This is a genomic window from Nocardia sp. NPDC055053 (genome assembly GCF_053608285.1).
Genome location: NZ_JBSGVD010000001.1, coordinates 56,534 through 171,876, shown reverse-complemented (window position 1 = coordinate 171,876; position 115,343 = coordinate 56,534). Strand labels below are relative to the sequence as shown.

General features: G+C 67.9%; 93 protein-coding genes and 1 pseudogene (2 of these 94 running past the window's edge). 55 read left to right on the top strand and 39 right to left on the bottom strand.

Annotated elements, in window-relative coordinates:
* Nucleotides 1-58: the 3' portion of an ankyrin repeat domain-containing protein gene (locus ACWF82_RS00730; RefSeq protein ID WP_452496595.1), read on the top strand. 593 nt of this gene lie to the left of the window's left edge; 58 of the gene's 651 nt are visible here — the last part of the coding sequence; its start codon lies off the left edge, out of view; it ends in the stop codon at nucleotides 56-58.
* A gap of 72 nt (nucleotides 59-130) precedes the next feature.
* Here ACWF82_RS00730 and ACWF82_RS00725 read toward each other — a convergent pair whose 3' ends face one another.
* Nucleotides 131-595 (bottom strand): GNAT family N-acetyltransferase, encoded by a 465-nt coding sequence (locus tag ACWF82_RS00725; RefSeq protein ID WP_452496593.1) that lies wholly within the window; start codon nucleotides 593-595, stop codon nucleotides 131-133.
* 76 nt (nucleotides 596-671) lie between these two features.
* On the opposite strand from ACWF82_RS00725, the gene ACWF82_RS00720 reads away from it, so the two are divergent.
* Both ACWF82_RS00720 and ACWF82_RS00715 read left to right on the top strand, forming a co-directional pair.
* Entirely contained in the window at nucleotides 672-1,637 is a 966-nt protein-coding gene (locus ACWF82_RS00720) for an aminoglycoside phosphotransferase family protein (RefSeq protein ID WP_452496983.1), read from the top strand.
* 23 nt (nucleotides 1,638-1,660) lie between these two features.
* Nucleotides 1,661-2,209, top strand: a complete 549-nt coding sequence (locus ACWF82_RS00715) for a hypothetical protein (protein WP_452496591.1) — start codon at nucleotides 1,661-1,663, stop codon at nucleotides 2,207-2,209.
* A gap of 43 nt (nucleotides 2,210-2,252) precedes the next feature.
* Here the strand turns inward: ACWF82_RS00715 and ACWF82_RS00710 are convergent, their stop codons facing one another.
* Nucleotides 2,253-3,107 (bottom strand): LysR family transcriptional regulator, encoded by an 855-nt coding sequence (locus ACWF82_RS00710; RefSeq protein ID WP_379305246.1) that lies wholly within the window; start codon nucleotides 3,105-3,107, stop codon nucleotides 2,253-2,255.
* Nucleotides 3,108-3,241: 134 nt separating this feature from the next.
* Between ACWF82_RS00710 and ACWF82_RS00705 the strand changes: the two genes are divergently transcribed.
* From ACWF82_RS00705 to ACWF82_RS00685, 5 genes are all read left to right on the top strand, one after another.
* Nucleotides 3,242-4,522: an NAD(P)/FAD-dependent oxidoreductase gene (locus ACWF82_RS00705; protein WP_452496589.1), complete on the top strand. Its 1,281-nt coding sequence runs from the start codon at nucleotides 3,242-3,244 to the stop codon at nucleotides 4,520-4,522.
* A gap of 257 nt (nucleotides 4,523-4,779) precedes the next feature.
* On the top strand, nucleotides 4,780-5,598 hold the full coding sequence (locus ACWF82_RS00700) for a GNAT family N-acetyltransferase (RefSeq protein ID WP_452496587.1): 819 nt from the start codon (nucleotides 4,780-4,782) through the stop codon (nucleotides 5,596-5,598).
* A gap of 4 nt (nucleotides 5,599-5,602) precedes the next feature.
* Complete coding sequence (locus tag ACWF82_RS00695) at nucleotides 5,603-6,550, top strand: lysophospholipid acyltransferase family protein (RefSeq protein ID WP_452496586.1); 948 nt, start codon at nucleotides 5,603-5,605, stop codon at nucleotides 6,548-6,550.
* Nucleotides 6,551-6,991: 441 nt separating this feature from the next.
* Nucleotides 6,992-13,102 carry an amino acid adenylation domain-containing protein gene (locus tag ACWF82_RS00690; protein WP_452496584.1) on the top strand — a complete coding sequence of 2,037 codons (6,111 nt, stop codon included), beginning with the start codon at nucleotides 6,992-6,994 and terminating at the stop codon, nucleotides 13,100-13,102.
* 125 nt (nucleotides 13,103-13,227) lie between these two features.
* On the top strand, nucleotides 13,228-13,935 hold the full coding sequence (locus ACWF82_RS00685) for a hypothetical protein (protein ID WP_452496582.1): 708 nt from the start codon (nucleotides 13,228-13,230) through the stop codon (nucleotides 13,933-13,935).
* Nucleotides 13,936-13,984: 49 nt separating this feature from the next.
* Here ACWF82_RS00685 and ACWF82_RS00680 read toward each other — a convergent pair whose 3' ends face one another.
* Nucleotides 13,985-14,836 (bottom strand): 3-hydroxybutyryl-CoA dehydrogenase, encoded by an 852-nt coding sequence (locus ACWF82_RS00680; protein ID WP_379305234.1) that lies wholly within the window; start codon nucleotides 14,834-14,836, stop codon nucleotides 13,985-13,987.
* Nucleotides 14,837-14,937: 101 nt separating this feature from the next.
* Entirely contained in the window at nucleotides 14,938-16,125 is a 1,188-nt protein-coding gene (locus ACWF82_RS00675) for a PucR family transcriptional regulator (protein WP_452496580.1), read from the bottom strand.
* A 288-nt stretch (nucleotides 16,126-16,413) separates the two neighbouring features.
* Here ACWF82_RS00675 and ACWF82_RS00670 point away from each other — a divergent pair, with 288 nt between their 5' ends.
* Together ACWF82_RS00670 and ACWF82_RS00665 are read left to right on the top strand one after the other, a co-directional pair.
* Entirely contained in the window at nucleotides 16,414-18,129 is a 1,716-nt protein-coding gene (locus ACWF82_RS00670; protein WP_452496579.1) for an aldehyde dehydrogenase family protein, read from the top strand.
* 23 nt (nucleotides 18,130-18,152) lie between these two features.
* The gene (locus tag ACWF82_RS00665; protein ID WP_452496577.1) at nucleotides 18,153-19,733 is read left to right on the top strand and encodes a GMC family oxidoreductase; all 1,581 of its coding nucleotides are present in this window, start codon (nucleotides 18,153-18,155) and stop codon (nucleotides 19,731-19,733) included.
* 61 nt (nucleotides 19,734-19,794) lie between these two features.
* Here ACWF82_RS00665 and ACWF82_RS00660 read toward each other — a convergent pair whose 3' ends face one another.
* The 4 genes from ACWF82_RS00660 to ACWF82_RS00645 all read right to left on the bottom strand — a co-directional run bounded on the left by ACWF82_RS00660 (nucleotide 19,795) and on the right by ACWF82_RS00645 (nucleotide 26,774).
* A complete protein-coding gene (locus tag ACWF82_RS00660; protein ID WP_452496575.1) occupies nucleotides 19,795-21,288 on the bottom strand; it encodes an APC family permease in 1,494 nt (497 codons plus the stop codon).
* Nucleotides 21,289-21,318: 30 nt separating this feature from the next.
* The gene (locus ACWF82_RS00655) at nucleotides 21,319-22,398 is read right to left on the bottom strand and encodes a Glu/Leu/Phe/Val dehydrogenase dimerization domain-containing protein (protein ID WP_452496573.1); all 1,080 of its coding nucleotides are present in this window, start codon (nucleotides 22,396-22,398) and stop codon (nucleotides 21,319-21,321) included.
* 212 nt (nucleotides 22,399-22,610) lie between these two features.
* Nucleotides 22,611-26,090, bottom strand: coding sequence for an indolepyruvate ferredoxin oxidoreductase family protein (locus ACWF82_RS00650; RefSeq protein WP_452496572.1), 3,480 nt, complete (start codon nucleotides 26,088-26,090; stop codon nucleotides 22,611-22,613).
* Between the two features lie 198 nt (nucleotides 26,091-26,288).
* Nucleotides 26,289-26,774, bottom strand: a complete 486-nt coding sequence (locus ACWF82_RS00645; protein WP_452496570.1) for an Lrp/AsnC family transcriptional regulator — start codon at nucleotides 26,772-26,774, stop codon at nucleotides 26,289-26,291.
* A gap of 120 nt (nucleotides 26,775-26,894) precedes the next feature.
* Here ACWF82_RS00645 and ACWF82_RS00640 point away from each other — a divergent pair, with 120 nt between their 5' ends.
* Entirely contained in the window at nucleotides 26,895-27,956 is a 1,062-nt protein-coding gene (locus ACWF82_RS00640) for an alpha/beta hydrolase (protein WP_452496568.1), read from the top strand.
* A 103-nt stretch (nucleotides 27,957-28,059) separates the two neighbouring features.
* Here the strand turns inward: ACWF82_RS00640 and ACWF82_RS00635 are convergent, their stop codons facing one another.
* The 3 genes from ACWF82_RS00635 to ACWF82_RS00625 all read right to left on the bottom strand — a co-directional run bounded on the left by ACWF82_RS00635 (nucleotide 28,060) and on the right by ACWF82_RS00625 (nucleotide 30,416).
* The gene (locus ACWF82_RS00635) at nucleotides 28,060-28,395 is read right to left on the bottom strand and encodes a BP74-related protein (RefSeq protein WP_452496566.1); all 336 of its coding nucleotides are present in this window, start codon (nucleotides 28,393-28,395) and stop codon (nucleotides 28,060-28,062) included.
* A 164-nt stretch (nucleotides 28,396-28,559) separates the two neighbouring features.
* Nucleotides 28,560-29,591, bottom strand: a complete 1,032-nt coding sequence (locus ACWF82_RS00630; RefSeq protein ID WP_452496564.1) for a MauE/DoxX family redox-associated membrane protein — start codon at nucleotides 29,589-29,591, stop codon at nucleotides 28,560-28,562.
* Between the two features lie 57 nt (nucleotides 29,592-29,648).
* Nucleotides 29,649-30,416 (bottom strand): MspA family porin, encoded by a 768-nt coding sequence (locus tag ACWF82_RS00625; RefSeq protein ID WP_452496562.1) that lies wholly within the window; start codon nucleotides 30,414-30,416, stop codon nucleotides 29,649-29,651.
* A gap of 265 nt (nucleotides 30,417-30,681) precedes the next feature.
* On the opposite strand from ACWF82_RS00625, the gene ACWF82_RS00620 reads away from it, so the two are divergent.
* From ACWF82_RS00620 to ligA, 6 genes are all read left to right on the top strand, one after another.
* Nucleotides 30,682-31,908 carry a cysteine desulfurase family protein gene (locus tag ACWF82_RS00620; protein WP_452496560.1) on the top strand — a complete coding sequence of 409 codons (1,227 nt, stop codon included), beginning with the start codon at nucleotides 30,682-30,684 and terminating at the stop codon, nucleotides 31,906-31,908.
* Nucleotides 31,908-33,011 carry a tRNA 2-thiouridine(34) synthase MnmA gene (mnmA, locus tag ACWF82_RS00615; RefSeq protein ID WP_452496558.1) on the top strand — a complete coding sequence of 368 codons (1,104 nt, stop codon included), beginning with the start codon at nucleotides 31,908-31,910 and terminating at the stop codon, nucleotides 33,009-33,011. The genes ACWF82_RS00620 and mnmA overlap by 1 nt, the downstream gene beginning before the upstream one ends.
* A gap of 117 nt (nucleotides 33,012-33,128) precedes the next feature.
* Nucleotides 33,129-34,205, top strand: a complete 1,077-nt coding sequence (locus tag ACWF82_RS00610; RefSeq protein ID WP_452496556.1) for a methionine synthase — start codon at nucleotides 33,129-33,131, stop codon at nucleotides 34,203-34,205.
* Nucleotides 34,206-34,260: 55 nt separating this feature from the next.
* Entirely contained in the window at nucleotides 34,261-34,512 is a 252-nt protein-coding gene (locus tag ACWF82_RS00605) for an AbrB/MazE/SpoVT family DNA-binding domain-containing protein (protein ID WP_379305210.1), read from the top strand.
* Nucleotides 34,505-34,873 carry a type II toxin-antitoxin system VapC family toxin gene (locus ACWF82_RS00600; RefSeq protein ID WP_452496554.1) on the top strand — a complete coding sequence of 123 codons (369 nt, stop codon included), beginning with the start codon at nucleotides 34,505-34,507 and terminating at the stop codon, nucleotides 34,871-34,873. Before ACWF82_RS00605 ends, ACWF82_RS00600 begins: the two co-directional genes overlap by 8 nt.
* Nucleotides 34,874-35,007: 134 nt before the next feature.
* Nucleotides 35,008-37,110, top strand: a complete 2,103-nt coding sequence (ligA, locus tag ACWF82_RS00595) for an NAD-dependent DNA ligase LigA (protein WP_452496981.1) — start codon at nucleotides 35,008-35,010, stop codon at nucleotides 37,108-37,110.
* A 55-nt stretch (nucleotides 37,111-37,165) separates the two neighbouring features.
* Here the strand turns inward: ligA and ACWF82_RS00590 are convergent, their stop codons facing one another.
* Entirely contained in the window at nucleotides 37,166-37,516 is a 351-nt protein-coding gene (locus ACWF82_RS00590; protein ID WP_379031286.1) for a hypothetical protein, read from the bottom strand.
* Between the two features lie 155 nt (nucleotides 37,517-37,671).
* The gene (locus tag ACWF82_RS00585; RefSeq protein WP_452496551.1) at nucleotides 37,672-38,310 is read right to left on the bottom strand and encodes a PadR family transcriptional regulator; all 639 of its coding nucleotides are present in this window, start codon (nucleotides 38,308-38,310) and stop codon (nucleotides 37,672-37,674) included.
* A gap of 120 nt (nucleotides 38,311-38,430) precedes the next feature.
* Between ACWF82_RS00585 and ACWF82_RS00580 the strand changes: the two genes are divergently transcribed.
* From ACWF82_RS00580 to ACWF82_RS00560, 5 genes are all read left to right on the top strand, one after another.
* Nucleotides 38,431-39,369, top strand: coding sequence for an ATP-binding cassette domain-containing protein (locus ACWF82_RS00580; RefSeq protein WP_452496549.1), 939 nt, complete (start codon nucleotides 38,431-38,433; stop codon nucleotides 39,367-39,369).
* Nucleotides 39,366-40,172, top strand: coding sequence for an ABC transporter permease (locus ACWF82_RS00575; protein WP_452496547.1), 807 nt, complete (start codon nucleotides 39,366-39,368; stop codon nucleotides 40,170-40,172). The genes ACWF82_RS00580 and ACWF82_RS00575 overlap by 4 nt, the downstream gene beginning before the upstream one ends.
* Nucleotides 40,173-40,283: 111 nt before the next feature.
* On the top strand, nucleotides 40,284-41,468 hold the full coding sequence (locus ACWF82_RS00570; protein ID WP_452496545.1) for an AAA family ATPase: 1,185 nt from the start codon (nucleotides 40,284-40,286) through the stop codon (nucleotides 41,466-41,468).
* Between the two features lie 41 nt (nucleotides 41,469-41,509).
* On the top strand, nucleotides 41,510-41,857 hold the full coding sequence (locus ACWF82_RS00565) for a hypothetical protein (RefSeq protein WP_452496543.1): 348 nt from the start codon (nucleotides 41,510-41,512) through the stop codon (nucleotides 41,855-41,857).
* Nucleotides 41,858-41,930: 73 nt separating this feature from the next.
* A complete protein-coding gene (locus ACWF82_RS00560; protein WP_452496541.1) occupies nucleotides 41,931-42,452 on the top strand; it encodes a GNAT family N-acetyltransferase in 522 nt (173 codons plus the stop codon).
* Nucleotides 42,453-42,462: 10 nt separating this feature from the next.
* Here the strand turns inward: ACWF82_RS00560 and ACWF82_RS00555 are convergent, their stop codons facing one another.
* Together ACWF82_RS00555 and ACWF82_RS00550 are read right to left on the bottom strand one after the other, a co-directional pair.
* On the bottom strand, nucleotides 42,463-43,113 hold the full coding sequence (locus ACWF82_RS00555; RefSeq protein ID WP_452496540.1) for an amino acid-binding protein: 651 nt from the start codon (nucleotides 43,111-43,113) through the stop codon (nucleotides 42,463-42,465).
* Nucleotides 43,114-43,592: 479 nt separating this feature from the next.
* Nucleotides 43,593-43,991 (bottom strand): hypothetical protein, encoded by a 399-nt coding sequence (locus tag ACWF82_RS00550; RefSeq protein ID WP_452496538.1) that lies wholly within the window; start codon nucleotides 43,989-43,991, stop codon nucleotides 43,593-43,595.
* A 245-nt stretch (nucleotides 43,992-44,236) separates the two neighbouring features.
* On the opposite strand from ACWF82_RS00550, the gene gatC reads away from it, so the two are divergent.
* Together gatC and gatA are read left to right on the top strand one after the other, a co-directional pair.
* The gene (gene gatC, locus ACWF82_RS00545) at nucleotides 44,237-44,533 is read left to right on the top strand and encodes an Asp-tRNA(Asn)/Glu-tRNA(Gln) amidotransferase subunit GatC (RefSeq protein ID WP_067493225.1); all 297 of its coding nucleotides are present in this window, start codon (nucleotides 44,237-44,239) and stop codon (nucleotides 44,531-44,533) included.
* A complete protein-coding gene (gene gatA / locus ACWF82_RS00540; protein WP_452496536.1) occupies nucleotides 44,530-46,017 on the top strand; it encodes an Asp-tRNA(Asn)/Glu-tRNA(Gln) amidotransferase subunit GatA in 1,488 nt (495 codons plus the stop codon). Before gatC ends, gatA begins: the two co-directional genes overlap by 4 nt.
* Nucleotides 46,018-46,071: 54 nt before the next feature.
* Here gatA and ACWF82_RS00535 read toward each other — a convergent pair whose 3' ends face one another.
* Together ACWF82_RS00535 and ACWF82_RS00530 are read right to left on the bottom strand one after the other, a co-directional pair.
* Entirely contained in the window at nucleotides 46,072-46,506 is a 435-nt protein-coding gene (locus ACWF82_RS00535; protein WP_452496534.1) for an SRPBCC family protein, read from the bottom strand.
* 39 nt (nucleotides 46,507-46,545) lie between these two features.
* The gene (locus ACWF82_RS00530; RefSeq protein ID WP_452496532.1) at nucleotides 46,546-47,316 is read right to left on the bottom strand and encodes a hypothetical protein; all 771 of its coding nucleotides are present in this window, start codon (nucleotides 47,314-47,316) and stop codon (nucleotides 46,546-46,548) included.
* Nucleotides 47,317-47,481: 165 nt separating this feature from the next.
* Here ACWF82_RS00530 and ACWF82_RS00525 point away from each other — a divergent pair, with 165 nt between their 5' ends.
* Both ACWF82_RS00525 and ACWF82_RS00520 read left to right on the top strand, forming a co-directional pair.
* Nucleotides 47,482-48,645: a sensor histidine kinase gene (locus ACWF82_RS00525; RefSeq protein ID WP_452496530.1), complete on the top strand. Its 1,164-nt coding sequence runs from the start codon at nucleotides 47,482-47,484 to the stop codon at nucleotides 48,643-48,645.
* 115 nt (nucleotides 48,646-48,760) lie between these two features.
* On the top strand, nucleotides 48,761-49,426 hold the full coding sequence (locus ACWF82_RS00520) for a response regulator (protein ID WP_452496528.1): 666 nt from the start codon (nucleotides 48,761-48,763) through the stop codon (nucleotides 49,424-49,426).
* 10 nt (nucleotides 49,427-49,436) lie between these two features.
* Here the strand turns inward: ACWF82_RS00520 and ACWF82_RS00515 are convergent, their stop codons facing one another.
* Entirely contained in the window at nucleotides 49,437-50,339 is a 903-nt protein-coding gene (locus ACWF82_RS00515) for a hypothetical protein (protein WP_452496526.1), read from the bottom strand.
* 196 nt (nucleotides 50,340-50,535) lie between these two features.
* On the opposite strand from ACWF82_RS00515, the gene ACWF82_RS00510 reads away from it, so the two are divergent.
* Nucleotides 50,536-53,322 carry a protein kinase domain-containing protein gene (locus tag ACWF82_RS00510; protein ID WP_452496524.1) on the top strand — a complete coding sequence of 929 codons (2,787 nt, stop codon included), beginning with the start codon at nucleotides 50,536-50,538 and terminating at the stop codon, nucleotides 53,320-53,322.
* 175 nt (nucleotides 53,323-53,497) lie between these two features.
* On the opposite strand, the gene ACWF82_RS00505 is transcribed toward ACWF82_RS00510, so the two are convergent.
* From ACWF82_RS00505 to ACWF82_RS00495, 3 genes are read right to left on the bottom strand one after another with little or no spacing between them, the layout of a single operon-like run.
* Nucleotides 53,498-55,990: an FtsX-like permease family protein gene (locus ACWF82_RS00505; protein WP_452496522.1), complete on the bottom strand. Its 2,493-nt coding sequence runs from the start codon at nucleotides 55,988-55,990 to the stop codon at nucleotides 53,498-53,500.
* Complete coding sequence (locus ACWF82_RS00500) at nucleotides 55,987-56,700, bottom strand: ABC transporter ATP-binding protein (RefSeq protein ID WP_379310362.1); 714 nt, start codon at nucleotides 56,698-56,700, stop codon at nucleotides 55,987-55,989. The genes ACWF82_RS00505 and ACWF82_RS00500 overlap by 4 nt, the downstream gene beginning before the upstream one ends.
* Nucleotides 56,701-56,736: 36 nt before the next feature.
* The gene (locus ACWF82_RS00495; RefSeq protein WP_452496519.1) at nucleotides 56,737-57,060 is read right to left on the bottom strand and encodes a hypothetical protein; all 324 of its coding nucleotides are present in this window, start codon (nucleotides 57,058-57,060) and stop codon (nucleotides 56,737-56,739) included.
* A 156-nt stretch (nucleotides 57,061-57,216) separates the two neighbouring features.
* Between ACWF82_RS00495 and ACWF82_RS00490 the strand changes: the two genes are divergently transcribed.
* The 3 genes from ACWF82_RS00490 to ACWF82_RS00480 all read left to right on the top strand — a co-directional run bounded on the left by ACWF82_RS00490 (nucleotide 57,217) and on the right by ACWF82_RS00480 (nucleotide 62,616).
* Nucleotides 57,217-58,542, top strand: coding sequence for a sensor histidine kinase (locus ACWF82_RS00490; protein WP_452496517.1), 1,326 nt, complete (start codon nucleotides 57,217-57,219; stop codon nucleotides 58,540-58,542).
* The gene (locus ACWF82_RS00485; protein ID WP_189024594.1) at nucleotides 58,539-59,228 is read left to right on the top strand and encodes a response regulator; all 690 of its coding nucleotides are present in this window, start codon (nucleotides 58,539-58,541) and stop codon (nucleotides 59,226-59,228) included. Before ACWF82_RS00490 ends, ACWF82_RS00485 begins: the two co-directional genes overlap by 4 nt.
* A 100-nt stretch (nucleotides 59,229-59,328) precedes the next feature.
* Entirely contained in the window at nucleotides 59,329-62,616 is a 3,288-nt protein-coding gene (locus ACWF82_RS00480; RefSeq protein WP_452496515.1) for a protein kinase domain-containing protein, read from the top strand.
* Nucleotides 62,617-62,628: 12 nt separating this feature from the next.
* On the opposite strand, the gene ACWF82_RS00475 is transcribed toward ACWF82_RS00480, so the two are convergent.
* The 3 genes from ACWF82_RS00475 to ACWF82_RS00465 all read right to left on the bottom strand — a co-directional run bounded on the left by ACWF82_RS00475 (nucleotide 62,629) and on the right by ACWF82_RS00465 (nucleotide 66,338).
* Nucleotides 62,629-63,135 (bottom strand): NADPH-dependent FMN reductase, encoded by a 507-nt coding sequence (locus ACWF82_RS00475; RefSeq protein WP_452496513.1) that lies wholly within the window; start codon nucleotides 63,133-63,135, stop codon nucleotides 62,629-62,631.
* Between the two features lie 56 nt (nucleotides 63,136-63,191).
* On the bottom strand, nucleotides 63,192-65,513 hold the full coding sequence (locus tag ACWF82_RS00470; RefSeq protein ID WP_452496511.1) for an FdhF/YdeP family oxidoreductase: 2,322 nt from the start codon (nucleotides 65,511-65,513) through the stop codon (nucleotides 63,192-63,194).
* A gap of 537 nt (nucleotides 65,514-66,050) precedes the next feature.
* Nucleotides 66,051-66,338 carry a hypothetical protein gene (locus tag ACWF82_RS00465; RefSeq protein ID WP_452496510.1) on the bottom strand — a complete coding sequence of 96 codons (288 nt, stop codon included), beginning with the start codon at nucleotides 66,336-66,338 and terminating at the stop codon, nucleotides 66,051-66,053.
* Nucleotides 66,339-66,514: 176 nt separating this feature from the next.
* On the opposite strand from ACWF82_RS00465, the gene ACWF82_RS00460 reads away from it, so the two are divergent.
* The 7 genes and pseudogenes from ACWF82_RS00460 (at nucleotide 66,515) to gatB (ending at nucleotide 73,267) form a co-directional block, all read left to right on the top strand.
* A complete protein-coding gene (locus ACWF82_RS00460) occupies nucleotides 66,515-67,084 on the top strand; it encodes an FUSC family protein (RefSeq protein ID WP_452496508.1) in 570 nt (189 codons plus the stop codon).
* A gap of 241 nt (nucleotides 67,085-67,325) precedes the next feature.
* A pseudogene (locus ACWF82_RS00455) lies at nucleotides 67,326-67,427 on the top strand (DUF1345 domain-containing protein); the annotation flags it as partial.
* A gap of 13 nt (nucleotides 67,428-67,440) precedes the next feature.
* Complete coding sequence (fdhD, locus tag ACWF82_RS00450; RefSeq protein ID WP_452496506.1) at nucleotides 67,441-68,250, top strand: formate dehydrogenase accessory sulfurtransferase FdhD; 810 nt, start codon at nucleotides 67,441-67,443, stop codon at nucleotides 68,248-68,250.
* Nucleotides 68,251-68,360: 110 nt separating this feature from the next.
* Nucleotides 68,361-69,245, top strand: coding sequence for a hypothetical protein (locus ACWF82_RS00445; protein ID WP_452496505.1), 885 nt, complete (start codon nucleotides 68,361-68,363; stop codon nucleotides 69,243-69,245).
* 28 nt (nucleotides 69,246-69,273) lie between these two features.
* Nucleotides 69,274-70,308 carry an ATP-dependent 6-phosphofructokinase gene (locus ACWF82_RS00440; protein WP_452496503.1) on the top strand — a complete coding sequence of 345 codons (1,035 nt, stop codon included), beginning with the start codon at nucleotides 69,274-69,276 and terminating at the stop codon, nucleotides 70,306-70,308.
* Nucleotides 70,309-70,354: 46 nt separating this feature from the next.
* Nucleotides 70,355-71,728: an alpha/beta hydrolase family protein gene (locus ACWF82_RS00435; RefSeq protein ID WP_452496501.1), complete on the top strand. Its 1,374-nt coding sequence runs from the start codon at nucleotides 70,355-70,357 to the stop codon at nucleotides 71,726-71,728.
* A 21-nt stretch (nucleotides 71,729-71,749) separates the two neighbouring features.
* A complete protein-coding gene (gene gatB / locus ACWF82_RS00430) occupies nucleotides 71,750-73,267 on the top strand; it encodes an Asp-tRNA(Asn)/Glu-tRNA(Gln) amidotransferase subunit GatB (protein WP_452496499.1) in 1,518 nt (505 codons plus the stop codon).
* Nucleotides 73,268-73,373: 106 nt separating this feature from the next.
* Here the strand turns inward: gatB and ACWF82_RS00425 are convergent, their stop codons facing one another.
* The gene (locus ACWF82_RS00425; protein ID WP_452496497.1) at nucleotides 73,374-74,498 is read right to left on the bottom strand and encodes a PQQ-dependent sugar dehydrogenase; all 1,125 of its coding nucleotides are present in this window, start codon (nucleotides 74,496-74,498) and stop codon (nucleotides 73,374-73,376) included.
* A 91-nt stretch (nucleotides 74,499-74,589) separates the two neighbouring features.
* On the opposite strand from ACWF82_RS00425, the gene ACWF82_RS00420 reads away from it, so the two are divergent.
* Nucleotides 74,590-75,432 carry a DoxX family protein gene (locus tag ACWF82_RS00420; protein ID WP_452496495.1) on the top strand — a complete coding sequence of 281 codons (843 nt, stop codon included), beginning with the start codon at nucleotides 74,590-74,592 and terminating at the stop codon, nucleotides 75,430-75,432.
* 195 nt (nucleotides 75,433-75,627) lie between these two features.
* On the opposite strand, the gene ilvD is transcribed toward ACWF82_RS00420, so the two are convergent.
* The gene (gene ilvD / locus ACWF82_RS00415; RefSeq protein WP_452496493.1) at nucleotides 75,628-77,469 is read right to left on the bottom strand and encodes a dihydroxy-acid dehydratase; all 1,842 of its coding nucleotides are present in this window, start codon (nucleotides 77,467-77,469) and stop codon (nucleotides 75,628-75,630) included.
* 297 nt (nucleotides 77,470-77,766) lie between these two features.
* Nucleotides 77,767-78,501, bottom strand: coding sequence for a PH domain-containing protein (locus ACWF82_RS00410; protein ID WP_452496491.1), 735 nt, complete (start codon nucleotides 78,499-78,501; stop codon nucleotides 77,767-77,769).
* A 307-nt stretch (nucleotides 78,502-78,808) separates the two neighbouring features.
* Between ACWF82_RS00410 and ACWF82_RS00405 the strand changes: the two genes are divergently transcribed.
* Genes ACWF82_RS00405 through ilvC form a run of 3 tightly spaced genes read left to right on the top strand, consistent with a single transcriptional unit; the run spans nucleotide 78,809 to nucleotide 82,298 of the window.
* On the top strand, nucleotides 78,809-80,746 hold the full coding sequence (locus ACWF82_RS00405) for an acetolactate synthase large subunit (RefSeq protein ID WP_452496489.1): 1,938 nt from the start codon (nucleotides 78,809-78,811) through the stop codon (nucleotides 80,744-80,746).
* Complete coding sequence (gene ilvN / locus ACWF82_RS00400; RefSeq protein ID WP_189024559.1) at nucleotides 80,743-81,246, top strand: acetolactate synthase small subunit; 504 nt, start codon at nucleotides 80,743-80,745, stop codon at nucleotides 81,244-81,246. Before ACWF82_RS00405 ends, ilvN begins: the two co-directional genes overlap by 4 nt.
* A gap of 50 nt (nucleotides 81,247-81,296) precedes the next feature.
* Nucleotides 81,297-82,298, top strand: coding sequence for a ketol-acid reductoisomerase (gene ilvC, locus ACWF82_RS00395; RefSeq protein ID WP_355282871.1), 1,002 nt, complete (start codon nucleotides 81,297-81,299; stop codon nucleotides 82,296-82,298).
* 78 nt (nucleotides 82,299-82,376) lie between these two features.
* Here ilvC and ACWF82_RS00390 read toward each other — a convergent pair whose 3' ends face one another.
* Nucleotides 82,377-82,916: a hypothetical protein gene (locus tag ACWF82_RS00390; protein WP_452496487.1), complete on the bottom strand. Its 540-nt coding sequence runs from the start codon at nucleotides 82,914-82,916 to the stop codon at nucleotides 82,377-82,379.
* Nucleotides 82,917-83,165: 249 nt separating this feature from the next.
* Here ACWF82_RS00390 and ACWF82_RS00385 point away from each other — a divergent pair, with 249 nt between their 5' ends.
* Both ACWF82_RS00385 and ACWF82_RS00380 read left to right on the top strand, forming a co-directional pair.
* Nucleotides 83,166-84,245, top strand: a complete 1,080-nt coding sequence (locus ACWF82_RS00385) for a DUF4185 domain-containing protein (RefSeq protein ID WP_452496485.1) — start codon at nucleotides 83,166-83,168, stop codon at nucleotides 84,243-84,245.
* Nucleotides 84,246-84,288: 43 nt separating this feature from the next.
* Nucleotides 84,289-85,653 (top strand): DUF2252 domain-containing protein, encoded by a 1,365-nt coding sequence (locus ACWF82_RS00380; RefSeq protein ID WP_452496483.1) that lies wholly within the window; start codon nucleotides 84,289-84,291, stop codon nucleotides 85,651-85,653.
* Nucleotides 85,654-85,655: 2 nt separating this feature from the next.
* On the opposite strand, the gene ACWF82_RS00375 is transcribed toward ACWF82_RS00380, so the two are convergent.
* Complete coding sequence (locus tag ACWF82_RS00375; protein ID WP_452496481.1) at nucleotides 85,656-86,324, bottom strand: hypothetical protein; 669 nt, start codon at nucleotides 86,322-86,324, stop codon at nucleotides 85,656-85,658.
* 110 nt (nucleotides 86,325-86,434) lie between these two features.
* Here ACWF82_RS00375 and ACWF82_RS00370 point away from each other — a divergent pair, with 110 nt between their 5' ends.
* The 3 genes from ACWF82_RS00370 to ACWF82_RS00360 all read left to right on the top strand — a co-directional run bounded on the left by ACWF82_RS00370 (nucleotide 86,435) and on the right by ACWF82_RS00360 (nucleotide 89,565).
* Nucleotides 86,435-87,235: a TetR/AcrR family transcriptional regulator gene (locus tag ACWF82_RS00370; RefSeq protein ID WP_452496479.1), complete on the top strand. Its 801-nt coding sequence runs from the start codon at nucleotides 86,435-86,437 to the stop codon at nucleotides 87,233-87,235.
* A 25-nt stretch (nucleotides 87,236-87,260) separates the two neighbouring features.
* Nucleotides 87,261-88,148: an AAA family ATPase gene (locus tag ACWF82_RS00365; RefSeq protein WP_452496477.1), complete on the top strand. Its 888-nt coding sequence runs from the start codon at nucleotides 87,261-87,263 to the stop codon at nucleotides 88,146-88,148.
* 67 nt (nucleotides 88,149-88,215) lie between these two features.
* Entirely contained in the window at nucleotides 88,216-89,565 is a 1,350-nt protein-coding gene (locus tag ACWF82_RS00360; RefSeq protein ID WP_452496476.1) for a vWA domain-containing protein, read from the top strand.
* A gap of 87 nt (nucleotides 89,566-89,652) precedes the next feature.
* On the opposite strand, the gene ACWF82_RS00355 is transcribed toward ACWF82_RS00360, so the two are convergent.
* On the bottom strand, nucleotides 89,653-90,111 hold the full coding sequence (locus tag ACWF82_RS00355) for a nitroreductase/quinone reductase family protein (RefSeq protein WP_452496474.1): 459 nt from the start codon (nucleotides 90,109-90,111) through the stop codon (nucleotides 89,653-89,655).
* Nucleotides 90,112-90,147: 36 nt separating this feature from the next.
* The gene (locus ACWF82_RS00350) at nucleotides 90,148-90,603 is read right to left on the bottom strand and encodes a carboxymuconolactone decarboxylase family protein (RefSeq protein ID WP_378849479.1); all 456 of its coding nucleotides are present in this window, start codon (nucleotides 90,601-90,603) and stop codon (nucleotides 90,148-90,150) included.
* 184 nt (nucleotides 90,604-90,787) lie between these two features.
* On the opposite strand from ACWF82_RS00350, the gene ACWF82_RS00345 reads away from it, so the two are divergent.
* On the top strand, nucleotides 90,788-93,289 hold the full coding sequence (locus ACWF82_RS00345) for a tetratricopeptide repeat protein (RefSeq protein ID WP_452496472.1): 2,502 nt from the start codon (nucleotides 90,788-90,790) through the stop codon (nucleotides 93,287-93,289).
* On the opposite strand, the gene ACWF82_RS00340 is transcribed toward ACWF82_RS00345, so the two are convergent.
* Entirely contained in the window at nucleotides 93,249-93,776 is a 528-nt protein-coding gene (locus ACWF82_RS00340; protein ID WP_452496470.1) for a DinB family protein, read from the bottom strand. The genes ACWF82_RS00345 and ACWF82_RS00340 overlap by 41 nt on opposite strands.
* A gap of 89 nt (nucleotides 93,777-93,865) precedes the next feature.
* Here ACWF82_RS00340 and ACWF82_RS00335 point away from each other — a divergent pair, with 89 nt between their 5' ends.
* The gene (locus tag ACWF82_RS00335; RefSeq protein WP_452496468.1) at nucleotides 93,866-94,831 is read left to right on the top strand and encodes a helix-turn-helix transcriptional regulator; all 966 of its coding nucleotides are present in this window, start codon (nucleotides 93,866-93,868) and stop codon (nucleotides 94,829-94,831) included.
* Between the two features lie 13 nt (nucleotides 94,832-94,844).
* Here ACWF82_RS00335 and ACWF82_RS00330 read toward each other — a convergent pair whose 3' ends face one another.
* Genes ACWF82_RS00330 through ACWF82_RS00320 form a run of 3 tightly spaced genes read right to left on the bottom strand, consistent with a single transcriptional unit; the run spans nucleotide 94,845 to nucleotide 96,825 of the window.
* On the bottom strand, nucleotides 94,845-95,168 hold the full coding sequence (locus ACWF82_RS00330) for a hypothetical protein (protein WP_452496466.1): 324 nt from the start codon (nucleotides 95,166-95,168) through the stop codon (nucleotides 94,845-94,847).
* An 11-nt stretch (nucleotides 95,169-95,179) separates the two neighbouring features.
* Nucleotides 95,180-95,572 (bottom strand): hypothetical protein, encoded by a 393-nt coding sequence (locus tag ACWF82_RS00325; RefSeq protein WP_452496464.1) that lies wholly within the window; start codon nucleotides 95,570-95,572, stop codon nucleotides 95,180-95,182.
* Nucleotides 95,572-96,825 (bottom strand): amidase domain-containing protein, encoded by a 1,254-nt coding sequence (locus ACWF82_RS00320; protein ID WP_452496462.1) that lies wholly within the window; start codon nucleotides 96,823-96,825, stop codon nucleotides 95,572-95,574. The genes ACWF82_RS00325 and ACWF82_RS00320 overlap by 1 nt, the downstream gene beginning before the upstream one ends.
* A gap of 1,318 nt (nucleotides 96,826-98,143) precedes the next feature.
* Here ACWF82_RS00320 and ACWF82_RS00315 point away from each other — a divergent pair.
* Nucleotides 98,144-98,728 carry a hypothetical protein gene (locus tag ACWF82_RS00315; protein WP_452496460.1) on the top strand — a complete coding sequence of 195 codons (585 nt, stop codon included), beginning with the start codon at nucleotides 98,144-98,146 and terminating at the stop codon, nucleotides 98,726-98,728.
* A gap of 23 nt (nucleotides 98,729-98,751) precedes the next feature.
* On the opposite strand, the gene ACWF82_RS00310 is transcribed toward ACWF82_RS00315, so the two are convergent.
* Nucleotides 98,752-100,026 carry a hypothetical protein gene (locus ACWF82_RS00310; RefSeq protein ID WP_452496458.1) on the bottom strand — a complete coding sequence of 425 codons (1,275 nt, stop codon included), beginning with the start codon at nucleotides 100,024-100,026 and terminating at the stop codon, nucleotides 98,752-98,754.
* On the bottom strand, nucleotides 100,023-100,208 hold the full coding sequence (locus ACWF82_RS00305; protein WP_379031149.1) for a hypothetical protein: 186 nt from the start codon (nucleotides 100,206-100,208) through the stop codon (nucleotides 100,023-100,025). Before ACWF82_RS00305 ends, ACWF82_RS00310 begins: the two co-directional genes overlap by 4 nt.
* 446 nt (nucleotides 100,209-100,654) lie before the next feature.
* On the opposite strand from ACWF82_RS00305, the gene ACWF82_RS00300 reads away from it, so the two are divergent.
* On the top strand, nucleotides 100,655-101,107 hold the full coding sequence (locus ACWF82_RS00300) for a pyridoxal-dependent decarboxylase (RefSeq protein ID WP_452496456.1): 453 nt from the start codon (nucleotides 100,655-100,657) through the stop codon (nucleotides 101,105-101,107).
* A gap of 190 nt (nucleotides 101,108-101,297) precedes the next feature.
* Here ACWF82_RS00300 and ACWF82_RS00295 read toward each other — a convergent pair whose 3' ends face one another.
* A complete protein-coding gene (locus ACWF82_RS00295; RefSeq protein WP_452496454.1) occupies nucleotides 101,298-102,422 on the bottom strand; it encodes a DNA cytosine methyltransferase in 1,125 nt (374 codons plus the stop codon).
* A gap of 396 nt (nucleotides 102,423-102,818) precedes the next feature.
* On the opposite strand from ACWF82_RS00295, the gene ACWF82_RS00290 reads away from it, so the two are divergent.
* The 5 genes from ACWF82_RS00290 to drmB all read left to right on the top strand — a co-directional run bounded on the left by ACWF82_RS00290 (nucleotide 102,819) and on the right by drmB (nucleotide 114,825).
* On the top strand, nucleotides 102,819-103,013 hold the full coding sequence (locus tag ACWF82_RS00290; protein WP_452496452.1) for a hypothetical protein: 195 nt from the start codon (nucleotides 102,819-102,821) through the stop codon (nucleotides 103,011-103,013).
* Nucleotides 103,014-103,603: 590 nt separating this feature from the next.
* On the top strand, nucleotides 103,604-108,349 hold the full coding sequence (locus ACWF82_RS00285) for a sacsin N-terminal ATP-binding-like domain-containing protein (RefSeq protein WP_452496450.1): 4,746 nt from the start codon (nucleotides 103,604-103,606) through the stop codon (nucleotides 108,347-108,349).
* On the top strand, nucleotides 108,346-109,860 hold the full coding sequence (locus ACWF82_RS00280) for an NERD domain-containing protein (RefSeq protein ID WP_452496449.1): 1,515 nt from the start codon (nucleotides 108,346-108,348) through the stop codon (nucleotides 109,858-109,860). The genes ACWF82_RS00285 and ACWF82_RS00280 overlap by 4 nt, the downstream gene beginning before the upstream one ends.
* Nucleotides 109,857-113,027 carry a helicase-related protein gene (locus ACWF82_RS00275; protein WP_452496447.1) on the top strand — a complete coding sequence of 1,057 codons (3,171 nt, stop codon included), beginning with the start codon at nucleotides 109,857-109,859 and terminating at the stop codon, nucleotides 113,025-113,027. The genes ACWF82_RS00280 and ACWF82_RS00275 overlap by 4 nt, the downstream gene beginning before the upstream one ends.
* The gene (gene drmB, locus ACWF82_RS00270; protein WP_452496445.1) at nucleotides 113,008-114,825 is read left to right on the top strand and encodes a DrmB family protein; all 1,818 of its coding nucleotides are present in this window, start codon (nucleotides 113,008-113,010) and stop codon (nucleotides 114,823-114,825) included. Before ACWF82_RS00275 ends, drmB begins: the two co-directional genes overlap by 20 nt.
* A gap of 149 nt (nucleotides 114,826-114,974) precedes the next feature.
* Here the strand turns inward: drmB and ACWF82_RS00265 are convergent, their stop codons facing one another.
* Nucleotides 114,975-115,343 carry the 3' portion of a hypothetical protein gene (locus ACWF82_RS00265; RefSeq protein ID WP_452496443.1) on the bottom strand. 276 nt of this gene lie beyond the right edge of the window, so only the last 369 of its 645 coding nucleotides appear in the window; the start codon falls outside the window, past its right edge — the gene reads right to left on this strand; its stop codon occupies nucleotides 114,975-114,977.

The following is a 115,343-nucleotide window of genomic DNA, read 5'->3' as shown; positions in this document are numbered from 1 at the left end:
TGAACGGCACCGAATTCGTGCGGACGGGTTCGAACTCGTCGAGAAGGGGTTCGTTTAGGCGAGCGCTGGTGCCCGGCGTGGCAGTGGTCGGGTGACGGCAGTGCCGATCGAGGTGCCGCCGCCGGGTCGGTTAGAGGTTGGCGGGGGTGTTCACCGGGCCGCCGAGGACCATCCACTTCTCGGGGTCGGTGAGGGGTTCGAAGCCGAACTTCTCGTAGAGGTCGTGGGCGTCGTGGGTGGCGAGCATGACGCGGCGCAGGCCGTACGGGGCCAGGTGGTCGCGGACCGCGGCGATCAAGGCGACGCCGACGCCTTTACCACGCACCGCGCGATCCACGTAGACATCGCACAGCCAGGCGAAGGTGGCCTGGTCGGTCACCACCCGCGCGTAGGCGACCTGCTCGCCCGAAACACGGTCGTATACCCCGAAATTGAGTGATTCCGCGATCGCGCGGTCCTGCAGCTCGCGGGTTCTGCCCATGGCCCAGTACGAGTCGGTGGACAGCCAGGTGTGTACCCGCGCGGCGTCGATGCGGGCGGTTTCGGTGGAGACCTCGTAACCGGCGGGGAGTTCGGGGAGGGGCGTCTCGGTCATCCGGGCAGGATTCCAGGCTGGGTACGGGCTGTCGAGCGGGTTTCACGATGCGTGGCAGGGTGGGTGCGTGACGACTATGCCGATCGAGGTGCCGCCGGAGGTCGAGGAGACGGTGCGGGAGGTGTTCGGGGCCGTGGGGGAGCGGTGGCTCGATGACCTGACCGGGCTGGTGGAAAAGCTGTGTGGGGCTTGGGAGTTGACGGTGATCGGCCCCGCGTTCGAGGGTGGGACGCATGCGTTCGTCGCGCCGGTGCGGCGCGGGGACGGGGTGGTGGCGGTGCTCAAGGTGCCGGTGGTCGACGAGGAGAACATCGCGGAGGCGACCGGGTTGTACTGCTACGGCGGGGACGGGGCCGTCGCGTTGTACCGGTTCGATGCCGACAGTGGCGCGATGCTGATGGAGTGGGCGCGGCCGGGGGAGCCGTTGCTCGAGCAGCCGGGGTTTCCGAGCCTGGAGGGCAGGCCGGAGAACGCGGATCGGGTTCGCTTGGCGTGCAAGCTACTTCGCCGGTTGCGGCGCGAGCCGGTCGACGTTCCCGGGGACTATCCGACACTGCCGACCGCGACCGACCTGGTCGCGCAGTGGACAGCACAGCTTCAGCAGCCGGAACCCGAACTCGCCGAGGTCCTTCCGGAGTACCTACGCGAGCGGGCACTCGCCCGGTGCGCCGACCTCGCCGTCCCGGCGGGACCCCTGCTCGTCGTGAATCGCGACACCCACCTCGGCAATATCGTTGCCGCCGAACGCGAGCCGTGGCTGCTCATCGACCCGAAGCCCTACCTCGGCGAAGCCGCCTTCGACGCCGGCTTCCTGATCATGATCCAGGTCCAGTCCACACCGACTCCCGAGCACGCCCGCGCCGTCGTCGAAACCACCGCCCGGGAACTCGACATTCCCACCGACCGAGCAAGCGCATGGGCCTTCTTCCGGGCGATCGAGGAGATCATCTGGTCGGTCGAGGACGAAGACGAAGAATCCCTGCCCCTCCACCTGGCCGTCGCACACGCACTGGCCGGGGAGCGGGGGAACACCGGCGGGTAACCTGCGGTCCGCGAACGGCAACAGTGAGGAGTGGTCGTGATCTACAGCGGCGCTTCGAACAGGAGGCCGATGTCGTCGCGCAGCTGGACCATCCGGGCATTGTCGGTGTGTTCGACCGCGGTAGCGACGTACCCCGGCTCACCGTGACCAGGCCCGATCTGCCGCCCGCGGTCGACTCCGTGATCGCGCGCGCCATGGCCAAGCGGCGGGACGAGAGATTCAGCAGCGCAACGGAATTCACCGTTGCGATCCGGGATGTGCTGGAGGGCAGGCATATCGCCGCGCCCACCGTGTGGCAGCCGGAATACGCCGTGCCGGTAGTTGATCCACGGGTACTGCCGATGGCGCACGGCAATCCGTGGCAGCGGGCGCCGCTCGGTCCTGAGCCGCCCAAGGGCGCGGCGATCTTCGTCGGTAGTGGCGCTGTCTTGATGCTGTGTGCGCGCACTGCTGGTCGGGTCATGTCCATCATCACAGCGGTTCTGGCGGCGGCGCTGGTCGCCTGTGCGGCGTCGCCGTCGACCGGACGCTGGCTCCGCTACCGCACCGCGCTGCGCACCCAGCGGCGGTAATCGAGCGCCCCGTTGCACGCCGACCCGCGTCGGATCGTTGTGCTCAGCGCCTGCGGAGCGCCTGGAGCAGTGTGTGGACAATCGGGTTCTGCCTGGCCTCCTCGCGCAGCACCGCCGAAACCGGGATGCGCAGCCGGTGGTCGGTGAGGTCGAGGGTGAGCAGCCCCTTGGTGGGGCCCTCGTAGAGGATCGTCCAGGACTCGGGGCGGTTGAGCAGTTCCATGGTTGCGGTGTGGTCCGGGGGGATCGGCGGGCCGAAGGTGGGGCCGGTGGGCAGGTCCGCGAAGGCCGAGCGGATCAGCGTGTGCAGCAGGACTTGCTCCTGCTCGGGCGGCAGGAGCAGGGGATAGGGGCTGAGGTCGGCGAGAGTGACGGCGCCGCGTCCGGCCAGCGGATGACTGCTGGAGATGGCGATCACCAGGTCTTCCACCCACAGCTGCTCGACCGCAAGGCCGGGCTGGTCCACGCTGCCGCGGATCAGCGCCAGATCGCAGTCGCCGTCGGCCACGGCATTGATTCGCTGGCGGAACGGTTTGATGACGTACTCGATCTCCGCGTCGGGGTGTACCGCGCGGGCGGCGGCGATCGCCGAGAGCGAGGGGGCTGCGAAGGACATGTTCGCGGCCAGGCGAACGCGCGGGCCGGTGGTGCGTACAGCTGCGCGGATCGCCGATTCCAGGCTCAGCATCTGCTTGGCAAGGGGGAGCAGGCGCAGGGTCGCGTCGGTGGGGACGACGGCGCGGGTCGTGCGCTCGAACAGTTGCGCGCCGAGGTCACGTTCGAGTCTCGCGATCTGGTGGCTGATCGCGGATTGGGAGATGAAGCAGCGGCTCGCGGCGCGGCTGAAACTGAGCTCCTCGCACACCGCCACGAAGTACGCCAACTGGCGAAGTTCCACCAGGTACCTCCTATTTATTAGTTATACAGATAAGAGTCATCTTCAGTATGCGCCCAAACACCGGAAACATCTGCGTTCCGCATCGCGTTTACTCATATGAAAGGACTCGTTACCCGATCTTGGAGCGCGCGATCATGGAACACACAGATGTCGTCATCGTCGGTTCGGGCTTCGGCGGACTCGCCGCTGCCAAGCAACTGAGCAAGTCACGAATCAGCTACGTCCTGATCTCGAGCACGCCCGAGCACCTTTTCCAGCCGCTGCTCTACCAGGTGGCGACCGGGGTGCTCGCGCCGGAGGAGATCGCCCCGCCGATCAAGAACGTACTGCGCCGTCACCCCGAGGCCGACGTCCGGCTCGGCAAGGTGACCGGTATCGATGCCGACGCCGCCGTCCTCACCTACGAGACCGCCGAGGGTACCCGTCAGATCAGCTATGGCTCGCTGATCGCCGCCACCGGCGCCAGCCAGAGCTACTTCGGCCGCGACGACTTCGCCGACAAGACCTTCTCGCTCAAGACCATCGACGACGCCCAGCGCCTGCGCGACCAGATCGCCTCGGTCTTCGCCGCGGCCGAGAACGCCGACGAGGCGACCCGGCGCAGGCTGCTCAGCTTCGTCGTCGTCGGCGCTGGCGCGACCGGCGTCGAGGTGGCGGGCCAGATCAAGGAGCTCGCCAAGCGGCACTTCCACCAGGAGGTCTCGGTGACCCTGGTCGAGGGCGCGAACGCGGTGCTGCCGCCCTTCGGCGGCGGGCTCTCGGAGTACGCGAAGCGCTCGCTCACCGGCAGCGGCGTCGAGGTGCTGCTCGGCACCTTCGTCACCGATATCGACGAGGGCAAGGTGACGGTCAAGGACGCCGAGGGCATCGAGCGCGGCATCGCCGCCGAGACCGTGGTGTGGTCGGCCGGTGTGCAGGCGGGCGGATTCGCGGCACTGCTGGCCGAGGCCACCGGCGCCGAGACCGATCGCGCGGGCAGGCTGCTGATCAACCCCGACCTGACCGTCGGCGGCCACGCCGACATCTACGCCATCGGCGACATGACCTCGCTCAACGGCTACCCCGGCCAGTCGCCGGTCGCCATGCAGGAGGGCCGTCACGCCGCCGACATCATCCGGCGCAAGAAGGACGCAGGCACGCCGTTCGTCTACTGGGACAAGGGCAGCATGGCGGTGATCAGCCGCTTCAGCGCCGTCGTGAAGCTCAACGACCGGATCACCTTCCGCGGCACCATCGCCTGGGGGATGTGGCTGGCCGTGCACCTGATGTATCTGGTCGGCTTCCGCAACCGCTTCGCCGCGGTCGCGTCGTGGCTGGTCGCCTTCATCGGCACCGCCCGCCCCGGCTTCGACGAGGCCGAGCGGACCGAGCAGGTCGTCGAGACCGCGGGCGAGCACGTTCGCTCGGCTGCCTGACAGACCACGATCGGCCCGCCGTACGACGGCGGGCCGAGCTGCGTTCCGAACCGTCGGATTGCGAGCCGCCAGGGCGGGCTCCGCGGCCGGAGCGAGGCCCGAAACAGGACTCTTCGGCTAGAAACCCGCAGGTGGGCGAACGATAAGCAGCGCATCGGTGAACGCGCGGTGTGATGGGAGTCTCGTTCACCGAACGGGCATCGACACGACACCGATGTGTCGCCCCGATGCCAGCTCGGGCTGGCTTCATCAGCGGTATGACAATTTCGTCCGTGTTGACCGCGCCGGCGCCGGACTCCGGGGTGGGGAAGTCTCGGTACTCTCTGGTCGTCGCGTCCGATGCCGAGCACAGGGAAGCCGCCCAGCGGCTCCGATTCCAGGTCTTCGCCTCCGAACCCGGGTTCCGGATACCCGACAACGGGACCGGCCTCGACGCCGACCGGTTCGACGAGCACTGCGACCACCTGCTGGTCCGGGACGAGTTCACCGAGCAGTTCGTCGGCTGCTACCGGATGTTGCCGCCGGACAAGGTGAGCGCCGCGGGCGGGTACTACACGGCGACCGAATTCGATCTCACCCAACTCGACCCGACCGGTCACCGCATCGTCGAGATGGGCAGGGCCTGTGTGGTGCCCGACCACCGCAACGGCTCGGTGCTCACCCTGATGTGGGCGGGCATCCTGCACTACATCCAGCTCACCGGTTACGACTGGGTGATGGGCTGTGTCTCGGTGCCGATGCAGGACAGTCCCCAAGACCCGGCCGGTGTGAACGTGCGCGGCGTGCGCGACATGCTGCTGGGCCGCCACGCGTGCGACCCCGAGCGCCGCGTGCACCCGTACCGCCCGGTCGTCGTCGACGGACTGTCCCTCGACGAGCTGACCCCGCCGAGCCGCCCCAAGCTGCCACCGCTGTTGCGCGGGTACCTGCGCCTCGGTGCCGAGATCTGCGGCGAACCGGCGCACGACCCCGACTTCGCGGTCGCCGACTTCGTCGCCCTGCTCGGCATGGAAACCATCAACACCCGGTATCTGGAGCGGCTGCAGAGCGCGGCCGCCAATTTAGACGGGAAGTAAAGCCATGGTGTTCGACGCGCCGCCCGCCACACACTCGCACTCGTGGATGCCGTCGAGCCCCTGTGGGTCTCGCTGCATCGAACCGATCGACGAGGTCGGTACCGCCAGGATGGTCGCCCGGCTGGCCGGCGTGATCGGACTCGTCCTCAGCTTCCCGGTGCTGACCGCGGCGACCCCGAAGTCGCGGCGCGAGAACCTGCAGCGCCGCTACGCCCGTGCCGCACTCGGTTGCCTGGGGATGCGGCTGCGCATCGTCGACAACCGTGCCGGCGGCCAAGCGTCGACGGCCGGGTTCGCCGACCCCGGCACCGCCGTCATGGTCGTGACCGGCCACATCGGGTGGGCCGACGTGGTCTCGCTGGCCGCGGTGCAGCCGGTCAGCTTCGTCGCCAGGGCCGACATGGTCGACTGGCCGGTGCTGGGCAAGCTCGCGCAGCTCACCCGGGTGATCCCGATCGAGCGGGCGCGGCTGCGTGAACTGCCGGGTGTGGTCGGCCAGGTCGCGCGACGGCTCGCCGAGGGCAACCGGATCGCCGTCTTCCCGGAGGGAACCACCTGGTGTGGCCGGGCCTACGGTTCGATGCGGCCCGCCATGTTCCAGGCCGCGATCGATACGGCGACCCCGGTCCAGCCGGTCCGGCTGCGCTACCTCGACCGGCACGGCGTGCCGTGCACGGTGCCCGGTTTCGTCGGCGAGGACACCTTCGCCGATTCGGCCAAGCGGGTGCTGCGCAGCAAGGGCATGGTCGCCGAGATCGTGCTCGAGCCGCTCGAGTATCCCGGACTCGACCGCCGCGATCTGGCTCGCCGCTGCGAGGCCGCCGTGCGCGGCACCGACCGCTCGCGCCACGGCGTGCTCGACACCGAGTGGATCGAAGCGGGGAACACGCGCGTGCAAGATCCGTCGGCCGATCGGCGGGTACCGGAACCAGCGTCCGCTACTGCCTGGTAACTCCGCTCGAATCCGACCGTCCGCTACCGGAGATCGCGTTCGCGGTCTCCGGTAGCGGCGTTTCCCGAAGGTGGATAGCGGAAGATTCGCAGGTCCAGCCTGGTGCGGGATTCGACGCGAAATGTGAAACGGCCATGTCCGGCTTGGGGTCGATTAAGCTGCGTATTGCCTGCATATGACCTGGGTTACATACCGGACGGTTGCCCTATACCCAGTTTCTCCGAACTGAAACCCCTAAATTGCCGCTGTACCAAAATTGATGAGATATTTGCGGTACCGTCACGCAGGAATTTCCCGATACCCCGGTGTAGCCGAGAGTCTGGGCGACGTTCGAGCAGTGCGATCGCAGGGGTGATCGATGGTGAAGGGAAGCACATACCGGTGACTGAGCAAGCTTCTGGCGTCCGCTCTTCCGCCGCAAGGCGGGGCCGTCGAGCGCCGGTGTCGACGTTGCCTCGCCTGCTGATGGCCGCCGTGGAGCGCGCCCCCGAGGCACCCGCGGTGAGCTTCGCCGGGCAGACCGTCACCTACGCCGAACTCGACCAGCAGTCCTCCCAGCTGGCCAGGGTGCTGATCGGTCGCGGCGTCGGCCCCGGCGAGCGGGTCGTCCTTGCGCTGACCCGATCATTCGACGCGATCGTGGCACTGTGGGCCGTCGCCAAGACCGGCGCCGCGTTCGTGCCCGTCGACCCGCGCTACCCGGCCGAACGCGTCGCGCACATGCTCGCCGACTCCGGCGCCGGATTCGGCCTTGCCCTGGCCGCCGACGCGGCCCGGCTCGACGCGGGACTGCGGTGGCTGGCACTGGATTCCGTCGAGTGCCGCGAGGAACTGGCCGCGGCCCCGGACGCGCCGGTGTCGGCCGCCGACCGCACCCGCAGGATGTTCGGCGCCGACATCGCCTACATCATCTACACCTCCGGATCGACCGGCGTCCCCAAGGGCGTCGCCGTCACCCACGCCGGCCTGGCCGGGCTGTGCGCCGAGCAGATCCGCCGCTTCGGCATCACCGGCGCGGCCCGCACCCTGCACTTCGCCTCGCCCAGCTTCGACGCCAGCATCCTCGAACTGCTCCTTGCCATCGGCGCCAGCTCGACCATGGTGATCGCCCCGCCCGACATCTACGGCGGCGACGAGCTGACCGAACTGCTGCGCGCCGAGCGGGTGACCCATGCCTTCATCACCCCCGCCGCGCTCGCCGGTGTCGACGGGTCGGGCCTGCCGGAGCTGGCCGCCATCGTCGTCGGTGGCGAGGCCTGCCCGCCGGAACTGATCGCGCGCTGGTCGCCCGGCCGCAACTTCTACAACCTCTACGGCCCGACCGAGACCACCGTCGCGGCCTCGATCAGCGATCCGCTGGCCCCCGGCGACCTGATCACCATCGGCGGGCCGATTCCCGGCATGTCGGCGCTGGTCCTCGATGCGCGCCTGCGGCCGGTGCCGGATCGCGTCCCTGGTGAGCTGTACCTGGCCGGACCTGGCCTTGCCCGCGGCTATCACGAGCGCTCCGGGCTGACCGCGACCCGCTTCGTCGCCGACCCGGTCACCGGCGGCAGGCTCTACCGCACCGGTGACCTGGTGAAATGGGAAATCACCGCCGACGGCGAACCCCAGCTGACCTTCCTCGGCCGCACCGATGCCCAGGTCAAGCTGCGCGGTTTCCGCATCGAACTGGGCGAGATCGACGCCGTTCTCACCTCCGACGACTCCGTCCGCTTCGCGACCACACTCGTGCGCACCCTGCCCAGCGGTGTCGAGGCGATCGTGGCGTATGTGGTGCCCGCGGCGGGCGCCACGGTGGACTCGGCCGCGCTGACGCGCCTGGCCGAGCAGCGGCTGCCACAGCACGCCGTCCCGGCCGCCATCGTGCCGATCGAGCGCCTGCCACTGACCCCGGTCGGCAAGCTCGACTACCGGGCACTGCCCGAACCGGAACTCACCGCCCGCGCCTTCGCGGCGCCGCGCACCGGCACCGAGGAAGCCGTGGCCGCGGTCTTCGCCGAGCTGCTCGGCGCCGACTCGATCGGCCGCGACGACGACTTCTTCGCCCTCGGCGGCAACTCCCTGCTCGCCACCCAGCTGGCCGGTCGCCTCGGCGCGGTCACCGGGATGCGGGTGCCCGCCCGGACGGTCTTCGAACACGGCACGGTGGCCGACCTCGCCGCCGCACTCGACGCGCTGGTCGGTGACGCGGCGGTGCGGGTGCCGCTGACCCGGCGCGAACGCGGTGAGCGGGTGCCGCTCTCGCTCGCCCAGCAGCGCATGTGGTTCATGGCGCGCCTCGACCCCGGTTCCAGCGCGTACAACATCCCGGTCGCGCTGCGCCTGTCCGGCCCGCTCGACGCCGTCGCGCTCACCGCCGCACTCGACGATGTGCTCGAACGGCACGAGGTCCTGCGCACGGTCTACCCCGAGCACGACGGCCAGGGCTACCAGCGCGTGCTGCCGGTCGCCGAGGCCGGACTCGACGTGGCCGTCGCCGCGATCGCCGAGGCCGACCTGCGGATGGAGCTGGCCAGGCTGACCTTCGGCGGCTTCGACGTCTGCGCGCGAGTCCCCGTGCGCGCCGCGTTGTTCCAGCTCTCCGAATCCGAGCACGTGCTGGCCGTGGTGGTACACCACATCGCCACCGACGGTTTCTCCCTCGGCCCGCTCACCCGCGACCTGATGACCGCCTACGTCGCCAGGACCGAGGGCGCCGCGCCGGACTGGGCGCCGCTGCCGGTGCAATACGCCGACTACACCCTGTGGCAGCAGGAAATGCTCGGCGCCGCCGAGGATTCCGGCTCGCTGCTGGCCAGACAGCTCGGCTACTGGCGCGGCGAGCTCGCTGGCACCCCGACCCTGCTGGAGTTGCCGACGGACCGCCCGCGTCCGCCGGTCGCGGGCAGTCGCGGCGCCGCGCACCACTTCGCGCTCGAACCCGCCCTGCATCAGGCGCTGGAAGTTCTCGCGCGCGAACACAATGCCTCGCTGTTCATGGTGGTGCGGGCGGCGCTGTCGGTGCTGCTGGCGCGCGTCGCCGGTACCGACGACGTCACCGTCGGCGCCCCCGTCGCCGGACGCGGTGAGCCCGAACTCGACGACCTGGTCGGCATGTTCGTCAACACCGTGGTGCTGCGCACCCGCGTCGACGCCGCCGAATCCTTCGCCGCCCTGCTGGATCGGGTCCGCGAGACCGACCTGGCCGCCTTCGCCAACGCGGACGTGCCGTTCGAACGCCTTGTCGCCGAACTGGATCCGCCGCGCACCCAGGCACATCACCCGCTCTACCAGGTGGCGCTGTCCTTCCAGAACTTCGGCGGCGCCCGGCTGGAACTGCCCGATCTGGTGGTGTCCGCGGTCGATCTCGGTGACGAGGTCGCACCGGTCGACCTGCAGCTGACCGTCGTCCCGCACGAGGACGACAACGGCCCCGCCGGGCTGCGCTGCTCCTGGCGCTACGCCACCGACCTGTTCGACGAGTCGACGATGGACACCCTGGGCCGGCGCCTGGCCGGGCTGCTGAGCGCGGCCGTCGCCGCACCGCACCGGCCGGTCGGCGATCTGCCGCTGCTGACCGAGGCCGAGCGCAGCGCGCCGTCCGGCGACGTGCGGTTGGTCCCCGACCCGACCCTGCTCGACGAATTCCGCGCGCAGGCACTGCGGCGTCCCGACGCGCCAGCGGTCACCTTCGCCGAGTCGACCCTCACCTACGGCGAACTCGCGGGCCGGGTCAACCGGCTGGCCCGGCTGCTCGTCGCCACCGGCGTCGGCCCCGGCGCCACCGTCGGCGTCGCGATCCGGCCGTCGATCGACCTGGTCGTCGCCATGTACGCGGTGTTCGCGGCGGGCGGCGCCTACGTGCCGATCGACCCGGACTCGCCGGTCGAACGCCGCGCCGACATCCTGTCCGCCGCGCGCCCGGTCTGCGTGCTGACCACCACGGCCGACGCCATCGAGGTCGACGGGCTGCCGGTCGTCTCGGTCGATCTGGTCGCGAATTCCGGTGCGCTGTCGGCCTTCTCGGACGCCTGGCTGACCGATGCCGACCGGCTGCGGCCATTGCGCACGCTGGACCTGGCGTACGTCATCTTCACCTCCGGCTCGACCGGCAAGCCCAAGGGCGTCGGTGTGCCGCACTCGGCCATCGTCAACCACGCGGCGTTCATGGTCGGCGAATACGGGGTGGGGGACAACGACACTGTCCTGCAGTCGATTCCGTGGACCTTCGACGCCTCGATGATCGGTTTCGCGACCCCGCTGCGGGCGGGCGCGCACATGATCGTGGCCGCCGCGCACGGTCTCACCGATCCGGCCTACCTGGCCGATCTCATTGCCAGGCACCGGGTTACCGGCACCACCATCGTGCCGTCGGTGCTCCAGATGTTGCTCGAGGCCGCGCCGGCGGGCTCCCTGCGCTCGGTGCGTGCGGTGTGGGTCGGCGGTGAGGCATTGCCCACCGCGACGATCGCCCGCTTCACCACCGCCACCGCGGGCAGACTGCACAACCTGTACGGACCCACCGAGGCCACGGTGTCCATCACCGCCGCCGATGTGACCGAGATCGGCGACGGGATCGTCCCGATCGGCAAGCCGCACTGGAACTCTCGCGCCTATGTCCTCGACGCCCGGCTGCAGCCGGTGCCCGTCGGCACGCCGGGCGAGCTGTATCTGGCCGGCGCGCAGCTGGCCCGCGGCTACCTCGGGAGCCCGGACAAGACGACCGAACGCTTCGTCGCCGACCCGTACGGTCCCGTCGGCGAGCGCATGTACCGCACCGGTGACCTCGTCCGCAGACTGCCCTCCGGTGACCTGACCTACCTGGGCCGCACCGACGTTCAGCTCAAACTGCACGGCCTGCGCATCGAACCCGGCGAGATCGAGGCCGCGCTGCGCACGCACCCGGCCGTCGCGGGCGCCGCGGTGGCGGTGCACCACGAACAGCTCGTCGGCTACGTCATCCCGGCGGCCGACCGGACCGTCGACGTCGCCGATGTGCAGGCTGCGATCCGAACCCTGTTGCCGCCATACATGATTCCGCACCGGCTGCTGGTACTCGACGAGTTCCCGCTCGGCGCGACCGGCAAGCTCGACCGCAAGGCGCTGCCAGCGCCCGCCGTGGAGATCCGCGAATACCAGGCCCCCGTCACCGTGGACGAGCAGGTCGTGGCCGAGGTGTTCGCGCAGGTCCTCGATCTCGACCGGGTCGGCCGCGACGACGACTTCTTCGTCCTCGGCGGTACGTCGCTGTCGGCGATCCGGGTCCGCGCCGCACTCGCCGAACGCCTCGACATCGAGGTGCCGCTGCGCCTGCTGTTCAGCTATCCGCTGGTCAGCGACCTGGCTTTGGCCGTGCGCGACGAGTCGTCGGCCTCGGCCGCCGGTCCCGACCCGGCCGTCGACGCGATTCTGGATCCCGCGATCGACCTCACCGGCTGCGCACCCCAGCGCGCCGGCGATCCCGCCACGATCCTGCTCACCGGCGCCACCGGCTTCCTCGGCAGCTTCCTGCTGCGCGAACTGCTCGAGCAGACCGGCGCCACCATCCACTGCCTGGTCCGTGCCACCGACGACGCGAGCGCGGTGGACCGGGTCGTCGCGACCGCCGCGAAGTACAGCATCGACGTGACCCCGTACCGCGACCGGATCGTCGGCGTGCCAGGCGATCTCGCGCGCCCGAACCTCGGCATCGACCCGTTGCGCTTCGCCGAGCTGGCCGCCCGGATCGACGCCGTCTATCACAACGGCGCGCTGGTCAACCACCTCGAGCCGTACGGCCGGATGCGCGACGCCAATGTCGGCGGCACCACCGAGGTGCTGCGCCTGGCAACCACCACCCGGGTCAAGCCGATCCATTACGTTTCGACGCTGTCCGTGCTGGCCGGTATCCCGCAGGACAGTGGTGTCCCGGGCGGTCTGCCCGGTTACGCGATGACCAAGTGGGTGGCCGAGCAGCTGGTGCACACCGCGATCGAGCGCGGAATCCCCGTCGCCGTCTACCGTCCCGGCCTGATCACCGGCGCCTCCAGCACCGGCGTCGCACCGGCCGAGGACGCGTGGTGGACCATGCTGCGGGCCATGCTGGTGCTCGGCGTCGCGGTCGACGTGCGGGCGATCGGTGTCGAGATGGCGCCGGTCGACCATGTCGCTGCGGGCATCGTCCGCCAGTCCCGCGACGCCTCCTCGATCGGCAACATCTACCGGGCGGCGGGTGCGCAGGTGCCGCTGCAGGTGGTCTACGAGGAAATCGTGCGGCGCGAGTACCAGTTCGACTTCATCGACCCGATGGAATTCGGCCTGGTGCTGACCAGGGCCGCCGAACGCGTGGACGCGGACCCGATCCTGGCTCGCGCTTCCGCACTCAGCGGCAACTACGCCGCCGCCATCGCGCAGGCGACCCCGGCGACGGTCCTGAGTGCGGTCGAATCAGCGGCCCCCGCGGAGCCCTACCGCGGCCTGCCGATCGAATTCCCGGCGGTCGACGCGGCCGTCATCAGCCGCTACTTCGATCACTACATCGAGGTCGGTTTCTTCCCGGCTCCTGGTGCCGGGCAGCTCACCCCGGCGTGAGGTGTCCCGCGGGAGCCGTGCTGCCGCGGGACGCGTCGAACCGTTTCACATCCATCCACCCTGTGGTTCCGAATCAGATTCGAAGAAGTCTCTCTTCCGCAGCTTTGGATAGGAAGGTTCGACATATGAGCACACAGCGGTGTGTCATTCGGGTTCGGTCTCGGTCACTGCGCACGACGCTCGTCGCGGGCGTTCTCGGCGTCGCGGTGTTCGCCGCGAGCGCCCCGGCACTGGCGGAGACCCCACCAGGCGCTGAGCCGGCTGGTTCAGCTGCCGTCGTCGCGGCGCAAGGGCTGGTCCTCGACCTGAAGCATGTCGGGCTCGATCCCATTCCTTTGGCGAGCCTGCCGGTCCCGGTGGGCGAACCCGGCGGCACAGCGGATCCGATCGCGGTGCCCGTTCCCGCGCCGACCGATGTGCTGCGGATCGGCAATGTGCAGGTCGCCAGACCGGACTTCCTCCCGCCCGAGCAGGTCGCCCAGTTCAACGACACCCTCGGCGGCGCGGAGACCGCGCTGGCGCGGATGCTGGACGGGCAGGGGTTCGCACCCGCCCGGTCCGATCAGATCGCCGCCAACGTGTTCGGTAGGGCCGCGCAGGGTGCGGCGGTCGGTGCGATCGTGGCCAGTCCGATCGCCGCGGCCGCCGCGATCATCGGCGTGGCCGTCGGCCTCGTTGTCGCACTCCCGTTCGCGCCCGCCGGGCTCATCTTCATGCCCATCATCGCCGCCAGCCTCGCCGTAGGCATGGTGGTGGCGCCGTTCGCCGCGGTCGGCGCCGGCGTCGGCGCTGTCGTCGGCGGCGTCGAAGCGGCGCAGGCACCCGCACCCTGAGTGAGGCTGGGCCGACCCGCAGGAGCGGTGCTCCTGCGGGTCGTGGTGATCAGCTCGCGTAGTCGTAGAACCCGCGACCGGACTTGCGGCCGAGGCGACCCGCGTCCACCATCCGGCGCAGCAGCGCGGGCGGGGCGAGGTGCGGCTCGGCGAACTCGGCGTACAGCGACTCCGAGGCGGCCAGCGCGATGTCGAGGCCGACGGTGTCCAGCAGGGTCAGCGGGCCCATCGGGTAGCCGCAGCCGCCCTTCATGGCCGCGTCGATGTCCTCGGCGGTGGCGTAGCCCGACTCGAGCATCCGGATCGCCGAGCACAGGTATGGGATGAGCAGCGCGTTGACGATGAAGCCGGAGCGGTCACCGGCCTGCACGGTCATCTTGCCCAGGGTGTTCTTGGCGTAGTCGGTGACGGCCGCGGCCGCCTCCGGCGCGGTCACCAGGGTCGAGATGATCTCGACCAGCGGCATCACCGGTACCGGGTTGAAGAAGTGCACGCCGACGACCCGCTCGGGACGCTCGGTGGCACCGGCCACCTTGATCACCGGGATCGAGGAGGTGTTGGTGGCGAGGATGCCCTCGGGCTTCACGATCTTGTCGAGCTTGCCGAAGATCTCGTACTTCAGCGACTCGATCTCCGGCGCGGCCTCGATGACCAGGTCGCGGTCGGCGAACTCGTCGATGTCCAGGGTGACCCGCACGCGCGCGATCGCCGCGTCGGCCTCCTCCTGGGTGATCTTGCCGCGGGCGACGCCCCGGCTGATCGAGGTCGCGATGCGCTGCTGCGCGGCGTCGGCGAACTCCTGCTTGGTCTCGAGCACGAGCACCGAGCTACCCGCCTTGGCACAAACCTCCGCGATGCCGGCACCCATGGTGCCGCCACCGATCACTCCGATCAACTCCACTGCAGAACTCCCAACATCGCATTGCCCTGGCTTTCCCGGGGATTATTTCACCCGGGCTGGCACTCAGTGCCACAGGATGTCGAAAGCGAGGGCTCGCGGAGCTACAGTTCGAGCAGGGTGACGGCTTGCAGGGCCAGGTGCAGCTCCGCCGACTGGACGGGTTCGGCGGTGTCCCGTCCGGTGAGGTCGCGAATCTTGCGCAGGCGATACCGCACCGTGTTGCGGTGGCAGTGCAGCTGTTCGGCGGCCGCGGCGGTCGAACCGTGGCACCGATACCAGGCGTCGAGTGCGGCGAGCAGATCCCCGCGCTCGGGCGCGGGCAGCCGCAGTACCGGCCCGAGGATCTGGGTGGCGGCCAGCCGGCCTGCCTCGGGCACGGTGACGAGCAGATGAGCGACGGGCTCGCTGCCGAAGCGGACCGCGGTGTGTGCGCCCGGCCGTGCACTGCGGGCGGCCAGGCGGGCTTCGGTCAGCGCGGCGGGGATGGCGGCCGGACCGGTGAAGACGGCGCTGAGGCCGATCCGTCCGTCGACGAGGTCGGCCAGTCCGGCAGCGGCACGGTCGACCGCGGACGGCGATACCGACGACAGCAATCCGGTATGGGAGTCGATCTGTGAATCCCAGACGGACCTGGCGCCGAGGTCGCGCAACGCGCCGACGAGGTTGCCCGGCAGCGCCGCGCCGGGGTCGGCGGCCTCGATCGACACGACGGCGAAGATGCCGTGCTCGATCAGGCCCAGCGTCCGCAACGCGGTCAGCGTGCGTGCGGGATTGTCGGAATGATCGTCGAACAGCGTTCGGATCAAACGGCTTTGGGTCTGCGCGTCGGCGTGGGCGAGCATGATCTCGGTCTCACGATAGGCCTCGACCGCCGCATCGGAGTAGGTGTCGATCAGTTCCCACAGCTCCGTGGCGAGATCGTGGAGTCGCGGGTCGCCCGGCCCGCCGGACCGGGCGGTGAGCTCCTCCCAGATCAATCTGCCGCCGAGCCGGAAGGCGTGCAGCAGTGCCGCGATCGGGACGCCCCGCTCGGCCTTGAGCCGTCCGACCGCGTGCGCCGGGTGCAGCCGCGGGGGACGAGCGCCCGCGAGTGCGCCGATGATCTCGGTGAGGTTGTCCAGGCAAGCCTGGCGAAGTTCCTCGGCGGTCAGAAGGCCGGGATCCGAGTAGGACCGGTCCGCGCCGGCGATGCGGTCGACCAGTTCGCCTGCCATCGCCTCGACCGTGTCGAGCAGGCCGGCGGCCAGTCGGGGGGACGCGGCGGAAACGGTGGGAGGTGGGGCGCTCACCCCTACACACTAAAGCGCTGGTGGTGACATACGCCACCGTCGGGTTGTGCGCGAGCACATCCGCATATCGAGGGAGTGGGATTTCTCCGCCTGTCACCGGTGACCCTCGATCGGAAGTGCCGCCTTCGGTGTGGGCTGCACCACCCAGCGATTGTGCTCGAGCACAAGAGCGACCGGGGTCAATCCGCAACGTGCGCACATGGCGCCCGCCTCCTCCGCGGCGACAGAATCAATCCATTCCGTCCGCTGCATTCCGTGGACTGTCCCAAGAGTCGTGGAGGAACGAAAGTGGCCACAAAGAAGGCGCCGCCCGCGCATGCCTCGGTCGATGTCGCGTTGTCCGAGCTGGTCGACGGCGAGAAGAGGTGGGCGGCCACCTCGCTGCGTGGCCGACGCGAGGTGCTCGACCGGGTTCGCGAGCTGACCGGGCGGCACGCTCAGGAGTGGGTGGACGCGGCTGTCGGTATCAAGGGTCTCGCCGCTTCCTCGCCGTTGGTCGGCGAGGAATGGACCTCGGGACCGTATGTGCTGGCCGCGGGGCTGGGAGCGCTGTCGAAGACGCTCGATGTCCTCGCGGAGAACAAGAGCCCCCTCGACAAGGCCAGGTTCGGCACCAGGGGAAACCGGGTCACCGTCGACGTGCTGCCCGCGGGGCCGTTCGACGCGCTGCTGCTCAACGGATTCAGCGCCCAGGTGTGGTTGCAGCGGGGTGTCAGCAGCGCCGCCGCGAAGGCGAATGCCGGTCTCGCCCAGCTCGATCCGAGCCGGACGCGCGGCATCGGCGCGGTGCTCGGCGCAGGCAACATCACCTCGATCGCGCCGCTGGACACGCTGTACGAGCTGATCGCCCACAACCGGGTCGTCGCGCTCAAGCTCAATCCGATCACCGACCCCTTGCTGCCGGTGCTGAGCAAGATCCTCGCCCCACTGATCGAACTCGGCGCGGTGCGGCTGCTGACCGGCGGGGCCGAGGTCGGTGGCTACCTGATCGCGCACGACCTCGTCGACCACGTGCACATGACGGGCAGCGCCAGAACCCACGACGCTATTGTCTGGGGCACCGGCGCCGAGGCCGCCGAGCGGAAACTGGCCGGCACGCCGAAGCTGGCCAAGCCGGTCACCAGTGAACTCGGCGGCGTGTCACCGACCATCGTGCTACCCGGCGACTGGACCGCGGCCGACATCGCCTTCCAGGCAGAGCATGTCGCGACCCAGCGTTTGCACAACGGCGGCTACAACTGCGTCGCCGCGCAGGCGCTGATCATCTCCGCCGACTGGGCGCACAAGGATGAATTCCTCGCCGCACTGCGCGCCGCGATCGCGAACGCGCCCGCTCGCCGCGCCTACTACCCGGGCAGCGACGATCGGATCGCGCAGGCGCGCAAGGCTTATCCACACGCCGAGCGCCTCGGACCGAACGGTGATCGGCTGCTGGTCACCGGGCTCGAAGCGTCCCCGGCCGAGCCGCTGCTGGCCGACGAGTACTTCGCGCCGGTCCTCGGCGTTGTCGAGTTGCCAGGCACCGGAGCGGACTTCGCCCGCGCGGCGGCCCGGACGGCGAACGACGCCTTCGTCGGGACGCTCGGTGTCAATATCATCGCCCGGCCGGACACGATCTCCGAGCTCGGCGCGGCGTTCGACGATCTGATCGAAGAGCTGCGCTACGGCACGGTGGCAGTCAACGCGTGGACCGGTGTCGGCTACCTGACGCCGACCGCTTCCTGGGGAGCGTTCCCCGGTCACACCCTCGCGGACGTGCAGAGCGGCATCGGCGTTGTACACAACGCGTGGCTGATCGACCGGGTAGAGCGCACGGTCGTGCGCGGGCCGTTCCGCCCGGCGCCGCGGTCGCTGCTGCACGGCGAGCGCGCGATCTCACCGAAGCCACCGTGGTTCGTCGGCAACAAGACCGCGGCGAGCACGGGCAGGTTGCTGGCCGGGTTCGCCGCCGATCCCGGGTGGACGCGGCTGCCCGCCATCTTCGCTTCGGCCCTGCGCGGCTGAGCTCCGACACCATGGAGAACCACATGAGCAATACCAATGCCGATTACGTTGTGGTTGGCACCGGTTCCTCGGGCGCGGTGGTCGCCGCCCGGCTCAGCGAGCGCTCGTCCGACAGCGTCATAGCTCTGGAAGCGGGCCCCGAGGACAAGGATCAGGCCGTCCACATTCCGGCGGCGTTCTCCAAGCTGTTCCAGACCGACCTGGACTGGAACTATCTCACCACCCCACAGCCCGAACTCGGCAACCGCCAGATCTTCTGGCCACGCGGCAAGATGCTCGGTGGTTCGTCGTCGATGAACGCGATGATGTGGGTCCGCGGCTATGCCGCCGACTACGACCGGTGGGCAAGCGCTGCGGGCGAGGGCTGGTCGTTCGCGAATGTGGTCGAGTACTTCCGGCGCATCGAGGCGGTCGAGGACGCACGCGAACCCGACGAGGGCCGCTCCGGGCCCTTGCGGATCTCGCACCAGCGCAGCGCCCGCCGCTGGACGAGTGACTTCCTCGTCGCGGCCGAGCACGCCGGTTTCAAGCGCGAACGGGCCAATCTTCCACAGCCCGAAGGGTTCACCCAGACCATGGTGTGCCAGAAGCGCGGTGCGCGCTGGAGCACCGCGGACGCCTACCTGAAACCCGCGCGAAAACGGCCGAATCTGACCGTGCTCACCGGCGCGCACGTGACAAGAGTCCTGTTCGAGGGCACCCGTGCCGTCGGCGTCGAATACCGCGAGGACGGCGCGATCCACACCGTGCGCGCCCGCAAAGAGGTCGTGTTGTGCGGTGGTGCGATCAACAGCCCGCAGCTGCTGCAACTGTCCGGTATCGGCGACCAGGAGCAGCTGCGCGGGCTGGACATCCCGGTGGTGCGGCACCTGCCCGAGGTCGGCCGGAATCTCGCCGACCACCTGATCGCGTTGCTCGGCTTCGCCGTCGACTCCGACACGCTGTTCGACGCCGAGAAGCCGTTGGAGGTCGTCAACTACCTCGCGCGGCGGCACGGCATGCTCACCTCCAATGTGGGCGAGGCGTACGGCTTCGTGCGCAGCAGGCCCGAACTCGAGTTGCCGGATCTCGAGATCATCTTCGGTCCCGCTCCGTTCTACGACGAAGGGATCGGTGTGGCGCCCGGCCACGGGATCGCGCTCGGCCCGATTCTGGTCCAGCCGCGCAGCCGCGGCACGGTGACGCTCGCGTCCGCCGATCCGACGGCCAAGGCGGTAGTCGACCCCCGGTACCTGTCCGACAGCGACGGTGTCGACCGCGCCGCGATGCTCGAAGGGCTGCGCATCGCCCATCGCATCGTGAACTCGGAACCGCTCGGCTCCCGGATCGGACGGTTCCTGCAGCCGAAACGGGAACAGCCGACGGTCGAGGAAACCCTCGAGGATGCCCTCACCTGGCACTCCCACACCCTCTACCACCCGACCAGCACCTGCCGGATGGGCACCGATCCCGCCAGCGTCGTGACCCCCGAACTGAAAGTCCGTGGCGTGGAGGGCCTGCGGGTGGCCGACGCCTCGGTGATGCCTGCCATCATCCGCGGCCACACCCACGCCCCCGCGGTGGTCATCGGCGAAAAGGCAGCCGACCTCATCAGGCGGGGGTAAGAACGCCGACTGGGCCGCCACCGGCTCGACAGGGGAGTGGTGGCGGCCCAGCGGGTTTCGGTTATCCGACCGGCGTCAACTCCGGCTCGTCAGGTTGCCGTCGGTCGCGACCGAGGACGGAGTGCCTGCGGCCATAGGCGAAGTAGACGATGACACCGAGGGCCATCCAGATCACGAAGCGCAGCCAGGTCTCGATGGAGAGGTTGACCATCAGCCACAGGCAGGCCAGCGCACCGAGGATGGGGACCACCGGCACGAACGGGACGCGGAAGCCGCGCGGCAGGTCGGGGCGGGTCCGGCGCAGCACCAGCACGCCGACCGACACCATCACGAAGGCGACCAGGGTGCCGATATTGACCATTTCCTCGAGCGTGCCGAAGTCGACGAAACCGGCCAGCAGGGCGCAGACCACGCCGACGATGACGGTCAACCGGACCGGTGTGCCCTTCTTGCCGGTCTGGGCGAGGCCGCGGGGCAGCAGACCATCCCTGGCCATGGCGAACAGCACCCGGGTCTGACCGAGGAACATGACCATGACCACCGTCGACAGACCGGCGAGGGCGCCGATGGCGATGATGTTCTTCACCCAGGTCGCGCCGTGGATGGCGAAGGCCGTGGCGAGGGTGGCGTTGCCGTCGGCGAGTTGGGTGTAGGACACCATGCCGGTGAGGATCAGCGAGACCGCGATGTAGAGCACGGTCACGATGGCCAGCGATCCCAGGATGCCGCGTGGGATGTCGCGCTGCGGATTGCGCGTCTCCTCGGCGGTGGTGGCGACCACGTCGAAGCCGATGAAGGCGAAGAACACCAGGCTGGCCGCGGCGAGCAGGCCGTACCAGCCGTAGCTGGTGCCACCGGATCCGGTGAGGAAGGCGAACAGCGACTGCCGCAGTCCCTCGGCCTTCTCCGACGGCGCCGAGGGCGGAATGTAGGGCGTCAGGTTCGACGGCTTGAAGTAGGTCGCGCCGACCACCAGCACCAGCGCGATCACGCCCAGCTTGATCGCGACGGCGATGGCCGAGACCCGCGACGACAGCTTCGTCCCGGTCGCCAGCAACACACCGACCACCGCGATGATCACGACCGCGCCCCAGTCGAAGGTCACCGACCCGACGTGGACCACCGGCGCCGACGACCCGAGCACATTGCCCAGATACTGCGACCAGCCCTTGGCGACCACGGACACCGCGAGCGCGAATTCCAGGATCAGATCCCAGCCGATGATCCAGGCGATCACCTCACCGAAGGTGGCGTAGGCGAAGGTGTACGCGCTGCCCGCCACCGGAACGGTGGAGGCGAACTCCGCGTAGCACAGGGCCGTCAGCCCGCACGCGATCGCCGCGAAGACGAAGGCGAGCGAGACCGCGGGCCCCGCCACCGTGCCCGCGGTGCGCGCGGTGAGGGTGAAGATGCCCGCGCCGATCACCACCGCGACACCGAAGATCGTGAGGTCTTTCGCCGTCAGATCCTTGCGGAGCTTGGAATCGGGATCATCGGTATCCCGGATCGACTGCTCGACCGATTTCGTGCGGAACAGTCCGCTGGTGATCGCCACTGTGGTCTCCTCTTCGAAACTCGGGCGCGCTCAGAGCGACCGGGGGATGGCGTCGAGCCGGCGCTCGGCGAATCGGTTGGCGGCAGCACCGGTGCCGATGCCCTCGGCCATGGCGGCGGCGATGATCTCGCGGCAGCGCGGGTAGATGTCGGCGACCTCGGCTTCCACCTCGGCCGGGGCCGCGGCGCGCAGTTCGCCCGCCACCTGGATGAGTCCGCCGCCGTTGGCGACGAAATCGGGCACCCAGGTGATGCCGCGGTCGGTCAGCGCCTGCTCGATACCGGGTGTCGCGAGCTGGTTGTTGGCGGCGCCGCAGATCAGTTTGGCCTCGATCGTCGCGGCGCTCGACGCGGTGAGCGTGGCGCCCATCGCGCACGGGGCGTACACGTCGACCGGTGCGGTGGACACCGTGGACAGCAGCCGCACCGCGGGCTGTTCCGCGGCGATGCGCCGCAACGCCGCCTCGTTCACATCCGTCACGCAGACCTCGGCGCCGTCGGCGAGCAGCAGGGCGGTGAGCTCGCGGCCGACCTTGCCGACGCCCTCGACGCCGACCGTGCGTCCGGCCAGTGTGGGCGCGCCCCAGACGGATTCGGCGCCGGCTCGCATGGCGTGGAACACGCCGAGCGCGGTCAGCCGGGCGCTGTCACCGCTGCCGCCCGCGGCGACGCTGCGGCCGGTGACGTAGCGGGTGTGCCTGCCGATGACATCCAGATCGTCGGTGTTGGTGCCCACGTCGCCCGCGGTGATGTAGCGCCCGCCGAGCGTGTCGACGAAGCGCGCGTAGGCGGCGAGCAGTTCCTCGCTCTTCATGGTCGCCGGATCGCCGATGATCACCGCTTTGCCGCCACCGAGGTCGACGCCGGCGGCCGCCGCCTTGTAGGTCATGCCCCACGACAGCCGCAGCACGTCCTGCAACGCCGCGGATTCGTCGGCGTACGGGTAGAAGCGAGTCCCGCCGAGGGCAGGGCCGAGTGCCGTCGAGTGGATCGCGATGATCGCCTTCAGCCCGGACTTGTCGTCCTCGCAGAACACCACCTGCTCGTGGGCGCGGGCACTGAGCTCGTGCGATCGGCCGAAGACTCCCGCCTCGGTGTGCACAACGGTCACTGTGGATTCCTTTCCTGTTGCCGCCCACCACGGGTCGTGCCTGGGTGCGGCGGTGTGTGGTGCCGCGGGTCCGCGGCGGTTTTGAAGAGCCGCAGGTACGCGGCGGTGTTGTCGTGCCGCGGGGTTCGGCGGATGTGGTGCCGCGGGGTGCGGCGGTGTTGTGGTGCCGCGGGTTCGCGGATGCTGTGGCGCCGCGGCGTGTTGCGTGCCGGTCAGTACTCGATGCCGAGTTCGCGCAGTCCGGCGCGGTACAGCTCGACATTGCCGAGCTTGACGTCCTCGTAGCCGCGCACGACATCGGGAAGAGCGGCGGCCGCGGTGGCCGTGTCGTAGTTGCCCGGGTCCAGGTCGCTCGCCAGGCGAGCCACCATGGAGGTGTAGTGGGCCAGCAGTTCCCGCTCGACCTTGCGCACGTGGGCGTAGCCGAAGGGATCGAGCCGGGTGCCGCGCAGGAACTTGCCCTTGGCGAGGACCTTCAGCGCCACATGCGATGTCGGAGCGAGCCCGATCTTCTTGCGACGGCCCAGCGCGCGCAGGGCCGGGGGATGCAGCTTGTAGGTGAGCTTCTCGCCGCCCGGCACCTGAGCCTGCACCTCGGCGAGGAAGGCCGGATCGACCAGCAGCCGCGCCACTTCGTACTCGTCCTTGTAGGCGGTGAACTTGTACAGCCCACGAGCCACCGCCTCGCTGAAGTCGGTCCGCTCGCCGAGGGCCCGCTCCGCCGACCAGGCGAGTTCGACGGTCTCGACATACCGCCGAGCCACGGTGACGTTCTGGTAGCCGACCAGCTCGGCCGCCCGCAGTTCCACGAGCCGCCGCACCTCACCCTCGAAGCTGGTGTGCGCCAGCACTTCCGCGGGCACCACCGGCGGGGTCCGCCGCGGCTGCCCCTCATCGACAGCCGCGGCGAACGCCGCCGGATCCGCGACGGCGACACGACCCCAGCGGAAGGCCGCGATCGTCGCGTCCACCGCGACGCCGTTGATGCCGATGGCCTCCTCGATCGCCGCAACGGGCAGTCGCAGCCCACCGGACTGGACGGCAGCGCCGACGATCAGGAAGTTGGCCGCCGCGGTGTTGCCGAACAAGGTCTGCGCCGCCGCGAGCGCGTCGAAGTGGCTGATCGAATTCGTCACCGTCGCAAGCCGATCCAGCAGTGTGCCGGTGTCGGGATAGGCCACCGACTTGTCGTAGACCATGTCGCCGGTCGGGGTCTGGCTCGTCGAGGCCACCGCCACGGTGCTCGCCGCGTCGCCGTACTGGAGATAGCGGGGATCGGTCGCGGTGAGCAGATCGACGGCGAGCAGGCAGTCCGCGCTGCCCGGGGTGAGCCGGTTCGACGGCTCCAATTCCGTTGTGGAGAACCGCAGGTGAGAAACCACCGGCCCGGCCTTCTGGCTCAGGCCGATCTGATCCAGGCTCTCGACCTCGTATCCGGCCCGCAGGGCGGCCGTGGCCAGGACCTGGTTCACCGTCACGATGCCGGTGCCACCGATGCCCGCGATCAGCACGTTCTGCGTTCGCTGCGGTGCGCCCGCACCGGGGTCGGCGACCACGGGCGGTTCGACGGTCTTGCCGCGCACGGCTTTTCGCTTGTCCTTGTCCGGGACCACTTCCACCGTGACGAACGACGGGCAGTCACCGTCCAGGCAGCTGTAGTCGGTATTGCACGAGGTCTGATCGATGCGGGTCTTGCGCCCGAACTCGGTGTCGACCGGCTGCACGGACAGGCAGTTCGACTTGGTGCCGCAGTCGCCGCAGCCTTCGCAGACGGCCTCGTTGATCACCACCCGGGTGTTGCGGACCGGCAGCGCGCCGCGCTTGCGCTGCCTGCGCGCGTCGGCGGCGCAGTGCTGGTCGTAGATGAGCACGGTGACGCCCTCGACCTCGCGCAGCAGCCGCTGCGCCTCGTCGAGCCGGTCACGATGCCACAGCAGTGTGCCCTTGGCCAGCGCCCGCTTGTTGTGGCGCTTCGGTTCGTCGGCGCAGATGATGATCTTGCGGACGCCCTCGACGGTGAGCTTGTCGGTCAGCTGCGCGACGGTGAGCCCGCCCTCCACGTCCTGGGCGCCGGTCATCGCGACGACCTCGTTCCACAGCAGCTTGTAGGTGATGTTCACCCCGGCCGCGACGCAGGCCTGCACGGCCAGCTGGCCGGAATGGAAGAACGTGCCGTCGCCGATGTTCTGGAACAGGTGCGGCACGTCGGTGAACGGCGCCTGCCCGATCCACTGGCTGCCCTCGCCGCCCATCTGGGTCAGCCCGGTGACCGCGCTGTCGGCGCGGCCCGACATCGTCACCAGCGTGTGGCACCCGATGCCACCGCCGCCGATCGAGCCGTCGGGCAGCGCGGTGGAGCGGTTGTGCGGGCAGCCGCTGCAGAAGTACGGGGTCCGCTTGGCGGACAGCACCTCGAGTGGAAGTGGCGGTGGGGCAGCTCTTTTCAGCACGACCCGCTCGCGCAGTACCCGGCGCAGCGGTGCCAGCAGCCGACCGGCGGTGAGTTCGCCGTCGACCGGCATCAGCCTGCCGCCGCGCGCGTCGTGCTTGCCGAGGACGCGTGGCGCGCCGGCGGTGCCGTAGAGGATCTCGCGGATCTGGGTCTCGATGAACGCGGTCTTGTCCTCCACCACGATCAGCTCGTCGAGACCGCGGGCGAACTCGGTGACTGCGGCCGCGCCGACGGGGTAGGGCATGCCGATGCGCAGCAGCCGGATTCCGGCGCGGTGCATGGCCGCCTCGTCGACGCCCAGGTCGAGCAGGGCCTGGCGGACCGCGTCGAAGGTGGTCCCGGTGGCCGCGATGCCCACCTTCGCCTCGGCCGGATCCACCTCGACGGTGTCGAGGGCGTTGGCCGCCGAGAAGGCCTGCACGGTCGCCCAGCGCGGCCCGTAGAGGTCGGCCTCGGCGAGCACGCTGTCGGTCGGCGCCGCCATCGGACGCTGCCGGTAGGTGAAAGGCCGTCCCTCCCACTGCACTTCGGGCACCGTGACGGCGAGATCGGCCACGTCCGCGTCGACCGTCCACGCCCCGTCGGCGACATCGGCGACGATCTTCAACGCCACCACGCAGCCCGAAGCCCGCGACATCGCGATGCCCTGCATCCCGAGGGTGATGATCTCCTCGGCGTTGCGCGGGAATAGCACCGGGACACCCATGGCGGCCAGCGAACGCTCGCTGACGGCGGGCACCGTCGACGACTTCGACGCCGGATCGTCGCCGACCAGCAGCAGAACGCCGCCGCGCGGGTTCACGCCGTACATATTCGCGTGGCGAATGGCGTCGGTCGCGCGGTCGACCCCCGGCCCCTTGCCGTACCAGACGCCGACCACGCCGTCGTGGGTCGCCCGCCCGGCGGGCAGGTCGGCCTGGCTGCCCCACACCGAGGTGGCGGCCAGCTCCTCGTTGAACCCGGGGACGAAGGTGATGTCGTGTTCGGTGAGCACGTCCGGCATGCCCAGCAGCATCTTGTCCACCCCGCCCAGCGGGCTGCCCTGATACCCGGAGACGAATGTCGCGACCCGGCGCCCGGCGCGGATATCGCGCACATGCTGTTCCACCAGCAGCCTGGCGATGGCCTGGACACCGGTGAGCAGAACCGGGCCCGCCCCGGAGCGATAGCGATCGGCGAGGTCGTAGGGCGCGGCAGGCTCGGCCTGCGGCCGGGCGGTCGGACAGACGACGGTGGTCATAGACGCCTCACCACACTTTCCACAGCCCAGATCGTGAGCTGCGCAACGAAGGAACTTGCTATCGGTGCAGCGAAATGTGCCGTGGAGGGGTAATCGGTGTCAACAGTCAGTCGAAAAGTTGATCAGTCTGCTCAAAAGTGATCTGGACCACTGGGGTGGATGTGTCAATCTGCTCGAGGTAAGGAGACCTGCGTCACATCAGGACTGGTTCGCCCGCTTGGTCAGATGGTCGACCAGCGGCAGGCTCCGATACTTGATCGGAGTGGCCAGCGCGAGCATCGTCTCGGTGTGATTCACGCCGTCGATGGCATGCACCCGCTGGATGATTTCGAGCAGATCCTGCTGTGATCGCGCGGCGATGCGGACCAGCAGATCGGCGCGACCGGTGGTGGCGTGCACCTCGAGCACGTGCGGGAAGTCGCGCAGCGTCTCGATGATCGGATCCATCTTGTTCTGATCGAGTTCGATGCCAAGGAACGCGTGCACGGCGAAACCGATCGCCTGCACATCGATATCGGGCGGATAGCCGTGCACCGCGCCCGATGACTCCAGCCGCTTCATCCGCGCCTGCACGGTGTTGCGGGCGATGCCGAGCCGCTGTGCCAGCTCGAGGATCGGCGCCCGCGGGTCGCGCGCCAGTTCGGCCAGCAATGCGGCGTCGAGAGCATCGAACTTGATGGTCATGCCGCATTGTGGCACGGCGGAAACCGGCCCTGCTCGGAGGAAGCTCCGCGGGAACCGATATGGTGATACGGGGGGTTACAGGTAGTTTCCCTCGTCGTCGCGATCTATCCGGAGATCTACATGGGCCCCTTGTCGGTTGCGCTGCGCAACGCGGTCGCACTCTTCAGTGACGGCGTCGAGCCGTACACGCCGACGCCGTCGGACATCGTCTACGACGAACCGCACCGCCGGCTCCTGCGTTACCGGCGCGCCACCCCAGCCACGGGCGATCCAGTGCTCCTGGTCCCGCCGCTGGCAGTGACCATTTCCTGCTACGACATGCGGCCGAGCCAGAGCCTGGTGCGATTCCTGCTCGACCTTGGTCGCGAGGTCTATGTGCTCGACTACGGCGAGATCACCTACGCGGACCGCGATCTCGGCTTCGAGGAATGGGTCGACGACATCGTGCCGACGGCGATCGCCACGGTCGGCGCCGACGCGCAGGGCGCCACTGTCGACCTGATCGGATGGTCGTTCGGCGGCACCATGAGCGTGCTCACCGCCGCGGCCCACCCGGACCTGCCGATCGGCTCGGTCACCGCGGTCGGCACCCCGTTCGATCAGCGGCGCAACGGCCAGATCTCGCTGGCCCGCAGGTTCGGCCAGCTCACCGGCGGCCGCGAGGTCACCCTGCCGGTCCGGGTCGCCGGTGGCGTTCCGAAGTACGGTGTGCGGGCCGGATTCCGTATCCAGTCGATCGACCGCGAGCTCACCAAGCCCTGGTACATCGCCCGCAATATCGCCGACACCGAAGCGCTGGCCCGCATGCAATCGGTGGACCGATTCATGGACACCATGCCCGGCTACCCGGGCCGGTTCTACCGCCAGGCCTATCGCCAGCTGATCATCCGCAACGAAATGCTGAAGGGCACAGTGCATTTGCGCCCCGACCGCGCGATCGACCTCACCGAACTCACGGCGCCGACCCAGCTGATCGGCGGCACCAAGGACGCCCTGGCCTCCTCGGCGTCCGTCGCCGCGGGCGTCCAGGTCCTCACCGGCGCCGCCGAGGTCCGCTTCACCGAGGTCCCGGGAAGTCACCTCGGCATCATCGCGGGCCCCGCCGCCCGCGACACCACCTGGGCGACCATCGCGAACTTCCTCGGCAGCGTTCGGTCATCCACACCTTCGCCGACCCGCTGACCCGGCGTCGGCCGCGGGAACGAGGTGCGGTCGCGCGCGCTCTGCACCCGGCAGACCCCGGCCGAAAGCATTCGGCCGGGGTCCGTCGCCGACGGCGTAGCCGCTAGCGCATCTCTCGGGTGAGCCGGGACGACCACGGACACCAGAAGCAACCCGGCAGGAAAGCGCCGCAGGCCTCGTCCACGTGGTCTTCGAGGTAGTTGATCCCCGAGTCGCAGACCTCGATCGCCACGGTGAAGAAGGTGATCGTGTCCGGGTCGAGGTGGAAGCTCCAACCCGGGTTGTAGTCGACGGACTGTTTCCTGATGCGGCCCATGACATGGATCGACATCTGCTCCTCGCCGGACAGAATCCGACGCGCTTCCGCGATGCGCTGCTCGTTGGTGAGCCGGATGATGAATTCCTTGCCGGAGTGATCGGTGAATGCGAAGTCCGCCATGACATCTCCCTGCCAAAAGTAGTGGATGGGGTTTGCGTGCGGTTCTGCATCAGAGCACTCAATATCGTATCGGCGTGCGAGCGCTGTTGTAAACGAAATTCTTTGTGCGCCAATTAAAATTCGACTGGACGCCCGTTTCCGGCGGCGGTAACCGGGCTGAGAGGTCAGTTCTGATGCTGGATAGCAGCGTGGTCGCCATTGCTTCGAGAGGAAAGCTGGGTCCGGATGGACTTCCCGGCGAAAGTCAATTCACGGATCGCGATAGCGCCCCGCGCAACGGGCGCGGCGACTCGGCCCTCGACGTCGATCAGCACAGCCGACGGTGTGCCGCGGACGCGGTAGCGCAGCGCCGCCTCGTTGCTCTGTTGCACCAGCGACGGGATCTCGCCAAGACCCTGTTCGATACCCCACATGGCCTGCTCGGCGGCGTCGCCGTTGCCGACGACGACGATGGTCATGTCCGTGCGCGCCCGCCAGCGCGGCAGTTCGCGGGCCAGCGCGGCGCACATCTCGCAGCCCGGGTGCACGAACACCAGCAGCACTGCCCGACCCGCCGAGAGCAGCTCGGCGAGGTTTGTGCGGGCGCCCGCGACGTCGAGCAGTTCGAACTCCGGTGCGACCGAGCCGACCGGCAAGCCCTCGGCGCCCAGCGTCGAGAGCGCCTGCTCGTCCAGGCGCCGCCGCAGCGCGCCGACCTGGCCGACCAGCCACGCCAAAACCCCGCACAGCAGCGCGCCGAGCGCGAGCCCGGTCGCGGCATCGGCGGCCAGTCCGGCGGGCACCGAGGGATGAGCCAGCGCGCCCCACAGGACCATGGCCGCGAGCGCCATCAGCACACCGTTGCGTACGAGGCTGCGCGCACCGATCGGCCGCGTGCTCGCCGCGCCGAAGCAGGAGCACGAGGGGTGCTTGCCGCGCCGCAACAAGCCGGCCATGACCACCGTGAACACCGTCAGCAGGAGCAGCGCGCCGACCGCCGCCGCGGCGGCCGTCCACGGCAGGACGACGCCGACCGCCAGCACCGCCTCGGCGACCGGTAGCCCCCACGCCACGGCGGGCACCCACCGCACCGGCACCTCGAACTCGCCTACCGCCTGCCGCGTGCCTGCGCGATCGGCCAACTTCCCCCAGGCCGACAACCCGAACACCACGGCGAGCGCCAACCGCGTAATCCACACCCCGTATTCGATCAGCATGGGTCGCACCCTCCCACATCAGCGGTTATTCGAATTCGGAATCGCCGGACGGAGTATTCACAGTGTGGTGGGCTCGCCGAACACCGCTCCGCTGTCGTCGACTTCGGGTGTTCTGGTTTGCACGTAGGTGTATTGGCGGATGGTGGCCGGGCCGACGCAGTTGTCGACTTTGATGTGGAAGTCGCGGGTCACGATCCGCACGGTTTTGCCCGGGATCAGCGGCTTGCCGTCCCCGATATCGACGTTGGTGATGTCGCCGGGTTGCAGTTCCAATTCCAGGAACAGACCCGGGTCCACCGCGATGGCGGGGGTGATGCCGTTGAACTCCTGATACTGTCGCTGTTCGGTCTCCTGTGCTTGCCCGGACTGCTCCGTATGGGACTGCACCGTCTCGCCGGAACTCGACTGCTCGACGGTGTCCGACTGCGACTGCTCTGTGGCCTGCCGCTGCACCTGCTCCGTCGCGGCGTTCTGCTGCGGCCCCTCGAGCCCGAATTCCGTGGTGGGATCGATGCCGGGGAGCACGACACCGATCCTGGCCGCGCAGCCGACGGTGTATCCGGTCTTGAGCACGCCCTCGGCCTGCCCGTCGAGCCGTCCGTACGCGACGGTGGATACCAACGCTTCACGGCTGGTGGGGTTGCCGTTCAACGGCGCGATTCGATAGACGGCTTCGTTGTGTGTGCCGACGGTGAAACTGCCCATATCCGACTCGAAAGTCTTCTCGTGCGGTGGCAGATTCACGGTATCGGCATGCGCGGTTGGCTGCGACAGTATGGCCAGCGCTGAGGCGACGTAACCGACTCTCCGGATGATTCGCAACATGACCCCGGACAATAGTGAATCCGACCGCCGTTTCCCCGTCGTCACACGGGCGCGTGTCCCGACCGATGCGGCATGTTGTTCACTCGTTCATCCGGCACCACACCGGTTCGGCAAAGGGTGAGGACCGGCCTTCTCGCCGCCGATCCAGGAATACAGAGGGGTGATACCTGTGTTGAGGATCCTGGGTAAATCGTAGAAACATCGTAGAGAGCAGGGGTGGACCCCGAAGATGCCCAGGTCAGCGGTGGTATAGGCTTTGTCGGTCATGAAGTCGGCTTATACGGGTCCGGTCAACGGTGCGCCCAGGACGGTCTACCTCGACCACGCGGCGACCACTCCGATGTTGCCCGCCGCCGTCGAGGCGATGACGGCTGCGCTGAGCACGGTGGGTAATGCCTCGTCGCTGCACGGATCAGGGCGGGCCGCACGGCGGTCGCTGGAGGAGGCGCGCGAGTCGATCGCGGCCGATCTGGGGGCGCGGCCGTCGGAGGTGATCTTCACCTCCGGTGGCACCGAGAGTGACAATCTGGCCGTCAAGGGCGTCTTCTGGGGGCGCAGGGCGGGCGATCCGCGGCGCACCAGGATCGTCACCAGCGCGGTCGAGCATCACGCGGTGCTCGACGCGGTCGAGTGGCTGGAGAAGCACGAGGGCGCGCGGGTCACCTGGTTGCCCGTCGACGCCGAGGGTGCCGTCTCGCCGCACGCGCTGCGCGAGGTGCTCGCCGAGCAGGCCGACGAGGTCGCGCTGGTCAGCGTCATGTGGGCCAACAACGAGGTCGGCACCGTCCAGCCGATCACCGAGTTGGCCGCCGTCGCCCGGGAATTCGATGTTCCGATGCACAGCGACGCGATCCAGGCGGTGACCCAGCTCCCCCTCGATTTCGGCGCGAGCGGGCTGGCCGCGCTCAGCGTCACCGGGCACAAGGCGGGTGGTCCCCACGGCATCGGCGTGCTGCTGCTCGGCAGGCAGGTGCCGTGTGTGCCGCTGGTCCACGGCGGCGGACACGAACGCGACCTGCGCTCGGGCACCTCCGATGTGGCCGCGGCCGTCGGCATGGCCGCCGCGCTGCGCGAAGCGGTCGGTGACCTGCCCGCGCGCGCCGAGCAGTTGCGCGTGCTGCGCGAGCAGCTGATCGACGGTGTGCGGGCCGCGGTGCCCGACGCGGTGCTCAACGGGCCCGCCGACGAGCGTCGGCTGCCCGGCAACGCCCACTTCACCTTCCCCGGCTGCGAGGGCGACTCGCTGCTCATGCTGCTCGACGCCGCCGGTGTCGAATGCTCCACCGGCTCGGCCTGCAATGCGGGCGTGGCCTCCCCGAGTCATGTGCTGATCGCGATGGGTGTCGAGCCGTGGCAGGCCCGCAGTTCGCTGCGGTTCTCGCTGGGGCACACCTCGACCGGGGCCGATATCGAGACATTGTTGACCGTTCTTCCGCAGATCATCGAACGGGCCAGAGCCGCGGGCATGGCCGGCGCTAGAGGAGGTGCCTGATGCGAGTACTCGCCGCGATGAGTGGTGGCGTCGATTCGGCGGTGGCCGCGGCGCGGGCCGTCGACGCCGGCCACGAGGTGGTCGGGGTGCACCTGGCGTTGTCGGCGACGCCGGGCACGCTGCGCACCGGTTCCCGCGGGTGCTGCTCCAAGGAAGACGCCGGTGACGCGCGCCGCGCCGCCGACGTGCTCGGCATCCCGTTCTACGTCTGGGACTTCGCCGACCGCTTCAAGGAAGACGTGATCGACGATTTCGTCGCCGCCTACGCCGCGGGCGAGACGCCCAACCCGTGCCTGCGCTGCAACGAGAAGATCAAGTTCTCCGCCCTCGCCGACCGCGCGCAGGCCCTCGGCTTCGACGCCGTCGTGACCGGCCACTACGCCCGGCTCTCCGACGGCGTGCTGCGCCGCGCGGTCGACGCCGACAAGGACCAGTCCTACGTGCTCGCGGTCCTCACCGCCGAGCAGCTCGCGCGCGCGATGTTCCCGGTCGGTGACACCCCGAAGCCGCGGATCCGCGAGGAAGCCGCCGAGCGTGGTCTGGCCGTGGCGAACAAGCCCGACAGCCACGACATCTGCTTCATCCCCTCCGGGGATACCCGCGCCTTCCTCGGCGCCAAGATCGGCATTCGCCCCGGTGCGCTGGTCGATTCCGACGGCACCGTCCTCGGTGAGCACGAGGGTGTGCACGGATTCACCGTCGGCCAGCGCAAGGGGCTCGGCCTGACCCACACCGCCGCCGACGGCAAGCCGCGCTATGTGACCGGTATCGATCCCGATTCGGGGACGGTCAGCGTCGGTTCGGTGGAGGACCTCCAGGTCGATGTCGTCACGGCCGATCGCGCGATCTGGACCTCCGGCGTGCGCCCGAGCGAGCCGGTGGAGTGCGTCGTGCAGGTGCGTGCGCACGGTGGCACCGCACCCGCTGTCGTCGAGCCCGAGGGTGACGGGTTCGTCGCCCGGCTGCGTGAACCGCTCACCGGTGTCGCCAAGGGTCAGGCGATCGTGCTCTACCTGCCTGATGCCGAAGGCGGGGACACCGTGGTCGGCAGCGGCACCATCAACGGCACGGATCGGGCCGGCGTCTCGGCGGATGCGGTCTAGGGCTCACCCGCGCACATCGTTCACTCTCGCGCCGATCGGTCGACATCAGGACCATCGGAGCGTCCGCACCCGTCCGGGTGGCGGCTCCGTTTCGACGACACGAAAGGTGTTGAGCGCGTGACACTCTGGCGAAGCGAGACCTCGCACGAAGCCGCCGCACCGGAACCCGTCGACCCGCTCGTCGCCGGCATCGCCACCGGGATCGGCTCCTGGCCGGGCACCGACCCCCGCGAGGCCGCCGCGACGATCATCGGCGAGCTGCCCGACCTGCCGCATCTGGTCGAGCTGCCCGATCGCGGTGTCGGCGCCGACATGATCGGCCGGGTCTCGGCGCTGCTCGTCGACCTGCGTTTCGATTCCACGACGCGTGGTTACCGCTTGGCCGCCCGCCCCGGCGCGGTGTCGCGCCGGGCCAGGGATCTCCTGCACGCCGACCTCGACGCCATCGAAGAAGCCTGGGAGACAGCGGGTCTGGCCGGTGCGGGGCGCGTGGTGAAACTCCAGTCGGCGGGCCCGCTCACCCTCGCCGCCGAGGTCGAACTCCCCGGCGGTCACCGCATCCTCACCGATTCCGGTGCGGTGCGCGATCTTTCGGAATCCCTTGCCGAAGGGCTGGCCCGGCACGCCGCGGAGGTTCGCCGCCGCCTCGGCGCTGAGGTCGTCATCCAGCTCGACGAACCCCGGCTCACCACCGTGCTCGAGGGCTCCCTGAAAGGGCCGAGCATCCTGAACACCATTCGCGCGCTGCCCGAACCCGAGGCGCTGCACATCCTCGACACGGTGATCGACGCCCAGTCCGCGCCGGTCCTGTTGCACACCTGCGCGTCCCGTCCCGCCCTCACCACGCTGGGCCGCACGGCGGCCGCCGCCATCTCCTTCGACGCGTCGACGATCACCACCGCCGACCTCGACGCGATCGGCGAGATCCTCGACTCCGGCAAGAAGGTCGCGCTCGGCCTGACTCCGACGGCGGCCCCGGTCGCACCGATCACCTGGCGCGCGATCGCCGAACCCGGTGTCCGCCTGATCGACCGCCTCGGCTTCCCGCGCAGCGTCCTCGCCGACCGGATACTGGTCACCCCGTCCTGCGGGCTGGCGGGCGCGCCGCTGTCGTGGTCGCGCAAGGCGCTCGCGCTCACCGGTGACGTCGCCCGCGCCTTCGCCGAGGAACCGGAGTCGATCACCGTCGAGTGAGGGGGTCCCGCTCTGCGGGCGACGAGTTACCATCTAATAGGAAGGCATCTATTAGATGGAGGTTGATGTGCGGATGAACGCGAACGGCCAGGTCACTATCCCGGCCGAGCTACGGGCAAAGTTCAACCTCCGTGAAGGCGACGAACTCGACGTTGTCGACGACGGTGGCACGTTGCGCATCGTGGCGCGTGGCGGGGCGGACAGTCCCGGTGAGCGGCTCGTACGGCAGATGCGGCGCCACCGATTCGACAATCCTGATGTGGGTGGCTTGACGACCGACGAGATCATGGCGCTGTTGCGTGACTGAAGCTGTCACCGCGCCGCGGCGCGCAACCCTGGTCGACACCTGCGTGCTGATCGATGTTCTCGACGGCGATCCGACATGGGAGCAGTGGTCTGCCTCTGCATTGTCGACAGCCCGCAACGCGGGGCGCGTGGTGATCAATCCGCTGATCTACGCTGAGGTTTCGATCGGCTATGCGACCAAGGAATCATTGGAGTCGGCTCTGCAGTGGGCTCGTTCGATCGCGAGCCGCTGCCGTGGGATGCGGGGTTCCTGGCAGCCAAGGCGTTTCTTGCCTACCGGCGCCGCGGTGGCGACAAACGCTCACCGCTACCGGACTTTTACATCGGCGCGCACGCTGCGGTCAGCGGGTACCGATTGTTGACGCGCGACGCCGCGAGGTACCGCACCTACTTCCCGAGGCTCGAGGTTATCGCGCCGGAATGAGCCCGCGACGTGCGGGAACGGTCGACGGATGTGTCGGTGGGCTCGACTACTGTTCGACAGGTGAGTGACAGCGTGGTTTCCGTGAGTGCCGAGCCGGGCGCGACCCCCGAGCAGCGGGTGCAGTGGCAGCAGCTGGCGGACGAGGTGCGCGAGCACCAGTTCCGCTACTACGTGCGCGATGCGCCGATCATCACCGACGGCGAGTTCGACACGTTGCTGCGGCAGTTGCAGGCTCTCGAGGAGGCGCACCCCGACCTGCGCACCCCCGATTCGCCGACCCAGCTCGTCGGTGGCGGGTTCGCCACCGACTTCACCGCCGTCGACCATCTCGAACGGATGTTGTCGCTGGACAACGTCTTCGACTACGACGAGCTGCGCACCTGGGCGAGCCGGGTCGAAGCCGAGGCCGGGCCCGACCTGCACTATCTGTGCGAGGTCAAGATCGACGGCGTCGCGCTGAACCTGGTCTACGAGAACGGCAAGCTGGTGCGCGGCGCCACCCGCGGCGACGGCCGCACCGGCGAGGACGTCACCCTCAACGCGCGCACCATCGAAGACATCCCCACCGAGCTCACCCCGACCGAGGATTTCCCGATCCCGGAGCTCCTGGAAGTGCGTGGCGAGGTGTACTTCCGGCTCGAGGACTTCGAGACCCTCAACGCCCAGATCGTCGCCGAAGGCAAACCGCCGTACGCGAATCCGCGCAATACCGCCGCCGGTTCGCTACGCCAGAAGAACCCGGCGATCACCGCCCAGCGCAGGCTGCGGATGATCTGTCACGGCTTCGGCCGCATCGAGGGCTACCGCCCGAAGTCCCAGCACGAGGCCTACCAGGCGCTGGCCGCCTGGGGTCTGCCGGTCTCCGAGCACACCCGCCTGGTCAAGGGCATCGAGGCGGTCATCGAGCGGGTCGCCTACTGGGGCGAGCACCGCCACGATATCGAGCACGAGATCGACGGTCAGGTGATCAAGATCGACGAGATGGCGTTGCAGCGCCGCCTCGGCTCCACCTCCCGTGCGCCGCGCTGGGCCATCGCCTACAAGTACCCGCCCGAAGAGGCCACCACCACGCTGCTCAATATCGAGGTGAATGTCGGGCGCACCGGCCGGGTCACCCCGTTCGCGGTGATGGCGCCGGTCTCCATCGCCGGCTCGACCGTCGCCATGGCCACCTTGCACAACGGCTCCGAGGTCAAGCGCAAGGGCGTGCTGATCGGCGACACCGTCACCATCCGCAAGGCGGGCGATGTCATCCCCGAGGTCCTCGGTCCCGTCGTCGACGCCCGCACCGGCGACGAACGCGAGTTCGTGATGCCGACGCACTGCCCCGAATGCGGCACCGAACTGGCCCCTGCCAAGGAGGGCGACGCCGACATCCGCTGCCCCAACCAGCAGCACTGCCCGGCCCAGCTGCGTGAACGCGTCTTCCACCTGGCTGGCCGCGGCGCCTTCGACATCGAAGCCCTCGGCTACGAAGCCGCCAACGCGCTGCTCACCTCGGGCGCCATCACCGACGAGGGCGACCTGTTCTCGCTCGACGAGCAGGCCCTGCTCGGTGTCCCGCTGTTCACCAAACAGGACGGCGCGCTGTCGGCCAACGGTGCCCGCCTGCTGGAAAACCTCAACGCCGCCAAGGACACTCCGCTGTGGCGGGTGCTCGTCGGCCTGTCGATCCGCCATGTCGGCCCCACCGCCGCCCGCGCCCTCGCCGCCGAATTCGCCGGCCTCGACCGCATCGAAGCGGCCACCGGCGCGGAACTCGCGGCCACCGACGGCGTCGGCCCCACCATCGCCGCCGCGGTCGTGGAATGGTTCACCGTCGACTGGCACCGCGCCATCGTCGACAAATGGCGCGCGGCCGGGGTCCGCATGGAAGACGAACGCGACGACTCCATCGAACGCAACCTCGACGGCCTGTCCATCGTCGTCACCGGTTCCCTGCAAACCTTCACCCGCGACGGCGCCAAGGAAGCGATCCTGATCCGCGGCGGCAAGGCGGCGGGCTCGGTCTCGAAGAAGACGGCGTTCGTGGTGATCGGCGAAGCGCCCGGCTCGAAGGCGGCCAAGGCCGAGGAGCTCGGCGTGCCTATCCTCGACGAGGACGGGTTCCGGTTGCTGCTCGAAGAGGGGCCCGCCGCAGTGTCACCCGCGCCGGAATCCACCGAGGACGAGTAGTCGTCGACGGGATCCGCTGTAGCGCAGCGGATCCCGCACCCGACTCAGCGCAATCTCAGTTCGGCGTGACGGTAACCGTCGCCCCGGTCTGCCCCCGCAGCTGGAACGACGCACACTGCCCGTTCCGAATCTCCACATGCCGCCGCAACTTCTTGCTCTCGCTGTCGATATCGATCGTCACATCGGTACTGGTCATCGAGCACACCTTCGACACACCGGCCAGCACATAGGTCTGCGATCCCGCCCCCTGACACGAGTTCGTCTCGTCCCCGAGAAACACCCGCGCGGTCCCGTTCGGACACGGATCCGCCACCGCGTTCGGTGCGCCGAGCAGCACCACCGGCACCGCGGCCCCGGCCGTCACCGCCGCGACGACAACCCCGCGAACCATCATCCGAACAGCCATCCTGCGCACCCATCCTCGTCGTCGACGCCGGCCCGTCGACCGGCCGGTCGCGGTGTGCCCCGCATGCTAGTGCGTCGCAGGCGGACTCGCCCGGCTACTGCCACCGACCGAGAACGTGAATCCGCAGGGTGCGGGTATCGATTCGCGGCGATCCGTCAGCGGGAGTCCGCCGGATGGGGTCCCGTCGCGAACGGGTTCGGCTCGTCGTCGGCGAGCACGCCGACGAACGGATCTCCCTCACCGGCGAAGATGTAGGCGCCGCCTTCGATGCGGTCGATCAGGCCGTGGGTCCAGGCCGCTTCGCTGTCGGCCGAGTGGACCCACATGTTCATGATCTCGCCGATGTGGCCGAGCTGTCCGGGGCCCTGTTCCGGTGTGTAGTACTCGGTGACCGAGGCGCGCCACTGTTCGAGCCCGGCGATCCGCTGACGGAGGAGGGCGACGGCCTCGTCGCGGGGTAGGTCGACGATGAAGCCGATGCCCGCCGAGAGCATGTCCACCTTCTGGTCGTAGGAGGTCAGGGCCTGGCGCAGCAGGGCGAAGTACTCCTCGGTGCCCTTGTCGTTGATCTCGTATTCGACGCGGGGCGGACCGCCGACGGTGCTCGGGGCGACCTCGTGTTCGACGAGGAGTCCTTGCTTGGCCATCTGCTTGAGTGCGTGGTAGATCGAGCCGGGCTTGGCGTTGGACCACTCGTGGGCGCCCCAGAACTCCAGGTCGTTGCGGACCTGGTAGCCGTGTGCTCGTCCGTGTTGCCGGACCGCGCCGAGGACCAGCAGGCGGATCGCTGACATGGACGGCTCCCTTCTGATCAATTTTGACCAAAATAGCAGTATTCAAGTTTGACTAATTGCCGCGGGCGCCGTACCTTTGCCATCTAGTCAAATTTGATCACTGAGTGATGGAGGGGTGTAGTGACTGACCACGATCCGGCGATCGTCGTCGAAGGCCTGCGGAAGAACTACGGGGCCAAGCCGGCGCTCGACGGCCTCGATCTCGCTGTCCGGGCCGGTACCGTGCACGCGGTGCTCGGCCCGAACGGCGCCGGCAAGACCACGGCCGTGCGCATCATGTCGACACTGCTGCGTCCCGAGGCGGGGCGGGTCGAGGTCGCCGGCCTCGACGTGCGCAAGGAAGCCGACCGGGTGCGCTCCCGGATCGGGCTGCTCGGCCAGAGCGCGGCCGTCGACGAGGAGCTCAGCGGACGGCAGAACCTGGAGATGTTCGGGCGGCTCTACCACCTGGGCGCGCGCCGCGCCGGCGTCAGGGCCGACGAGCTCCTGGCCCGGTTCGGGCTCGCGGACACCGGAACGAAAGCCGTCAAGCAGTACAGCGGCGGCATGCGCAGGCGGCTCGACCTCGCTGCCTCGCTCATCTCCGAACCGCAGGTGCTCTTCCTCGACGAGCCGACGACCGGGCTCGATCCCCGCGGCCGCACGGAGGTGTGGAATTCGGTGCGGTCGCTGGTCGACGGCGGCACCACCGTGCTGCTGACCACGCAGTACCTGGAGGAGGCCGATCAGCTGGCCGACCGGATCTCGGTGATCGACCACGGCAAGGTCATCGCGGAAGGCACCGCCGACGAGCTGAAGACGAAAACGGGCGGTGACCGCATCGACGTTGTCCTGCACGACGCGTCCCAGCTGGCGCGCGCGGCCTCGCTCCTGCCCGGCGATGCGGTGGTCGACGAGGACCGGCGGATGGTCAGCGCCGCGGTCAGCGACCGGATGGCGGCCCTGACCGAGACCGTCCGGGCGCTGGCGGCGAACGGGATCGAGCCAGAGGACATCGCGGTCCGGCGCCCGACCCTCGACGAAGTCTTCCTGCACCTGACGAAGGAGAACGCGGCATGAGCACGACACTGCAGAGGGATTCGACGCTGAGCTGGGTGGTGGCCGACTCCTGGACGATGACCAGGCGCGAGCTGGCGCACTGGGTGCGCCAGCCCGTTCAGGTGGTCATCGGGCTGGTCTTCCCGGTGATGTTGCTGCTGATGTTCGGCTACCTGATCGGTGGCGGACAGGGCATCGAGGGAGATTTCACGGACTACCTGGTCCCCGGCATGCTCACCATGACCATGGCGTTCGGTCTGGAGGCGACGATGCTCTCGGTCACCCAGGACCTGAACAAGGGCGTCATCGACCGGTTCCGCTCGATGCCGATGAACTCGGCCGCGGTGCTGGTCGGGCGCAGCATCGCCGACATGCTGCAGTCGGCGGTCGGACTGACCGTGATGATCGCGGTCGGGTACCTGGTCGGCTGGCGCTGGCACAGCGGAATCGCCGCGTTCCTCGGCGCGGTGGGGCTGCTGTTGCTGCTGCGGTTCGCGATGCTGTGGATCGGCATCTACCTGGCCATGGTCGCGGGCAAGCCGGAACTGGTGCAGGCGGTGCAGATGCTGGTCTTCCCGGTCGCCTTCCTGTCCAACGCCATCGCCTCGCCGGAATCGATGCCGTCGTGGCTGGGCGCGGTCGTCGAATGGAACCCCATGTCGGCGACGGCGACCGCGGTGCGCGGCCTGTTCGGGAACCCGGTGGCGACCGGCGACTCCTGGGCCGCGACCAACGCGGAACTGCTCGCGGTCGCCTGGCCGGTGGTCTTGATCGTGGTGTTCTTCCCGCTGGCTGTCACGCGGTTCAGGGACCTGAGCCGCTAGCGAACCCGAGTTCGGCTCGCCGACGGCCGGGCCGCGCGCACCGTGCGGCCCGGCTAGTCTGGCCAAAAGATTTCGGAGAGGCGGACGAGCCACGTGCTGCGTAGTTTTCAGGTGACCAATCACCGATCGCTGGCCGAGGCGCAGCAATTGCGGCTCAGCAAGGGCGTCGGTGGGCCGGTGGCGGTGCCGGTGACCGCGGTGCACGGCGTGGCCGCCGCGGGCAAGACCAGCCTGATCGACGCGCTCGCGCAGATGCGCGACGCGGTGCTGCATTCGGTGAGCGGCTGGGATCCGTACGCGGGACCGGTGCGCAGGCCGCATCTCGGGTTCGCCGACCGGCCCACCGAATTCGTGGCGGGGTTCGTGGCCGAGGGGGTGCCCTACACCTACGGCTTCCGGCTCGACAACGCCGATGTGATCGCGGAGTGGCTGTACACGCATCCGCGCTCGCGCAAGCGGATCGTGTTCGAGCGCACCGGTGATCAGATCAAGATCGGGCCGATGTTCGAGCCCGCTCGCTATGGTGTGGCCGCGCTGGTGCCGTTGGTGCGGCCGAACGCGCTGCTGCTGAGTCTGGCCGGACAGATGTACGCCGAGGCGCTGGTGCCCGCCTATCGCTGGTTCGCGGCGAACTTGCAGGTGCAGCAGGGAGAGGCGGCAGGCGACGAACTCGCCAACGACCTCGGCAGCCACATCTCGCGCTCACCCGATAACGCCGCGCGCCTGCTGATGCTGTTGCGGACAGCGGACCTGGGCATCGAGGATCTGCTCGTCGCCGAGCACGATCCGATGTACGCCGACTACCTGCGTGACCTGGATGCCGAAATCGGCGCGCTGGCAGCACAACTCGACCACGGGGGCGCCGACCCGATCCTGCTGGCACGCGAACTCAGTACGCTGCGCGCCGCGCGGGACGCGCTGTACCGGCGGATGGTGGATCGCCGCGGCGCCGGGCTGAGCCTGGTGCACGAGGGAATCGACGTGCCCTTCGAGCTGGCCGACGCGTCCACCGCCACCCGCTCGCTGCTGCGGGTGCTGCCCGCCATGCTCGAAGCGCTCGACACCGGTCAGGTGCTGGCCGTCGACGACTTGGGCGCGGGCCTGCCGGTGGAGGAGACCGACCGGCTCGTCCAGCTGTTCCAGAACCCGGAGACGAATGCCCGTGGCGCGCAACTGATCTACACCACGGCCAACCGCGCGCTGATCGATCGCGGCAACGGCCGATCACAGCGCACCCGCAGCGCGGTCTGGCAGCTGCGCCGCGAACAGGGCGTCAGCGAGCTCACGCCACTGTGACGCGGGCACGCGGCCGCGCAGGTCGGGCCTAGCATGGAGGCATGCTCGAAGTGGTGATGGCGGCGGCCATGGTGACGATGCTGGTCGTGACGATCGGCGCGGTGGTGGCCGCCCGCACCGGGAAGGGCGGGGGAGCGAGCCTCGAACACGGGTCGCTCTACGTCACCGGCGTCAGCGCGCTGCCCGCCATGACCGGCGAGCACTACGTCACCATCACCGGCACGCTGACCGGCCCGTCGGTCACCGGGGTCGTGGTCTACCGCCGTTTCGCCTGGGACGCGGCCCACTGGCCCGCGATCGGTGACCAGCTCCTCGTCGCCTACCCGCCGCGCAACCCCGACAACTGGGTCGCCGATCACCCCGGCCTGCGGCCCTACCTCGGGTCGTGAGCCGCGAGCTCACCGGCGGCCGAATTCTCGGGTGAGGGCGAGCTCACAGCGGTGCGGGTGGGATCATTCCGAGATGCACGGCATATCAGCCCTCACCCCCGGCACCGGCCTCGAGATCCGTACCGCACACCCCAGCGAATACGACGCGATCTCCGCCCTGACCGTCGACGTGTACGTCGGCGACGGCTACGTCTCACCCGAGGACGACTACGTCACCGAACTGGGTGACGTCGCCCAGCGCGCCACCGCGGCGCAAGTCCTCGTCGCCGTCGACGGCGACGAGATCGCGGGCTCGCTGACCGTCGCGAAGCCGGGCACCCGCTATGCCGAGATCGCCCGTCCCGGCGAACTCGAGTTCCGCATGCTCGCCGTCGCGAAGCGGGCCCGCGGTCTCGGCGCGGGCACCGCGCTGGTGCGCGCGGTCATCGCCGAGGCGAGGGCGGGCGGGTACGAGGCGGTCGCGCTCACCACCATGTCGACCATGGTCGACGCGCACCGCATCTACGAACGTCTCGGCTTCGTCGCTGTGCCGGAACGCAATTGGTCCCCGCACGAGGGTTTGCAGCTCTACGTCATGCGCCTGGCGCTCGCCTAGGCGAGCGCCGTCACTGCAAGACGGTGGCGACGATACCGGCGAGGTAGCCGAGGCGGGCGACCTCCGACGGGCGGAAGTCCGGTCCGCCCGGCCTGCCGAGCAACAGCGACCGGCCGGAATTGCCGAGTGGCGCTGCCGCCAGTTTGGTGTCCATGTCGCGCCAGATCTGCGGCACCCACTCGGCCTCGCCGTCGAGCCACGACGGCTTCTCCAGCGGCATCCACGGCGCCGAACCCGCTTGTGTCTCAGGGGCACTCGGGCTGCCGACGACGCGGTAGGCGCCGGCCGGGCCCATCCCGATGATCGTCGACCAGCCGACGCGCAGCACGCGCGGCACACCGTCGACGAGAACCTGGAGCCGGTCGTCGCGGGCGCTGGCGACCTGGTCGATCAGCTCGAGCTCGCGATGGGTGTCCAGCACGCCGGAGTACGGGCGGATGGAGTCGACGCTCACATCGTGCACCGATTCCGCGGCGGTGATCAGGGTGTCGGGCAGCGCGCCGGTAGGAACTTCGACCACCAGATCGTCGATCGCGAAACCGGCGCCGCGTTCGACGACATCGAGCGAGAGGATGTCCGCGCCGACCCCGCCGAGGGCGAGTGCGAGAGAGCCGAGGCTTCCCGGTCGATCCGGAAGTTGCACGCGGAGCAAGTATGACACGTGCGTTCCTTTCCTAACGGCCGATGCGAGCACAACAGATGTACCCGGTGGCGCAAGAGATACACCTCGCATGTGCGCGAGTTGCACGACTCGAAGTTTAACCCCTCCTCACACCTGAAGCGCGGGGATGCGCAGCTCGGACCGCGCCACGCGCTCCCTCGGAGGGGACGCAGGGCGTCTTACATCGTCAGCGCTGCCACGGTCGGGTCCTGCCGTGGCTGCCAAGATCACTCCGGCAGCGTTGCGGTCTCGGTCTGCGGTATGTCCGCAGGCTTCGCACACCACCTTCCGGCCCGCCCGAGCCGCGCGCTCGATCAGTTCGCGTTTCGCCGCCCCGATAGCGGCGTCGGCCGCCTTCCTTGCCATCGTGGAGCGCGCCAAGAACCTCGGTTTGAAGTCTTCGACCGCGATGGTGTGGTGGTCGCGGACGACTCGCTGCGCCCATTCCCGCGCCATGTGTGTGTTCTGCCGGGCAGCCTTCACACCACTGGAATCGACACTTTGTTCGGCAGCCGAAGCTTGCGATCGCTGATCGTGAATCCCCGGGTGGTGTATTCCAGCGACGGCAGACACGTCTTCCGCGGCTTGGCCTTTGGACGCCCATGCCCCTTCACCTTGAACGAGTGAGCAAACGCGGTGGAGTAGGTGCGCAACGTCTGTTGTTGGGCAACGTGGGAACCTTCGCGTAACCACGCTGTACGAGAACGGGTTTCGGTAAGCATCTTCGACAGGCGCGCGAAGGACGGTTTCCTGCCACTCCGTTGCTGGTGGACCGCTTCGTTCCACAGGAATCGGCACCGGTGCCATTCCGCTTCAAGCGCGGCAACCGCTTGCGCGCCTGGGCGCAGTCTGTAGGTGTAGCGCACGATCTCGTCCATACCAAACACCCTCCCGCCCGCCGCTCTAGCTCGGTCCTGTGAGTAATACGTCAGGACTCGACCACCGTCAAATGTCTCTGGCCACCCACCGGCGCTGTCACAGTGGGGCCCGTCAGCCCTGCCATCCCCATCCGACCCCTGACTAGGCGTACCTCCGCGTTCGCTCCGGCCGTGCGCAGGGCTGTCGACTGCTGCAATTAGGCTGTAGCCACTACTTCCCAACCGAAGCCGAAAGGGGTCCCGCGGTGCCCGCAATCTCCCGCGACGAGGTCGCTCACCTCGCCCGGCTGTCCCGGCTGGCGTTGACCGACGCCGAACTCGACCAGTTCGCCGGTCAGCTGGATTCGATCCTCAGCCACGTGCGGACCATCTCCGAGGTCGCCGCCGACGTCCCCGCCACCGCGTCGCCGAACCCGACGACCAATGTGACCAGGCCCGATGTGGTCGTGCCAGGTCTGACTCCCGAGCAGGCGCTGGACCAGGCGCCCGCTGTGGAAGAACAGCGTTTCCTGGTCCCGCAGATCCTGGGAGAGGGCGAATGAGCGAGTTGACCACGCTGTCGGCGGCGGAGCTGGCGGCCAAGATCCACGGCGGCGAGGTGTCCTCCACCGAGGTCACCCAGGCGCACCTGGATCGCATCGCCGCGGTCGACGGTGAGCTCAACGCGTTCCTGCACATCGCCGGGACCGAGGCGCTGGCCGCGGCAGGCGCCGTCGACTCCGCGCTGGCCGCGGGCGAGACCCCCGCCTCGCCGCTGGCGGGAGTTCCGTTGGCGCTCAAGGACGTTTTCACCACCACCGACATGCCGACCACGTGTGCCTCGAAGGTGCTCGAGGGCTGGATGTCGCCGTACGACGCGACGGTCACCTCCCGGCTGCGCGCCGCGGGCATCCCGATCCTCGGCAAGACCAACATGGACGAGTTCGCGATGGGCTCCTCCACCGAGAACTCCGCCTACGGCCCGACCCGCAACCCGTGGGACACCACCCGCATCCCCGGCGGCTCCGGCGGCGGCTCGGCGGCGGCGCTGGCCTCGTTCCAGGCCCCGCTGGCCATCGGCACCGACACCGGTGGCTCCATCCGGCAGCCCGCCGCGGTCACCGCGACGGTCGGCGTGAAGCCCACCTACGGCACCGTGTCCCGGTACGGCCTGGTCGCGTGCGCGTCGTCGCTGGATCAGGGTGGCCCGTGTGGTCGCACGGTGCTCGACACCGCGCTGCTGCACGAGGTGATCGCCGGCTACGACCCGCGCGACTCCACCTCCCGCGACGTGCCGGTGGCGCCCGTGGTCGAGGCGGCGCGCCAGGGCGCCAACGGTGACCTGACGGGTGTGCGCGTCGGTGTGGTGCGCGAATTGCATTCCGACAGTTACCAGCCCGGCGTGCTGGGTTCCTTCGACGCCGCGGTCGCGGTGCTCAAGGAACTGGGCGCCGAGGTGATCGAGGTGTCGTGCCCGAACTTCGAGTACGCGCTGTCCTCGTACTACCTGGTGATGCCGTCGGAGGTGTCGTCGAACCTGGCGCGCTTCGACGCGATGCGCTACGGCCTGCGCGTCGGTGACGACGGCAGCCACAGCGCCGACCAGGTGATGTCGCTGACCCGCGAGGCCGGTTTCGGCCCCGAGGTGAAGCGCCGCATCATCATCGGCACCTACGCGCTGTCGGCCGGGTACTACGACGCCTACTATGGTCAGGCGCTCAAGGTCCGCACGATGATCGCGCAGGACTTCGACAGGGCCTACGAGCAGGTCGACGTGCTGGTCTCGCCGACCAGCCCGTTCACCCCGTGGAAGCTGGGCGAGAAGGTCGACGATCCGCTGGCCATGTACCTGTCGGACCTGTGCACCCTGCCGACCAACCTGGCCGGGCACTGCGGCATGTCGGTGCCGTCGGGACTGTCGGCCGACGACAACCTGCCGGTGGGCCTGCAGATCATGGCGCCCGCCCTGGCCGACGACCGCCTGTACCGGGTGGGCGCGGCCTACGAGGTGGCGCGCGGTGCGCTGCCGGTGCCCGCGGGCGTCTAACGACACCACACAGCGGGGTGCGCTGGGCCGAATCGGCCTGGCGCACCCCGTTTTTCAGATCTCGGTCGCCCGCTTGCCGACGCCGGCGGTCATCGCGGTGAAGCCCGCGCGCAGGTGCTTGCCGAGCGCGAGGTTCACGACGGGGCTGAGCCATCCGGCCAGGGTGAACCGCGACTCGTAGCGGCAGCGGCCGGGGCCGAGCGGCACCACGGTGTGCGAGCGCAGGCTGTGCAGCGCGCCCAGCGGTACCGGCTTCATCGTGTAGCTGAACTCGACGCCGGGGGTGTGCGTGCGAATCCACTCCCGCTGCGGACGGCGGTTGCCGCCCAGTTGCACCTTCATATCGATGGGCGAGCCCGGCTCCAGCGTGCTCGCCGCCTCGTAGCAGAAGGTGTTCCATTCGCCGTAGCGACCGAAATCGGTGAGAACCTCCCACACCTTCTCGGCGGGGGCGTCGATCTCGATCGTTTCGTCGATAGTGAGGGCCATGCGTGAAAACTAGGACATGTTCTAGTTTTCGGCAAGCATTCAGGCGAGGCGGCGACGCCGTTTGCGCAGCGCGTCGATGATGACGGCCGAGGCCGCCGTCACCGCGAACAAACCCAGCACGGTCCGCGCCAGCGGCCACAGGTTCGGCCGGTCCGCCGGGTCGGTCGTGGCGAAGACGTTCTCGACGACCGGGGCCCCGTACTCCTGCCTGCGCGAGTTCACGTCGACCGCGGTGAACGCGATATCGGCCATGACGCCGCAGCGGGCCCGGGAGAACTCGTCGTCGCGCAGCTCACAGGCCGCGTGGATGCGCCGGTTCAGCGCCGCGTCCACCGAGCGGCGGGCCCAGGCACCCAGCGGTTCGTCGACCCGCTCGGCATAGCGCAGCATGTCGTAGCCGAGGTCGTGCGCCATGCAGGCCGGGCCGAACTCGGCGGGCAGTGTCACCGGGGAGGAACAGCTGCCGTTCGGGTTCACCAGCAGCCCGTCCTGCTGAGCCGGGTCGTAGCCGAACTTGTAGCCGAAGTCGAGCGGGATCAGCGCGGGAGCGTCGGGGTCGTCGTCGGTGAGCGCGCGGACCACGGCCGCGGCGGCCGCGTTCTCGGTGCCACCACCGGGCGTGGTGCCCATGGCGCCGGGCGCCGACATGACGACGGCGGCGGCCATGGCCAGGCCGGCGGTGCACAGGGCGACACCGCTGCGGCGGCGGTGCGCGGCTTCGGCCGGGCTGCCGGTGTGCGACGAGGCGGAGGCGGAGACGGCGGTACGGGCACGGCGAGCGGCGGGTACCGGGCGAAGCGGGGTTTTCATGGCCTCCGACGGTAAGGAGCGGGTCCCGCCGCGGGCATCCCGCTGTGGACCGGTTCTCGGGGCGCGCGGGCGGGTGACCCGGCGCCGGGGTCACACCAGGGTAGGGGGTGCGAAATCGCTCGGCGGTATGAGGTCCGCTGACCGGACGGTTCGTAGGCTCGAGCAATGCCCGGACAACTGCGCCCCGCCGCGCGCCGCGTCAGCGCGCGCACCTGGTTCGACTTCGCGACGGTGGCGGTCGCGCTGACCCTCTACAGCATCGCCTGGCCGACCCTGTTCGTCACCCACGACGTGGCGGCGGGCCTGGCACCGCTGCTTGCGGCGTTCGCGGCGTTCCCGATCCTGCTGGTGCGGGTCAACCCGTCGCTGGGCTGGGCCATCTCGGCGGGCGCGGCGCTGCTGTTCTCGGTCATCCTCCAGCCCGCGCCGGACAACGATCTACCGTTCCAGGTCGTGCACGTCATCGTGCTGTTCGTGCTGCTGTTCGCGGTGGCGCTGCGGGCCGCGGTGCCGATCGTGGTGGTGGCCTGGGCGGCGCAGTCGATGCTGTTCGCGACCACCATGCCGGGTTCGGCGGAGGGCCCGCTGTGGGGCTGGGTGGTCGGTTTCGGCGCGCTGGCGCTGTTCGGCTATCTGCTGCGGATCGTGGTCGCCTCGCGCCGCAAGCTGGAACGGCAGGAGGAGGTCACCGAGCTCGAACGCGCGCGCAGGGCCATCCTCGAGGAGAAGGCCCGGATCGCTCGTGACCTGCACGATGTCGTAGCCCACCACATGTCGATGGTCGTGGTGCAGGCCCAGACCGCGCCCTACCGGATCACCGATCTCGACCCGGCGGCGCGTACGGAGTTCGAGTCGATCGGCGCCACCGCGCGCACCGCGCTCAACGAGATCCGCGGCTTGCTGGGGGTGTTGCGCAGCGACGGGCAGCTGCCCGAGCACGCGCCGCAGCCGCGGGCGGTGGATGTGCCGGAACTGTGCGCGTCCGCGCAGCGTGCGGGTCTGCCGGTCGAATGGACCGTGACCGGTGAGCTCGAGGCGGTCCCCGAGACGACCGGGCTGACGATGTACCGGGTGGTGCAGGAGTCGATGGCCAACTCGGCCAGGCACGCGCCCGGCGCGCCGGTGCTCGTCGCCGTGGCCGTCGCCCCCGACGCGGTGATGGTGACCGTGCGCAACGCGCCGTCGGTCACCCCGTCGCGCCCCGGCGCGGGTGGTGGGCACGGCATCGACGGCATGCGTTCCAGGGTCGAGGCGGTCGGCGGTTCGCTCGCCGCGGGTCCCACCCAGGACGGCGGCTTCGAGGTGTCGGCGAAACTGCCTACCCCGTAGGAGTAGCTCCGTCGCGAAAGTTCGAGGAAGGCTTCGCGTCCGCGCCCACCAGGCGTACCTCCGCTCCGGCCAAGACTGTGGACCGTCAGACGTCGCCGCACACTAGGGTGGTCGAGTGGCAATTACGGTTTTGATCGCCGACGACCAGGCGATGGTGCGGCAGGGTTTCGGCGCGTTGCTGGCGGCCCAGCCCGACATCAGCGTCATCGGGGACGCGCCCGATGGCAAGGTCGCGGTGGCCGAGGCCAAGCGATTGCGGCCCGACGTGGTCCTGATGGACGTGCGCATGCCGGAGATGAACGGGCTGGAAGCCGCCCGCGCGATCCTGGCCGCCGGTTTCGATCCGCCGGTGCGGGTGCTGATGCTCACCACCTTCGACATCGACGACTACGTCTACGAGGCGCTGAGCCTGGGCGCGAGCGGGTTCCTGCTCAAGGACGCGCCCGCCGAGGAGCTGGTACGGGCGGTGCGCGTGGTCGCCGACGGCCAGGCGCTGCTGGCGCCGACCATCACCCGCCGGTTGATCGCCGACGTCACGCGCAGGCGCAATACCGTGCGCGCGCCCGCAGCGCCCGCGTTGACCTCGCTCACCCCGCGCGAGCGGGAAGTGCTCGAGCTCGTCGCCAAGGGATTGTCGAACACCGAGATCGCCGAGGCGCTGTTCGTGGCCGAGCAGACCGTGAAAACCCATGTCTCCAAGGTCTTCTCGAAGCTCGGCCTGCGCGACCGGGCCCAGGCGGTGGTGCTGGCCTATGAATCCGGCCTGGTCGTCCCCGGCTGAGCGGGGACGCTCAGCGCGGGCAGACGCCGCCGCGCAGCTCCGGCAGGTGCCGCGACAACAGCAGCGCCAGCCGGTCGAGCAGGGCGGTGGTGTCGTCGAAGGTGCCCGAATCTGCTTGTGCGGCAAGGGCGACCGCCAGCCGGCCACTGCCGACCGGCACCAGCCCGAACTGGCGCACCGTGTACACCCCGGTGTCGTCGTCGGGACCCCAGCCGCCCTTGAACTCGGTGTCGTCGAGCAGGCCGAGACCCCAGCCCTGCTCGGGCGTGATCTCGCCCATCAGCTGGGTGACGACCTCGGTCTGCGGCAGGCACGGCAGGCGCGAGGCGAACCGGACCTGGTTGGCCAGCGACCATTCGGTGCCGCCGAAGGAGGTGTAGTCGAGGTGGGTGCGCAGGCTCTCCTTGCCGGGGCTGGAGATGTCACCGGCCTCGTCGAGCACCTGCTGCACGGCCTCGGCCGCTTCCTCCCCGTCGCCGAGGGATTCCCACAGCCCGTAGGCGGCGTCGTTGTCCGACACCGTGATCGCTGCCTGCACCATCTCGAAGATCGACTGGTCCTGATCGTGGCGCAACGCGGCGACGGCCAGCGGCACCTTGATCGTCGACCAGGCGATGCCGGTGGTCCAGTCGCCGTAGATCGTCATCCGGCCACCGCCGACCGGCATCAGCGCCATGCCGACCTGCCCTGGCAGCTGCGACTGCAACTGGGTGAACTCCGCGGCCAGCGAATCGGGCAGCATGATGGACAGGCCAGGGTGCCAGGCGTCGTCGCTGTTCACGGTCACCGTGGGAGCGCTCACGGCCGCCTGGGTGCCGGGCATGGCACACGAGACGGCGGACAGTGCGGCCGATGCCAGCACCACACTGTGCAGCAGCCCGCGCAAGGCAGCCGCCTTTCCGGTCGACTTCACCACCGAATCCTCCCCACCACCCACTGCGCGTCGGCGCCCTGCTCCGGCGGTGCAAACTACTCGTCGAGCGCGCCCGGACGATACCGGACGACAGTTAGCAAGTTTCACCGATTTTCGGCGAGAATTCGAATGACGGTGGTCACGCCGCTGTGCGGGTGCCATGCTGGTCCGCCACAGGCGCCGGAAGGGGGTCGCAGTGCTCGATATCGGTGAGGTGTTCGCCGGGTTCACTGTCGAGCGGATGCTCGGCCAGGGCGGCATGGGAACCGTGTATCTGGCGCGGCATCCGCGGCTGGATCGGATGACCGCGCTCAAGCTGCTCAACCGGGACCTGTTCGCCGACGAACGCATTCGCGCGCGGTTCGAACGGGAGGCCGATCTCGCGGCCGGGCTCGACCATCCCGGCATCGTCACCGTCTTCGATCGTGGTGCCGAGGGCGAGCAGTTGTGGATCAGCATGCAGTACGTCGACGGGGTCGACGCCGCGACCGTCGACCCGATGACGCTGCCGCCCGAGCGGGCCGTGCAGATCATCGAAGGGGTCGCCGACGCGCTGGACTACGCGCACGGCAGGGGAGTGCTGCACCGGGATGTGAAACCGGCCAACATCCTGCTGGCCCGATCCAGCGGCGGCCAGGGCGAGCGGGTCTTCCTCACCGACTTCGGCATCGCCCGCCTGCGCGCCGATTCCACCCACCTCACCCAGCAGGGCATGTTCACCGCGACGCTGGCCTACGCGTCCCCCGAACAGATGACCGGCGCCGAACTCGACCACCGCTCCGACCAATACTCCCTGGCCTGCGCCCTGTATTGGCTGTTCACCGGCATCGCCCCCTTCGACTCACCCGACCCCAACGAGATCATCCGCGGCACCCTCTACCTCAACCCCCCGCCCCTGGCCCTGCGCCGCCAAGGACTCCCGCCTGCCCTCGACGCCGTCCTGGCCGCCGCCATGGCGAAACACCCTGCGTCGCGGTTCGATTCGTGCGCCGCCTTCGCCAAGGCCGCCCGCAAGGCCCTCACCTCCAACACCCCACCAGCCCTGCCTCACCCCCCGGCGGCCTACTACCCGCCCACCCAGCAACCGGTCCCGGTTTCCCCGGCCGCCTTTCCGCACCCCGCACAGCCCCCGGCAATGCCTGCTCCCGGCTACGCGGGTAACCCGGCCCCACCGATCCAGCCTGTGCCGCAGGGCAATTGGCACCCCTCCCAGCCTCCGCCCGCTCCCGCGGGGCCCGTTGCCGCCCAGCACGCTCCTGCCGCACCACCTTTCGTCCCCCAGCCGCCGGCCCAATCAGCGCCACCTGCTCAGCCTGCGCCGCCAGCCCAATCACCGCCGCCCGCCCTGCCGGGCGCGGACACGAGGGCGCCTCGAGCACGGCCTGAGCCCGGCAGCGTCGCGAGGAATCCCGCGGGTGACATCGATACAGCGACCGAGGTATCCGATTCGGCAGCAACCGATGTCGTGCCGGTCGCGGAATCCGGACGGTTGGATGCGGCGAACGCGACCGCCCCAACGGACGTGACGCCGATCGCGGCACCCACCGGAACGGATGGCTCGGGTCAATCATCCAGCGCTGCCGCAGATTCCGAGCTCGTCGGCGGCGGTGGGGGATTCGCGGAGGCCGTAGGTGGTCGGGAGGAAGACTCAGGCAGCAGTACCGGAGGAGCGGCGGCCAGAGGTGGGGCGGTCGGTGCGCCCGATTCGGCGGACAAGCCGTTCGAGATGGGTGGTGTCGATGCGCCGGTCGCCACGTCGGTGGGCGACGTCGGCGATGGCGTGCGGGCGGATGACGGTGGTCGCCCCGGTGACCTGCTGAACATGGGAGACCGAGATCCGGGGGCCGCCCAGGCGTCGAGCGCGGGTAGTGAGCACGCACTTGGTGATCCGGGGCGAGTGCCCGGAGACCCAGGATCAGCGCAGCCAGGATCAGCGCAGCCAGGGACAGCGCAGCCAGGATCAGCGCAGCCAGGGACAGCGCAGCCAGGATCAGCCCAGCCAGGGACAGCGCAGCCAGGATCAGCCCAGCCAGGGACAGCGCAGCCAGGGACAGCGCAGCCAGGATCAGCGCAGCCAGGGACAGCGCAGCCCGGATCGGCCTCCGGGGCCGCGCAGGGCCCGGTGCCAGCTGGTGCACCGGTCCATGGTGGGCACGCGCCGGAGTCGGTGCGGTCGGCTATGCCGGGAGCGGTCGCTGGACCGGGGGTCCCGCCGAACCAGGGTGCTGCTCCCGCTGGTCCGCCGATGGGGCTGCAGGGGATGGGGCGTGGGCCGTGGGTCGGTCCGCGGCGGCCCGCGCCGCGACGGATGTCCAGGCTGCATCGGGTGGGGTGGTTGTTGCTGGTGGCGCTCATCGGGGTGCTGGTGGCTCTGCTGGTGGCCTTGGTGGTCGTGGTGTTGCCCGATGGCGACGAGGACGACGAAGCCGCCGGTGTGGCGCCCAAGACGCCGTCGAGTTCGGTGACGGCGGTGGGGGATTCGTTCGCGGCGAGTCGGCGGGTGTTTCCCACCCTGGTTCCGCAGGGAGAGGTGGCGGAGGGGCAGGGGTATCGGGGTGCGCGGTGTGCCGCGGTGCGCGGGGTGAGTGAGCTGGAGTGGAAAGAGCCCGCACTGCAATGGAATCCGATCAGTGTGGGCTGGCAGTGCGAGCGGACCGACAACAATGCCGGTTCCGTGAGCTATCTGGTGCTGGAGTACGCGACTGCGGCACAGGCGCGTTCGGTGGTGGAAGCGATGCCAGCGGCGGTGAAGTACCCGGGGGACAAGGACGGGGTGCCGTTCTCGTTGCGCCGCTGGGTGGTTCCCGACCAGGCCAGCACCCGCATGCACACCGCGCACCAGGTCATCAGCTTTCCCGGTGACCCGGCCCGCGCGAACTACGTGATCGCGATGAGCCGCCGCGGGAGCAGCGGCACGGGTGGAGCGCCACGCCCCTCGGCTCAGGACGAAGTGATCGCCTGGTGGGAGGAAGTGCCACTGTGACACCATCCACCGGCCTGAAAAGGTAACCGCCCCAGCGCAACTCGGAGCGCCGCCCCAGCACGACCCGCCCGGTTGGCAATCACCACGCGGCGTGAGGCTTACCCCACCGACGAGCCTCCCGAGACGAGACCGTCGCAGCGCCTGCGCAACAGCGCTGACACTGCGACGGCTGACTTCAGTCCACCGCCAGCGCCGCCACGATCGGCATCCGCGCGGCCCGCAGCGCGGGCGGGATCGAACCGAGCAGCGCCAGACCCAGCGCGACCGCGCCGTAGACGACCAGCAGCGGACTCGGCTGGTAGACGATGTCGATGGTCATCGCGTGCCCGATCGCCACGGTGCCCAGGTACTGCACCGCCGCGCCGACCACGAGTCCGATGGCCGCGCCGATGAATCCGATGCCCGCCGCCTCGGCGAGCACCGAGCGCAGCAGGAACTTGCGGTTGGTCCCCATCGCTCGCAGCACGCCCAGTTCCCTGCGCCGCTCCAGCACCGACAGCATCAGCGTGTTGAGCAGCGCCACCGTCGCCACCAGGACCACGATCCACAGGATCATGTTGCTCATCGCCGCACCCTGCTGCACGCTCGACGAGATCGCCTCGACCATGCTGGCGCCGGTGTCGACGTGGATCTCCTGCGGCACCGCGGCGCGCACGGCGGCGCGCACCGCCTCCGGGTCGGCGCCGGGCTCGAACCGCACCGACAGGATCGTCTCGCCGGGTCGCTGATACCACTCGCGCATCTGATCCAGATTCATCATCACCACGCCGGATACCGCGGTGAAGTACGGAATCACCTGCAACACGCGCACAGTGCGCTCGCCGGACGGGGTGGGCATGGTGAGCTCGTCGCCCACCGCGAGGTGCATCGAACGCGCCACGTCCCTGGTCACGACGACGCCTTCCCCTCGCTCCATCCGTTCGATCACTGCCTTGTCGACCGCGCCGAGCCGGACCTCGTCCTCGCGAGCCGGATAGCCCTGCAGCATCACCCGCCCGCTGCCGACGGTCGCGAACGCCATCTGCGCCGGACTCACCTGCGCGACACCGGGCACCGCGGCGACCCGCTCGGCCACATCCGGCGGCAGTACCGGCCCGGTCGGGAACTGTTCTATCGGACTGGGACTCACATACAGGTCGGTGTCGCCGAGGCTCTCGAACGACTCGGTCGCCGAGTCGACCATATTGCCCGATGCCCCACCGAGCGCGACGACAGCCGCCACGCCGATCATCACCGTCATCGCCGTCGCCCAGACGCGGCGTGGCGCCCGCTCCAAGGTCGTCGCGCCCAGTGCTCCCGGCGCGCCGAACCACCGGGCGATCCCGGCGGCGCCGCGCACGATCGGCCCGGTCGCGGCGAAGCTCAGCAGCACGGCCGCCGCGAACGACGTCGAGATCGCGGCGAGCGAGAGCCGCCCGAGATCGAGGAACGCCAGCGTGATGGCCGCCGCGACGAAGCCGGCACCACCGGCCAGCGCCGCCCAGCGCAGGACGGCACTGTCGGCGGCCGAGTGCCCGGCCTCCACCGGCGCGAGCGCCTCGACCGGAGCGACCTTGTATACCTGCCGCGCCGCGATCGCCGCCGCCAGCACCGTAGCCACGACGCAGGCCGCGATCGCCACCGGCACAGCGTAATCCGGCACCATGAACTCGGTCCGTGCTTCCACCGACTGCACGATCGCCGCTGGCAGGCGCCCGATCGCGACCCGGCCCATCACCGCACCGATCGCCGACCCGATGACACCGCCGATCAGCCCGAGCAACGCCGCCTCGACGAGCAGATCGCGCACCATCGGACCACGCTGTCCGCCGATCGCGCGCAGCAGCGACAGCGTCGGCCTGCGCTGCGTCACCGCCATGCTCATCGCGTTGTAGATCAGGAACGCCGACACCATCAGCGCCGCCGCCGAGGACATCAACGTGGAATAGCGCATGATCTGGATGGCACCGCCCGCCTGCGCGGTCCGCAGACTGGGTTCGGCGACCACCGCGCGCCCGTCGACCACGGTGGTCAGCGCGGCCCGCAGGGCGGTCACGTCGGTGCCCGGGGTGGGCAGGATCTGCACCGAGTCCAGCTTGTCGACCCGGTCGGTGAGCAGCTGGGCCAGCGGCAGCGGCGCCGCGACCAGGTGACCGCCGTTGAGCCGGTTGGTCGCCTCGTCGTCGAGGATGCCCGCGACTGTCGCGGTGCCCCACCCGATGGGGATGCTGTCGCCGACCTGGTAGCCCATCGCCGCGCCGACCAGCACGCCCTTCGGCGTGGTGAGCAGTGCGGTGGTGTGCTGCGACATCGGCTCGGCCAGGTCGCCGCCGAGCGCGGCGATGTTCTGGTCGGCGCCGACAAGCATGGCCCGGTCGGGGCCTGCGCCGAGCGTGCTGCGCAGCATCGGAACCGCCTTGGCGACACCGGGTGTCGCGGCGATCTGGGTCAGCAGCGACTGTTCGAATCCGGCGTCGGTGATGCCGGTGATCTCGAGGACGGCGTCGCCCGCCAGGCCCTGGGTGAGCCGGTCGACCGACCCCGTGACCGATCCGGAGATGCTCAGCACGGCGACCAGCAGCGCGGCCGAAACCGCCATCACCGCCGTCGACATGATCGTGCGGCCGGGATGGCGGATCAGTTCGCCGATATTGAACAGCCGCAACCGATCCCACATGGCCGCGATCATGCGTCCACCCGCTCCGCCACCAGGTCGTCGGCGTCGATGCGCCCGTCGTGCAGCGTGATCACCCGGTCGCAGTAGGCGATCGCGCCCATGTCGTGGGTGACCATCACCACCGAATTCCCCTGTGCGGTGATGTCTCCCAGCAGGGACAGGATCGACGCACCGGTCTTGGAGTCGAGGTTGCCGGTGGGTTCGTCGGCCAGGATCAGCGGCGGATCCATGATCAGCGCGCGCGCCACCGCGACGCGCTGCATCTGCCCGCCGGACAGTTCCGCGGGCCGGTGCTGCGCGCGGTCACCGAGGCCGACCAGGTCGAGCAGTTCCAGCGCTCGTGGCTTGGCTTTGCGTAATCCGGTGCCGTCCAGCAGTTTCGGCACCGCCACGTTCTCCCACGCCGAGAGGGTGGGCAGCAGGTTGAAGAACTGGAAGACGAAACCGACCTGCTGCAATCGGAACGCGGCTTGGGCGTCTTCGTCGAGATCGCCGATCTCGGTGCCGCGGAAGCGAATCGAACCCTCGTCGGGCCGGTCCAGTGCGCCGAGCAGGTGCAGCAGGGTGCTCTTGCCCGAGCCGGAAGGCCCGATGATCGAGGTGAACTGGCCTGCCTCGATCCGCATGCTCACCTCGTCGAGCGCGCGGACCTGCTGTTCGCCGACGCGGTACTGCTTGACCACCCGCGTCAGCTCGAGCATCGGCGAATCGTTGTCCGGCATGTCATGTCCCCCATGGGTTTTTGGTTGGACGGGAATTCAGCGCGCGAAGGCGCGGGTACGCGTAGTCTGCACGGTCGCCGCTCGCGCGTCGAGAAGTGCACGCAGCGCGGGCTGTTCGGCCGCAAGTTCCAGATAAGCCTCGACGGCCGTATGTCCTTCGAGCTCGGCCTGTTCGAGTTTGGCGCGAAAATGATTGTTCCAGCGGTAGGACAGGGCGTGCAGCAATCCGTCGATCCCGCCGAAGAGCCGGTCGATCCCGGGGAGGCCGGCGAACAGGCCTGGGTCGTTCGGGTCGATCGCTGCCCTGGCGAGCACGGTCTGCACGATAGCAGTGCGCTGATGCTGATCGGTCCAGGTCATGGGCTTCACCTTCCGTGAGCGATGACCCAAACGCTACGGACGCGGGTCACCCGAATCGTCGTGCCGGGGACCCGACTTCTTCTCCTACCCGGGTAGGAGAAGGACACCGTTCGCGGGACGATGACGGGCCGACGGCTCGGCGGCTAGCCTTACCCCATGGAGGTGAGTCACGCCATTCCCGCGAGTATGGCGGGCCGGACGAGTCGCTGGCGGCGGCTCGCGGACCGGCCGCGGGCGGGGATGCGGCGGCTGCTCGCTACCGTGGCCGAGCGCATCGAGTCGCTGCCCTACGACTACCCGCCCGCCGTCATCATCGGCACCGACCTGGCCCTGCTGGTGATCACCGGTGCCGCCGTGATCCAGCGGCATTCCTACTTCCCGAGTCCGCTGCCCCTGATAGCGATGGCCGCCGCCTTTCTGCCGATTCCGCTGTTCGCGATCTTCGGGGTCAAGCCGCACCCGATACTGCTGAAGGGCTCCGCACTGCTCTCGTGCGCACTGTTCCTGTTGCAGCCGGTCAGTGCCGATTTCGCACCGTTCGTGCTGGTGCTCGTCGCCGGCGAGGTGGCCGCGGTCGCCTCACGCGGGATCACCCTGGGGTTCGCGCTGGTCGCGATCCTGCAGCTGGTCGCTTTCGACCTCGCGGGCCACGTGCAGTGGGGCACCGAGGGGCAGCGATTGGAGGGGCTGCCGATGTATGTCCTCGGCATCCTGCTCGGTGTGTTCGTCGGGGTGATGCTGCAATACCAGCGCCGTTTCCTCTATCAGGAACGTGAGAACCAGGCCATTCGTGCCGGTCAGGCCGCCGACGAGGAACGGCGCCGGATCGCGCGCGAGGTGCACGACGTGATCGCGCACTCGCTGTCGATCACCCTGCTGCACCTGACCGCTGCCCGGCGCGCGCTGCAGACCGACGACGACGTCACCGAGGCCGTGGACGCGCTCGTCGACGCCGAACGCCTGGGCAGACAGGCGATGGCCGACATCCGCCGCACCGTCGGCATGCTCGACACCAGCCCCGCGCTGCTGGCGCCCGAGCCCAGCGCCGCCGATATCGACGAACTCGTCGGCGACTACCGGCGCGCGGGGCTCATCGTCGACTACGCCCGCACCGGGGACCTGGCCGTCATCGAGGGCACCGTCGGGCACGCGCTGTACCGGATCGGGCAGGAATCGCTGGCCAATGTCGCCAAGCACTCGCCGGGCAACGCGGCGACGGTGCGGCTCGATGTCAGCGCCGAGGCGGCCACGCTGGTGGTGACCAATCCGCTGCCGCTCGGCCCGCCCCCGCGGCACGACGTCGGCATGGGTGTGCGCGGCATGCGCAAGCGCACCGAACTGCTCGGTGGGTCGATCACCGCGGGCGCCGTCGACGACGGATGGACGGTGCGCGCCAGGTTCCCGCTCAAGTCCGGCCCGTGCTCGACGATCACGGCCATGCTGCCCGGCATGCTCAGAACCAAACCACAGGAGGACATGTGACGGCCGCCGCGCCGATCGAGAACCCGGTGTCGGTGCTCGTCGTGGACGATCAGGAACTCGTCCGCGGCGGGCTGCGCCGGATCCTGCGCCGCCGCGACGGCTTCACCGTCAGCGAATGCGCCGACGGTGACGAGGTGGTGGCCGCCGTCGCCGCCGACCGTCCCGACGTGGTGCTGATGGACCTGCGGATGAAGCGGGTGGGCGGTATCGATGCGACACGGTTGCTGCGCGCTCGCCCCGACGCGCCGCCGGTACTCGTCCTCACCACCTTCGACGACGACCAGTTGCTCTCGGGTGCGCTGCGCGCGGGCGCGGCGGGGTTCCTGCTCAAGGATTCACCCGCCGAGGACCTGATCCGCGCGGTGCGCACGGTGGCCGCGGGCGGCGCCTGGCTCGACCCGTCGGTGACCGGGCGGGTGCTCACCGCCTACCGGACCGTCAAACCGGCCGGGACCCGCACCGACAGCAGGCTCGGCGAACTCACCGCACGCGAGTACGAAGTGCTCGAATTGATCGGGCGAGGCCGGGTCAATAGCGAGATCGCCGCCGAACTCGGTATCTCGGAAGTCACCGTGAAAAGCCACGTAGGGCATATATTCGGCAAGCTGGACCTGCGTGATCGAGCCGCCGCGATCGTGTTCGCGTTTGACCACGGCGTGGTGGCACCGGGAGAATCCTCCTTCTGACGAGCAGGTCTTCGGGCATGCGAGAAGTGGGAGGCGGACGCTGGTGCAGGCACCTGGGTCACGGACGGGGAGCAGGTTCGGTCCGTACGAGTTGCGGTCGATGCTGGGCAAAGGCGGGATGGGCGAGGTCTACGAGGCCTACGACACCGGCAAGGACCGAGTGGTCGCCCTGAAGTTGCTGGCGGAGGAACTCGCGCAGGACCCGGCCTATCAGGTCCGGTTCCGCCGGGAGTCGCAGGCGGCGGCCAAGCTCGCCGAACCCCACGTCATCCCGATCCACGACTGGGGCGTGATCGACGGGGTGCTGTTCATCGACATGCGCCTGGTCCCCGGCACCGATCTGCGGAACGTGCTGCATACCGGTGGGCCGATGAGCCCCGATCGCGCGGTCGCGGTGGTCGAGCAGATCGCCGCCGCACTCGATGCCGCGCACGCGGGCGGTCTGGTGCATCGCGACGTGAAGCCGGCCAACATCCTGGTGACACCCGCCGACTTCGCCTACCTCGCCGACTTCGGCATCGCCCACACCGAGGGCGACAGCGCGGTGACCCAGGCCGGGATGGCCATGGGCTCCTACATCTACATGGCGCCGGAACGCTTCGACGTCGGCCCGATCTCGCACCGCGCCGACGTGTACTCGCTGGCCTGCGTCCTGCACGAGTGCCTCACCGGCGCCTCGCCGTTCCCCGCGGCCAGCATGAGCGTGCTGATCCGCGCGCACCTCTCCGAGACGCCACCGCGCCCCAGCGAGATCCTGTCCGGCCTGCCCGCGACCCTCGACGAGGTCATCGCGCGCGGCATGGCCAAGGACCCGGCCGATCGGTACCCGAGCGCGGGTGCGCTCGCGGTGGCGGCGCGGGAGGCACTGGCCGCGGCGATACAGAGTGGTGCGCCGATGCGGGCGCCCGGGTATCCACAGCCCGGTGGGCACGGGCAGGTCGGCGGTGGGCAAGCTCCCGCCGATGCCTTCGGTGCAGGTGCAGCTGGTGCCGTATTCGGTGCCGCAGGCGCGGCGGCCGGAGCTGGCGCATCCGCTACCGCGGGCGCGGCGTTCGGTGCCGCGCCCGGCGCCCGTCAGATGCCATCAGGCCCGGTGCCGGGACGTGACATGCCCGGCGGCTTCGCTGGAGGCGCAGCCCAGAATGTGCCGCCAGGTGCGACGACTGGTGGGCGCGCTGTTCCTGGTGGCGCGCCTGCCGGTGCCACGACGGGCGGCCGCAACGTTCCTGGTGGCGCGCCTTCGGGTGCGCCTGCTGGACGCAACGTCCCCGGCGGGGCCCCTGCGGGTGCGACGACGGGCGGCCGCGCTGTGCCCGGTGGCGCGCCTGCGGGTGCGACGACCGGCGGCCGCGCTGTGCCCGGTGCGCCGGGGGATGATGCGGCGGAGCCTGTTCCCACGCCGACCGGTGAGTTCCGTGTGGTCGGCGCGGTGACCGCGACCGGCGGCATCGAGACCTCACGCAGCCAGACGAGTGCGACCGGTGCCCAGCCGACGCTGATCATCCGTCCGCCTGCCGCCGCGCCAGGCCCGGCCGAGACCACCGGTTTCCACCGCGTCCCCGTCGAGGGCACCGGCGAGATCTCCATCCCCGCGGTGATCCAGCCGACCGGCCCCGCCGAGATCCGCGCCGCCGACACCCATTTCACCCCGCTCCCGCCCGCGGACGCCACGGCCACCGCCGCACCCGAGCCCCCGCCGGCCTACACCCCGGACCAGGGCCTCCCGAAGATGCGCCCGTTCCCCGACGCACACCTCTACGACGGCGCCCACCCCGGCGAATCCTCCGCCCCGATCCCGACCTCGGCCCCGCCGTTCCCCGCACCCACCGGTTTCATCCCGCCCTCCGACACAGGCAGACAGGCCCCACTTCGCCTCGACGCACCGTCGGGCCCGGTCCCGCAACGCTCCGCCCCCACCCAACGCTTCTCCGGCGACCCCCAAGCCCCCGGCGAGCAGTACGCCCCAGGTTCGTCGAACCCGAACCCCCGCTTCGCCCCCACCCAGCAGGACGGCCCCCCGACCCCGAATGAGGACCCCCGATTCGGTTCTCCGGCAGATCGATTCGACGACGGTCCCGCCGACCTGTTCACGCCGCCGACCGAGCAGTACGCCGGACATCCGGCGCCGCCCGGAGCTTCGCAGCGGTTCGACGGCGCGGACGAGGATGCCCGATTCGGTTCTCCGGCAGGGCAGTTCGGCGATGAGCCGTCGAGCTCGGCCGCGCGGTTCGCTCCTACGCAGAAATTCGACGGCGACCTTGCCGGCCCGGATGCCCGATTCGGTTCTCCGGCAGATCGATTCGACGACGGTCCCGCCGATCTGTTCACCCCACCCACCGAGCAGTACAGCGGTCGCCCGGTGTCGGCCGACGACCCGCAGCGATTCGCGGCGACGCGGCACTTCGGTGCGCCGGCGGGGGACTTCGCGCCGCCCACCGAGCAGTACGACCCGGCGGCCGTCGACGCGCAGCGGTCGGCCGCGACGCAGCACTTCGGTGGTGGGGGTGAATTCGCGCCCGCGACCGAGCAATACGACCCGGTGGGTATCGATGCGCAGCGGTCGGCACCGACCCAGCACTACCAGGGCACGCCGCCCGGAGCCGACCGATTCGCGGCGTCGACCGAGCACTACGACGACCTGGATCCGCAACGGGCACAGGCGACTCGGCAGTACCGGGGTGGCGCTGCGCCGTTCCCCGCGCACCAGGCGCCGGACGATCCGGCGCGGTCGGCCGCGACCAGGCAGTACACCGGCCCCGCGCAGGATGCCTACGCGCAGCAGTACGACGATCCGAACAATGCCTACGGCGACCACGCCTACCGTGATCCGGCCTACGGGGCCGACCCGTACGATCCCGGCTACGCCCCGGAACCGTCCTGGCAGCAACAGGATTCGCGCCGCCAGCGCTCCGTGCTGCTGCCGATCCTCGTCGGTGTCCTCGCCGTCGTGGTGCTGGCCATCGGCGGTGCGATCGGCTGGCGGCTGATGTCGGCAGCGGACTCGGCGCAGACCACGAGCGCCGCGCCGAGCTCGGCCGTCCCTGTCGGTGGTGCCGGTGGCGCCGTGGCCACCACGGCCCCCCGCGCGACCACCGCGGCCCCGACCACCTCGGCGGGCCCGGTCACTCTGCCCGCCGGTGCACAGCCCTGTGAATCCGGCAGCGCCAGTGGTGCTTTCGGCAAGGTGGCGGTGGGCAGCACGGTGACCAGCTGTGGCTTCGCCGAAGCGGTCAGGGCCGCCTACGCGAGCGGTGGCTCGGGCACCGGCCCCCGGTCGGTGGTGGCGGCGAGCCCGGTGACCGGTCGCACGTACACGATGAACTGCGTGCCGGAGGGCAAGCTCGTCACCTGCACCGGTGGCGAGAACGCGGTGGTGTACGTCTACTGACACGAACCGGGCTCAGCCCGCGGACGCCACAGCGACCACCGTGTCACCCAGCCGGGTGATCGTGGCCGGATCGCTCCACGAGCCGGTGATCGACACGCCGTCGGCCACCACCTCGGCGCCCGCCTTGCGCAACCGATCCGCCATGTTCTGGTTGACGACCTCACCGGGCCCGGCCGTGATCACCGCGACCGGCTTGCCCTCGACCGTCGGCGCCGGTCCTGACCCGGAATGCGCCAGCCAGGCGATCACGCTCTCGGCCAGCGGCGACACCTCCGTGTCCTCGTCGGCGAACAGCAGCACACCGTCGGCTTCCAGCGTCGAGCGGCGCAGCTGGTTGGCGATCAACGGCCGCCCGTCCTCGGTGTCGAGGTCGGCGCTGTAGGCGGGCAGCGTGTCGAGTTCGGCCAGCGTCACCACGTCGACGTTGTTGCGGACCGCGACCCGTTGCGTCTCGGCCGCCAGTTGCGCGGCCGAGGAACCTTCGCCGGATTCGGCGACCAGTGCGAGAAGATACGACATCGGCCCTACCTCATGGTCTTTCGTGTCTGCACGTTCACAATGCTCTCCTCAGCGGTTCAACTCGACGGTGTGACAGTGACTTTCACGCTCTTCATCAGCGGCTGATCGCTCTCGGTACTGAAATCGCCGATCGCGCACAGCACATTCATCTCCGGCATGTACCCGGCAGCGCAGCCCGGCGGAATGTCGTAGGGGACGACCCTGTACCGGTGCAGCGAGCGGGTCGACCCGTCGCGCGCGGTGCTGGTGATATCGACCTCGTCGAACTCCGTCAGCCCGCGCTCACGCATATCGTGTTCGTTCATGAAGATCAGCGTGCGCAGGTGCCGCACGCCCCGGTAGCGGTCGCTGTCGGAATAGATGCTGGTGTTCCACTGGTCGTGCGAGCGCTGGGTGGCCAGCGTGAGCACACCGGGCGGATTGACGGTGTCCGGCAGTGTCACCGTCGAGAACTCCGCTTTGCCCGACGGCGTCAGGAAGATCAGCTCGCGGGCGGGCTGGCGGATGCGGAAACCCAGCGGCAGCCGGACCCGGCGGTTGTAGTCCTCGAAGCCGGGCAGCACCTTCGACATGGTGTCGCGGATGCGGTCGTAGTCCTCGATGTAGAACTCCCACGGCGTCTTCGTCTCGGGCAGCGCGGCTTTCGCGATACCCGCCAGGATCGCGGGCTCCGACAGCAGGTGCGGCGACGCGGGCTTCTTCATGCCGCGCGACATGTGCACCACGGCCATGCCGTTCTCCATCGACGTGATCTGCGGGCCGCTGCGCTGGATATCGCGCTCGGTGCGGCCGATGCACGGCAGGATCAGCGCGCGCTTGCCGTGGATGACATGACTGCGGTTCAGCTTGGTGCTGACATTGACCGTGCAGCCGCACTTCTGGAACGCCGCGAACGTGTAGGCGCTGTCGGGGGCGGCGGCGACGAAATTGCCGCCCATGCCGAGGAAGAACTCGAGCTTGCCCGCCTGCATCGCCTGGATCGTGGCGACCACGTCGTAGCCGTTCGCGCGCGGCACATCGATCTTGCACACCTGCGCCAGCCGGTCGAGGAATTCCGTGGTCGGATTGTTGGCGATGCCGCAGGTGCGATTGCCCTGCACGTTGCTGTGCCCGCGCACCGGTGACGGGCCTGCGCCCTCGCGGCCCAGATTGCCGCGCAGGAGAAGAACATTCACGATTTCGCGGATCGTGTCGACGCCGTGTTCGTGCTGGGTGATGCCGAGGCACCAGCTGACGACAGTGCGGTCGGAGTCGCAGTAGATGCCCGCCGCCCTGCGAATCTCGTTCTCGCTCAGGCCGGATTGCCGCTGGATCTCGGCCCAGGTGGTGTCCTTGACCTCGCGCATGTAGTCCTCGAAGCCGGTGGTGTAGCGCTCGATGAACTCGTGATCGAGCGCCTTGGGGTCTGTCTCCGCTTCTTCCAGAACATGTTTGGCGATGCCGCGCATCAGCGCGAAGTCACCCCCGATGCGCACCCGCATGTTCATGGTGCTGGTCTTGGTGGGATGGAAGGTGGCCATCGCGGCGAAGTCGTGCGGGATGATCGTTTTGCGCGCGCCCGCCTCGACCAGCGGGTTCACGTGCACGATCTGGGCGCCGCGCTTGTGCGCCTCGGCCAGCGCGGTGAGCATGCGCGGCGCGTTGGACGCGGCGTTGATGCCCATCACGAACAGCGCGTCGGCCTTGTCCCAGTCCTCGATGTCGCAGGTGCCCTTGCCTGTACCGAGCGAGGCCTGCAGGGCGCGACCGCTCGCCTCGTGACACATGTTGGAGCAGTCGGGCAGGTTGTTGGTGCCGAGTTCGCGCACCATCAGCTGGTAGAGGAACGTGGCCTCGTTGCCCAGCCTGCCGGAGGTGTAGAAGGAGGCCAGGTTCGGATCGGGCAGCTCCCGCAGCGCCTTGCCCACCATCTCGAACGCGTCCGGCCAGCTGATCGGCACGTAGTGGTCGGTCTCGGCGTCGTAGACCATCGGGTGGGTGAGCCTGCCCTGGTCTTCCAGGTCGTGGTCGCTCCAGGTGGCCAGCTCGCTGACGGTGTGCTCGGCGAAGAACTCCGGGGTGCAGCGCTTGTGCGTCATCTCCCAGGTGACGTGCTTGATGCCGTTCTCGCAGACGTCGAGCAGCAGGCCGTCGGTCGCGTCGGGCCAGGCGCAGCCGGGACAGTCGAAGCCGTGCGAGGCGTGGTTCATCTCGAGGATGGCCTTGGTCCCGATGAACGGCTCGTGCTCCTTCAAGACCATGAACTTGCCGACGGCCATCGCGGCGCCCCAGCCCGCGGCGGGGTGGTGGTAGGGCTTGACCTTGGGCACCGCCTCCCGATCCGCGGCGCCGCTCGGGCCGCTGTCCGGGTCGTACGGGGTGAACGGACCGTCAGCCATGACATGTTCCCTTCGGCGAGAGTGCGAAGCCTGTCGGTGCCCGCTTGGGATTCTCTACCGCCGAGGTCGCGGAGCGGCGTAGGCCCGTTCCGGCCCACCGGCAGCGTGTCGCGGGAGGCCGTTCGAGTCTGCGCCCGCGCGCCCGCCGCCGCGTCCAAGACCGACTTCCGGGCACCTGACAGGCCCCGTCTATCACGGCAGCTACGGTGCCGAAAATCACCCTCTACCTGCGTCGAGGTGGTTTGACGCGCACGTCGGCGGTCGTGGACGATGGTCCATCGGCCCAGGGGACACCACCCCGTGACCGATCTTCGGAGGAACCACGTTGCGCACCATGTCGACCCTGGCGCGCCCGCCGATGCGACGGTTCGTCACCGACATCGATCACCTGCCCGCCGCCAGGGTGTTCGTCGGCCTGGCGATCCCCGGCCTGGTGCTGATCGCCACGGGCCGCACCGACCTGCTCATCTACGCCGTGTTCGGTTCCTTCACCGGCATGTACGGCTTCGCCGAATCGCCACGGCAGCGGCTGCTCCATCAGAGCGAGGCCGCGGTGATGCTGGTCGGCGCCGTCGGCGCGGGCATCCTGCTCGCCCGCCTGCACGCCTCGCCCGCCGTGCTGGTCGCGGCCGTGGCCGCCTTCGCCGCGGTCGCCTCGCCGATCACCGACCGGCTCGGATTGCGGCCGGAGGGACCGTTCTTCGGGGTCTTCGCGCTCGGGGCGATCGCGATGGTGGCAGGTATCCAGCCAGATCCGCTCCTTGCCCTGGTGATCTGCGCGTGCACCGCGGTGCTGTGCGTCGCGGTCGGCTGGATCGAGTCCATCAGCCGGGAGCGCCGGGCAGGCGCCTGCGTCCCGCGGACGACGATCCCGCCGCACCGGACCGGCCGGATCTCGTTCGTCCAGGCGGGCCGCTACGCGCTGGCGATCTCGATCGCCGGCGGCATCGGGCTGCTGCTGGGCGTCGGCCACGCCAACTGGGCGATGGCGGGGCGCCGCGGTGCCGCTGGCCGCGGCGACCTCCCGCGACCGGATCACCCGCGGCCTGCACCGGGTCGTCGGCACTTTCCTCGGTCTCGCGGTCACCGCACCGCTGCTGCTCCCCGGCCCGAGCCCGGCGATGCTGGCGCTGGCGATCATCGCGCTGCTGTATCCGACCGAGCTGTTCATGGCCCGCCACTACGCGGTTGCGCTCGGGTTCTTCACCCCGCTGATCATGGCCATGACCGAACTGGCCGAGCCTGCCGATCCGCTCACCCTGCTCACCGATCGCGCGGTCGACACGGTGATCGGTGTCGCGGTGGGAATCGCTGTCGCGCTACTGATCCGCGAACCGGCCGCCGACTCGGTGCCGACCTTCGAGACGCCGGTATGCGAATCGTTGCATACTGGCGGCATGGCTGATGACGACCAGTGGTACTACTGCATCAAGCACCATAAGGCCGAACAGGGCAAGACCTGCTGGTACGGCGACCGGATGGGCCCGTACCCCGACCAGGCCACGGCCGAGAAGGCACTCGAGATCGCGCGGGCACGCAACAAGGCAGCCGACGACGCCGAGGACGACTGACCGCGCGAACGGCACTTCGCCCGTGCGCCCGCGGCCTGCTACCGCTCCCCGCCCGCCCTGTCCGAGGCGATCCGCAAACTCGAACACGAGCGGTGCCGCTGGTCCGGCGCGGGGCCACGACGTACTCACCGCCGCGCTCACCGGCACCGCGCGCGAGACCGGCTTCGCCACCGTCGATCGAATGCGGCTATGACGCGGCAACCGTCGAGTACTGTGCAGCGGCATGGGCGCACGCGAGACGATCCGGGCCGTCGCGTTGCGGCACTGCCTGCTGTCGTACGCTTTCGGCACGGTCATTCTCGCGACGACGATCAACCTCGTCGCCGGCTTCGCGACCGGTTGAGCGAGGACACGTGATGAGCAGAGTCACCGCACGGCGCAAGACGACCCGGCTGTCCCCGGCCGGGCGGATTCAGCGGCCCGACACCCTCGCGGTGGAGGAACCGCTCGAGATCCGCGTCGACGGGCAGTCGCTCACGGTCACCATGCGCACTCCGGGCAACGACATCGACCTGGTCCACGGATTCCTCTTCGGCGAGGACATCATCGGCTCGGCCGACGACGTCGTCACCGCGCGCTACTGCGCGGGTACCGACAGCGAAGGGCGCAATACCTACAACGTCCTCGACATCCGCCTGCGCACCCCGGTCCCGCTGCACACCCGCAACTTCCTCACCACCGGCGCCTGCGGGCTCTGCGGCAAGTCCGCGCTCGACGACGTGCGCGCACACACCCGCTACCCGATCCCGCACGACACCGCGATCGTCGCCACCGACACCCTGGGTGGCCTGCCGAAACAGCTGCGTGCCGGGCAGAAGCTGTTCGAGGCCACCGGCGGCCTGCACGCGGCGGGCCTGTTCACCGCCGACGGCACCCTGCTCGCGCTGCGCGAGGACATCGGCAGGCACAACGCCGTCGACAAGGTGATCGGCTGGGCGGTGCGCGAGAACCGGATTCCGGCGCACGAGCTGATCCTCGTCGTCAGCAGTCGCGCGTCCTTCGAGCTCGCCCAGAAGGCGGTGATGGCGGGCATCCCGATCCTGGCCGCGGTGTCGGCGCCGAGTTCGCTCGCCGTCGATCTGGCCGCCGAGTCGGATCTGACGCTCGTGGGGTTCCTGCGGGGCGAAACGATGAATATCTACACCGGTGAACACCGTCTGACCTGAGCGTTTCGCGGTCGAAGTGTGCGTTCGGCCATACTGCCCAGTACGGTGTCGGAACTGCTACCCCGGCACCGAAGCCCGGGGGGAGTTTAGAAACGAAGATGCTTTACATGATGACGAAAGACCGACGTCCTGTTCCAGCGGCGCTCGCCGCGCTGCTCGGGGCCGTCGTCCTGTTCGTAGCCGGCTGCGGTGACGAGCCGAAGTCCTCGACCGCGCAGCGCACGACAACGACCGCCGCCGCGGTGGATCCCGGCGCGGGCGCGGGCAACTTCTCGATCGCGCTACCCGGCACCCTGGCCGGCGACTTCGCCGCGCTCCAGCAGGGCTTCCGCGGGACCCTCGGACTGGCGATCATGCCGGTCGGCGGCGACCAGATGGTCACCTTCGGCACCTGGACCTCGGGTCCGGCCTGGTCGACCATCAAGGTGCCGTTGGCGATCGCCGCGCTGCGCAACAACGCGTCGTACAGCACGACCGCGACCGCGGCCATCACCGCCTCCGACAACGGGGCCGCCGACACGCTGTGGCAGTCGCTCGGTGCGGGCGACGCGGCGGCCGAATCCGTGCGGAACGTGTTGCGCGAAGGCGGCGACACCAACACCACGGTGCCCTCGGTGCGCACTCGTTCCGACGCCTCGATCTACGGCCAGGCCGAGTGGGCGCTGGCCGATCAGGTGCGCTTCGCCGCGAACCTGCCGTGCCTGCCGCAGAGCCAGCGCGTGGTCGGCCTCATGCAGCAGATCGTGCCGAGCCACCGCTGGGGTCTCGGCGCGTTCGGCAGCGCCGAATTCAAGGGCGGCTGGGGTCCGGACACCTCGGGCAAATACCTGGTCCGCCAGTTCGGTCTCATCGATTCGCCCTCGGGACGGATCGCGATCGCCTTCGCCGCGCAACCGGATTCGGGCGCCTTCGCCGACGGCATGAGCATGCTGGACAAGATGGCGACCCTGATCTCGGGTCACCTCGGCGAGCTGGCCGGAGGCAACTGCCCCTGATCACCGCCGGTGCGGCAAGATGAACGCCATGCGCATCGGAGTCTTGACCGGAGGCGGAGACTGTCCAGGCCTGAACGCGGTGATCCGGGCTGTCGTCCGCACCGCGAACGGCCGCTACGGCGACGCGATCGTCGGGTTCGAGGACGGCTGGCGCGGCCTGCTAGAAGACCGCAAGATCCGCATCCTCAACGACGATCGCACCGACCGGCTGCTCACCAAGGGCGGCACCATGCTCGGCACCGCGCGCACCAATCCCGACGTGCTGCTCGCCGGGCTCGGCCGGATCAAGGCGACCCTCGACGACAACGGCATCGAGGCATTGATCCCGATCGGCGGCGAGGGCACGCTGACCGCGGCGAGCTGGCTCGCGGACGAGGGCGTTCCGGTCGTCGGCGTGCCCAAGACCATCGACAACGACATCGACTGCACCGACGTCACGTTCGGCCACGACACCGCCCTGTCCATCGCCACCGAGGCCATCGACCGCCTGCACACCACCGCCGAATCCCATCAGCGCGTGATGCTGGTCGAGGTGATGGGCCGCCACGCGGGCTGGATCGCGCTGAACTCCGGCATCGCCGCGGGTGCGCATCTGACCCTGGTGCCCGAGGAGCCGTTCGACGTGGCGCAGGTGTGCGCGCTGATCAAGAGCCGCTTCCAGCGCGGCGACAAGCACTTCATCTGCGTGGTCGCCGAAGGCGCGCATCCCGCACCGGATTCCGGCTTCGCGCTGAGGGAGGGCGGGATCGACGAGTTCGGCCACGAGCGTTTCACCGGCGTCGCCCAGCAGCTCGGTTCGGAGATCGAACGACGGATCGGCAAGGAAGTCCGCACCACAGTGCTCGGCCACGTGCAGCGCGGCGGCAGCCCGACACCGTACGACCGCATCCTGGCGACGCGATTCGGTGTGCACGCGGCGGAGGCGGTGCACGCGGGGCACTTCGGGCAGATGGTCGCCCTGCACGGCACGAACATCGGGCTCGTTCCGCTGTCGGAAGCCACCAAGCAGCTCAAGCGGGTCCCCCCCGAGCGGCTCAGCGAGGCGCAGGCCTTCTTCGGCTGAGCGTCGCGGTCCTCGACTTTTCGGTGCGCGTCGGTACCGTTGCCGTATGCGCACCGGTCGAGTGATCGTTTCGGTTCTGTTCGTCGTCGCCGCGCTGGTGACGGGGTGTTCCTCGGACGAGGAAGCGGGGCCCGCGATCCAGGGGCCATGGCACGGTGACATCGAGGTGCCGGGCGAGCCGATCCCGATCGGGGTGACCTTCGCCGAGAACGGTTCGGCCACCATCGACATCCCGGTGCAGGGCGTGCGCGCCGCGCCGTTGAAAGATGTGCGCACCGAACCCGATCGGGTCGAGTTCACGATTCCCGACGTGCCGGGCGACCCCGGGTTCCGCGGCAAGCTCGACGGCGAGCAGATCGCCGGCGACTGGGTGCAGTCCGGCCAGACGACGCCGCTGGTGTTGCGCCGCGGCCAGGTCGAGGACCTCGCCCGCCCGCAGGACCCGAAACCGCCGTACCCGTATCGCAGCGAGGACGTCACCTACCGCAACGGCGACATCACCATCGCGGGCACCCTCACCGAACCCGAAGGCACCGGCCCGTTCCCGGCGATACTGCTGATCACCGGCAGCGGCCCGCAGGACCGCAACGAAGACCTGATGGGCCACCGCCCGTTCCTGCTGCTGGCCGACACCTTCACCCGCGCGGGCTACGCCGTGCTGCGCACCGACGACCGCGGCGTGGGCGGCACCAGCGGAAATCTCGACGACGCCACCTACGCCGACCTCGCCGCCGACGCGGCCGCCGGTGTCGCGTTCCTGCGCAACCGCCCCGAGATCGACCCAGCGAAGGTCGGGCTCTTCGGACACAGTGAAGGCGGCTACCTCGCCCCGCTCGTCGCCGAGAAGCCCGACAGCAATGTCGCGTTCGCGGTGCTCATGGCCGGTCCCTCGGTGGTCGGCGCCGATGTGCTGATCGAGCAGAACAAGGTCATCCTGGCCGCGGCGGGCGAACCGCAGGACAAGATCGACGAGCAGGTCGACTACCTCACCCAGTGGTCGGCGCTGCTGCGCTCCGGCGACATCGAGGGCGCCAAGGCCTTCGCCCAGCAGCACAACGATTCGCTGCCCGTCGAGGAACGCGCGTCGCAGGAGGCCATCGATTCCTTCAACACCCCGTACATGACCTCGTTCATCACCTACGACCCGAAACCGGCACTGGAGGCGCTGCGGATCCCCGTGCTCGCCTTCTTCGGCGACAAGGACCAGCAGGTCCTGGTGTCCCAGAACGAAGCGCCGATGCGAGCCAACCTGGCGGGCGACACCGACGCGACCGTGTACACCTTTCCGGGCCTCAACCACCTGATGCAGCCCACCGAGACCGGCAAACCCAGCGAATACGCCACCATCGAGACCACCATCGACCCGGCCGTGCTGACCTACGTCACCGACTGGCTCACCCAGCACATCCCGCCCCGTTAGGGCTTACATAGACTGGTCGCCATGAGCGCACCCACGGTCGAGTTGATGGATTACGCCGATGTCATCTCCCGGTACGAGCCGGTGCTCGGCATGGAGGTCCACGTCGAGTTGTCCACGGCGACCAAGATGTTCTGCGGTTGCCCCACCGAGTTCGGCGCCGAACCCAATACCCAGGTGTGCCCGGTGTGCCTCGGCCTGCCCGGCTCGCTGCCCGTGGTCAACGAGAAGGCCGTCGAGTCGGCCATCCGGATCGGTCTCGCGCTGAACTGTTCGATCACCCCGTGGGGCAGGTTCGCGCGCAAGAACTACTTCTACCCCGATCAGCCCAAGAACTACCAGATCAGCCAGTACGACGAGCCGATCGCGACCGAGGGCTACCTCGACGTCGTCCTCGACGACGGCTCCACCTTCCGGGTGGACATCGAGCGCGCGCACATGGAGGAGGACACCGGCAAGTCGCTGCACGTCGGCGGCGCGACCGGTCGTATCCACGGCGCCAGCCACTCGCTGCTCGACTTCAACCGGGCGGGCGTGCCGCTGATCGAGATCGTCACCAAGCCGATCACCGGCGCCGGTGAGCGCGCGCCCGAGGTGGCCCGCGCCTATGTCACCGCGCTGCGCGAGGTGCTGCGCTCGCTGCACGTCTCCGACGTGAAAATGGAGCAGGGCTCGCTGCGCTGCGACGCCAACGTCTCGCTGATGCCGGTGGGCGCCAAGGAGTTCGGCACCCGCACCGAGACCAAGAACGTGAACTCGCTCAAGAGCGTCGAGGTCGCGGTGCGCTACGAGATGCGCCGCCAGGCCGCCGTGCTCACCGACGGCGGCGAGATCGTCCAGGAGACCCGCCACTTCAACGAGGCCGACGGGTCGACCTCCGCGGGTCGCCGCAAGGAGACCGCCGAGGACTACCGCTACTTCCCCGAGCCGGACCTCGAGCCGGTCGCCCCGGACGCCGACTGGGTCGACGAGCTGCGCGCCACCATCCCCGAGTACCCGTGGCTGGTCCGCGCGCGCATCCAGGCCGAATGGGGTCTGTCCGACGAGGTCATGCGCGACCTGGTGAACGCGGGCGCCCTCGACCTGATCATCGCCACCGTCGAGGCGGGCGCCCCCGCCAACGAGGCGCGCTCCTGGTGGGTCGCCTACCTGACCGAGAAGGCCAAGGAACGCGAGGTCGCCCTCGCCGACCTGCCGATCACCCCCGCCCAGGTGGCCGAGGTCATCAAGCTGGTCGAGGCCAAGACGGTCAACAACAAGGTCGCCAAGCAGGTCGTCGACTTCGTCCTCGCGGGCGAGGGCGAGCCCGCCGCGATCGTCGAGGCCAAGGGCCTCGGCATGGTCAGCGACGACACCGCCCTGCAGGCCGAGGTCGAGAAGGCACTGGCCGCCAACCCGGACATCGCCGAGAAGATCCGCTCCGGCAAGGTCCAGGCCGCGGGCAAGATCGTCGGCGACGTCATGAAGGCCACCCGTGGCCAGGCCGACGCGGCCAAGGTGAGGGAACTCGTCCTCGCTGCGACCGCCTCTCCGAGTACTTAGGCCAGACTCAGGCGGCACTTCGCCCCCGTCGGCGGCCGGCGGGGGCGAAGTGGTTGGTTTCGCCCGTACCCGGTGAGTTACCCATGTACGTGCGAGACCAGTACTCCTAGTCGGGTCCGCCTGCGCCGCCCTGCGGGGGCGGGATGCGGACGACGCGGTCGTCGAATTCCCCGGGTTCGCCGTCGGTCTTGTTGGTGGTGGTCACCCAGACGCTGCCGTCGGCGCTGGCCGAGGCGCCGAGGAGCTTGCCGTACTTGTCCTGGGCGATCAGGGTGGGCGCGGTGGTGACGGCGAAGGTGTTGGGGTCGGCGCCGACCGCGGCCAGTGCCTTGCCCTCGCCGAGCGCGACGGCGACGCCGTCACCGGTGGCGGTGCAGCCACCGACGCCGGGACGATCGGGCCAGGTCCAGGAGACGGTCAGCGTGCCGTCGGTGCCCAGGTGCTGGAGGCGGTCCTCGGCGGCGGTGCGGTCGGTGACCCACATGCCGTCCTTGCCGTCGCGGCACAGGTCACCGGCCGAACCGATGCCCGAGGCGACGACCTGCGGAATGTTGGTGCCCGACGACGGTGACTCCAGGCGCAGCACCTTGCCGCCGAGCGAGCCGGGATCGGCCGCCGCGCCGGGGTTTCCGGCGTCGCCGGTGAGGACCAGCAGCTGGGTCGGCGTCGCCCATTCGATGGCGCCGCGATTCCCGGTGGCGCCCTTGGGGATTCCGGTGAGGATCTCCTTGGGCGCGCCGCCGTTCTTGGACAGCCGGACCACCCGGTTGTCGCTGCCGGTGGTGATGTAGGCGTACATCAGCCCGTCCTCGCCGAACGTGGGGGACAGCACGATGTCGGAGATGCCACCATCACCGGATCCATCGACCGCCACGCTCGCGACCTCCACCGGCGTCTCCTGCGGCGTGCTCGCGTCGACCGGGGTCACCTGCAGGATGCGGCCGGTGCGCCGCTCGGCCACCAGCGCGCCGTCGCCGACCGGGATCAGCCCCGCCGCCGAGTCCAGGCAGGTGGCGATGACGTTCGGATCGGGGTCGATACACGGACCGGTCGGCCGCGGCACCTGCGAGGGCGCGTCCTGCGGCTTCTTCGGCTCCGCGTTGGACCCGCCCAGCGACGGCTCGGTGGTGAACGGGCTCGACGCCGACTCGTCGAACCGGGCGCACCCGGCGACCAAGACGGTGCCCAGTGCCAACCCGACAGCCACGCGGCCCGCGAATACCGAACTCATGCCAGAGACGTTACCGGCAGTCGAGCGGGGCTGACACGCCTGATCCAGGGAAGACCGGCACACCACGACAGCACGTCATAAGGTGACACCCGTGAGCGAGAAGTCGAATGACACACCGCAGGCCGACGGGTCGTCGCAGACCGGACCGGCCGCGTCGTCGGCGGGTCGCCCGGTGACCAGCCCCTACGATTCGCCGACGACACAGATGCCGAAACCGGATCTGCACAAGGATATTCCGCGCACCGACGAGGATCTCGGTCTCGACCCCGAGGTGCCCACCGCGAGCGCGGCGCAGACGGAAGGCGGGGGCGACGCCGGCTACGGCTACGCCTCGATCCCACCCGCGGCCGCGGCCTCGGCGGGCGCCGTGCGGCTACAGCGCCGCAACCGGGAACCCCGCCGCGGCACCCTCGACCTCGGCCTGTTCGTACTGCGTCTGGTGGTCGGCTACACCTTCATCTACCACGGCCTGCAGAAGCTGACCGGCTGGTTCCACGGCCCTGGCCTCGACGGCACCAAGACCATGATGGAAAGCGGTGGCTGGGACTACCCCGCGCTGGCGACGGCCCTGGTGATCGCCGGCGAACTGGGCGGCGGCATCCTGCTCGTCCTCGGCCTTGCCACCCCGCTCGCCGCGGGCGCCGTGCTCGCCACGATCCTGAACGCGTGGATGTTCAAGCAGGGCATGATCCCCGGCTTCCAGTACAACGCCTCGACCCCCACCGGCGTCGAACTCGACTCCATCCTGGTCGGCGCGTCCCTCGCGATCATCCTCACCGGCCCCGGCCGCTGGTCCCTCGACCGCGCCCGCGGCTGGGCCACCCGCCCCGCCTGGGGCTCGGGAGCCGTGGTCCTGCTCGCCGTCGCCGCCGCGATCGCCACCTATTGGTTCCTCCATGGCGGCAACCCGCTGCAGGGCATCGGCCCGTTCTGATCCGCCTCTCCGCGTCTTCAGGCCAGACTGAGGGACATGGGGAGTTAAAGACGCGGCCGACGGTCATGTGGGGCTGGGTCAGCCCATGCCCGGTGAGTTACCCCTGTGCGTACGAGATCAGCGGTCGCTGATCCGGAAAGACGGCGTCCCCCTGAAGATTCGGGGGGACGCCGTCTTTCTGTTCGTCTTGTTTGCCTACGGCAGCTGGCGGACCGCGCCCTTGTCGGCGGACGTGGCCAGTGCGGCGTACGCGCGCAGCGCGGTCGTCACCGGGCGATCACGGTTGACCGGCTGCCACGGACGCTCGGAGGCTTCCATCTTCGCGCGGCGCTCGGCGAGAACCTCGTCGGAGACCAGCACTTCCAGCGCACGGGTGTGCACATCGATGCGGATGCGGTCACCGTTCTCGATCAGGCCGATGACACCGCCGGACGCGGCCTCGGGGGAGACGTGCCCGATCGACAGACCCGAGGTGCCACCGGAGAAGCGGCCGTCGGTGATCAGCGCGCACACCTTGCCGAGGCCGAGGCCCTTGAGGAACGAGGTCGGGTGCAGCATCTCCTGCATACCCGGACCGCCGGCGGGACCTTCGTAGCGCACGACGACCACGTCACCGGGCTGGATCTTCTTGCCCAGGATCATCGACACCGCCTCCTCCTGCGACTCGACCACCACGGCCGGGCCTTCGAAGGTGAACAGCTCTTCGTCGATGCCCGCGGTCTTGAGGATCGCGCCGTCGGGGGCGATATTGCCGCGCAGCACGCACAGCCCGCCTTCGACGGTGTAGGCGTGCTCGATGTCACGGATGCAACCACCGGCGGCGTCGGTGTCCAGCGAGGACCAGCGGTTGCTGGTGGAGAACGGCTCGACGGTGCGCACCCCACCGGGCGCGGCGTGGAACAGCTCCAGCGCCTCGTCGGATGCCTTGCCGGAGCGGATGTCCCAGGTGTCGAGGAATTCCTCGTAGCTCGCGGTGTGCACGGTGGTCACGTCGGTCTCGAGCAGGCCGCCGCGACGCAGTTCGCCGAGGATGGCGGGGATGCCACCGGCGCGATGCACGTCTTCCATGTGGTAGTCCGAGTTCGGCGAGACCTTCGACAGGCACGGCACCCGGCGGCTGATCTCGTCGATGGTCTGCAGATCGAAATCGATCTCACCCTCCTGCGCGGCGGCGAGGGTGTGCAGCACCGTGTTGGTGGAACCTCCCATGGCGACGTCGAGGGCCATCGCGTTGCGGAAGGCCTTGGCATTGGCGACGTTCCGCGGCAGGACCGACGCGTCGTCGTCCTGGTACCAGCGCTTGGCGATATCGACGATGACCGTGCCCGCACGCTCGAACAGCGCGCGCCGCGCCGAGTGGGTCGCCAGCGTGGAACCGTTGCCGGGCAGCGCGAGCCCGAGCGCCTCGGTCAGGCAGTTCATCGAGTTCGCGGTGAACATGCCCGAACACGAACCACAGGTCGGGCAGGCGGACCGCTCGACCTCGTCGAGGCCCTCGTCGGACACGGCCTGGCTCGCGCTCGCCGAGATCGCGCTCACCAGGTCGAGCGGGGCGTGCGCGACACCGTCGACGACCACGGCCTTACCGGCCTCCATCGGACCGCCGGAGACGAACACGGCGGGGATGTTGAGGCGCATCGCGGCATTGAGCATGCCGGGAGTGATCTTGTCGCAGTTGGAGATACACACCAGCGCGTCGGCGGTGTGCGCGTTGGCCATGTACTCGACCGAGTCGGCGATGATCTCGCGCGACGGCAGCGAGTAGAGCATGCCGCCGTGACCCATGGCGATGCCGTCGTCGACGGCGATGGTGTGGAACTCGCGCGGCACGCCACCGGCGGCGCGCACGGCCTCGGCGACGATGTCGCCCATGTTCTTCAGGTGCACGTGACCAGGGACGAACTGCGTGTAGGAGTTCGCGATCGCGATGATCGGCTTGCCGAAGTCGGAGTCGGTCATGCCGGTCGCGCGCCAGAGCGAGCGGGCGCCCGCGGCATTGCGGCCGATGGTGGTGGTGCGTGAACGAAGCGGTGGCATGGGTGTCCTCGTAAATGTCGCTGGGTGCGTCCAAGCATGCGCGCAGGGGGCTGACCTGCGGGGCGCGGTGCGAGTGCGCGGTGCGTCCGGCAACCGTGCACGTTACTCCGGCGGGCGGTGGTCGCGTCGCGCCGGGAGTCCGTGCAGGGGTGATGGAACCGGGGCTCGAGGCGGGAGTGTCGCTCCGGAGGGTGTCGCCGCGGTGGTGCCGTCGGCGCGGGGTGCCCGGTCGCCGTCAGCTTACCGGTGCAACGGCGCGCGACGCCGTGCCGATTCCCGCGGTGACCGAGGCGGCGGTCACTCCTCGGTGCCGGGCTCCTCGGCCTTCTTCGCCTTCTCGGCCTCGGCGGCTCGCTCGGCGGCGACGCGCTCGGCCTCGGCCTGCTCGGCCGCGGCGAATACATCGGGCAGGCGCCCACCGGAGGCGTCGATCAGTTCACGCAGCCGGTCGTAGCCCACCGCGGGCAGCTTGACCTCGGAGTCGTCGGCCAGGCGGGCCTTGACGGAGCCGCGCTTGGGGATGCTGATGCCCTTGACCTGTGCCCAGTCGAGGTGCTTCTTGCCGAACATCGAGCTCAGGTCGAGCCCGGCATCCGACACCGTCGTGTGTGTCCGGACTACCCAGAACACCGCGATGACCGGGAGCAGCAGCAGCCACCACAGCACGGCGGGCCAGCCGACGAACGGGAAGAACACACAGAACGCGAGCACCAGCACACCGATGTAGGCCAGGCGCGGCACCCCGATCACGTGCACACCCGGCGTCGGGGTGTTCGTCTTGCGCGGCACCAGCAGCCAGACGACCACCGCGGCCGGCACGAGCAGACCGATCCGCATGCCGAGCGACCACTCCTGCACGGTGCCGACGACGACGAAGATCAGGTACCCGAGCACCACCGCGGCGATCGCCGCGAGTCGGCCCGGACTCGCCGAGCGCAGACCGCCGGGCCGCGAGGAGCGACCCGTATCGGTTCCCTCGTCGGCGGTGTGGGACGATTTAGCCGGTGGCACGGACTGATGCGGTGATGACACCCCCCTATCCTCGCATCCTGGTACACGGACCCACGCAACCACTCGAGTCCCACATAATGGGATGCAGAGAGTAGCCTGTTTGACTCTTCGACTCACGCGCGCCTAACGTCGTGCTCGTGATCCGAAACGAGTTGCTCGTACTCGGCCGGCGCGTCCAGCGTTGAGCCTGACTACCTGAGTCGAATACGTCAGCTCGCGTTGCGACGCGCCACCCTCGAACAGCCATGCGCTGGTCGGGGGCTTTTTTGTGTTCGGGAGAATTCCGCGCCAGTCCGGAGTCAGAACGACAAAGTAAGGAACGAAGACGGTGAGTGCACCAACAGCACGACCCGGGCCATCGGCCCGCAGGTCAGCGCCTTCGGCGAACCAGCCTGCCGCTGGTAGCCCGGCGACCAACCCCACCCGCCGCCAGGTCGCGCCCGAGCGCGTCACCGGCGCGCAGTCGGTGGTCCGGTCCCTCGAAGAGCTCGACGTCGACACCGTATTCGGCATTCCCGGCGGCGCGGTCCTTCCCGTCTACGACCCGCTGTTCGATTCCAAGAAGGTCCGCCACGTCCTGGTGCGCCACGAGCAGGGCGCCGGTCACGCGGCGACCGGTTACGCGCAGGCCTCCGGCAAGGTCGGTGTGTGTATGGCCACATCCGGCCCCGGCGCCACCAACCTGGTGACCCCGCTGGCCGACGCGCAGATGGACTCGGTCCCGATCGTGGCGATCACCGGTCAGGTGCCGTCGAGCCTGGTCGGCACCGACGCGTTCCAGGAAGCCGACATCTCCGGCATCACCATGCCGATCACCAAGCACAACTTCCTGGTCAAGGACCCGATCGACATCCCGCGCATCCTGGCCGAGGCGTTCTACCTCGCTGCCTCGGGCCGCCCTGGCGCTGTCCTGGTCGACATCACCAAGGACGCGCTGCAGGCCCAGACCACGTTCTCGTGGCCGCCGGAGATGCGCCTGCCCGGCTACCGCCCGGTCACCAAGCCGCACGGCAAGCAGGTGCGCGAGGCCGCCAGGATGATCCTGGAGTCCAAGGCGCCCGTGCTCTACGTCGGTGGCGGCGTCATCAAGTCCGACGCCTCGGCCGAACTGCTGGAGCTGGCCGAGCTGACCGGCATCCCGGTGGTCACCACCCTGATGGCGCGTGGCGCGTTCCCCGACAGTCACACCCTGAACATGGGCATGCCCGGCATGCACGGCACCGTCGGCGCCGTGGCCGCCCTGCAGCGCTCGGATCTGCTGATCACCCTCGGCGCCCGCTTCGACGACCGCGTCACCGGCCAGCTGGACTCCTTCGCGCCCGACGCGAAGGTCATCCACGCCGACATCGACCCGGCCGAGATCGGCAAGAACCGCCACGCCGACGTCCCGATCGTCGGCGACGCGCGTGAGGTGATCGTCGAGCTGATCGAGACCCTCAAGGCCGACCCGCAGTCCGGTGCGGCTCCGCTGCTGAACCTCACCGAATGGTGGGCCTACCTCAGCGACATCCGCGACAACTACCCGCTGGGCTGGAAGACCCCCAGCGACGGTTCGCTGTCGCCGGAGTTCGTCATCGAGGCGCTGGGCCGCCTGGCCGGCCCCGAGGCCGTGTACTGCGCAGGCGTCGGCCAGCACCAGATGTGGGCCGCGCAGTTCATCAAGTACGAGAACCCGCGCACCTGGCTGAACTCCGGTGGCCTCGGCACCATGGGCTACGCGGTTCCCGCGGCCATGGGCGCCAAGATGGGCGCCCCGGAGAAGGAGGTCTGGGCGGTCGACGGTGACGGCTGCTTCCAGATGACCAACCAGGAGCTGGCCACCTGTGCCATCGAGGGTGTGCCGATCAAGGTCGCCCTGATCAACAACGGCAACCTCGGCATGGTCCGCCAGTGGCAGACCCTGTTCTACGAACAGCGCTACTCCAACACCGATCTGGGCACGCACACCCTGCGCATCCCCGACTTCGTCAAGCTGGCCGAGGCGCTGGGTTGCGTCGGCATCCGCGTGGAGAAGGAAGACGAGGTCGAGGCCGCGATCCGGCAGGCGCAGGAGATCACCGACCGTCCGGTCGTGATCGACTTCATCGTCGGCAAGGACGCCCAGGTGTGGCCGATGGTCGCCGCGGGCACCAGCAACGACGAGATCATGTTCGCGCGCGGCATCCGCCCGCTCTTCGACGAGGACGAGTCGGTCTCCGAACCGGCCGTCATCCACGAGGCGATGGAGCGCGAGCAGGCGGCATTCGAGAAGGGTTCCGAGGCATGAGCACCACCCACACCCTGAGCGTTCTCGTCGAGGACAAGCCGGGCGTGCTGGCGCGAGTCGCGAGCCTGTTCTCGCGCCGTGGCTTCAATATCGAGTCGCTGGCCGTCGGTGGCACCGAGATCCCCGAGATCTCGCGCATGACCATCGTCGTCACCGTCGACGATCTGCCGCTCGAGCAGGTCACCAAGCAGCTCAACAAGCTGATCAACGTCATCAAGATCGTGGAGCAGGACGCCGACGCCTCGGTGGCCCGCGAACTGATCCTGGTGAAGGTGCGCGCCGACGCCTCGGTGCGCACGCAGGTGATCGAGGCCGTGCAGTTGTTCCGCGCCAAGGTGATCGACGTCTCGCCCGACGCGCTGACCATCGAGGCCACCGGCACCCGGTCCAAGCTGGATGCCCTGCTGCGCATGGTCGAACCGTTCGGCATCCGCGAGATCGTGCAGTCGGGCGTGGTCGCAGTCGGACGCGGTCCGAAGTCGATCACGGCCACCCGCTAACTTTTACCCACCAGAAATTATCCAGAAGGGACTCCACAGTGGCAGTCGAGATGTTCTACGACGACGACGCTGACCTGTCGATCATCCAGGGCCGCAAGGTCGCCGTGATCGGCTACGGCAGCCAGGGCCACGCGCACTCGCTGAGCCTGCGCGACTCCGGTGTCGACGTGCGCGTCGGCCTCGCTGAGGGTTCGAAGTCGCGGCCGAAGGCCGAAGAGGCCGGTCTGACCGTCGGCACCCCCGCCGAGGTTTCGGAGTGGGCCGACGTGATCATGGTGCTGGCGCCCGACACCGCTCAGGCGTCGATCTTCACCAACGACATCGAGCCGAACCTGAAGGACGGCGACGCGCTGTTCTTCGGCCACGGCCTCAACATCCACTTCGGTCTGATCAAGGCTCCGGCCAACGTCACCGTCGCGATGGTCGCCCCGAAGGGCCCCGGCCACCTGGTGCGCCGTCAGTTCGCCGACGGCAAGGGCGTCCCGGCCCTGATCGCCGTGGACCAGGACCCGACCGGCGAGGGCCAGGCCCTGGCGCTGTCCTACGCCAAGGGCATCGGCGGCACCCGCGCCGGCGTCATCAAGACCACCTTCAAGGAAGAGACCGAGACCGACCTCTTCGGTGAGCAGGCAGTGCTCTGCGGTGGCACCGAGGAACTGGTCAAGACCGGTTTCGAGGTCATGGTCGAGGCGGGCTACGCCCCCGAGATGGCCTACTTCGAGGTCCTGCACGAGCTGAAGCTGATCGTCGACCTCATGTACGAGGGCGGCATCGCGCGCATGAACTACTCGGTGTCCGACACCGCGGAGTTCGGTGGCTACCTGTCCGGTCCGCGCGTCATCGACGCCGGCACCAAGGAGCGCATGAAGGCGATCCTGGCCGACATCCAGTCCGGCGAGTTCACCCGCCGCCTGGTCGCCAACGTCGAGAACGGCAACACCGAGCTCGAGGGCCTGCGCAAGGCCAACGCCGAGCACCCCATCGAGGTCACCGGCGCCAAGCTGCGCAGCCTGATGAGCTGGGTCGACCGCCCGATCACCGAGACCGCGTAGGTTTCGCGATTTCCTTCCGCAGGGCCCGTTCGCCACAGGCGACCGGGCCCTGCGCCGTTCTCCGGGTAGCCCGAACCATCAGCTGGCCGATGGGCACCCGCTGAGCCACCACCAGCCGCCTGCCAGCTCCATCGTGGGGCAGATCGCATCGCCGAAACCGTCGTATGGTCCTGGGTCGGGTCGGCCGATGAAATGGCCGTATCCCGTTGCGCCGTCCGGAATTCCGGCATAGTCGGGAACGAATCGCACCGGGTGTCCACCGCTGATGCCGATGGTCGCCACCTTGCAGTTCACCGAGACGGAGCACAGGTGGTCCGGTAGCTGAGTGCCGTAGTAGGTGTCACGATCCGGCGGGTCCATCGCTGCTACCGCGGCGAAAGCTGGGCGCTCTATCCAGAATCGGGCCCAGGCTCCGGCCTCCCGGTCAGCGATGAAGAGCATCCCGATCACTGCCATCGCCGCGGTGACGACTACCGGCCACCCCGGCGCGTACCGAGCGGCTCGCCACAAGGCGAACGCGAAGACGGCGAATATCATCAACCACGCCAGCGCGAGCACCGGCAGCGCCAGCAGCCACAGATGTGTCAGTATCCGGCCATGATGCAGACCGACCACCATCGCTGTCAGCATCGCGAAAGTCGCTGTCAGAGGCGGCAGTACGATTCGACGATTCTCCGTGAGCACACATCGCAACCTACCTGGCAGCGTGCGGGGGCTGCGCGGAGAATGTGGAGGAATGGCGACACCGTGCCACGACGACCCACCCACGCGAGCGGGCGTGTTGCCGTTCTCCGGGTAGCCTGAAGTGGTTACGGAAGCGACACCGGCCCAACGATTGTGGCTCGAGTCGACGAGGGGAAGTGCTCGATGCGCGTCACCGACCTGAACCCGGTCCCCTCCGCCGACCTCGGCGGCGGCGATCTCGCTATTCCGTTCAAGTTGTCCAACGGCGATGTCGGATTCATCTGGGGCGACTCGTTTTCCGGGGACGGTCCGTTCGGGCCGCCGATGGATGGCATCGGGAACTGGCGTTCGCCCATCATCACTCGCACGTCCCAGCGCGATCCCGCCGAGCCGATCGTCATGGCCACCTCGCCGAGCACCGACGGCCGTCAGCTGTGGGACTACCAGCACGACAACCCCGAATACTCCACCGTCCTCCCGTGCGACGCGATGACCATCGACGGCCGGATCTACCTGTGGGTCATGTACACCCAGGGTCTGGGGAACGAGAGGTGGTGCGAGGTCTGGACATCCGACGACAGCGGCATCACCTGGGCGCGCAGCGGTTCGAAGTTCTGGTGCGGCGCCTTCGCCGGTAAGCGGGTCATGATCTCCTGGGCCAAGGACCCGCGCAGCGACTGGGTCCACATCATCTCCACCGGCGGCCTGGCCAGGAACAAGGACATGCTGCTGTGGCGCGCGACGGTCGAGGGTCTGTCCGATCCCCACGCCTGGCAGGGCTGGGGCTGGAACGGCTCCAATTGGGGCTGGAACCGCGAGCCGACGCCGATCCTGCCGGGCTGGCGTTTCGGCGAGATCTGCCTGCGCTATGTCGAGAACAAGGCCGTCATCTCCGGATTCGACGCGGGGGACTACTCGATCTTCGTCAAGGTCGGCGACCGCATCGACAACACCAACTGGATAACGGCACACACCCATCGGCCGGTGACCGGGACGCCGCGCGGTGTCGATACGGTGCCGCGTCTCTACGGTGGCTACATCCATCCCTACAGCAGGCTCGAGGACGGCAAGTTCACCCTGATCGTCTCCGAGTGGGCCGAGAACGGGAACCCTTACCGAGCAACGCAATTCACCTGCGAGGGGATTCGCCGCCCTGTGCCAGCTCCTGGCCCGGATCCCGAGCCGCCGCCGAACCCGCAGCGAAACTGGTGGCAGGAACTCGTCCGCCGCGTCGACGAGTGGCGACGGCGGCTGGGCCTGTAGCGAAGAGCTTGCTGCCGCGGGTCGATAGCGGGAGACTTGCTGGATGACGAATGAGACGGTGGAGGACTTCGCGGACGAAGCGGTCGAGCAGGGCAAGGCGGCGCGGAAACGGATCGCGCGATCGGAGCTGGGGGAGTGGGGCGCGGGTCCGGGGCGGGAGGATCCGGTCGCGATTCTGGAGCGTCAGGCCGAGACCAGGATTCCGGAGTTGGTGCCGATCCGATACGCCAGGATGAGCCAGTCGCCCTTCGCGTTTCTGCGCGGCGCGCCCGCGATCATGGCCGCCGATCTGGCCGAGAGCGAGAACACCGGCTTGATCGTGCAGCTCTGCGGTGACGCCCACCTGTCGAACTTCGGTCTCTACGCCTCGCCGGAGCGCAATCTCGTCTTCGACGTCAACGACTTCGACGAGACCCTGCCCGGTCCGTTCGAATGGGACGTCAAACGCCTCGCCGCCAGCGTCGCCGTCGCCGCCCGCGACAACGGCTGCGACGACGAGCGCGCCGCCACCGCCGTCGAAGCCGCCGCCCGCGGCTACCGCGAGACGATGCGCATGCTCGCCGAGGCCGACAGCATGACGGTCTGGTACGAGCGCGTCGACGCCGATCAGGTCCTGGAACTGGTCCAGAAACCGAAGCAGCGCAAGAAGGTCGACAGGGCCATCAACAGTGCCCGCGGCAAGACCAGCCTGCAGGCGCTGGCCAAGCTCACCGAGCCGGACGCCGACGGCATTCCGCGGATCAAGAACCAGCCGCCGCTGCTGGTGCCGATCGAGCTGCACGACGAGAAGATCGTCAAGGACGTCTTCGCCGACTTCCGCCGCAGTCTGCCGGACGAGCGCCGCGTGCTGCTCGACCGGTATCGGCGCGTGGATCAGGCGATGAAGGTGGTCGGTGTCGGTAGTGTCGGCACGCGGTGTTTCATCACGCTGATGATGGACAAGGAATCGGGCAGCCCGCTGTTCCTGCAGTTGAAGGAGGCCGAGACGTCGGTGCTCGCGCCCCATCTGAAGCCGAGCAAATATCACCACCAGGGGCATCGGGTGGTGGTCGGTCAGCGGCTCATGCAGTCGGCCAGCGACGTTTTCCTCGGCTGGGCGACCGGCCCCGCCGGTCGGTTCTTCTACCTGCGGCAGTTGCGCGACATGAAGGGTTCCGCGGCGGTCGACAGCATGACCCACGGCGATCTGGCAACGTACGCGCGGTTGTGCGGTTCCGTTCTGGCTCGCGCGCACGCCCGCTCCGGCGACCGTGTCGCCATCGCGGCCTATCTCGGCAAGAACGACGGATTCGACCGTGCGATGGGTGAATTCGGCCTTGCCTACGGCGACCAGACCGTCACCGACCGGCTCTCCCTGCTCGCCGCGATCGACGCGGGCCGGATCACCGCGGCCCCGCACGCCTACTGAGTTCACCGCTGCGGCGCCAGGCGGTCCGGACCGGGGACCGCCTCGCGCTGCTCGGCGGTCCGCACCAGTGCGGTGCCGATCGCGAACAACCACAGCATCGTCAGCCCGCCGACGGTCGCCGTGGTGCCCCAGCCGTTGGCCGCGTAGAAATTCGCGGGGATGTTGCCGAAGAACAGTGACGGCACGAACGCGAAGTTTACCCCGGCGAGTAGCCAGCTGGTCACGATGCACCAGCGGGGCAGCAGCCGCGCGGCCGCGACGGCGAAGGCCACCAGGAACAATCCTTCGAGCAATCGCGACACGGTCCCGTAGAGGATGTAGGTGCCGGTGACGGTGATCGTCGGGTCGATCGGCTCCGGCGCGGCGATCACGGCGCCCACTTCCAACCCCATGGACACGGCGACGACGGTGAGCCAGGCGGTGCCCGCGGTCGCGGCCACCGAGCCGAACCACTCCCGCTCCGGATCGCGTCGCTTCACCACGTAGGCGACGCCGCTCATGAACACCACGAACAGCGTGATGCCGACGAGCCCGAACAGCGATCGGGTGAGCACGTTGGCATCCGGCGGTGGCCCCGCGTAGACGAAATACAGCGGAAGTTCGATCAACGTGCAGGTCGCCCCCGCGATGGCGGCGGCGCCCGTGATGCGCTGAACAGTGCTGGTGTTCATGGTGATTCGCCCTCGTCCCCGGGGTATCAACCCCGGCCCGGCATTAGTATATGAACTAAACTATAGGCCGTATGTTAAATTGGCGGAACCCCCGATCGAAAGAGGAGACGGTGCGACCGAAACGTTCGTGGCCCGCGGCGCCCGAGTTCTCACTGCTGTGGGATCCCGACTTCCCCGCGGTGTTCCGGCGCGGCACGTGGGCCGAACGCGGCGAGCGTGAGCACGGCCGCCCCCGCCTCGGCCGCCCGCCCGAACTCGATGCCGAGCGCATCGTCGCCACCGCGATCGCCCTCGCCGACCGCGACGGCATGGCCGGTGCGACCCTGTCGAAAGTCGCTGCCGCACTGGGTGTCACGCCGATGTCGCTGTACCGGCACATCCGTTCCCGCGACGGCCTCACCGACCGCATGGCCGACACCGCCTTCGGGCTGCCACCGGACACCGGCCCCGACTGGCGTCGAGCCCTGCACGCCTGGGCCGACGCGCAATTGGCGGTGTTCACCCGTCATCCCTGGCTTGCCCAGATCCCCATCTCCGGCCCACCCCGTGGCTTCAACGCCCTCGCCTGGATGGACGCCGGTCTGGCCGCGCTGCGCGGCACCGGCCTGGACTGGGGCGCCAAGATCGGCGTGATCACCGTCGTCGGTGGCTACGTCCGCCAGGCGGTCATCACCGGCCGGAACCTGGCCGAGCGTCGCCTGGTCGAGGAGCTCGACGAGGCGACGGCGCTGCGGGTCTATCAGCAGGAGGTCGCGGCGCAGCTCGATCCCGGCCGGTTCCCTGAGATCGAGCAGCTCTTCGCCGCCAAGGCCTTCGCCGATGTGCCCCCGGACCAGGAGTCGGCGGACGCCGATTTCCGCTTCGGCCTCGACCTCATCCTCGACGGCGTCGACGCCGCGATCAGCCGGTGAACACTCCCGCCTACACTGGTTACCGATGAGTAAGTTCTTTGCCTCGGTAGACCAGGTGACCGACCGGCTGACCGCGGCCGGCTACCTGCCGTCCCTCGATATCGCGACCGCGGTCTTCCTGGCCGACCACCTCGGCAAACCCCTGCTGATCGAGGGCCCGGCCGGTGTCGGCAAGACCGAGCTGGCCAAGGCCGTCGCCGCGGCGGTGTCGGCCGAGCTCATCCGCCTGCAGTGCTACGAAGGCATCGACGAGGCCCGCGCGCTCTACGAGTGGAATCACGCCAAACAGCTGCTCCGCATCACCGCCACGTCGGGGGAGACCTGGGAAGGTACCCGCGACCACGTCTTCACCGAGGAGTTCCTGCTCGCCCGTCCGTTGCTTGCCGCCATCCGCAACCCCGATCCGACGGTGCTGCTGATCGACGAGCTCGACAAGGCCGATGTGGAGCTGGAGGGCCTGCTGCTCGAGGTGCTCGGCGACTTCCAGGTGAGCATCCCCGAGCTCGGCACGGTCACCGCCGTCCGCAAGCCGTTCGTGATCCTCACCTCCAACGCGAACCGCGACCTGTCCGAGGCGCTGAAACGCCGCTGCCTGTTCCTGCACATCGACTATCCGACCGCGGAACTGGAGAAGGCGATCGTCCGGCTGAAGGTGCCGGAGCTCGATGCCGCGCTGGCCGAACCGGTGGTGACGACGGTGAGCGCGCTGCGTCAGCTGTCGCTGCGCAAGGCGCCCTCGATCGCCGAAACCGTGGACTGGGCAAAGACTCTGGTGGCATTGGGAACGCGCACGCTGAGCGGGGGAGTCGTCCGCGCGACCCTGGGTGTGCTGCTGAAGTATCAGTCCGATCATCGCGTGGCGATCGAACGCCTCGGTCTCGACGACCAGCCTGACGGCAGCGTGGCCCGATGACCGGCCCGCGCACGGTGACGGGCACGTGGTGAGCTCCGCGCCCGCTCATGGCGGTGTCGAAGCACCGATGTCCGATCGCCTGGTCGGCTTCGTCGGGCTGTTGCGCGAGCACGGCATCCACGCGGGCCCGAGCGAAACCGTCGACGCGGCGGCCACGATCGTCGCCCTCGGCACCGCGGACTCCCGGGTGCTGCGTTCGGGGCTTGCCGCCTGTCTGCTGCGCCGCAACGGTCAGCGCAAGGTTTTCGACCAGCTCTTCGACCTGTACTTCCTCGACGCCGCCCGTCCGATCGCCGCGTCGAGCGAGGACACCGACCCGCTGCGCGAGCGGGTCATCGCCGCCCTGATCCAGGGCGCCGACACCGCCGAACTCGCCAGGGAAGCGCTCAATACCTTCGGCGCCTACGGCGGCGCGGGGGAGAGCGCGGGCCGGGTCTCCTCGGCGTCGGGCGCCGGCTGGTCGTCCTATCTGACGATGAAATCGCTGCGCCCGGACGAGATCTCCGAGCAGGTCGCGCAAACCATGGGCGGGACAGGCCAATTCGATTCGGCGGTGCACACGATCGAGGCGCGCCGCCGGGTCGAGCAGTTCCGCTCCGCCGTGCAGGCCGAGGCTCGCCTGCGCTCGGCACAACTGCGCGGCACCGACTACATCGCCCGTCGCGGTGTCGAATCCGGCGCCGACAGCGCGGATTTCCTCGGCGCGCGCGAACAGGACCTCGCCGAGATGCGCCGCCTGGTGCACCCGCTGGCCCGCAAACTCGCCACCCGGCTGGCGGTCCGTCGCAAGAAGGCCGTGCGCGGGCAGATCGACCTGCGCCGCACCCTGCGTCGCTCGATGGCTACCGGTGGCGTCCCGATCGATCCCGTGCTGCGTGCCCGCCGCCACGGTCGGCCGGATCTGGTTGTGCTGGCTGATGTCTCGGGCTCGGTGACAGGTTTCGCCGAGTTCACCCTGCAACTGGTGCAGGCCCTGCAAGACCAGTTCAGCAAGGTCCGCAGCTTCGGTTTCGTCGACACCTGCGCCGAGATCACCGACTACTTCTCCCCGGGCGAACCGCCGCCGGCCGGGTTCGCGCAGAACATCGTCCGCGAGGCGGGCGTGGCGCGCTTCGGTTCCAGCAACTACGGCGAGGCGCTCCAGGGTTTCGTCGACCACTACCTCGACGCCCTCGGTCCGCGCACCTGCGTGCTGATCCTCGGTGACGCCCGCACCAACCGCACCGACCCGAATCTGGCTGCGCTGGAAGCGATGACCGAACGAGCCAAGGCCGTCTACTGGCTCAATCCCGAGCCGTCGCGATCGTGGAACACCGGCGATTCAGCGGCCTCGACCTATGCCGAAGTCGTCACCATGCACGAGTGCCGAAACGTCGCCCAGCTCGCCGTGGTGATCGGTCGCCTGCTCCCTGCCTGACGGCGTCACCGTGGCCCACCGCCGTGCGCCGGCAGATTGACATGGCCCGGCACCGGGTGGCGAACCACCCGGTGCGCCGCGCGCGGATCATCGCGGGCTGAGCCGCACCACCGCGTACTCGTGGTCGCTCTTGGCCTGGTACTTCCCGTACCGCGGCTGCGCGGCGGTGATCGATTCCCAGGCCTTGGCCCGCTCCGCGCCGGTGAGCACCCGCGGAGCGACCGGCAGAGCGGCCTCACCGGGAAGTTCGATGCTCGCCTGCTCGGGATGTCCCATGAGGTTGAGGTGCCAGTCGGGGTGTCCGTTCTTTCCACCCGACGCCACGAGCAGCCAGGACCCGTCGCCGTCGGCGAACCACGAGATCGGGGTCTGCCTCGGCTCGCCGCTGCGGCGCCCGACGGTGTTGAGGATCAGCACGTCCATACCCATGAAGGTGCCGTTGCCGCCGCGGATCTTGCGGTTCATCCTGGCGTTCATCCTGTGCTGCATCCACCGGGAGAATCCCCCGTGCGAGCTCTTCTTGCCGGACTGCTGGTTCGTGGTCATCGGAAGGTCCTATCGGTTGGTCGGGATGTGCGGGGCTCAGCCCCAGGCGCCGGCGATCTGGCGGGTGGTGGCGTTGAGCCGGTTGAACATGTTGGTGACGCCGATCATCAGCACGATCGAGGCGAGCTGCTTCTCGTCGAAGTAGCTGGCGGCCGCGTCCCAGATCTCGTCGGTGACGGCGTTGGAACGGTCGGCCAGGCGGGTCGCCGCCTCGGCCAGTTCGAGTGCGGCGCGCTCCTCGTCGGTGAAGTACGGGGTCTCACGCCAGGCCACGACCGTGGCCAGCCGCTCCTCGCTGACACCGGCTTTGCGGGCGGTCTTGGTGCCTGCGTCGACGCAGGAGCTGCAGTTGTTGATCTGGCTGACCCGCAGGTGCACCAGCTCCAGGATCTCGCCGTCGACGCCGCCGGTCTGCACGGCCTTGAGCACCTGCTGGATCGGGCCCATCGCGTCGGTGAGGACCATGGCCGGGTTCTGCATCCGAGACTGCATGATGTTCTCCTTGTTTCCCGTTGTTCTCCGCTGCTTGCGGTGTGACCCAATAACAGCCCGTCGTGCGCCGGAACACGATGGCTGTGGGACACTGTGGGACAGTGGAAAACGGTCCTGACCTCCCGATTGTCATCGGGAAACTTCCTGATCCGGGCCGGGACAACGACAGCGGGAAACGGTGGTTGTGCAACAGCAGACGGCAAGGGCCTACCCACAGGACGAACTGGCCGCGCGCCTGCGCCTGATCCAGGAGCTGTCCGGGCGCGGCGTGCGCGCGCTGGCTCGCGATACGGGCTTGAGCTCGTCGTCGCTGTCGCGCTACCTCAGCGGACAGACGGTGCCGCCGTGGCCCGCCGTGCTGGAACTGTGCCGCCTGGTCAAGCGCGACCCGCGCCCGCTGCGCCCGCTGTGGGAGCGCGCCAACAACCCGCTGCCCGCGCCGCCGAAGACCAGCCGCCAGGTCGCCCCGCCGAGCCCGCCCGCCGACGCCCCACCGCCGCCGCGCAACGACCTGCCCCGCGACGTCCCCGACTTCACCGGCCGCGACCAGGCACTGGCCGACGTCCTCGCCGCCGTCCGGTCCGACCGGGTGGTCGCGATCGACGGCATGGCCGGTGTCGGCAAGACGTCGCTGGCCGTGCACGCCGCGCACCAGCTGACCGCCGAATACCCCGACGCCCAGCTCTATCTCGACCTGCACGGTTTCACCGACGGCCGCCAGCCGCTCGACCCCGACGCCGCGATCCGCGCCCTGCTGGCCGCGCTGCAGGTGCCGTCGGAGAAGGTCCCGCAGGACGGCGGGGTCGAACTGCGGGCGGCGTGCTGGCGGTCGGAGCTGGCCCGGCTGCGCGCGGTGGTCGTCCTCGACAATGTCGCCGACGCCGCGCAGGTCAGTCATCTGCTGCCGGGCGCTGGCGAGTCGGTCGCCATCATCACCAGCCGAAATCGGCTGCTCGAGCTCGACGAGGTGCCGCCGGTGACCCTCGATGTGCTCACGCCGGAGGAGAGCGCGGAGCTACTGGTCAGGGCCAGCGGCGATGCGCGTGGACCCGACGGCAGGCTCGCGCGGGAACCCGAGCAGGCCGCCGAGGTGCTGCGGCTGTGCGGCAATCTGCCGCTGGCCCTGCGCCTGGCCGCGGCCCGGCTGCGGCACCGGCCGGGCTGGTCGGTCGGCATCCTGGTGGAGCGAATGGCCGAGGGGGCTACCGAGTTCGACACCGCCTTCGGCATGTCGGTGCGCCAGCTCAACCGCGATCAGCGCCGCCTGTTCCGGCTGCTCGGCCTGATCCCCGGATCCACCTTCACCGACTATGTCGCCGCGGCGGTGGCCGACGTGCCGCTGCGCAGCGCGCGCACGATGCTCGAGGACCTGCTCGACGCCCACCTGGTCCAGCAGCCCGCCGAGGGCCGCTACCGGCTCCACGACCTGGTCCGCCGGCACGCCCGCGACGCCACCTTCGAACACGACACCGACGCCGACCGCCACCGCGCCCTGCACCGGATCCTCGACTACTACGTGCACACCGCGGCCGCCGCCGACGCCGCGATGCCGTTCCTGTCGCCGACCCGCCCCGTGTCGGCGGGCTCGCCACCCGCGGAGCTACCTCACTTCCCCGGCCGCGACCCCGCGTTCTTCTGGTTCGTCAGCGAGTACACCAACCTGATGGCGGTGTTCTACGCGGCGGTCGAGGTCGGCGCGAACGTCCATGTCTGCGAGCTGCCGCGCTTCCTGCGCGCCTTCTTCGCCCGCCGTTGCGGCACAACGCATCTCAACGCCCTGTTCGAACAGTCCCTGACGGCCGCCGAGCATCTGGGTGACCCGCGCCAGCTCGCCGAAGCGCACAGCGACCTGGGTTTCGCCCGCTACAACGCGGGCCGCATGGCCGAGGCGGCCGCCGCCTACGCCGCGGCGGCACCGCTCATCGCGGCGGCGGGCGACCCACTGCCGCGCGCCGAACTGACCATGCGCTGCGCCCACTTGCGCTGGGACGAAGGCGATACCGAGGAACCGCTCGAACTGTTCCGCCAGGCCCGCGACCTCTACGCGACCAGCGGCTGCCCGATGAGCGCCGCCGACGCCATCGCCAGCGAAGCCTGGGCCATGCTGCGACTGGGCCACCGTGAGCAGGCCGCGCAGCTCGCCCGCGAAGCCCTCGACATCCCCGTCGACGACCCGTCGTGGCCGCCGTCGCTCCAGGCCCAGATCACCCTCGGCGTCGCCATCGCCACCGACGAACCGGACGAAGCGCTCGAACACCTGAACACCGCGCTGGCGCTGGCGCGCGCGGACGGCCACAAACACAACGAAGCCTGGTGCCTGAACTGTCAGGGCGTCGCACTGCGCCGGATGGGCCGCTACGACGAAGCCCTCGCCAGCCACCGCGAGGCATTCGCCCTGCTCGACTCCCTGTTCGAGGAACACTGGAAGATCCACTTCCTCCACGGCTACGCCGAAACCTGCCGTCTGGCCGGACTTCCCGACGAAGCGCTGCGCCTGCACCGCCAAACCCTGGAGCTGGCACCGAAACTCGGCTACCGCCTCGAAGAAGCACTGGCGCACCAGGGCATCGCCGAGGTACTCGAGCCGACCGACCCGGACGCCGCCGCGCACCATCGCGCGGCGGCCAAGGCCATCCACGCCGAGCTCAGCCCATCGACTTCGCTCCATCCAGCGATTCCCGAATGATGTCGGCGTGGCCGGAGTGCTGCGCGGTCTCGGTCATGATGTGCATGAAGACCCGGCGGGCGCTCCAGCGTCCGCCGGGCTCGAACCAGGGCGCCTTCGGCAGCGGCTGAGTCACATTCAGGTCGGGGAGCGTGCGCACCAGCTCGTCGGTCCGTGCCGCGACCTGCTCGTATTCGGCGAGCACGCCGGCCAGCGTCTCACCAGGCAGCAGCCGGAATATGTCGTCCCACGCGGCGATCTCCTCCTCGCTCATCGACTCGAAATCGGGGCCTTCTTCGGGCCCGTCGACGATGAACTTCGCCCAGTTCGCTTCCGTCGCCGACACATGCTTGATCAGCCCGCCCAGGCACAGCGCGCTGGCGGTGGTCCGCGTTCCGGCCTGCTCGTCGGTCAGGTCGCGGGTGGTGTGGCGAAGGAAGTACCGGTGCTTGGCGAGCATCTCCAGCAGATCGGTGCGCTCGGCGTCGAGGAGAGTAGGCGTGGTCATGAGCGGATTCCCTTCGTTGTCGGTGTGAAATCCACGGTAGAACCCATTGCGGCCAGTTTCTGTCCGCAATTGCGGACATAATCGAAAACATGGCCGACACGAGCGCACGCACCCTCCGTCTGCTGTCGCTGCTGCAGACGCATCGCTACTGGCCGGGCACCGAACTGTCCGAGCGCCTCGGTGTTTCGGCGCGCACCCTGCGCCGCGACATCGACCGGCTGCGTGAACTCGGCTACCCCGTGGAGGCCCGCCCCGGCGTCGACGGCGGCTACCAGCTCGCCGCCGGCGCCGCCCTCCCACCCCTGGTCCTCGACGACGACGAAGCCGTCGCCATCACCGTCTGCCTGCAAGCGGGTTCCCAGGGCGCGGGCGACGGCCTGGCCGAACCGTCCCTCCGCGCCCTGGCCAAACTCGTCACCGTCCTGCCCACCCGCCTGCGCCGCCGCGTCGACGCCTTACGCGCGATGACCGTCTCCACCGGCTGGAACGCCGTCCCCCTCTCCGACGTCGACCCCGCCGTCCTCACCGACCTGGCCATGACCTGCCGCGGCGAGGAACGCCTCACCTTCACCTACACCGCCGCCGACGGCCGCACCAGCCCCCGCGAGGTAGAACCCCACCGCCTGGTCTCCCTAGGCCGCCGCTGGTACCTGGTCGCCTACGACCTCACCCGCCACGACTGGCGCACCTTCCGCGTAGACCGCCTCACCGACTCCCACACCACCGGAATCCGCTTCCGCCCCCGCGAACTCCCTTCCCCCGACGCCGCAACCTTCGTCCGCGACGGAATAGGCACCCGCCGAACGGGTTACACCGTCACGGCCGAAATCGAAGCCCCCGCCCTCGATGTCCACACCCGCGTCGGCCGCTGGTGCATCATCACCGCCCTCCCCAACGACCGCTCCCACATCGAGATGACCGTCGACAACCTCGACTGGCCGATCCTGTTGCTGGGCAAGGTAGAAGCCGGCTTCCAGGTCCTCGGCCCACCGGAACTTGTTGCGCGACTGGCGGAGTGGGGAACGCGCTTCAGTGCGGCGACATCACGCGCCTAGCAGCCCCTGCTTCTCATTCCGACATCACATCGACGGCCTTGCCGACCCGATCGAGGCTGGTGGCGTAGCTCTCGTCCACCGCGACCCGCGCTGTGACGACCTGAACGATCTTCTGGCCGATGCTCTCCAGTTCGTCGAGGCTCGCGAGAATATCCCTCTTCCGCATATACGCCAGGTCGACCAGGGCTGGCCCGGTCTTCCAGCCATCGTTCGCCTGGGAGGCAGGGGCGATTTCGTCGAACTGCGCCTCAACCCGAGCCCGGGACTCGCTGCTGTTCGTCGATATCGCATTTCCCGCCTGGGTGGCGGACGCGGGATCGATGCAGATGTCGCCCATGTGCTTTCCTCTCAGATCCGTGCTGCGCAGGGATGGTAATCGGGTGAACTGGGCTCGGTGGTGCCGGGCGACACCGTCGCCAACGTCACCAGCGCCGCGTACAGACCGACCGCCACGAGTACGATGCCCGCAACGAGAATCGGCGCCGCCTTCCACCTGGATGCGGTGCGCGCCAACGAAACGATCAGCGCTACCAGCAGTACCGCCGTGCCGATGAGCAGCGCGGCACCCAGAGAATTCAGGAGCACTGCTGCACCGGGGACATCGATCGACTGTGCGCATCGAGTCGCGAGCAGCTCGCGCTTCCGGTCGTCCAGCAGGTCGTCCGCGGCTACCAGTGCGACTACCGCACCGCAGAAAGCCGCCGCCGCGGCACCTGCGATGACCAACGGTCCGCGTTTCACTACCAGGTCTCCTTGGGTCGGATGATGCGCACATTCTGGGTGCCGCCGTCCTGGTTGGAGAATCCGACCCGATCGGTGAGGCTGAAGTCTTTCCCATTGGTTGTGTGCTGCGAATAGAGGACATCGCCATTCGGCAGGACACCGGTGACTATCGCGGTGTGGTGTGCTTCGCCCGGCTGGTAGTCGCCCACGTTCTGGGTGTGCTCCCAATAGATCACATCGCCTGGTTTCGCACCGGACACCCCGACATCCTGCGCGCCGTTGTCCAGGAAGAACTTCTTCTGTGCCTCGGCGTTGTACCAGGTATCGGTGTAGCTCATGCCCTGCAGTGAACCCGGACCAGGCGGGTCGAAGTCGATCCCGGCGGTGCGGCTGCGATTCCAGCCGTCGTCGTCGGTGGTGAACGTCCCCTTCGAGTCCAGTCCGGCCGCCGACATGGTGGTCGAGACGAAGTTCGCACAGTTGTTCTCGAACACGTCGATCGAGGTGTCGTTCGCGTGCGTGCGAGCGAATTCGACGGCCTTCACGGCGTTGTAGCCATTCGATCCTTCGAGCTCCTTCTTGACGCTGTCCGGTATCCCGCCGAGGTCGTGCAACTCGACGGGCACCGCGAGCATCAGATCCTGGCGCCGTTCGACTGACAGCGAATTCCACCACTGCGCAACAACCTCCGGCGACTGCCCTTGAGGCAGTGTCTCGCGGATCGCGTCGAGTGCGTCCGTCACCGCGGCCGACTGCTGCTTGATCGCTTCCTCGAGCGAGCTGCTGTCCACACTGATCGCCAGCTTGCGTAGCGCGCCCGAGATCTCCTCGTCGGCACGCGTCGCGGCGTCGACCGCGTCCTTGATCAGCGTATTGCAGCGGTCACGGTCGGCCTCGGCGGTATCGGGATCGTGGTGGCCCGCGGGAACAACGAACGCGTCACCTTCGAGCTGCAATCCCGCGATCGTTCCGGCCGAGATCGCTGAGCTCGCTTGCGATTGCGCGATCCGCGCCGCGTCTTCCAACGTGTCGAGGGCGGTCACTGCACCCCGCAGCAGGACCGCGATCTCCTCGAGCTTGCCTGTCACACCGACGACCCTGCTACGTACGATCTCGCCGAGATAGTCCGGCCAGGATTCCTCGAGGCGTTGGGTGCCGTTGGCATGGATCTCGGCTACGGCCTCCTCGCAGTCCTTCGCCGCCGCCAGCAGATCATCCGCCGCCGCTTGCCATTTCCCGGGGTCCGCGTAGCGGAGTTGGTGAAGATTCATCGCACTTCGTTCATAACAGAGGCGGTGGACGTCTGGTCGAACAGACCCTTGGTAGTGCCGGATTCAACGATCGAACTCTGTTGTCAGGGGCGATATCCACCCTGAGGTCGGTACTGCGGCGGCTGACCGATCGCGAGCTGTTGCCCCTGTGGCGCTGCATGACTCGGCTGTGGGAAACCCGGATGTGACGCGCCTTGGATGGGTGCGGCACCAGGGGACTGTGCGCCAAGGGCGGGTGCGGGCTGTGCGCCGGGTATGGGTGCAACAGCGGGGTGTTGTGCGCTCGGTGCGGCCACCGCGCCAGGTGTGGGCGCGAGACCGGGATAGTGTCCGCCGGGCATGGGTGCGGCACCCGGATGCTGCGCAGGGGCTGGCGTAACTCCGGGATGGTGCCCGACCGGCGGCCGCGTGCCGTATGGCTGCACACCCGGCATTTGCGCACCGGGTGCCCAGGCGCCGACGGGTCGCCCACCGACCTGCCCGGCCGCTCCCTTGCACCACCGCCGCGTCGACGGCAGCACGGCGAGCACGAATGTCACCACCGGAAACACCAGCACCAGCATCGACAACCCCCACGGCACGTCGATCCCCACAGACTCGAGCCCGTAGAAGGCCGATTGCCCGAACACCGCATCCAGATGCCGCCCGACCGGAATGCCGTAGTGCAGCAACTGGACAACAGTCGAGATCACCGTCACCACATACGAGGCCAGCACCCCCACACACCCCAGCACCACCAACGTCGGCCCCGCCCCCCCGCCGCCGGAACACCAGAATCGCCCCCGCCAGCAACAACACCCCCGCCAGCGAGTCGACCACCAATGTCACCATCGACACCACCGACATCCACCCAGGAACCAACCCCCACGCGAACACCCCACGCTCACTGTTCACGGTCGCCACCACCCCGAAAACAACCCCGACCACCCCGACAATCCCCCCGAGCAGCGCAAGAACCGCAGCCGCAACCGCCGTCCCCCCGCTAGCCGGCCGCTGATCCGCAACCCTGTACATCTGGTCCTCCTCGCGTAGTCCCGGTCGGCCCACTCTGACCAGATCCACCAGGCTGCCGCACATCGCCAACCGCGCATCGTGAACACCGCGAGTGGCCCCGCCGCCGATACTCAGTTACCCCCGCCGCAGCCGAATACACGACTGACCTGGCAGATGACGAAGTCATAAGAACACTCCGCGACGGTGCCGCTGAAACCGGCGCCGTCGGAAGAACAGCTGACACCCCGCACACGCTAGCTAGGTCATCGCCGATTGCGTAGCGCCGCCTCGACACAGTCGCCATCATGGAGGAGTGAATCCCGTTGTGCAGCAAGTACTCACGATGGCCGGCGTCCTGCTCGGCGGCGGTACGACTTTCGTTCTGACAACGTGGACGGAACGGTCACGATGGCGCCGTGCGGAGCAGAGCAAGTGGGATGACCGCAGACTGGTCGCGTACAATGAATTCGCCCACGCACTCAAGCAGTACGCCTTGATCTCGATGCGATTGTCGGCCGCCCGCGGTTTCCCGAATGCCGGCCAGCCGATCGACCTCGAGGAGGGCCTGCGTGCACTGGTGGACGCCGATTCGGAGAAGTCGCTGAAGTGGGAGATCGTTCTGCTGCTCGGCTCGCCCGAGGCGGTCGCGGCGGCCCGTCGCTGGAACAAGGCCGCGTGGGAACTCGGCTATGTGGCGATGGGCGCCGACATGGCCCACGACGAGTACGTCCGCAAGTACGAGGAGATGGGCCGCCTGCGCAACGAGTTCTACGAATGCGCCAGGGGCGATCTCGGTGTACGCAGCGGTGAGCTGCCACCTGGCAACAAGGCGTGGCTGCCGCCGGGTGGGCACGTCGGTGACAGCGCATCCGATGGCTCCCTACCACAGCCATCGGAACTTCCGGCGTAGTCCGGCGCTACGTCTACTCCGGACTATCCGTGCCGATACCGCTGCATCCGCCGCCGCTGGAAGAACAACTGGTCGACCGCGACCGGGGCCACCAACGCCGTGATCTCGGCCAGCCGGGTGTCGTAGTGATGCTCGGTAATGCACCGGTGCAGGTGCGCCCGCCGCTCGGGCCCGAGCCCCGACCACACGGCGCCGAACCGAGCCTGCGCGTCGGGTCCGGCGACGGCAACCAAGTCGAGCAACGCGGGCCAGCAATGGGTTTCCGTGGCCCGGGCAGGAAGCTCCGCCACCGTGGAATCCGACAGCGCGGCCAGCGCGTAACCGACCACGCTCCGCACACGCTCGTCCATGCGCGAGATCAACGTGAACAGCCCACGCCAACTACCCGAGTCACTGCGGCTGTCCAGCGGCGCGACCAGCCCGACTCCCACCCCCGGATCGTCGAACACCGGATTGCCGACCAGCGTCCACAGCGCGACCGGCGTGAGCTGCCCAGCCAGCGTGAGAAGTTCAGGCACCGCCCCCACCCCGATCGCATTCCTGACCAGGTTGGCCACCTCGACAGGCCGCGCATTGCCGAACAGCACATCGCCCACCCGGCAGATCACATCCGGCGCACACCGCGAAAACACCGACAGCGCAGCATGTTGCAGCGCAGGGCGGCCTGACATCACCGCATGCACCATCCGCGGAACCCGCCGATGCGGACCATCGAGCAACTGCCGGATCACGGAGCTGAGGATGTCGACGTCATAGGAGTAGGCAGCAGAGTGGATCAGCCCCGCATCGTCAGGAACACCCGCCTCCACAGCCGCGATCAACTCCGGTGTGGCACACGACAAGAAGGGCCCAGCAGTCACATAATCACACCGCCGCAGCAGCTCGTTCACGATCTCGACGATCGGCCCAGGCGGCGCCACATCCGACAGCTGCTCGATGGCCCGCGGATCCAGATACGGCGCACAGTCCGCCGCATACCTCGGATCGAGCATCATCAACGTCTCAGCAGCCTTGACCGGATGCTCCACCCCGACAGACCCCGCCGCCCGCCCGGTAGTCATCGGCGGAACCAGCCTCTGCACCAACGGAATCGAGATAGACAACGGTATGAACGGCACCAACGCACTGATCCGCCGAAACGTCTCGGTGTGCTGATCGAACAACACCCCGGATATCTGCTGCTGCAACTCATGCAGCCGATCGGCCCCCAGATACCGCAGATGCTGCACCCGCTGAGGATGAACATGCAGCGTGCGAGCCAGCAGAATCAACTGCGCCCGCGTAGTCAAATCAGTCATCTGCCGCCGAACATGATCTTCTTCGTCACCGCACGCAACGGCCGAGGCAACGCCCCGATCATCGAGTCGATCGACTTGTCCAGCGCCGCAGCCTCGAACGTCACCGCCGCCCGCATCAACTCGAACAAATCCCTGGCTTCATCGGCGGGCAAACTCTGTAACGCAGGCAGCGTCTCAGGCACACCACCCTCACGGTCACTTCGGACAGTCATGTGGCTCCTGAACAACGAGTGGATCTCAACCTCCGAGAATGCCGCCTCGCCCCGCCTCCGACCACCACTTCGCGAATATCTGTGCACAGCAACGAAAACAACAACACAGATACATGTGAACCGACGTTCCACCGACGATGTTCAAGGACCTATTCCCGTTGACATCGCCCGAACTGCCAGCTGCCCGTGCGCGGTTGGCCGGCCGCGCTGCACCTTCCGCGCAGTGCCACGTCGTCGACTACTGCGGCAGGTAGTGGTTCCGTAGCGGTCGCGTGTCTGCCCATAACGGACTTCCTCTTGGAACGTAGTAGCGACCGGATATGCACCACACGGAAGGCAGGCTTCGATGAAGACATCGACAATATGCGCGCACGCTCCCGCAGGTCGACCACCACAGCGGGCTACTTCATCGCGCCGTGAATCTCGGCTTGCGGTTCAAAGCGCGGCCGGAGATCTTCGGCCGACGTGCCACCGCGCAGGAGATCCGCGATTCGCTCGTCACCGACCTGCCGATGTACTCCATGACAGCAGAGGAGGTCCTGGCCGATTTTGTCGATCGAGTACTGCCGCTCTGCAAGAACGAAGCTTCGCCGAGATTCATGGGATTCGGCGACACCGGCGATGATCACTTTGCACTGACGGGCAGTGTTCTGGCGGTACTGACTCAGCAGAACATGATCAACCAGTCGTTCGACAGCCCGAGCGCGACGTTCGTCGAGATCGCAGTACTCCGGTGGCTGCGGGAACTAATCGGCTATGTCAATCCGCCGGTTGCCGAAGTTGCCACGTTCTGGGATGTAGGCGGAATGATCACTTCCGGAGGGGCGACTAGCAACATCGGCGTCGTAGCGGCCGACGAGCCGATCTGATCGACTCGAATCAAACTGCACCAGTTAGCTTCTCGCACTATCGAACACGGGTTGGGGCAGCTGGTGATCGCTGCACCACAACGAATGTGAACGCTCGGCTGGGCGCGCACCACTGTGGTGTTACGCCCGGCCGCCTTATGAGGCATCCGCACTGAGAGGGCGTCGCCTTCGCCCGCTCAACCGAGAGCGATCACTCCGCACTCAGCTCCAACAGCGGGACGATACCGCTACTGTCGTTGCCCCATTTCGCGGCGACAGCGTGGTCGAGATCGGTGGGATCGACACGCTTGCCCAGCGCCGCCGCAAGGACGTGGGCCGCTAGCCGGGGCGGGATGGCATTCCCGATCTGCTGGGCGATTGCTCGACCGCTCCATTGGTAGTTGTTGGGGAAGGTCTGCAGCATGCCGGATTCGAAGTTCTCGAACCGCGGCTTGTCCAAGTTCTGATTGGAGCCGGGAAACACCAGCCGATTCCGAGAGATCTTGCCTGTGACTGTGGCAGCAGGCTGATCAAACCGCCTGCGTCCCCGAGCGGCCGGGTCACCCCCAGTGCCATAGTTCGACACCACCTCGAAACGGCCACGGCGGCCTAGCGATTCTCCCATCGTTCGCCACGGCAGCTTCGCTGGGTCACCGACTCCCCGCGCCGTACCTTTCCGATAGCGATGGTGCGTGGACTCCGGAAGAAACGCTTCGCCTGAGCGTCGCGCGATCAGGATCGCGCGACGACGTGTCTGTGGGACGCCGAACTCCTCGGTGTGCAGTACACCAACTGCCACACTATATTTCAGTGCGCGTAACGCGTCGGCCACTGCCTGCCAGACCGGCAGCACCTGCGGTACCTGTTCGAGCACGATCGCGTCGAACGGGCGGTCCGCGATGTACGCCTCCAACGCCCACCGCAGCGGCTGGAGCACCAGGCCGGTCCGCTCGTCGCCCGTGTCCTCTTTCAGCTGCCACAGCGCTTCGTCGATGTTCTCCTGCTCGATCATCTCTTCAACCAGCTTGATGAGCGTGCCGATCGACTCACGGCCGACGCCGTTGCCTGCAACGGTGTATGTCTGGCATGGCGGCCCCCCGGAGAGGATCCGGAACGGAGCAGAGGGCTCGATGTCCTTCACGGAATACTCCGCTACATCGCCCCTGATGGTGGCTAGCCCGGCTGCTGCACGGGTCGCACAAGCATCCCCATCCCACTCAATGCCGACCGAGTCGACCCCGAGCCATCGCGCGGCAACGTCGAGCCCGCCGGGGCCCGCGAACAGGTCCACCATGTGGTACTCGGACGAGCTGGGAGGAGAAGAAAGGTCAGACATGATCGGCACATTCTATCCACGATGATCGGGCATCCAACGTGGACTCAGCCGTCTACCCCGCGTCGGGGATGGTCAAGCTGTCGGTTGACTGGGGGTGACCCACCAAACGACTGTTGCCGTCGCGCCGAGACGGGGAGTCCAGCCTGTCGTCGATCAGCGTCAGTTGATCGAGGCCGGCCCGTTCTAGTGCGTTGATTCGAAAGTTGTTGGGCAATGCATCTGATTGAATCCCTGACATGCGAGCTGCCCCTCTGGTGTTGCGTGACGGCGACCGAGAGATTCTGCAGGGTTGGATTCGGATGTCGACGATGAAGCCTGGACTCGTGCTGCGGGCCCAGGCTTCATCGTGTTGGCTGCCGATGCGTGGTTCACGCCGAGATTACCCGTAGGTTCTCGATGTCACGTCAAACAGTGATCAACTGGCGAGATCGCCACCACGTTCGCGGGATTGATGGCGTGTACGACGAGACCCGCTCGGGTCAGCCACGGACAGTGGACGGGGACAGGCTGATCGCCGCAAGCTTGATCCCACCTCCGCCGGAGTACGGTGTTACACACTGGAGCTCACGACTTCTGGGCGCGGCCACCTGAAGATCACGCATGGCACCGTGCCGTGGGCGTGGGTCGAATATGGTGTGCAACCGTGGCAGGCCGAGAACGGCAAAAGTCGTGGCCTAGTCCGGAGCGGGACCGTCGCCTACGGGACCGCCGAAGAACGTTTGTTATACGCGTCTCTGAAATGGGAACAGCATTTCGGCACTATTCTCGGAAATACGTATTCGTGTCATCCATGATGGGCTCCTGAATGTCAGGGAAGAAAACTCTATCGTCATTACCCATTTGTCGCACTTGCCGTTTCTCTGTTGTGTCGTGATCGGTAGAAGGTAAATGAACGCTGCATAGCCATTCGGGTTTGTCGGATCGCGACGATCGGCGATTGATTCGATTTGTCGGCTCGCCGCACTCGGTTCGAGTCATGCGTTCAAAACATACCGACTGGACGCTCGGTTTCTCGATGTCAGCTCGACGCTGGACAGATTCGGTTGGATGTGCTTAGAATTCACGGCAGGTCGCCCTAGGTGGGAGAAAAGTATGGTGGCGGCCGACTCAATCCTTAGGAGTTGAATACAGGTGTTGGCTGTGCCGTGTTCTAGCTGGCTGCCTTGGGGGGTGTCTACATCGTGGGTGTAGAACATTCGCTTGAATGGACCTCGAACGGACCGCTCGCCCGAGAGGTTGACATTCTGTTCGAAAGTGCTATCGGCTCGTACGAGGCCAATCGCAACCTCGTCGATGAACATGCGAATCATGAGGACTCCATCCGATCTGGCGGATACTCGAGTCGCACGCTGTTAGAGCTGGTCCAGAATGCTGCAGATGCTGTGCGCGGAACTGGGGGCGTCGCAACAGGTTCCGGTCGAATCGACATTACCCTCGATGAGAATCGAGGTATCCTGTATTGCGCGAATGGCGGTCGCCCCTTTACGGTCGAAGGCTTGACGGCAATCGCTCATGCCCATCTGAGCGCAAAGCATGGTGACGAAATCGGTCGCTTCGGCCTTGGATTCAAATCCGTCCTTGCCGTGACGGCCACCCCTCAGGTGTTCAGCCGGTCTGTATCGTTCGAGTTTAATTCAGAGGAGGCTCGGCGCAGGCTTGCGGTGGTTAATCCGAACGCCCCCAGGCTGCCGATTCTTCGGACCGCGACCAGGGTGGACGCTGATGTCGCGTTTATGAATGATTCAGTGCTTGCTGATTTTTCGACTTGGGCTACAACAATCGTCAGACTGCCGAGTCTGACTCGAATGGAAAGCTTGGCGAAGGAGATTCGAGAATTCCGTTCCGAGTTCTTGCTGTTCGTCGAGGATGTTCGGGAGATACGTCTCCGGATCATCTCTAACGATAGTGAATTCTCGATGATCCACAGGTCGGTCGACCTCGGTAACGGGCGCGTGCGGATCGAAAAGGGTGATCGTGCCGTGGACTGGGTGGTGCAACATCGTATGCATGCGCCCTCTGCCCCGGCTCGATCAATGGTGGGCGAAGCAGTCTCCAGGAAACAGGTCAAGGTTACCGTTGCGATGCCCGCACGGCAGTCTGAGCGGAAGGTCGGGCAATTCTGGTCCTACTTCCCACTGGCGGATGAGACAACGGCTTCAGGTCTCTTCAATGCGCCATGGAGTGTCAATAACGATCGCACGAATCTGCAGGAAAACGACTACAACCGCGAGATTCTTTCGACCTTGGCTGGGATGTTTGTCGAGATGCTGCCAAAGGTGACTTCAGTAAGTGATCCGGCTGCTCATCTAGACTATCTGCCGGCCCGTGGTCGAGAGCTGCGGTCATTCGGTGACCGGATGCTGACCAATCAAATTCCATGGCTCATCGCGAATGCAAATATTGTGCCGAACTCTGACAGTAAGTTCTGCTACGCCAAGGACTTGCGCCCACTCGACTTCGAGTGTGTTGTCGCGCCTGGTGATCGTGGCGGTGCGTCCGTAGAAGACATCAAAGGCTGGATTGAGTCGCCGAATACGCTTGCGGACGTGCCGCATTGGCGGTGCTACGCGAGTGCGGCGCGTCTCACGCGACTGCGTGATATCTACGTAAATGCCTATTCGCCACAGTTCTCGGACGGGCAGCGGTCCGATGTAGCCGCCGCCCGGAACTCGATGGCAAAACGCGGTATCCTGACCTGGCTGCGTGAGTGGGCCGACGGTCCGGACGTCGAATCTGCCGCAAAGGCACTCGACTTCGTGTTGCAGAACCCGAAGATCCCCAGCATCAGATCCGCGAAGGTTGTCCCGACGAGTGGCGGACCGCGGTCGCTCGACGACTACAAGTCCGTTTTCCTACACCGGGTGGACGGCATCGACATGGACGGCGGGGTATTCGTCGACCCGCGATTTCTCGGCATCCATGGTGTAGAAGACCGACTCCGCGCGGCAAAATTCCGCAACCTCGACCCGCTCGCCATCCTGCGGGCCCGGCTGAACAGCTTGTCTCCACAGTCCGACGACAGTGCGCACGTCGACTTTTGGGAGGCTGCCTTGGACGTCACCGAAGCGGCAGCGCGGAAGATTGTCGAGCGGGACACCCGAGGCGTTCTGAAGGTACCCACTCTAGATGGCGGCTGGTCGTTGCCACATCGAGTGTTGGACTTCGATGGGCTCGGCGAGCTTGCACCCGATCGGCAGCTCGACCGGCGTCGATGCGTTCCTGCAGTGGCTCACGCTGCCGGAGCTGTCGCGGAGGTCGTCGCCGAGTATCCGATCGAGGATGAACTCCGTTTCGACGAGTACCACGAGTTCGTGCTGAATCTCGTCAACCAGGATCGTGGTCCCCACGAGAGCCCAACTGTGCGAATCGAGTTCGATCGAGGCCAGGGCGCGGGGCCTTTCTCGGTCCTGCTGGCGATGAAGGACGTCGGAGCAGCCACCAAGCTGCGGGAGGCCATGACTGTCCGATTGCTCGCTGCTGCGACCGACGGCGTGTGGACCTGCGAGGATCTCGACACCAGTCGGACCTATACGGTCGACTCGCCAGCTCGATGGGCAGTCCTGCACGCAGGTGTCGTGAGCTCTACGTGGGGGTCGCGCCCTCCATTGGGTGTCGTCTCCCCGATACTGGTCGAGTACGGCACACTGCTTCCGCAGTTCAAAGGCGCCAGGGCCGTGGCGGATGCCCTGTCGTTGCCGCAGTCGATCGAGGACGTTCCCGTAGGAGTGCTCCAGGAGGCTCTCGAAGCCCGCCAGTTCAGCGGAAATGTCTCGATGGCCAGACTTGCCGAATTTGTCATCGCGGCAGGAACCCGTGCGTATCAGGGCAAGCGGCCTAGCTCGATTCCAGCTCTTGTGGGACGCAACATCGAACCGACGCCGCCGGAGTCCGTGTTCGTGGCCACCACCGAGGAACAAGAAAGATTCCTCTCCCAGCGTGGCAAGCACTTCCTGTTCGCCACGGAGGAGCAGGCAGAGCATTTGGTGCACGAGGTCGGCTGTCGCCGATTCGAAGACAGCTTTTCGTTCTCCATCGAGATCGACGGTGTGAAGGGAAATGACGCAGTACTCGACCGGTTTACGGGCCTCCGCACGACTCTGGCTCGGGATCGCATCGAGAATGCTTCAGTAGTAACAGCACTGACCATTGCAAAGCTCGTATCCACCGAGGACGGCGCGGAGGAGCAGGCCTTGGACTGGCATCTCGATGGCGTAACCCTCACGGTTCGAGCAGATTTCGATGATTCCCGAGTTGCTCGAATCGTGAATGAGGCGTTCGGCCTGAATCTGACAAATGCCGAACTTGAGAAGGCGCTTCAGGCGGGAATCGACCAGAAGCTTGAGCTGCAGCGCGCACAAGCACGTGCAGTTACGACTGACAGTGCTCGGCTTGAGATCTACTTCGGGGACGACACACTGCGTGAGGATCTACCAACCGGCCTGTGGCATGCACTCCAGAACCAGGGACTCGTCGACGGCACGACCTCGCTAGGTGACCTTTTCCTGACCGTATACCGCGCCGATGCAATCCGCCGACTGGCAGACCGCTTTCGCGAAGACGGGTACACCGATGTTCCGAAACGTTGGGCCGGCGAGGGACCTGCGATCGCGTGGGTCCGAAAGATGGGCTTCGGCGCGGAATATGCCGGCACCCGAAGCACGCCGCAGGCAGATGAGTTCGTCGTTCCCGGTGCGGTGAAGCTGGAGCGTTTGCACAACTTTCAATTCGACATCAGCAGAGAGCTTCGAGCTGATCTGACCAACCGCAAACAAAACGGCAACTGCCTCAAGAGCCTGATCGATCTCCCCACCGGTGCAGGCAAGACCCGTGTAGCGACTCAAACAGTGCTGCAGCTCTTCATCGAAGGCGAGTTGCAGGGGCCTGTGCTGTGGATCGCCCAGTCGGCCGAGCTGTGTGAGCAGGCGGTACAGACTTTCAGCACAGTCTGGCGTGGTCTCGGAGACGAACGGCCGCTGACCGTCGGTCGCCTGTGGGAGGGGAACACCGTTCACCAACCGGATACCGAGTTCAGCGTCATCGTTGCCACCGACGCCAAGCTGGAGGTCATCCTCGACCAACCTGAATACGAATGGCTCAGCGAGTCGACTGCGGTATTCGTCGACGAAGCCCACCGCGCTGTCGGGCCTCGCTACACCCGGATTCTGCGCTGGCTCGGCGTGGATGGTCACCACTGGAAGCGACCGCTGGTCGGACTATCGGCGACTCCGTTCAGAGGCAGATCGGACAACACGGAAAAGACTCGGGAGCTGGCAAGCCGGTTCGACTCCAACATTCGGCAAGCCTTCGGCGGCAGTTCCTTCGTATATGAAGAGCTGGTCAACCTAGGCGTACTCGCCCGAGTTGCGCGGGAGGTTCTCCCCGGCATCGAGGTCGAACTGAATGCAGCAGAACTCAGTGTGGTCCAATCGATGCGAAGGCTGGACGCCAGAGTCCTCGACCGGATCGGCAAGAATGAACAACGGATGCAGGCGTTGGTCGATCACATTCTCGCTCAGGACCCCTCATGGCCGATCCTCGTCTTCACACCGAATGTGCTTTCTGCGCAGGTTCTTGCCGCCACTTTGCGGTACCGGGGCGTAGAGGCTGAGTCGGTCAGTGGTCAGACCGGAATGCGGGCCCGTCGTGACACGATCCGACGATTCAAGCAGGGAGAGATTCAGGTCTTGACCAACTGTGACCTCTTAATTCAGGGCTTCGATGCACCTGGAGTTAGAGCACTCTATATCGCTCGGCCAACGTTTAGCCCGAGTGCCTACATTCAGATGGCCGGTCGCGGCTTGCGTGGGCCGCTCAACGGCGGCAAAGAGGAATGCCTCATCGTCGATGTGGCTGACAACTTCGGTGCCGCAAACGATTTCCTGGGTTATCGCGAATATGAAGACATGTGGCGGGAGCGAAACAAATGATCTTGGTACCTGACCTGGCCGGCATCGAGTCGACAGCAGCCAGTCCCGCAGAACGTGCGGTGGCGCGCCTGCTCGCGAAGGTCGAGGCGCCCGCCGATGCCGTCGCGTTCTACTCGTTGAAGCTTCGTACCCACGGCACAAAACAGCAGGCAGAAGCTGACTTTGTCGTCCTCTGGCGTGGAGTCGTCATCGTCATCGAGGTCAAAGGCGGGGGCGTCCGAAAGTATGAAGGCGATTGGTACAGCATCTCTCGCAACGACCAGTGGCACAAACTTCGTGAATCCCCGATGGACCAGGCGCAATCGGCAATGCATGCCCTCCGATCCATCCTGCAGAAGGACGGGTTCGGTTGGTATGCCCAGGAAGCGGTCGTGATAACCCCCGACATCGAAGCACCGCCGTCCGCCGTGGAGTGGAAGGGCAGTCACTGGTGGGCCCGTGAAACCATGACGGTCGCCGGTGTTACTGCCGCATTCGAGCAGGTTGTTGTCGGCGCCAGGCCGGTACCGCCCGGTACGAAGATCGCTCGGCAGCAGGATCTCCGAGACCGTTTGTTCGGCGAGTTCACCCGCATGCCGGTGATCGATGCACAACGTGGTGCGGTGCTGGAGGAACAGAGCAGGGCGACCGAGGACCAGGCTCGCGTGCTGGCAGCGTTGTCTCGCAATCAACGGATCATCGTGCAGGGCGGCGCCGGCACCGGGAAATCCCTCGTCCTCGCTGAGGCGGCCAAGCAGGAATCGTCCGAGGGTAAGTCGGTACTGATCACCTTTCATTCGCCAGCTCTGATCGAGTTCTTCCGGCCGCTTGTGGCCGACCGAGGCATCGACTTGCTGGCTTTCGCCGATCTGGCGGTTGGCAAACAGTACGACGCCGTGTTCGTCGATGAAGCCCAAGACTTGATGAACGCGAGCGGTATGGACGCGTTGGACGGGGTCGTCCGTGGCGGCCGAGCCGGTGGTAGATGGCGAATGTTTCTCGACCCCAACAATCAGGCGCACGTCGACGGTGAGTTCGACGCAGACGTATTCGAGCTTGTCAGAGACGAAGCGTTGCAGCTCGATTTGACCAAGAATGTCCGCAACACGAAATCGATTGTTCACGTTGTGCAGGAATATCTGCATGCCGACGTCGGGGACCCGGGCATTGTCCACGGTGACGAGGTCCAGTGGCGGACCGTGGCAGTAGCCGACGGGCCCGCCGCGGAAGATGTCTCGCGCGAACTCATTGCGGATGGCGTGGCACGGAAGGACATCTGGATCCTCCGAGTCTCGGCAGTCGGCGAACCGTACCGAACAGGTGAAGGAATTCTGGTCACGAATCCCAAGTCTGCAAAAGGCCTGGAAGCGGAGCACATCATCGTGTGTGATCACCCTGCGGAATTCGATAGCCCCGCCCTCGCTGCGTTCTATGTTGCGGTGACGCGGGCACGCGTGACCTTGCATATCATCGCGTCCGCGGCAGACAAGAGGCGCCTGCAGCAACTTGTCCGGCAGGAGGTTCGGCAGTGAATCTCACTGGTGCACAGCAAGATGTGCTGCAGCATCTCCGTAGCTCATATCTGGGGCCTACGGCCGTCTCGGGTGATGCAGGCACACGGGAAGTAACCAGGAACCCGCCGAACCTTCAGTACGCGGTCGGCATGTTGTTCCCTAGCAACGCATATGGTGACCAATCCCAGATCGGTCAACTGTCGGCCGACGTTGCCGAGGGCGAAATCGAAGAACATGACGCCGGTGTTCCCCTTGCCGAGGACTGGCGACCGTCATCCGCTGCGATCTCGTTCGTGACGGACGGCATCTCAGTTCGAGTCGATTTCGGTTGCGGTGTATACGCCAAACTGGATGGAGATGGTCCTCCACGATGGAAGCGCACACCCTTCCACGCGAGTGGACTCATGCTTCGACGAGGAGAGAAGCCGGTGTCGCTACTGGCTCCTGGTGGACCTGAGCTCGAAATCGGCTCGCGGTGGCGTGAATTCCACGGTGAGTTCCTGGTGACAGTCCATGTCCGAGTGACGACAGACTCCGTCGGCGACGACTTCGGTGACATCGCGAGCACGCTGTTCCAAGTCGAGCTGTCTGTGGCACCAGCTGGCGACGCCCACATCTTGGAGTACGACACGACACGATCTGTCGACCTCGACCCAGAGGCCGCAGAGCTGCGTCTGCGGTACCGGGACCGCAAGGTCTTCGCGGTCGGACACGGTATGGCCGCAAACTGGGAGCTTGCTGATGGCCGTTGTCGGAAGGTGTTCCTCGACCCTGTGCCGGCCCACGTGGTACCCAGCATCGAAACGACAGCATTCGAGGAGGACGCAGCCGAGGCGAGAGCTCTCGATCTGGACCACCTCGCGACAATCGACTCGGATCCCGATGCTGTGGTTGCCTCATTGGACCTGTTTGTCGACGCGTATTCGAAGTGGGCGACCGATCAGATGAGCCGTGCCGGTGACTTCGGCAAGGACGCGGACATCGCCTACCGAATCGCCGAGCGGTCGGTGGTCGCTGCCCATCGGATGCGAGAAGGCATCGATGTTCTAAGGCATCCCGCCAACGAAAAGCTGCGATCTGCTTTCGCTCTTGGTATGACGGCGATGGCCCTCCAACTACGGGCCAAGGTTCGGTCCGCTGACGGTCCGAGGAAGCCACAGTGGCGGCCGTTCCAGCTCGGTTTCCTGCTCGTGGCATTCGCATCCACGGTTGACGACCATCATGACGACCGGGAGACCGTCGACCTGATCTGGTTCCCAACCGGCGGTGGGAAGACCGAGGCGTACCTCGGCCTGGCCGCAATCGAAATCTTCCGTCGCCGCTTGGTGTACGGACAGAGGGGCGGTGGCACAGCCATCCTTACCCGATACACGCTGCGACTCTTGACATCCCAACAGTTCCAGCGGGCTGCCTCGCTGATCTGTGCAATGGAGTTGATGCGCGCATCCGATGCTCGAGTCAAGGGAATGCCGCGGTTCACTATTGGGCTGTGGGTCGGTAAGGATGTCACCCCGAACACCCGGCAGGACGCCGTTGCTGCTTGGGAACGGCTTCGGAAGGCTAGCCGACCGGCCGAGGCCAACCAGCTCCAGATCGAAAGCTGCCCCTGGTGTGATTCGTCGCTACTGCCAGAGAAACATCAGGCTAGCGACGCGGACTACGGGATTCGCGTCGAGGGGCGCGATGTTCTGTTCGCCTGTCTGAACCGGTCGTGCGAGTTCCGCGACGGACTTCCGCTGGTAGTTGTCGATCAGGTACTTTACGAGGAACCGCCCACCATCCTGCTTGCCACTGTCGACAAATTCGCCCGCCTGCAGTTCAAGCCTGAAGCCGGTCGACTGCTCGGGATCGAGACGCCCTTCGTACAGCCGAGCCTGATCATTCAAGACGAACTGCATCTTTTGTCCGGCCCGTTGGGTACGACCGTGGCGGTGTTCGACGCAGTAGTGCAACTGCTGTTGAGTAGATCCGGTTCGAGTCCCAAGATTGTCGCCTCGACCGCTACGATTCGTGCCTCGGATGACCAGGTCCGCGGGATGTACGGGCGCGAGGTCAAGTTGTACCCACCATCGGGTCTGGACGGAGATACGACCTTCTTTTCGCAGCCGGTGAAGAGCAAACAGGGGCGGTTGTACATCGGCGCAATGCCACAGTCGATGTCACAAGCATCGGCAGTGGTCGCCATCGCAACACCCATGGTAGAGATTCCGGAAGTGCTCGACTCGGGATCGGGAGCGTACCTGAATCGGGACGCGTATTGGACACTGGTCATGTACCACAACAGTCTTCGCGAGCTCGGCCGATCTTCCGCGCTGATTGTCGACGACGTCAACGGTCGGTTGGAGCCCCGCGCTGATCGGTTGGGTATTCGAAGGCGGACAGTGCAGGCCGGGAACGTTCTGGAACTCACGAGTCATCGCGGTGCAGACCAGCTGCCGAACGACCTGCGCACCCTCAAACGCGGCATCGGTGAATCAGCCGACGTGATCGATGTCGTGCTCTCGTCGAACATGCTGTCCGTCGGGATCGACATCCCACGACTGGCACTGATGTTGATGGTCGGTCAGCCGAAAACCTCAGCGGAGTATATCCAGGCCACGAGCCGCGTAGGGCGTGGCGATACGAATGGTGTCGTCGTGACCTTGTTCCGTTCCAATCGACCCCGCGACCGCTCACACTTCGAGACCTTTGGCGCTTACCATGAGGCCCTCTACAGAAGTGTCGAGCCTACAAGTGTGACACCCTGGTCGTTGGCCTCACGGGATCGGTCACTTGCCGGCGCCCTTGTCGCGCTGGTGCGTCAGTCTTTCAGTTCTTTCAGCGCCAATGACGCCGCAGGTGCCGTCGACCTCGACAACGAGCAGATCCGCAGCGCGGTTGAACGATTGACCGAACGTCTCCTGGAATACGTCCGACGATCAGACCCCGACGAAGCCGAGGAGACAGAGGCGGATCTTGAGGGGCTGCTGATTGACTGGCACCGGCGGGCCCAAAAGGCTCGGACAGAAGACGACATGATGCGGTACGAAGGCACCCCCGCCGACCCAACTGCCCTGTTGCGGAGGTTCGGACAACAGCGTGAAGGCTGGCTGGTCGGCGACTCGATGAGGTCCGTCGAACCCAATGTGGCAATCGTGGTGACTGAACCGCAGGAGAAGGACGGCTATGGAACCCATCAAGCATGATCTCCGACTGTCAGAGGTATTGTCTCCCTTCGGTGTTGGTGCAATCGTCGACGTCTTGGGTGAGTCGTTGATCGCCGCGGACACATCCTGGTGGGATGAGAAGGCCAGCAACGAAATCATCTGTGAGCGACTGCGCACCCGGCTTGGCTGCGGAAAGCTGATAGAGCCACCTACTCACGCCGGTCGCATCGGAAAGAATACTGCCGCGCTGCGCTACTGGAGATTTCCGGCGTGGAGATTCTGCGAGCGCTGCGACAGACTGTCGGATCGGACAGGGCGGATGCGCGGCAAGTGGAGCAATACGTGTGACTGCGGTGGGCGCCTGGTGCCGATGCGTTACGTCGCGGTGTGTGAGGGAGGCAGCCATGTCCAGGACATCGACTGGGTCAAATGGACACACCGCGGCCCTGGCGTCGATAACCGGCCGCGTTGCCACGACTACAAGTCGCTTCGGTTCACCAAAGCGGCTGACAAAGGTGAGGGTCTGCGGGCGCTCATGGTGACTTGCCATCGCTGCGGCACTGCCCGATCGCTCGACGAGTTGACCTCGAAGGGCGCCCTGCGTCGAGACGGCCTGCGCTGCGACGGACGCCAGCCGTGGGAACTAGCTGAACGCGGCGTCGAACCCTGTCCGCACCCACTGGTGGCTGCCCAGCGTGGCGCGACCAGCAACTACATCGCTGAAAAGGTTGCAGCACTGGTGATTCCGGAGGTGCCTACCCACTTCAGTGAGCTCAACGCAAAAATCAGGGCAAACCGATTCTTCGACAACACGAAGATTGCCTCGCCGGGTGGTGAGGCCTTGGCCGGCTATGTCGTGGAGGACCTAGGGGACCCAGATGTGACGATAGACATGGTCCTTGCCGTCGCCGCAGAGGAATCCGGTGTAGCGGCGCCGGACGACATCCCGGTCAGCGATGTCTTGCTTGATCTTAAAGACGGTGAGTGGGCAGCGTTCCAGAAGAAGCTAGGTGCAGGACGCGATCGGTCGGGCGAGGACTTCGTTGTCGATGGATTTGACCTCGACAAGGCGGCCCGTCCGGAGGCTCTGTCGAACAAGGTCAGCGGGATCGGCCAAGTCCGTCGCCTTCGTGAGGTTCAAGTGCTGAAGGGCTTTCGGCGCCACACCGCAGATGCGGCGTTGATCCGCCCCTACCTCGGGAGAGGTCCGAGAAGTCGCGATGTCTACCCTGCGATCGAGATGTATGGCGAGGGCATCTTCATTCGGTTCGACGAAGATCAGCTGGCCGAGTGGGAATCCCAACCAGCCGTTCAGCAACGTGCGGCCCTCTTGGCGGATCGCAGGGCTGCCACGACATGGGCGTCGCGGCTGGACGTTCCGGAACCGCGCTATATCGCGCTGCACACCTTTTCTCATCTTATTATCCGGCGGCTCGCCTTTGAGAGCGGCTATGCCTCGGCATCGCTACGTGAACGGATCTACGCAAACTCCGATCGTGCGGACAAGACCGCTGGTGTTCTCATCTACACAGCCGACGGTGACGCACAGGGAACTCTGGGTGGGCTTGTCCGGCTCGGAGACCCGAAGCGACTTGCCGCCACGATCGTCGGCGCCCTCGATGACGCGGACTTCTGCTCCAACGATCCGGTGTGTATCGAGAGTGATATTGCCCGAGTGGCCCAACTGAACTTGTCCGCATGCCACGGCTGCTGCCTGGTCAGCGAGACATCATGCGAATCCAGAAACCGTCTGCTGGACCGGAAGTTGTTGCTGGGCGGGGATGGGGTGCCCGGTCTATTGGCGGGCGTCTTGCCAGAGGTTCGCAGCCGCCGCTGAGAGCGTTGACCATGGGGAGGTGAGAGGGGAGCCGCCGCCGTGAAGTCGCCAGCCGATGAGGATGTTCGTAAGTCCAAGGACCAGCGCGATGTGGGCTGTCCATGGGTAAACGGTACGCGCCTGCGGAGCGGGTTTCGAGGGCCGACGACTCAGTTAGTCGCGCGGACTTTGATGGCGTCGTGGGAGACGAGGACGTCGTATTCGCCGGGGGGGGCTATGACGGCGTTGCCGTAGGCGGATTTTACGAAGGGGGAGGTGTACCAGGTGCCTTCGTTCATGTCTTCGAAGAAGTCTCGGTCGCTGCCGTTGAGCATGATGTGGTCTTGGGTGGTGTGTTTGCCGTCCAGGCGCTGGCCGTAGAGGCGGGTGATTTTGTAGCCGGAGTGGAAGCCGAGGGCGTTGACCCAGGGGTGTAGTTCGACGATGTTGGCTTGGAGGACCCAGAGGTTGCCTTCGACGCGGTGGGTTGTGCGGGTGTCTACCTCGCCTTCGTCGCCGAAGATGGTTAGTTCCAGGTC

Bases quoted from the DNA above. Each gene is read 5' to 3' on its own strand.
- ACWF82_RS00390 (WP_452496487.1), bottom strand. From the start codon at position 82,916: ATGGTGGTCGGTCTGCATCATGGCCGGATACTGACACATCTGTGGCTG.
- ACWF82_RS00320 (WP_452496462.1), bottom strand. From the start codon at position 96,825: ATGAATCTTCACCAACTCCGCTACGCGGACCCCGGGAAATGGCAAGCG.
- ACWF82_RS00530 (WP_452496532.1), bottom strand. From the start codon at position 47,316: ATGAAAACCCCGCTTCGCCCGGTACCCGCCGCTCGCCGTGCCCGTACC.
- ACWF82_RS00605 (WP_379305210.1), top strand. From the start codon at position 34,261: ATGGAGGTTGATGTGCGGATGAACGCGAACGGCCAGGTCACTATCCCG.
- ACWF82_RS00575 (WP_452496547.1), top strand. From the start codon at position 39,366: ATGAGCACGACACTGCAGAGGGATTCGACGCTGAGCTGGGTGGTGGCC.
- ACWF82_RS00565 (WP_452496543.1), top strand. From the start codon at position 41,510: ATGCTCGAAGTGGTGATGGCGGCGGCCATGGTGACGATGCTGGTCGTG.
- ilvN (WP_189024559.1), top strand. From the start codon at position 80,743: ATGAGCACCACCCACACCCTGAGCGTTCTCGTCGAGGACAAGCCGGGC.
- ACWF82_RS00720 (WP_452496983.1), top strand. From the start codon at position 672: ATGCCGATCGAGGTGCCGCCGGAGGTCGAGGAGACGGTGCGGGAGGTG.
- ACWF82_RS00385 (WP_452496485.1), top strand. From the start codon at position 83,166: ATGCGCGTCACCGACCTGAACCCGGTCCCCTCCGCCGACCTCGGCGGC.
- ACWF82_RS00695 (WP_452496586.1), top strand. From the start codon at position 5,603: ATGGTGTTCGACGCGCCGCCCGCCACACACTCGCACTCGTGGATGCCG.
- ACWF82_RS00535 (WP_452496534.1), bottom strand. From the start codon at position 46,506: ATGGCCCTCACTATCGACGAAACGATCGAGATCGACGCCCCCGCCGAG.
- ACWF82_RS00620 (WP_452496560.1), top strand. From the start codon at position 30,682: ATGAAGTCGGCTTATACGGGTCCGGTCAACGGTGCGCCCAGGACGGTC.
- fdhD (WP_452496506.1), top strand. From the start codon at position 67,441: ATGAGCAGAGTCACCGCACGGCGCAAGACGACCCGGCTGTCCCCGGCC.
- mnmA (WP_452496558.1), top strand. From the start codon at position 31,908: ATGCGAGTACTCGCCGCGATGAGTGGTGGCGTCGATTCGGCGGTGGCC.
- ACWF82_RS00560 (WP_452496541.1), top strand. From the start codon at position 41,931: ATGCACGGCATATCAGCCCTCACCCCCGGCACCGGCCTCGAGATCCGT.
- ACWF82_RS00310 (WP_452496458.1), bottom strand. From the start codon at position 100,026: ATGACTGATTTGACTACGCGGGCGCAGTTGATTCTGCTGGCTCGCACG.
- ACWF82_RS00330 (WP_452496466.1), bottom strand. From the start codon at position 95,168: ATGGGCGACATCTGCATCGATCCCGCGTCCGCCACCCAGGCGGGAAAT.
- ACWF82_RS00650 (WP_452496572.1), bottom strand. From the start codon at position 26,090: ATGACCACCGTCGTCTGTCCGACCGCCCGGCCGCAGGCCGAGCCTGCC.
- ACWF82_RS00380 (WP_452496483.1), top strand. From the start codon at position 84,289: ATGACGAATGAGACGGTGGAGGACTTCGCGGACGAAGCGGTCGAGCAG.
- ACWF82_RS00550 (WP_452496538.1), bottom strand. From the start codon at position 43,991: ATGGACGAGATCGTGCGCTACACCTACAGACTGCGCCCAGGCGCGCAA.
- ACWF82_RS00475 (WP_452496513.1), bottom strand. From the start codon at position 63,135: ATGTCGTATCTTCTCGCACTGGTCGCCGAATCCGGCGAAGGTTCCTCG.
- ACWF82_RS00445 (WP_452496505.1), top strand. From the start codon at position 68,361: ATGACGAAAGACCGACGTCCTGTTCCAGCGGCGCTCGCCGCGCTGCTC.
- drmB (WP_452496445.1), top strand. From the start codon at position 113,008: ATGGAACCCATCAAGCATGATCTCCGACTGTCAGAGGTATTGTCTCCC.
- ACWF82_RS00590 (WP_379031286.1), bottom strand. From the start codon at position 37,516: ATGGCTGTTCGGATGATGGTTCGCGGGGTTGTCGTCGCGGCGGTGACG.
- gatA (WP_452496536.1), top strand. From the start codon at position 44,530: ATGAGCGAGTTGACCACGCTGTCGGCGGCGGAGCTGGCGGCCAAGATC.
- ACWF82_RS00495 (WP_452496519.1), bottom strand. From the start codon at position 57,060: ATGACCTGGACCGATCAGCATCAGCGCACTGCTATCGTGCAGACCGTG.
- ACWF82_RS00470 (WP_452496511.1), bottom strand. From the start codon at position 65,513: ATGGCTGACGGTCCGTTCACCCCGTACGACCCGGACAGCGGCCCGAGC.
- ACWF82_RS00440 (WP_452496503.1), top strand. From the start codon at position 69,274: ATGCGCATCGGAGTCTTGACCGGAGGCGGAGACTGTCCAGGCCTGAAC.
- gatB (WP_452496499.1), top strand. From the start codon at position 71,750: ATGAGCGCACCCACGGTCGAGTTGATGGATTACGCCGATGTCATCTCC.
- ACWF82_RS00335 (WP_452496468.1), top strand. From the start codon at position 93,866: ATGGCCGACACGAGCGCACGCACCCTCCGTCTGCTGTCGCTGCTGCAG.
- ACWF82_RS00465 (WP_452496510.1), bottom strand. From the start codon at position 66,338: ATGGACTCGATCCAGCCGACCGCGACGCACAGCACCGCGGTGCACGCG.
- ACWF82_RS00705 (WP_452496589.1), top strand. From the start codon at position 3,242: ATGGAACACACAGATGTCGTCATCGTCGGTTCGGGCTTCGGCGGACTC.
- ACWF82_RS00585 (WP_452496551.1), bottom strand. From the start codon at position 38,310: ATGTCAGCGATCCGCCTGCTGGTCCTCGGCGCGGTCCGGCAACACGGA.
- ACWF82_RS00425 (WP_452496497.1), bottom strand. From the start codon at position 74,498: ATGAGTTCGGTATTCGCGGGCCGCGTGGCTGTCGGGTTGGCACTGGGC.
- ACWF82_RS00725 (WP_452496593.1), bottom strand. From the start codon at position 595: ATGACCGAGACGCCCCTCCCCGAACTCCCCGCCGGTTACGAGGTCTCC.
- ACWF82_RS00625 (WP_452496562.1), bottom strand. From the start codon at position 30,416: ATGTTGCGAATCATCCGGAGAGTCGGTTACGTCGCCTCAGCGCTGGCC.
- ACWF82_RS00500 (WP_379310362.1), bottom strand. From the start codon at position 56,700: ATGCCGGACAACGATTCGCCGATGCTCGAGCTGACGCGGGTGGTCAAG.
- ACWF82_RS00700 (WP_452496587.1), top strand. From the start codon at position 4,780: ATGACAATTTCGTCCGTGTTGACCGCGCCGGCGCCGGACTCCGGGGTG.
- ACWF82_RS00290 (WP_452496452.1), top strand. From the start codon at position 102,819: ATGTCACGTCAAACAGTGATCAACTGGCGAGATCGCCACCACGTTCGC.
- ACWF82_RS00350 (WP_378849479.1), bottom strand. From the start codon at position 90,603: ATGCAGTCTCGGATGCAGAACCCGGCCATGGTCCTCACCGACGCGATG.
- ACWF82_RS00525 (WP_452496530.1), top strand. From the start codon at position 47,482: ATGCCCGGACAACTGCGCCCCGCCGCGCGCCGCGTCAGCGCGCGCACC.
- ACWF82_RS00645 (WP_452496570.1), bottom strand. From the start codon at position 26,774: ATGACCATCAAGTTCGATGCTCTCGACGCCGCATTGCTGGCCGAACTG.
- ACWF82_RS00640 (WP_452496568.1), top strand. From the start codon at position 26,895: ATGGGCCCCTTGTCGGTTGCGCTGCGCAACGCGGTCGCACTCTTCAGT.
- ACWF82_RS00435 (WP_452496501.1), top strand. From the start codon at position 70,355: ATGCGCACCGGTCGAGTGATCGTTTCGGTTCTGTTCGTCGTCGCCGCG.
- ACWF82_RS00665 (WP_452496577.1), top strand. From the start codon at position 18,153: ATGAGCAATACCAATGCCGATTACGTTGTGGTTGGCACCGGTTCCTCG.
- ACWF82_RS00340 (WP_452496470.1), bottom strand. From the start codon at position 93,776: ATGACCACGCCTACTCTCCTCGACGCCGAGCGCACCGATCTGCTGGAG.
- ACWF82_RS00480 (WP_452496515.1), top strand. From the start codon at position 59,329: ATGCTGGGCAAAGGCGGGATGGGCGAGGTCTACGAGGCCTACGACACC.
- ilvC (WP_355282871.1), top strand. From the start codon at position 81,297: ATGTTCTACGACGACGACGCTGACCTGTCGATCATCCAGGGCCGCAAG.
- ACWF82_RS00280 (WP_452496449.1), top strand. From the start codon at position 108,346: ATGATCTTGGTACCTGACCTGGCCGGCATCGAGTCGACAGCAGCCAGT.
- ACWF82_RS00365 (WP_452496477.1), top strand. From the start codon at position 87,261: ATGAGTAAGTTCTTTGCCTCGGTAGACCAGGTGACCGACCGGCTGACC.
- ACWF82_RS00360 (WP_452496476.1), top strand. From the start codon at position 88,216: ATGTCCGATCGCCTGGTCGGCTTCGTCGGGCTGTTGCGCGAGCACGGC.
- ilvD (WP_452496493.1), bottom strand. From the start codon at position 77,469: ATGCCACCGCTTCGTTCACGCACCACCACCATCGGCCGCAATGCCGCG.
- ACWF82_RS00295 (WP_452496454.1), bottom strand. From the start codon at position 102,422: ATGTCTGACCTTTCTTCTCCTCCCAGCTCGTCCGAGTACCACATGGTG.
- ACWF82_RS00375 (WP_452496481.1), bottom strand. From the start codon at position 86,324: ATGAACACCAGCACTGTTCAGCGCATCACGGGCGCCGCCGCCATCGCG.
- ACWF82_RS00505 (WP_452496522.1), bottom strand. From the start codon at position 55,990: ATGATCGCGGCCATGTGGGATCGGTTGCGGCTGTTCAATATCGGCGAA.
- ACWF82_RS00490 (WP_452496517.1), top strand. From the start codon at position 57,217: ATGGAGGTGAGTCACGCCATTCCCGCGAGTATGGCGGGCCGGACGAGT.
- ACWF82_RS00685 (WP_452496582.1), top strand. From the start codon at position 13,228: ATGAGCACACAGCGGTGTGTCATTCGGGTTCGGTCTCGGTCACTGCGC.
- ACWF82_RS00630 (WP_452496564.1), bottom strand. From the start codon at position 29,591: ATGCTGATCGAATACGGGGTGTGGATTACGCGGTTGGCGCTCGCCGTG.
- ACWF82_RS00635 (WP_452496566.1), bottom strand. From the start codon at position 28,395: ATGGCGGACTTCGCATTCACCGATCACTCCGGCAAGGAATTCATCATC.
- ACWF82_RS00355 (WP_452496474.1), bottom strand. From the start codon at position 90,111: ATGACCACGAACCAGCAGTCCGGCAAGAAGAGCTCGCACGGGGGATTC.